The 110,746-nt window shown below is 68.7% G+C and carries 110 protein-coding genes and 4 pseudogenes (1 of these 114 cut by a window edge); 45 read left to right on the top strand and 69 right to left on the bottom strand.

Translation table 11 applies throughout. The annotated features are described in order from the left end of the window. Both ABZ824_RS23550 and pruA read right to left on the bottom strand, forming a co-directional pair. Positions 1-207: the beginning of a proline dehydrogenase family protein gene (locus ABZ824_RS23550; protein ID WP_356965369.1), read on the bottom strand. Its footprint begins 750 nt before the window's first position; only the first 207 of its 957 coding nucleotides appear in the window; the start codon lies at positions 205-207; its stop codon lies beyond the left edge, outside the window. Then, a complete protein-coding gene (pruA, locus tag ABZ824_RS23545; protein WP_356965368.1) occupies positions 207-1,844 on the bottom strand; it encodes an L-glutamate gamma-semialdehyde dehydrogenase in 1,638 nt (545 codons plus the stop codon). Before pruA ends, ABZ824_RS23550 begins: the two co-directional genes overlap by 1 nt. 125 nt (positions 1,845-1,969) lie before the next feature. Here pruA and ABZ824_RS23540 point away from each other — a divergent pair, with 125 nt between their 5' ends. From ABZ824_RS23540 to ABZ824_RS23525, 4 genes and pseudogenes are all read left to right on the top strand, one after another. Then, entirely contained in the window at positions 1,970-3,217 is a 1,248-nt protein-coding gene (locus tag ABZ824_RS23540; RefSeq protein WP_356965367.1) for a helix-turn-helix domain-containing protein, read from the top strand. Positions 3,218-3,469: 252 nt separating this feature from the next. After that, positions 3,470-5,467, top strand: coding sequence for a serine/threonine-protein kinase (locus tag ABZ824_RS23535; RefSeq protein WP_356965366.1), 1,998 nt, complete (start codon positions 3,470-3,472; stop codon positions 5,465-5,467). A gap of 244 nt (positions 5,468-5,711) precedes the next feature. Beyond that, positions 5,712-6,463, top strand: a pseudogene (locus ABZ824_RS23530) (LysR substrate-binding domain-containing protein); the annotation flags it as partial. A 25-nt stretch (positions 6,464-6,488) separates the two neighbouring features. Continuing rightward, positions 6,489-6,659, top strand: a pseudogene (locus ABZ824_RS23525) (long-chain fatty acid--CoA ligase); the annotation flags it as partial. Between the two features lie 296 nt (positions 6,660-6,955). Here ABZ824_RS23525 and ABZ824_RS23520 read toward each other — a convergent pair. Next, complete coding sequence (locus ABZ824_RS23520; RefSeq protein ID WP_356965365.1) at positions 6,956-7,261, bottom strand: hypothetical protein; 306 nt, start codon at positions 7,259-7,261, stop codon at positions 6,956-6,958. A 427-nt stretch (positions 7,262-7,688) separates the two neighbouring features. Between ABZ824_RS23520 and ABZ824_RS23515 the strand changes: the two genes are divergently transcribed. After that, positions 7,689-8,648 carry an isochorismatase family cysteine hydrolase gene (locus ABZ824_RS23515; protein WP_356965364.1) on the top strand — a complete coding sequence of 320 codons (960 nt, stop codon included), beginning with the start codon at positions 7,689-7,691 and terminating at the stop codon, positions 8,646-8,648. A gap of 137 nt (positions 8,649-8,785) precedes the next feature. Here ABZ824_RS23515 and ABZ824_RS23510 read toward each other — a convergent pair whose 3' ends face one another. From ABZ824_RS23510 to ABZ824_RS23490, 5 genes are all read right to left on the bottom strand, one after another. Beyond that, complete coding sequence (locus ABZ824_RS23510) at positions 8,786-10,174, bottom strand: MFS transporter (RefSeq protein ID WP_356965363.1); 1,389 nt, start codon at positions 10,172-10,174, stop codon at positions 8,786-8,788. A gap of 80 nt (positions 10,175-10,254) precedes the next feature. After that, positions 10,255-10,926, bottom strand: coding sequence for an SGNH/GDSL hydrolase family protein (locus ABZ824_RS23505; protein WP_356965362.1), 672 nt, complete (start codon positions 10,924-10,926; stop codon positions 10,255-10,257). 60 nt (positions 10,927-10,986) lie between these two features. After that, a complete protein-coding gene (locus tag ABZ824_RS23500) occupies positions 10,987-11,139 on the bottom strand; it encodes a hypothetical protein (protein WP_356965361.1) in 153 nt (50 codons plus the stop codon). 247 nt (positions 11,140-11,386) lie between these two features. Next, complete coding sequence (locus ABZ824_RS23495) at positions 11,387-11,701, bottom strand: hypothetical protein (RefSeq protein WP_355076414.1); 315 nt, start codon at positions 11,699-11,701, stop codon at positions 11,387-11,389. Then, positions 11,698-12,249: a DNA-directed RNA polymerase subunit beta gene (locus ABZ824_RS23490; RefSeq protein ID WP_356965360.1), complete on the bottom strand. Its 552-nt coding sequence runs from the start codon at positions 12,247-12,249 to the stop codon at positions 11,698-11,700. The genes ABZ824_RS23495 and ABZ824_RS23490 overlap by 4 nt, the downstream gene beginning before the upstream one ends. Before the next feature lie 296 nt (positions 12,250-12,545). Here ABZ824_RS23490 and ABZ824_RS23485 point away from each other — a divergent pair. Both ABZ824_RS23485 and ABZ824_RS23480 read left to right on the top strand, forming a co-directional pair. After that, positions 12,546-12,734, top strand: a pseudogene (locus ABZ824_RS23485) (helix-turn-helix transcriptional regulator); the annotation flags it as partial. 27 nt (positions 12,735-12,761) lie between these two features. Next, positions 12,762-13,676, top strand: a complete 915-nt coding sequence (locus tag ABZ824_RS23480) for a DNA-binding protein (protein ID WP_356965588.1) — start codon at positions 12,762-12,764, stop codon at positions 13,674-13,676. Between the two features lie 130 nt (positions 13,677-13,806). Here the strand turns inward: ABZ824_RS23480 and ABZ824_RS23475 are convergent, their stop codons facing one another. From ABZ824_RS23475 to ABZ824_RS23455, 5 genes are all read right to left on the bottom strand, one after another. After that, positions 13,807-14,028, bottom strand: a complete 222-nt coding sequence (locus tag ABZ824_RS23475) for a hypothetical protein (RefSeq protein ID WP_039804574.1) — start codon at positions 14,026-14,028, stop codon at positions 13,807-13,809. A 204-nt stretch (positions 14,029-14,232) separates the two neighbouring features. Then, the gene (locus ABZ824_RS23470) at positions 14,233-14,841 is read right to left on the bottom strand and encodes a hypothetical protein (RefSeq protein ID WP_356965359.1); all 609 of its coding nucleotides are present in this window, start codon (positions 14,839-14,841) and stop codon (positions 14,233-14,235) included. Positions 14,842-15,189: 348 nt separating this feature from the next. Beyond that, positions 15,190-15,792 carry a hypothetical protein gene (locus tag ABZ824_RS23465; RefSeq protein ID WP_355076408.1) on the bottom strand — a complete coding sequence of 201 codons (603 nt, stop codon included), beginning with the start codon at positions 15,790-15,792 and terminating at the stop codon, positions 15,190-15,192. Positions 15,793-16,019: 227 nt separating this feature from the next. After that, positions 16,020-16,481 (bottom strand): VOC family protein, encoded by a 462-nt coding sequence (locus tag ABZ824_RS23460; protein WP_356965579.1) that lies wholly within the window; start codon positions 16,479-16,481, stop codon positions 16,020-16,022. A 52-nt stretch (positions 16,482-16,533) separates the two neighbouring features. Then, on the bottom strand, positions 16,534-17,217 hold the full coding sequence (locus ABZ824_RS23455; protein WP_356965358.1) for a 2-phosphosulfolactate phosphatase: 684 nt from the start codon (positions 17,215-17,217) through the stop codon (positions 16,534-16,536). Positions 17,218-17,346: 129 nt separating this feature from the next. On the opposite strand from ABZ824_RS23455, the gene ABZ824_RS23450 reads away from it, so the two are divergent. Further along, positions 17,347-18,174, top strand: coding sequence for a methyltransferase domain-containing protein (locus ABZ824_RS23450; RefSeq protein ID WP_356965357.1), 828 nt, complete (start codon positions 17,347-17,349; stop codon positions 18,172-18,174). Positions 18,175-18,248: 74 nt separating this feature from the next. On the opposite strand, the gene ABZ824_RS23445 is transcribed toward ABZ824_RS23450, so the two are convergent. Together ABZ824_RS23445 and ABZ824_RS23440 are read right to left on the bottom strand one after the other, a co-directional pair. After that, positions 18,249-18,893, bottom strand: a complete 645-nt coding sequence (locus ABZ824_RS23445; RefSeq protein ID WP_356965578.1) for an alpha/beta hydrolase — start codon at positions 18,891-18,893, stop codon at positions 18,249-18,251. Continuing rightward, a complete protein-coding gene (locus ABZ824_RS23440; RefSeq protein WP_356965356.1) occupies positions 18,799-20,061 on the bottom strand; it encodes a YbfB/YjiJ family MFS transporter in 1,263 nt (420 codons plus the stop codon). Before ABZ824_RS23440 ends, ABZ824_RS23445 begins: the two co-directional genes overlap by 95 nt. A gap of 82 nt (positions 20,062-20,143) precedes the next feature. Here ABZ824_RS23440 and ABZ824_RS23435 point away from each other — a divergent pair, with 82 nt between their 5' ends. Further along, entirely contained in the window at positions 20,144-20,725 is a 582-nt protein-coding gene (locus ABZ824_RS23435) for a TetR/AcrR family transcriptional regulator (RefSeq protein ID WP_356965355.1), read from the top strand. 126 nt (positions 20,726-20,851) lie between these two features. Here ABZ824_RS23435 and ABZ824_RS23430 read toward each other — a convergent pair whose 3' ends face one another. Beyond that, positions 20,852-21,811 carry a zinc-binding alcohol dehydrogenase family protein gene (locus ABZ824_RS23430; RefSeq protein WP_356965354.1) on the bottom strand — a complete coding sequence of 320 codons (960 nt, stop codon included), beginning with the start codon at positions 21,809-21,811 and terminating at the stop codon, positions 20,852-20,854. 70 nt (positions 21,812-21,881) lie between these two features. Between ABZ824_RS23430 and ABZ824_RS23425 the strand changes: the two genes are divergently transcribed. Both ABZ824_RS23425 and ABZ824_RS23420 read left to right on the top strand, forming a co-directional pair. Further along, positions 21,882-22,517, top strand: a complete 636-nt coding sequence (locus tag ABZ824_RS23425; RefSeq protein WP_355076399.1) for a TetR/AcrR family transcriptional regulator C-terminal domain-containing protein — start codon at positions 21,882-21,884, stop codon at positions 22,515-22,517. Positions 22,518-22,596: 79 nt separating this feature from the next. Continuing rightward, entirely contained in the window at positions 22,597-24,156 is a 1,560-nt protein-coding gene (locus ABZ824_RS23420; protein ID WP_356965353.1) for an NAD(P)/FAD-dependent oxidoreductase, read from the top strand. Here ABZ824_RS23420 and ABZ824_RS23415 read toward each other — a convergent pair. The 5 genes from ABZ824_RS23415 to ABZ824_RS23395 form a co-directional block, all read right to left on the bottom strand. Then, the gene (locus tag ABZ824_RS23415) at positions 24,144-25,130 is read right to left on the bottom strand and encodes a zinc-binding dehydrogenase (RefSeq protein WP_356965352.1); all 987 of its coding nucleotides are present in this window, start codon (positions 25,128-25,130) and stop codon (positions 24,144-24,146) included. The genes ABZ824_RS23420 and ABZ824_RS23415 overlap by 13 nt on opposite strands. 16 nt (positions 25,131-25,146) lie before the next feature. Beyond that, positions 25,147-25,569, bottom strand: coding sequence for an organic hydroperoxide resistance protein (locus ABZ824_RS23410; protein WP_355076393.1), 423 nt, complete (start codon positions 25,567-25,569; stop codon positions 25,147-25,149). A 2-nt stretch (positions 25,570-25,571) separates the two neighbouring features. Next, complete coding sequence (locus ABZ824_RS23405) at positions 25,572-26,018, bottom strand: MarR family transcriptional regulator (RefSeq protein ID WP_355076391.1); 447 nt, start codon at positions 26,016-26,018, stop codon at positions 25,572-25,574. Between the two features lie 81 nt (positions 26,019-26,099). Further along, complete coding sequence (locus ABZ824_RS23400; RefSeq protein ID WP_356965351.1) at positions 26,100-27,209, bottom strand: PQQ-dependent sugar dehydrogenase; 1,110 nt, start codon at positions 27,207-27,209, stop codon at positions 26,100-26,102. A 113-nt stretch (positions 27,210-27,322) separates the two neighbouring features. Next, a complete protein-coding gene (locus ABZ824_RS23395; RefSeq protein WP_355076388.1) occupies positions 27,323-28,219 on the bottom strand; it encodes a dienelactone hydrolase family protein in 897 nt (298 codons plus the stop codon). Positions 28,220-28,404: 185 nt separating this feature from the next. Here ABZ824_RS23395 and ABZ824_RS23390 point away from each other — a divergent pair, with 185 nt between their 5' ends. Beyond that, the gene (locus tag ABZ824_RS23390; protein WP_356965350.1) at positions 28,405-30,438 is read left to right on the top strand and encodes a CocE/NonD family hydrolase; all 2,034 of its coding nucleotides are present in this window, start codon (positions 28,405-28,407) and stop codon (positions 30,436-30,438) included. A 3-nt stretch (positions 30,439-30,441) separates the two neighbouring features. On the opposite strand, the gene ABZ824_RS23385 is transcribed toward ABZ824_RS23390, so the two are convergent. Beyond that, positions 30,442-31,365 (bottom strand): LLM class F420-dependent oxidoreductase, encoded by a 924-nt coding sequence (locus ABZ824_RS23385; protein ID WP_356965349.1) that lies wholly within the window; start codon positions 31,363-31,365, stop codon positions 30,442-30,444. An 82-nt stretch (positions 31,366-31,447) separates the two neighbouring features. After that, a complete protein-coding gene (locus ABZ824_RS23380; protein ID WP_356965348.1) occupies positions 31,448-32,611 on the bottom strand; it encodes a helix-turn-helix domain-containing protein in 1,164 nt (387 codons plus the stop codon). 356 nt (positions 32,612-32,967) lie between these two features. On the opposite strand from ABZ824_RS23380, the gene ABZ824_RS23375 reads away from it, so the two are divergent. Continuing rightward, positions 32,968-33,441 carry a gluconokinase gene (locus tag ABZ824_RS23375; protein WP_356965577.1) on the top strand — a complete coding sequence of 158 codons (474 nt, stop codon included), beginning with the start codon at positions 32,968-32,970 and terminating at the stop codon, positions 33,439-33,441. Here ABZ824_RS23375 and ABZ824_RS23370 read toward each other — a convergent pair whose 3' ends face one another. From ABZ824_RS23370 to ABZ824_RS23340, 7 genes are all read right to left on the bottom strand, one after another. Next, complete coding sequence (locus tag ABZ824_RS23370; protein ID WP_356965347.1) at positions 33,442-34,365, bottom strand: DUF5995 family protein; 924 nt, start codon at positions 34,363-34,365, stop codon at positions 33,442-33,444. Between the two features lie 146 nt (positions 34,366-34,511). After that, the gene (locus tag ABZ824_RS23365; RefSeq protein ID WP_356965346.1) at positions 34,512-35,306 is read right to left on the bottom strand and encodes a M50 family metallopeptidase; all 795 of its coding nucleotides are present in this window, start codon (positions 35,304-35,306) and stop codon (positions 34,512-34,514) included. Between the two features lie 152 nt (positions 35,307-35,458). Beyond that, entirely contained in the window at positions 35,459-37,171 is a 1,713-nt protein-coding gene (locus tag ABZ824_RS23360; protein ID WP_356965345.1) for a protein kinase, read from the bottom strand. A gap of 85 nt (positions 37,172-37,256) precedes the next feature. Then, positions 37,257-38,147, bottom strand: coding sequence for a bile acid:sodium symporter family protein (locus tag ABZ824_RS23355; RefSeq protein WP_356965343.1), 891 nt, complete (start codon positions 38,145-38,147; stop codon positions 37,257-37,259). Positions 38,148-38,232: 85 nt separating this feature from the next. Beyond that, the gene (locus tag ABZ824_RS23350; RefSeq protein WP_356965342.1) at positions 38,233-39,285 is read right to left on the bottom strand and encodes a Gfo/Idh/MocA family oxidoreductase; all 1,053 of its coding nucleotides are present in this window, start codon (positions 39,283-39,285) and stop codon (positions 38,233-38,235) included. 375 nt (positions 39,286-39,660) lie between these two features. Next, entirely contained in the window at positions 39,661-40,332 is a 672-nt protein-coding gene (locus ABZ824_RS23345) for a response regulator (protein WP_356965341.1), read from the bottom strand. After that, positions 40,314-41,996 (bottom strand): sensor histidine kinase, encoded by a 1,683-nt coding sequence (locus tag ABZ824_RS23340; RefSeq protein ID WP_356965338.1) that lies wholly within the window; start codon positions 41,994-41,996, stop codon positions 40,314-40,316. The genes ABZ824_RS23345 and ABZ824_RS23340 overlap by 19 nt, the downstream gene beginning before the upstream one ends. 155 nt (positions 41,997-42,151) lie before the next feature. Here ABZ824_RS23340 and ABZ824_RS23335 point away from each other — a divergent pair, with 155 nt between their 5' ends. The 4 genes from ABZ824_RS23335 to ABZ824_RS23320 all read left to right on the top strand — a co-directional run bounded on the left by ABZ824_RS23335 (position 42,152) and on the right by ABZ824_RS23320 (position 46,267). Next, complete coding sequence (locus ABZ824_RS23335) at positions 42,152-42,958, top strand: ABC transporter ATP-binding protein (protein WP_356965337.1); 807 nt, start codon at positions 42,152-42,154, stop codon at positions 42,956-42,958. After that, positions 42,948-43,835, top strand: coding sequence for an ABC transporter permease (locus ABZ824_RS23330; protein WP_356965336.1), 888 nt, complete (start codon positions 42,948-42,950; stop codon positions 43,833-43,835). Before ABZ824_RS23335 ends, ABZ824_RS23330 begins: the two co-directional genes overlap by 11 nt. 2 nt (positions 43,836-43,837) lie before the next feature. Further along, positions 43,838-44,887: an ABC transporter substrate-binding protein gene (locus ABZ824_RS23325; protein ID WP_356965335.1), complete on the top strand. Its 1,050-nt coding sequence runs from the start codon at positions 43,838-43,840 to the stop codon at positions 44,885-44,887. Between the two features lie 168 nt (positions 44,888-45,055). Beyond that, complete coding sequence (locus ABZ824_RS23320) at positions 45,056-46,267, top strand: nucleoside transporter C-terminal domain-containing protein (protein ID WP_356965334.1); 1,212 nt, start codon at positions 45,056-45,058, stop codon at positions 46,265-46,267. Positions 46,268-46,271: 4 nt separating this feature from the next. Here ABZ824_RS23320 and ABZ824_RS23315 read toward each other — a convergent pair whose 3' ends face one another. Continuing rightward, on the bottom strand, positions 46,272-47,027 hold the full coding sequence (locus ABZ824_RS23315) for a siderophore-interacting protein (RefSeq protein WP_356965332.1): 756 nt from the start codon (positions 47,025-47,027) through the stop codon (positions 46,272-46,274). A 110-nt stretch (positions 47,028-47,137) separates the two neighbouring features. Between ABZ824_RS23315 and ABZ824_RS23310 the strand changes: the two genes are divergently transcribed. Continuing rightward, positions 47,138-47,965, top strand: coding sequence for an NADPH-dependent oxidoreductase (locus tag ABZ824_RS23310; RefSeq protein ID WP_356965330.1), 828 nt, complete (start codon positions 47,138-47,140; stop codon positions 47,963-47,965). 6 nt (positions 47,966-47,971) lie between these two features. Here ABZ824_RS23310 and ABZ824_RS23305 read toward each other — a convergent pair whose 3' ends face one another. Both ABZ824_RS23305 and ABZ824_RS23300 read right to left on the bottom strand, forming a co-directional pair. Continuing rightward, positions 47,972-48,964 (bottom strand): LLM class flavin-dependent oxidoreductase, encoded by a 993-nt coding sequence (locus tag ABZ824_RS23305; protein ID WP_356965329.1) that lies wholly within the window; start codon positions 48,962-48,964, stop codon positions 47,972-47,974. A 67-nt stretch (positions 48,965-49,031) separates the two neighbouring features. Continuing rightward, entirely contained in the window at positions 49,032-50,216 is a 1,185-nt protein-coding gene (locus ABZ824_RS23300; RefSeq protein WP_356965328.1) for a serine hydrolase, read from the bottom strand. A 209-nt stretch (positions 50,217-50,425) separates the two neighbouring features. Here ABZ824_RS23300 and ABZ824_RS23295 point away from each other — a divergent pair, with 209 nt between their 5' ends. Beyond that, complete coding sequence (locus tag ABZ824_RS23295; RefSeq protein ID WP_355076354.1) at positions 50,426-51,862, top strand: amino acid permease; 1,437 nt, start codon at positions 50,426-50,428, stop codon at positions 51,860-51,862. Between the two features lie 13 nt (positions 51,863-51,875). On the opposite strand, the gene ABZ824_RS23290 is transcribed toward ABZ824_RS23295, so the two are convergent. The 7 genes from ABZ824_RS23290 to ABZ824_RS23260 form a co-directional block, all read right to left on the bottom strand. After that, positions 51,876-52,241: a DUF4345 family protein gene (locus ABZ824_RS23290; RefSeq protein WP_356965325.1), complete on the bottom strand. Its 366-nt coding sequence runs from the start codon at positions 52,239-52,241 to the stop codon at positions 51,876-51,878. 86 nt (positions 52,242-52,327) lie between these two features. Then, positions 52,328-53,737: an MDR family MFS transporter gene (locus ABZ824_RS23285; protein ID WP_356965323.1), complete on the bottom strand. Its 1,410-nt coding sequence runs from the start codon at positions 53,735-53,737 to the stop codon at positions 52,328-52,330. Positions 53,738-53,880: 143 nt separating this feature from the next. Next, the gene (locus ABZ824_RS23280; protein WP_356965322.1) at positions 53,881-54,282 is read right to left on the bottom strand and encodes a DUF779 domain-containing protein; all 402 of its coding nucleotides are present in this window, start codon (positions 54,280-54,282) and stop codon (positions 53,881-53,883) included. After that, on the bottom strand, positions 54,282-55,799 hold the full coding sequence (locus ABZ824_RS23275) for an aldehyde dehydrogenase family protein (RefSeq protein WP_355076347.1): 1,518 nt from the start codon (positions 55,797-55,799) through the stop codon (positions 54,282-54,284). The genes ABZ824_RS23280 and ABZ824_RS23275 overlap by 1 nt, the downstream gene beginning before the upstream one ends. 106 nt (positions 55,800-55,905) lie before the next feature. Next, positions 55,906-57,108: a transcriptional regulator gene (locus tag ABZ824_RS23270; protein WP_356965321.1), complete on the bottom strand. Its 1,203-nt coding sequence runs from the start codon at positions 57,106-57,108 to the stop codon at positions 55,906-55,908. A 238-nt stretch (positions 57,109-57,346) separates the two neighbouring features. Further along, positions 57,347-57,901, bottom strand: a complete 555-nt coding sequence (locus ABZ824_RS23265) for a hypothetical protein (protein ID WP_356965319.1) — start codon at positions 57,899-57,901, stop codon at positions 57,347-57,349. A gap of 756 nt (positions 57,902-58,657) precedes the next feature. Beyond that, positions 58,658-58,993 (bottom strand): hypothetical protein, encoded by a 336-nt coding sequence (locus tag ABZ824_RS23260; RefSeq protein ID WP_356965317.1) that lies wholly within the window; start codon positions 58,991-58,993, stop codon positions 58,658-58,660. A gap of 213 nt (positions 58,994-59,206) precedes the next feature. Here ABZ824_RS23260 and ABZ824_RS23255 point away from each other — a divergent pair, with 213 nt between their 5' ends. Both ABZ824_RS23255 and ABZ824_RS23250 read left to right on the top strand, forming a co-directional pair. Then, positions 59,207-59,719, top strand: a complete 513-nt coding sequence (locus ABZ824_RS23255; RefSeq protein WP_356965315.1) for a DUF664 domain-containing protein — start codon at positions 59,207-59,209, stop codon at positions 59,717-59,719. A 1,118-nt stretch (positions 59,720-60,837) separates the two neighbouring features. Then, entirely contained in the window at positions 60,838-61,662 is an 825-nt protein-coding gene (locus ABZ824_RS23250) for a metallophosphoesterase (protein ID WP_356965313.1), read from the top strand. Positions 61,663-61,677: 15 nt separating this feature from the next. Here the strand turns inward: ABZ824_RS23250 and ABZ824_RS23245 are convergent, their stop codons facing one another. Both ABZ824_RS23245 and ABZ824_RS23240 read right to left on the bottom strand, forming a co-directional pair. Continuing rightward, positions 61,678-63,108, bottom strand: a complete 1,431-nt coding sequence (locus ABZ824_RS23245) for an AIM24 family protein (RefSeq protein ID WP_355076335.1) — start codon at positions 63,106-63,108, stop codon at positions 61,678-61,680. Between the two features lie 430 nt (positions 63,109-63,538). Next, positions 63,539-63,835: a hypothetical protein gene (locus ABZ824_RS23240; RefSeq protein ID WP_355076333.1), complete on the bottom strand. Its 297-nt coding sequence runs from the start codon at positions 63,833-63,835 to the stop codon at positions 63,539-63,541. A 407-nt stretch (positions 63,836-64,242) separates the two neighbouring features. On the opposite strand from ABZ824_RS23240, the gene ABZ824_RS23235 reads away from it, so the two are divergent. Next, positions 64,243-64,437 (top strand): hypothetical protein, encoded by a 195-nt coding sequence (locus ABZ824_RS23235; protein WP_356965312.1) that lies wholly within the window; start codon positions 64,243-64,245, stop codon positions 64,435-64,437. 106 nt (positions 64,438-64,543) lie between these two features. On the opposite strand, the gene ABZ824_RS23230 is transcribed toward ABZ824_RS23235, so the two are convergent. From ABZ824_RS23230 to ABZ824_RS23215, 4 genes are all read right to left on the bottom strand, one after another. Beyond that, complete coding sequence (locus ABZ824_RS23230) at positions 64,544-65,248, bottom strand: DUF6081 family protein (RefSeq protein WP_356965311.1); 705 nt, start codon at positions 65,246-65,248, stop codon at positions 64,544-64,546. 15 nt (positions 65,249-65,263) lie between these two features. Next, positions 65,264-66,184, bottom strand: coding sequence for an SAM-dependent methyltransferase (locus ABZ824_RS23225; RefSeq protein ID WP_356965310.1), 921 nt, complete (start codon positions 66,182-66,184; stop codon positions 65,264-65,266). Between the two features lie 173 nt (positions 66,185-66,357). Beyond that, positions 66,358-66,825, bottom strand: coding sequence for a hypothetical protein (locus tag ABZ824_RS23220; RefSeq protein WP_355080515.1), 468 nt, complete (start codon positions 66,823-66,825; stop codon positions 66,358-66,360). A gap of 26 nt (positions 66,826-66,851) precedes the next feature. After that, positions 66,852-67,685 (bottom strand): SAM-dependent methyltransferase, encoded by an 834-nt coding sequence (locus ABZ824_RS23215; protein ID WP_355080513.1) that lies wholly within the window; start codon positions 67,683-67,685, stop codon positions 66,852-66,854. 254 nt (positions 67,686-67,939) lie between these two features. Between ABZ824_RS23215 and ABZ824_RS23210 the strand changes: the two genes are divergently transcribed. Then, positions 67,940-68,836, top strand: coding sequence for a helix-turn-helix transcriptional regulator (locus ABZ824_RS23210; protein ID WP_356965308.1), 897 nt, complete (start codon positions 67,940-67,942; stop codon positions 68,834-68,836). A 564-nt stretch (positions 68,837-69,400) separates the two neighbouring features. On the opposite strand, the gene ABZ824_RS23205 is transcribed toward ABZ824_RS23210, so the two are convergent. From ABZ824_RS23205 to ABZ824_RS23195, 3 genes are all read right to left on the bottom strand, one after another. Then, positions 69,401-70,411, bottom strand: a complete 1,011-nt coding sequence (locus tag ABZ824_RS23205; RefSeq protein ID WP_356965306.1) for a zinc-binding dehydrogenase — start codon at positions 70,409-70,411, stop codon at positions 69,401-69,403. Between the two features lie 58 nt (positions 70,412-70,469). Further along, the gene (locus ABZ824_RS23200; RefSeq protein WP_356965303.1) at positions 70,470-71,219 is read right to left on the bottom strand and encodes a hypothetical protein; all 750 of its coding nucleotides are present in this window, start codon (positions 71,217-71,219) and stop codon (positions 70,470-70,472) included. Positions 71,220-71,523: 304 nt separating this feature from the next. Beyond that, a complete protein-coding gene (locus ABZ824_RS23195; protein WP_355080505.1) occupies positions 71,524-72,405 on the bottom strand; it encodes a LysR family transcriptional regulator ArgP in 882 nt (293 codons plus the stop codon). A 74-nt stretch (positions 72,406-72,479) separates the two neighbouring features. Here ABZ824_RS23195 and ABZ824_RS23190 point away from each other — a divergent pair, with 74 nt between their 5' ends. After that, the gene (locus ABZ824_RS23190; RefSeq protein ID WP_356965301.1) at positions 72,480-73,103 is read left to right on the top strand and encodes a LysE/ArgO family amino acid transporter; all 624 of its coding nucleotides are present in this window, start codon (positions 72,480-72,482) and stop codon (positions 73,101-73,103) included. Between the two features lie 9 nt (positions 73,104-73,112). Here the strand turns inward: ABZ824_RS23190 and ABZ824_RS23185 are convergent, their stop codons facing one another. Beyond that, positions 73,113-73,919, bottom strand: a complete 807-nt coding sequence (locus ABZ824_RS23185; RefSeq protein WP_356965300.1) for an LLM class flavin-dependent oxidoreductase — start codon at positions 73,917-73,919, stop codon at positions 73,113-73,115. Between the two features lie 174 nt (positions 73,920-74,093). On the opposite strand from ABZ824_RS23185, the gene ABZ824_RS23180 reads away from it, so the two are divergent. Then, entirely contained in the window at positions 74,094-74,426 is a 333-nt protein-coding gene (locus ABZ824_RS23180) for a hypothetical protein (RefSeq protein ID WP_356965299.1), read from the top strand. A 9-nt stretch (positions 74,427-74,435) separates the two neighbouring features. Beyond that, a complete protein-coding gene (locus ABZ824_RS23175) occupies positions 74,436-75,452 on the top strand; it encodes an NADP-dependent oxidoreductase (RefSeq protein ID WP_356965297.1) in 1,017 nt (338 codons plus the stop codon). Here ABZ824_RS23175 and ABZ824_RS23170 read toward each other — a convergent pair whose 3' ends face one another. From ABZ824_RS23170 to ABZ824_RS23160, 3 genes are all read right to left on the bottom strand, one after another. Next, positions 75,453-75,806, bottom strand: a complete 354-nt coding sequence (locus ABZ824_RS23170; RefSeq protein ID WP_355080497.1) for a hypothetical protein — start codon at positions 75,804-75,806, stop codon at positions 75,453-75,455. It lies immediately after the preceding gene. Positions 75,807-75,879: 73 nt separating this feature from the next. Beyond that, positions 75,880-76,707 carry an SAM-dependent methyltransferase gene (locus ABZ824_RS23165; RefSeq protein ID WP_356965295.1) on the bottom strand — a complete coding sequence of 276 codons (828 nt, stop codon included), beginning with the start codon at positions 76,705-76,707 and terminating at the stop codon, positions 75,880-75,882. 145 nt (positions 76,708-76,852) lie between these two features. Then, a complete protein-coding gene (locus ABZ824_RS23160) occupies positions 76,853-77,602 on the bottom strand; it encodes an IclR family transcriptional regulator (RefSeq protein ID WP_356965294.1) in 750 nt (249 codons plus the stop codon). A gap of 257 nt (positions 77,603-77,859) precedes the next feature. On the opposite strand from ABZ824_RS23160, the gene ABZ824_RS23155 reads away from it, so the two are divergent. The 8 genes from ABZ824_RS23155 to ABZ824_RS23120 are packed head-to-tail and all read left to right on the top strand — an operon-like array spanning position 77,860 to position 85,492. Beyond that, the gene (locus tag ABZ824_RS23155) at positions 77,860-78,894 is read left to right on the top strand and encodes an NrtA/SsuA/CpmA family ABC transporter substrate-binding protein (RefSeq protein WP_356965293.1); all 1,035 of its coding nucleotides are present in this window, start codon (positions 77,860-77,862) and stop codon (positions 78,892-78,894) included. A gap of 1 nt (position 78,895) precedes the next feature. After that, positions 78,896-79,735, top strand: a complete 840-nt coding sequence (locus ABZ824_RS23150) for an ABC transporter permease subunit (RefSeq protein ID WP_356965292.1) — start codon at positions 78,896-78,898, stop codon at positions 79,733-79,735. After that, positions 79,732-80,511: an ATP-binding cassette domain-containing protein gene (locus ABZ824_RS23145; protein ID WP_356965291.1), complete on the top strand. Its 780-nt coding sequence runs from the start codon at positions 79,732-79,734 to the stop codon at positions 80,509-80,511. The genes ABZ824_RS23150 and ABZ824_RS23145 overlap by 4 nt, the downstream gene beginning before the upstream one ends. Then, the gene (locus ABZ824_RS23140) at positions 80,508-81,533 is read left to right on the top strand and encodes an ABC transporter substrate-binding protein (protein ID WP_356965290.1); all 1,026 of its coding nucleotides are present in this window, start codon (positions 80,508-80,510) and stop codon (positions 81,531-81,533) included. Before ABZ824_RS23145 ends, ABZ824_RS23140 begins: the two co-directional genes overlap by 4 nt. Continuing rightward, positions 81,530-82,630 (top strand): LLM class flavin-dependent oxidoreductase, encoded by a 1,101-nt coding sequence (locus ABZ824_RS23135; RefSeq protein ID WP_356965289.1) that lies wholly within the window; start codon positions 81,530-81,532, stop codon positions 82,628-82,630. The genes ABZ824_RS23140 and ABZ824_RS23135 overlap by 4 nt, the downstream gene beginning before the upstream one ends. Further along, a complete protein-coding gene (locus tag ABZ824_RS23130) occupies positions 82,627-83,796 on the top strand; it encodes an LLM class flavin-dependent oxidoreductase (RefSeq protein WP_355080483.1) in 1,170 nt (389 codons plus the stop codon). The genes ABZ824_RS23135 and ABZ824_RS23130 overlap by 4 nt, the downstream gene beginning before the upstream one ends. Positions 83,797-83,810: 14 nt before the next feature. Continuing rightward, positions 83,811-84,518 (top strand): class II aldolase/adducin family protein, encoded by a 708-nt coding sequence (locus ABZ824_RS23125; RefSeq protein ID WP_355080481.1) that lies wholly within the window; start codon positions 83,811-83,813, stop codon positions 84,516-84,518. A 32-nt stretch (positions 84,519-84,550) separates the two neighbouring features. Further along, complete coding sequence (locus ABZ824_RS23120) at positions 84,551-85,492, top strand: ABC transporter substrate-binding protein (protein ID WP_356965288.1); 942 nt, start codon at positions 84,551-84,553, stop codon at positions 85,490-85,492. A gap of 65 nt (positions 85,493-85,557) precedes the next feature. Here ABZ824_RS23120 and ABZ824_RS23115 read toward each other — a convergent pair whose 3' ends face one another. Then, complete coding sequence (locus tag ABZ824_RS23115) at positions 85,558-85,713, bottom strand: hypothetical protein (protein ID WP_355080477.1); 156 nt, start codon at positions 85,711-85,713, stop codon at positions 85,558-85,560. Positions 85,714-86,090: 377 nt separating this feature from the next. Here ABZ824_RS23115 and ABZ824_RS23110 point away from each other — a divergent pair, with 377 nt between their 5' ends. Beyond that, positions 86,091-86,372, top strand: a complete 282-nt coding sequence (locus tag ABZ824_RS23110; RefSeq protein ID WP_355080518.1) for a hypothetical protein — start codon at positions 86,091-86,093, stop codon at positions 86,370-86,372. Here the strand turns inward: ABZ824_RS23110 and ABZ824_RS23105 are convergent. After that, on the bottom strand, positions 86,350-89,580 hold the full coding sequence (locus ABZ824_RS23105; RefSeq protein ID WP_356965286.1) for a BTAD domain-containing putative transcriptional regulator: 3,231 nt from the start codon (positions 89,578-89,580) through the stop codon (positions 86,350-86,352). The genes ABZ824_RS23110 and ABZ824_RS23105 overlap by 23 nt on opposite strands. A gap of 299 nt (positions 89,581-89,879) precedes the next feature. On the opposite strand from ABZ824_RS23105, the gene ABZ824_RS23100 reads away from it, so the two are divergent. Together ABZ824_RS23100 and ABZ824_RS23095 are read left to right on the top strand one after the other, a co-directional pair. Continuing rightward, complete coding sequence (locus tag ABZ824_RS23100; protein ID WP_356965285.1) at positions 89,880-90,467, top strand: NAD(P)H-dependent oxidoreductase; 588 nt, start codon at positions 89,880-89,882, stop codon at positions 90,465-90,467. Positions 90,468-90,604: 137 nt separating this feature from the next. Further along, the gene (locus tag ABZ824_RS23095; protein WP_356965284.1) at positions 90,605-91,156 is read left to right on the top strand and encodes a dihydrofolate reductase family protein; all 552 of its coding nucleotides are present in this window, start codon (positions 90,605-90,607) and stop codon (positions 91,154-91,156) included. A 64-nt stretch (positions 91,157-91,220) separates the two neighbouring features. Here ABZ824_RS23095 and ABZ824_RS23090 read toward each other — a convergent pair whose 3' ends face one another. From ABZ824_RS23090 to ABZ824_RS23055, 8 genes and pseudogenes are all read right to left on the bottom strand, one after another. Then, on the bottom strand, positions 91,221-91,463 hold the full coding sequence (locus ABZ824_RS23090; RefSeq protein ID WP_356965283.1) for a hypothetical protein: 243 nt from the start codon (positions 91,461-91,463) through the stop codon (positions 91,221-91,223). A 300-nt stretch (positions 91,464-91,763) separates the two neighbouring features. Further along, the gene (locus ABZ824_RS23085; protein WP_356965282.1) at positions 91,764-92,744 is read right to left on the bottom strand and encodes a DUF5996 family protein; all 981 of its coding nucleotides are present in this window, start codon (positions 92,742-92,744) and stop codon (positions 91,764-91,766) included. A gap of 217 nt (positions 92,745-92,961) precedes the next feature. Then, the gene (locus tag ABZ824_RS23080; RefSeq protein ID WP_355080467.1) at positions 92,962-93,156 is read right to left on the bottom strand and encodes a hypothetical protein; all 195 of its coding nucleotides are present in this window, start codon (positions 93,154-93,156) and stop codon (positions 92,962-92,964) included. Between the two features lie 249 nt (positions 93,157-93,405). Then, positions 93,406-93,834 (bottom strand): annotated as a pseudogene (locus ABZ824_RS23075) (FAD-dependent oxidoreductase); the annotation flags it as partial. Positions 93,835-94,154: 320 nt separating this feature from the next. Then, positions 94,155-94,790, bottom strand: coding sequence for a lipoyl(octanoyl) transferase LipB (gene lipB, locus ABZ824_RS23070; RefSeq protein WP_356965281.1), 636 nt, complete (start codon positions 94,788-94,790; stop codon positions 94,155-94,157). A 72-nt stretch (positions 94,791-94,862) separates the two neighbouring features. Beyond that, positions 94,863-95,858: a sigma-70 family RNA polymerase sigma factor gene (locus ABZ824_RS23065; RefSeq protein ID WP_356965280.1), complete on the bottom strand. Its 996-nt coding sequence runs from the start codon at positions 95,856-95,858 to the stop codon at positions 94,863-94,865. 9 nt (positions 95,859-95,867) lie between these two features. Further along, on the bottom strand, positions 95,868-97,274 hold the full coding sequence (locus ABZ824_RS23060) for an MFS transporter (RefSeq protein WP_356965278.1): 1,407 nt from the start codon (positions 97,272-97,274) through the stop codon (positions 95,868-95,870). Between the two features lie 200 nt (positions 97,275-97,474). After that, the gene (locus tag ABZ824_RS23055; RefSeq protein ID WP_355080459.1) at positions 97,475-97,927 is read right to left on the bottom strand and encodes a hypothetical protein; all 453 of its coding nucleotides are present in this window, start codon (positions 97,925-97,927) and stop codon (positions 97,475-97,477) included. A gap of 151 nt (positions 97,928-98,078) precedes the next feature. Here ABZ824_RS23055 and ABZ824_RS23050 point away from each other — a divergent pair, with 151 nt between their 5' ends. Beyond that, on the top strand, positions 98,079-98,597 hold the full coding sequence (locus tag ABZ824_RS23050; RefSeq protein WP_356965276.1) for a MarR family transcriptional regulator: 519 nt from the start codon (positions 98,079-98,081) through the stop codon (positions 98,595-98,597). A 2-nt stretch (positions 98,598-98,599) separates the two neighbouring features. Beyond that, positions 98,600-99,451: an EamA family transporter gene (locus ABZ824_RS23045; protein ID WP_356965274.1), complete on the top strand. Its 852-nt coding sequence runs from the start codon at positions 98,600-98,602 to the stop codon at positions 99,449-99,451. An 89-nt stretch (positions 99,452-99,540) separates the two neighbouring features. Here ABZ824_RS23045 and ABZ824_RS23040 read toward each other — a convergent pair whose 3' ends face one another. Then, the gene (locus tag ABZ824_RS23040; protein WP_356965272.1) at positions 99,541-100,827 is read right to left on the bottom strand and encodes a helix-turn-helix domain-containing protein; all 1,287 of its coding nucleotides are present in this window, start codon (positions 100,825-100,827) and stop codon (positions 99,541-99,543) included. Positions 100,828-100,995: 168 nt separating this feature from the next. Between ABZ824_RS23040 and ABZ824_RS23035 the strand changes: the two genes are divergently transcribed. Next, a complete protein-coding gene (locus ABZ824_RS23035) occupies positions 100,996-101,922 on the top strand; it encodes an AMP-binding protein (RefSeq protein WP_356965271.1) in 927 nt (308 codons plus the stop codon). 36 nt (positions 101,923-101,958) lie between these two features. Here ABZ824_RS23035 and ABZ824_RS23030 read toward each other — a convergent pair whose 3' ends face one another. Further along, positions 101,959-102,669, bottom strand: a complete 711-nt coding sequence (locus ABZ824_RS23030) for an SDR family NAD(P)-dependent oxidoreductase (RefSeq protein WP_356965269.1) — start codon at positions 102,667-102,669, stop codon at positions 101,959-101,961. Between the two features lie 25 nt (positions 102,670-102,694). Between ABZ824_RS23030 and ABZ824_RS23025 the strand changes: the two genes are divergently transcribed. Then, entirely contained in the window at positions 102,695-103,150 is a 456-nt protein-coding gene (locus ABZ824_RS23025; RefSeq protein WP_356965267.1) for a MerR family transcriptional regulator, read from the top strand. Between the two features lie 32 nt (positions 103,151-103,182). Here ABZ824_RS23025 and ABZ824_RS23020 read toward each other — a convergent pair whose 3' ends face one another. Together ABZ824_RS23020 and ABZ824_RS23015 are read right to left on the bottom strand one after the other, a co-directional pair. Further along, on the bottom strand, positions 103,183-103,938 hold the full coding sequence (locus ABZ824_RS23020; protein ID WP_356965265.1) for a ZIP family zinc transporter: 756 nt from the start codon (positions 103,936-103,938) through the stop codon (positions 103,183-103,185). Positions 103,939-104,069: 131 nt separating this feature from the next. After that, positions 104,070-104,882, bottom strand: coding sequence for a class I SAM-dependent methyltransferase (locus ABZ824_RS23015; protein ID WP_356965263.1), 813 nt, complete (start codon positions 104,880-104,882; stop codon positions 104,070-104,072). 72 nt (positions 104,883-104,954) lie between these two features. On the opposite strand from ABZ824_RS23015, the gene ABZ824_RS23010 reads away from it, so the two are divergent. Further along, positions 104,955-105,545, top strand: a complete 591-nt coding sequence (locus ABZ824_RS23010) for a TetR family transcriptional regulator (protein ID WP_356965261.1) — start codon at positions 104,955-104,957, stop codon at positions 105,543-105,545. A 51-nt stretch (positions 105,546-105,596) separates the two neighbouring features. Here the strand turns inward: ABZ824_RS23010 and ABZ824_RS23005 are convergent, their stop codons facing one another. Beyond that, positions 105,597-106,523 carry an alpha/beta hydrolase family protein gene (locus tag ABZ824_RS23005; protein ID WP_356965259.1) on the bottom strand — a complete coding sequence of 309 codons (927 nt, stop codon included), beginning with the start codon at positions 106,521-106,523 and terminating at the stop codon, positions 105,597-105,599. A gap of 492 nt (positions 106,524-107,015) precedes the next feature. On the opposite strand from ABZ824_RS23005, the gene ABZ824_RS23000 reads away from it, so the two are divergent. Then, positions 107,016-107,420, top strand: coding sequence for a heme-binding protein (locus ABZ824_RS23000; RefSeq protein WP_356965257.1), 405 nt, complete (start codon positions 107,016-107,018; stop codon positions 107,418-107,420). A gap of 126 nt (positions 107,421-107,546) precedes the next feature. On the opposite strand, the gene ABZ824_RS22995 is transcribed toward ABZ824_RS23000, so the two are convergent. After that, positions 107,547-108,053, bottom strand: a complete 507-nt coding sequence (locus ABZ824_RS22995) for a phosphoribosyltransferase (protein WP_355080438.1) — start codon at positions 108,051-108,053, stop codon at positions 107,547-107,549. Positions 108,054-108,212: 159 nt separating this feature from the next. Between ABZ824_RS22995 and ABZ824_RS22990 the strand changes: the two genes are divergently transcribed. Together ABZ824_RS22990 and ABZ824_RS22985 are read left to right on the top strand one after the other, a co-directional pair. Beyond that, complete coding sequence (locus ABZ824_RS22990; protein WP_356965255.1) at positions 108,213-109,910, top strand: GMC family oxidoreductase; 1,698 nt, start codon at positions 108,213-108,215, stop codon at positions 109,908-109,910. A gap of 51 nt (positions 109,911-109,961) precedes the next feature. Further along, positions 109,962-110,450 (top strand): GNAT family N-acetyltransferase, encoded by a 489-nt coding sequence (locus ABZ824_RS22985; RefSeq protein ID WP_356965253.1) that lies wholly within the window; start codon positions 109,962-109,964, stop codon positions 110,448-110,450. Positions 110,451-110,746: the final 296 nt, after the last annotated feature.

Below are 110,746 nucleotides of genomic sequence, written 5' to 3'. Positions count from 1 at the left end.
GGTGTCCTCGCCGAGGTAGTCGATGGTGACCGAGCGGCCGGAGCCGAGCAGCGCCGAGGTCGCGGCGACCGCGTCACCCTCGGTCTCGCCCGCGATGAAACGGTCGACCACCTTCTTGGTGGCCGGGATGCGGGTGATCGCGCGCTCCACGCGCGGGGAGCGGGAGGCCGCCAGCACGGCGGGCCGCAGCAGTCCGGAGAAGGCCATCACAACTCCTGGTGCGGGTAGCGGTGGTCGGTCGCGGGGACGAAGGTTTCCTTGATCGTGCGAGCGGAGGTCCAGCGCAGCAGGTTCTGTGCCGAGCCTGCCTTGTCGTTGGTGCCCGACGCGCGCGACCCGCCGAACGGCTGCTGGCCGACGACCGCGCCGGTGGGTTTGTCGTTGATGTAGAAGTTGCCTGCCGCGAAGCGCAACCGGTCGGCGGCCGTGGCGATCGCCGTGCGATCCCGGGCGATGACCGAGCCGGTCAGGCCGTAGGGCGAACCACGGTCGATCAGGTCGAGCACGGACTCGAACGAGCCACGGACCGAATCGTCGTACACGTGCACGGCCAGGATCGGGCCGAAGTACTCGGTGCGGAACGCCTCGTCGGCCGGGTCGTCGCCGAGCAGGACGGTCGGCTCGACGAAATAGCCGATGCTGTCGTCGGCGTGGCCGCCCGCGGCGATGGTCAGGCTCGGGGTCGCCTTGGCGCGCGCGAGGGCTTCGGTGTTCTTGTCGAAGGCCCGCCGATCGATGAGGGCGCCGCCGAAGTGACCGAAATCGGTGACATCGCCGTAGCTGAGCCCGGCCACCCGGTCGATGAACTCGCGGCCCATCCGGTCCCACACCGATCGTGGCAGGAAAGCGCGCGAGGCGGCCGAGCACTTCTGGCCCTGGTAGTCGAACGCGCCACGGATCAGGGCCGTACTCAGTACGTCCGGATCGGCGGAGCTGTGCGCGACGACGAAGTCCTTGCCGCCGGTCTCGCCGACCAGGCGCGGGTAGGAGTCGTAGCGGTCGAGATGCGCCGCGACGGTGCGCCAGAGGTGGCGGAAGGTCGCGGTGGATCCGGTGAAGTGGATGCCGGCGAGCCGGTGGTCGGCCAGTGCCACCTCCGACACTTCGGGGCCCGCGCCGTGCACCATGTTGATCACGCCTGGCGGCAGCCCCGCCGCCTCGAGCAGCTTCATCGTCCAGTACGCCGCCACCGATTGGGTGAGAGCCGGTTTCCACACCACGGTGTTGCCCATCAGCGCGGGTGCGGTGGGCAGGTTGCCCGCGATGGCGGAGAAGTTGAACGGCGTGATCGCGTAGACGAATCCCTCGAGCGGCCGGTAGTCCATCCGATTCCACACTCCGGGCGCCGAGATCGGCTGATCCGCCAGGATCCGTTGAGCGAAGTGCACATTGAAACGCCAGAAGTCCACCAGCTCGCAGGGGGTGTCGATCTCGGCCTGGTAGGCCGTCTTCGACTGGCCCAGCATCGTTGCGGCGGCGATGGTTTCGCGCCACGGCCCGGCCAGCAGGTCCGCGGCGCGCAGGAAGATCGCGGCGCGCTCGGCGAACGGCAGCGCACGCCACCCCGGTGCCGCGGCGGCGGCCGCCGCGATGGCGTCGCGAACCTCGCCGGGCCCGGCCGTGGTGAGCGTGCCGAGCACGGCGGCGTGCCGGTGCGGCTGCGTCACCGTGACGCGTTCGCCCGAGCCGTGCCGATGCACACCGCCGATGACGTGGGTGACCTCCGTCGGGGTCGCGGCCAGATCGGCCAGCTTGGTCCGCAGGCGCTCGCGTTCCGCCGTGCCCGGCGCGAAGCTGCCCACCGGCTCGTTGACCGGCGGGGGCGGGGACACGACGGCGTCCATGGAACCTCCAGTTGTCAGATGAATTTTTGGTACTGGGAAGTCAACACCGGAAAACTGTCCGGACAATGAGCCGATTGGACAAAGATGAGGCAAATGCGTTGTCGAGTTGGCCGAAGGACGGGAACGTGGGCGGGGATGGTGAGGAAGTCGCCGCGGACATCGACCTGTTCGCGCTGGCGCAGATGATCGCGGACCACGCGGGCGGGATGGTGTCGATCGAGGACCCGCAGTCGCATGTGCTCGCGTACTCGGCGTCCGACGAGACCGCCGACGAGTTGCGTGTGCGATCGATCCTTGGCAGGGAAGGACCGCCGGAGTACCTGAGCCTGCTGCGGCAGTGGGGCGTGCTCGATCGGCTGCGCGACACAGACGAGATCGTCGACGTGCCCGCCCACGACGAGTTGAACATCAAGCGCAGGCTGGCGATCGGGATACGCCGACCCACCGACGCGCGGGCACGCGCTCCGCGCGTGCTCGGCGCGATCTGGCTGCAGCAGGGGGATCGGCCGTTCCACCCGGACGCGGCGGAGATCCTGCGCGGCGCGGCGGCCGTCGCGGGACGCCTGATCTCCCGGAGCCTGGACGCGCCCACCACCGAGGCGCTGCTGATCCGCCGGCTGTTCGGCGCGGGTGCGGCGGTCGACGCCGCGGCGGTGGCGAACGCGCTGCATCTGCCGTCGACCGGTCCGGCCGCGGTGATCGGCTTCGCGCTCGCGTCGGGCGAGCACGCGTCCGGCGCCGACCGGGCCGCGCTGGGTGGCGTACTCCGGTTGCGTGCCAGTTCCTTTCGCGGTGACTCGGTGACCACCGCGATCGGTGACCGCGTCTACGTGCTGCTGCCGGGCTACCGATCCGAGCAGGCGGTGACGGCCTGGACACGTCAGTTGATCGAGCACTTCGACGCGAAGGGGTCGCTGTCGCTGCGGGCCGCGATCGCCTGCCCGGTGCCCGATCTCGGCCGGGTGGCCGACGCGCGCGCCGAGGTCGATCGGGTCCTCGACCGCACCGCCGCGTCGCCCGCGAGCCGGGTGACCACCCTCGCTGAGGCGCGCACCGCGGTGCTGCTCGGCGAGGTGCTCGATCTGGTGGCAGCGCGGGCGGAACTGCGCGATCCGCGGCTCGGCGCACTGTTCGACTACGACCGCAAGCATTCCGCGAACCTGCGCGACAGCGTCGAGACCTATCTGCGCGAACACGGCGACGTGCGCGACGCCGCCGCGGCACTGTGCGTGCATCCGAACACGCTGCGCTACCGGCTGCGCCGGGTCGAGGACATCCTCGGCATGAATCTCGACGACCCCGCCGACCGCCTGCTGCTGGAGATCCAGCTCGCCCTGCACCGCCGCCCGCGTAAGCCAGAGGCATCCGGTTGACGACGGCTGCCGGTGGCGACCACCGCGACGGGTTCGCGTCGTCGCGATGATCGCCACCACCGTGGCGGCAACCGGCATCGGTTCGCGGCATTGCGAGGCCCCACCGCGCTGGGACCTGCGCTGATGGCTTCCGGCCGCTGACCGGCCCGCTGTGCGATACGTCTGCCGAACGGGTTCGCCGGGCTCTACAGTTGAGCGCGGGAAGCCGGGGCACGACCCCCGGAAGTCCGGGTCCCCGTCACGGAGGACGAGATGACGACGCGACGTCAGACGCTCGAGGTGGGGTCGCGATTCGGGCCGTATCGCCTGGATCGCCTGATCGGTCGTGGCGGCATGGGGGAAGTGTTCGAGGCCTACGACACCGTCAAGGATCGTGTCATCGCGCTGAAGGTGTTGCCGGAGCGGTTGCACGACGACCCGGTGTTCCGGGAACGATTCCGGCGCGAATCGCACGTCGCGGCGCGGCTGCAGGAACCGCACATCATCCCGATCCACGACTACGGCGAGATCGACGGCCGGCTCTACATCGACATGCGCTTGGTCGGCGGCGACAGCTTGCGCGCGCTGCTGAAGGCGCAGGGGCCGCTGGAGCCGGAGCGGGCGGTCGCGATCATCCGGCAGATCGCCGCAGCGCTGGACGCCGCGCACGCCGACGGCCTGGTGCACCGCGACATCAAACCGGACAACATCCTGCTCACCCCCGACGGCTTCGCCTATCTCGTGGACTTCGGGATCGCGCAGTCGGCGACCGGGGAAAGTCTCACCGGCACCGGCTCGGCGATCGGGTCGTTCCACTACATGGCGCCCGAGCGGTTCCACTCGCGCACGGTCACCCCCGCCGCCGACATCTATGCCCTGACCTGCGTGCTGTACGAGTGCCTGACCGGTTCGCGGCCGTACCCCCGCGACACCGAAGCGCAGATCATCTCCGCGCACCTGTTCGAGCCGCCGCCGCAGCCGCACTCGCACCGTCCCGGCCTGCCCCTCCGGCTGGACGACGTCGTCGCGCGCGGCATGGCCAAAGATCCGCAGGCGCGGTACGGCACCGCGGGTGATCTGGGGGCGGCGGCGCAGGCGGCGGTCGTGGCGGGCCCGGCTACGGGCCCGTCGGAGTCGGTCGGGACCGCGGACGCGCCTGCCGGTGCGGATAGTCCGGAGGACCGGTCGGAGGCGGCGGTCCGCGGTCACCGCCCGAGGCGGCCACACCGCCGTCGGTTGTTGCGTGTGCTCGCCCTGCTGGGCGTCGTGCTGCTCGCCGCCACGCTCGGCTTCCTGGGCTGGGAGCTGATCCGGCCTACCCCCGGCACCGCCGTGCCCGACGCGAGCGCGCCGAACGGCGCCGACGTCGAACTGCTCTCACTGGTCGGCCCCTCCGGCTACAAACGCGCGAATTGTGTGCACGAGACTCCCGACGCTCCCACGGTCGCCGTCGTGTTCTGCGCCGCGAATCCGGCGGCGAGCGACCCCGTGGCGCGATTCCTGCGGTTTCGCACCGTCGACCAACTACGCGGCTACACGTCGTCGTTGCTGACCGGGCTGCACGGACACAACTGCCCGGGAGACCCGCCGGGGCCGGACGGGCCGATGCTGCGCGACGGCGTGGAAGTCGGCCGCAAGTCGTGTTTCGAGAGCAAGATGGACGATCCCGCCGCGCCGCGGCCCGCGCTGCTGCTCACGGACGAGCGGGCTTCGGCGGCCGCGGTGTACATCTGGAACCCCGACGAGCAGGCGTACCGCGACTATGCCGCCGTGCGTAACCGCCTCGGGTTCCGCACCTCCGACGTCGCCCGCGATCCCGACTATTTCACGCAGGCCGATCATGCGGTGCTGAACCATCTGGCCGGTGATTTCGGGCCGGCCAACTGCCGCCACGCCGACCCGCCGCCCGGTCCGGTGGCCGCGGCGCTGGCCTGCGGGACGAAGGCCGGATTTCCGGCCGCGGAGTTCTTCGGCCTCTCGAACCCGGAGTCCGCGACGGCACTGTACGAGGCCGACCGCGCGCAGTTCTCCGGCCATGTCTGCGGTCGCGGCGACCAGGGAGACGATGTCTGGCGACAGGACGGCAAAGTCCTCGGCCGTTATTTCTGCTATCCGAACACCGATGCGGCGCTCGGCCCGAGCTGTCTGCTGGTGATCCATCAGAAGTACGCGGTCATCGGGAATTTCTGCACGCTGCGCGCCGATCACCCGGAACCGGGGCCGAAGAGCGAAGCCGACCTGACGGCGTGGTTCCACCAGTATTTCGGCTAGTCCCCCGGCCCGCGCCGCGGTGGCAGCGCGGTTGCCCCACACCGAGTTTCCGTCTTTCGAGTTGCCCTCCGGCGGGGTTTCGGGGAAGCTGGACGGTCACGGGCGCGAGTAGCACACCCTCTCCTCCCTTCGGCGGCAGTTCACCGATCGGGGGCGGTTTCGGTGTCGTTCGTCCGATCTCGGTTCATCCTCGGTTACTTGGTGGCGCTACCGTTTCCGGTACGCGGAAAAAGGAGCCGGCGGCATGGAGTTCCGACATCTGGTTTCGTCCATCACGATTGCCGAAGAGCTGCATTTCGGCCGCGCAGCGCAGCGCTTGCATCTCACGCAGCCCAGTCTCAGTGCCCAGCTGCAGAAGCTGGAGAAATCGCTCGGCGTGCAACTGGTCGCACGCAACTCGCACGAGGTCAAACTGACTCCGGCGGGCCGGGAGTTCGAGAGTCAGGCCCGGCTCATCGTGGCGCAGATGGACCGCGCGGCCCAGGCCGCGAAGGCGACCGCCGAAGGGCGGGCGGGCACCTCAACATCGGGTACAACCTTCCGGCCAGCAGACACGTGCTGCCGGAGGCGCTCACCAGGATGACGGAGCGACATCCCGACATCGTGGTGTCGCTGTGGGAGAAGCGCACCGGCCCGCAGCTGGCGGCGCTCTCCGACGGGTCGCTGGACCTCGCCCTCGTGTACGGCCATCCCAGTACGACCGACTTCCGGTACCGGCGGCTGCTGCACCGGGTGCCACTGGTCGCCGTGGTCGGGCGCAGGCATCGGTGGGCCGACCGGCCCGGCGTTCCCTTCGCCGAACTGGAGGGCCAGGAATGTGTGCTCTTCGCCAGGGAACAGTGTCCGGCCATGTACGACTCGATCTTCCGTGCGGCGGCGGATTCCAGGATCTCCCTCGCCGTGGCGCAGACCGCCGACGACCCGGGTGCGACGGCGCACATGGTCTCGGTGCGCCCGCTGGTGGGCTTCGCCTCGCTGCCGCGGGCGATTTCGATTTGCGCAGGTTCCGGAGAAACGATGCAATCTCAGAGAACTCGACGACGACGGATTCCTGCGGAGCACCGGGCGCAAGAAGGAGATCCTGGTGATCTCCGGCGGCAAGAACGTGGCGCCCACGCCGCTGGAAGACCGGATCCGGCTGCCTCCGCTGGTGTCCAACTGCATGGTGCTCGGCGACGGCCGCGATTTCGTCCATCGGCTGCCTCGGCGACATCATCGCGATCGGCGCCCTGGGCACCATCGCGGGCCAGATCCTGGTCACCGCCCCGGTGGCGATCGGCGCCGCCGTCCAGTACTTCTCCACTAGCAACCAGCCTCCCGTCCAGGTGAAGTAGATAGCGGCGAAGAACCCGACGTCTCGTTCGTTGGGGGACACCCGACCCCGTCCGGCTGCACCGCCGGGCGGGGTCTTTCCCGTTCGGTGGGGGTCCGATCAGGGTGCGTCCCGAATCCGCCGCGGCGCACCGGCGCGGAGACGCCACCGGGGGTTCACCTCGGTGTGGCGCACGGACTCGGAAGCGCCGACCCGGTGGCCAGATCGCAGACGCCACTGGTGAATATCTGCAAGGGCGCGGTGACCAAGAGCACGAGAATCCCGATGACGTCGCCACGCTGGAGGAAGTACACGGCCGATTGGGCCGCTGCCGCCCCGGAATCCACCGCCGACGAGCCGGTTCCGGCCGCGACAGCGGTCGCCGGGGCGGAGCTGATCGGTTCGGCCGTCGCACCGGCCGCGGTGACGACGAGTGTCACCGCCGCGACCGAGGCGGCGGCGAGGCGAAGGGGGGTACGCATCATTGCGCTCCTATGTTGAAGAATATTGATTCACATAATAGCTAGAGTGTGCACTGTTGTACGCGAGATCGCGGAGCAAGTTACGCTGTCTGCGGGCGATATCTTGCTGTGGACTCGCCGCTTCGGCTTCGGGATAGGTACTTCCACCTGCGTATTTCATGCGCGGAAGTTCATAAGGTGGCAGGGGGAAGCCCTCCGGCCGCATCGCATCCGTCGAGTGGCGGCGGGCTCATACTATATGAATTCTGCATCACTTATTGCGGCGGTTCCGCGTGCTCGTCGGCCTCGTCGGAGTGAGCGCGAACAAGCGGAACCCGCGCCGAGCTACTGAGCGGCTGGGGCGGGGCGCGAGTGTCCCGATGAAGTTCGTCGAGCTCGGCGAGGAGTTTCAGTTGAGGCGGCCGGGTCGTTCGTCGAGGATGGCGTGATGTCGGGTGTGAAGTTCGTGCGGCGGGTGGACGGGTTGACCTATGAGTTCGCCCGCGAGGGGGAGATGCATGGATTCCCGTCGTACAAGCGTGTCGACCTCGACATCTGGTGCCGGCGATTGCCCGGCTTCGGCTGGGTAGTGTGCTCGGAGTCGGGTGAGGTGTCCAGCCGCCCGTTCGACGACGCGGGGCGAGGCGACCTGCCGCCCGAGGGCGTGTGGGTGAGCCGGAAGGGCGACCGTTCGTATGTGTACGACCTGATTCGCGACGACGGCGACGCCACACCGACGCTCCCGACGCACGACTGGCATATCGAGGCCCGTGAGTACGCTCGCCACGAATCCCGCCGCGGACGCCGGTTCGCGTATCCGGACCTCGATCCCGAGCGCACCGCCTTGGCCGTGATCGACATGGTGCCGCTCCACGTCTCCGGCAATGCCTACTGCCGCGCGATCGTGCCCAACATCAACCGCCTGGCCGACGCGTTGCGGACAGCGGGCGGAACCGTCGCGTGGGTGGTGCCCGCGACTGGGGAACCGGCCGAGCGAGCGATCGAGTTCTTCGGCCCGAAGATCGCCGAAACCTACAGCGACGCGGAGACTTCCGGACCGCTACTCACTCGACTGTGGCCCGATCTGGCCACCCGCGACGATGACCTGTTCGTCGACAAATCCGGGTTCAGCGCCTTCTTCCCTGGTCGTTGCGTCCTGCCGCAACTACTCGAACAGCGACACATAGATACCGTCCTGATCACGGGAACCGTCACCAACGTGTGCTGCGAGTCCTCGGCGCGCGACGCCGCCACCCTCGACTTCCGAGTGATCATGGTCGCCGACGCCAACGCCGCCCGCCGCGACCGCGACCACAACGCCGCACTCCACACCATCTACAGATCATTCGGCGACGTTCGTCCTGCCTCGGATGTGCTCACCATGCTCGACATCGCGACCCAGATCTGATGGGTTGTCATGGCCCGCCGACATACGCTCGACAGTGTCGCGGCGCCGATGTTTTCGTCCGGCGGACGTCCGGGCAACCGATCTGCCCGGACGTAAGCTGGACCCACTTCGTCCGCAGCCCGACCGTGTCCTCGCATTCAGACCTGGACCGTCGGCCGCTTCGGAAGAAGGAAGACGACAACGCCCGCTACTACAGCGATGACGAACGTCCCGAAGGACGCGACCGCGAAGGCGTGGCCTGCGGCGGCGACCCTGCCGACTTCGGCCGGGTGGAACGAGCTGAAGTAGACCGCTCCGATGACGGCGACGCCCAGCGCTCCGCCACACTGCTGGGCCGTGGACAAGGCCCCTGACGCGACACCGGCCGACTCGGGCCGGACACGGCTCAGCACCGTGTTGAGCGCCTGCGTAATAACCAGTCCGCCACCGACACTCTGCAGAATCAGGGTGGGGATCACGAGCAGCGGAGTGATCCTAGGGCCGGACACCAGCAAGAGACCGGTCGCCAGGTAACCGGTCGCCAGTATGATCGCCCCGACCTCGAGGACGCGTCGTCCATACTTCGGAACCATCCGGCTCGCTACCATGCTGAACACGAAAAACGTTATGGCGGCGGGCGTGTAGACCAGACCCGCGCCGAGCGCCGACATGTCGAGGCCTTGCTGCATCGTTACCGACAAGGCCAGATAATACGAGTAGATCAGCGCATACAGGGCGAGCACGAGAACGATCCCGAGCGAGAACGAGCGCTGTCCGAACAATGTCAGCGGTACCAGCGGATCCCCGCCGCGCCGTTCCAGGCGCCGCTCGATCGCGACGAACAGGCCGAACGCGACCGCGCTGCCCGCGAAACAAGCCCAGACCCACCCCGGCCAACCCGCCTCCTGCCCCTGGATGAGCGGCAGCACCAAGAGGAACAGTGCCGTGCTGAGCACCAGGACTCCGGACATGTCCAGCTTGCGGTCGGCGGCCGAGCCTGTCTCCGGCACGAATCGCACGGCGAGCAGGAGCATGACGACTCCGATCGGCGCGTTCACCCAGAACACCAGGCGCCAGCCGGAGTCGAACAGGTTGGCGCCGATAAGCAGTCCGCCGATGACCTGTCCGCCGATGGTGGCCATGCCCATGACGATGCCGAGCACGCCGTAGACGCTGTGCCGCCTCGCCGCGGGCACCAGCACCGTGACGTACGTGAACACCTGGGGAACCATGAGGGCGGCTCCCAGACCCTGGACGATACGCGCGGCGATCAGGCTGCCCGCGTTCGGTGACAGCGCGCAAGCGACCGACGACAGCGTGAACAGGACCACCCCGAGAAGGAAGATCCGCTTGCGGCCGTACATGTCGGCCAGGCGCGTAGCGGTGATGATGAAGACCGCGTAACTCAGCTGATAGCCCGCCAGCACCCACTGGACATCGCCGTCGGACGCGTGCAGGTCCGCCGCGATCGAGGGGTCGGCGACCACGACGATGAACGAGTCGAGAACCGCCATGAACAGGGCGGTCAGAAGAATCGATACCGTCATCCACGGAATCGCGTCCGCTTCCGCGACTGCTACCGGCCGGCTGGCTGCTTGCTGACTACTTGCCACGATGAGAGACCTCTTCATTTGTCGGTGCCAAAGGATTCGGCCAGCTTCTTGACCACCTCGGCCGCCATGACGGCCTGACCAGAGGTCGAGAAGTGGATACCGTCCGCGCTGAGCAGGTTGTCGCGGTCGTTGATCGGGTGGTCCCACATGTCCACCACGAGGGCGCCGTATTCCGCAGCCAGCCCCCGCACGATCTCGTTGACCGTGGCGATCCGCTCCGGCCAGTCCGGGAAGACCGGGACGACATACGCCCTGCCGAGCGTGAAAGTGGTCAGCAGGGCCCCGGTTCCCTTCGCCAGGTCGTACATCTGCCGCAGCGTTCGCTCTATCTCGCCGAAGTCCGGCCTGCGCCGCGCGATGTCATTGGCCCCGCAGGGCAGGTGGAGCAAATCAGGGGAGAACTCGAGCATGCGGGCCGCCTGCTTCTCGAGCGTCTGGGCGGTTGTCGCCCCGATCTCGGAGACGTTGAGGTAATCCAGATCCGGTCGGACGGACCGCAAGACATCGGCAACCCGGTCCGACCAGCCCTGATCTCGGTAGCCCGGGGTCGGATCGCCGGTTCCCGCCGAAAGACTGTCGCCGACAACGGCATACCTGCCCCACGGGGCCTCAGCCAGCAAGGCCACGGCGTCCGCCTGGTCCAGGCAGAACGGGTCGGTCTCCTCGGTGAGGACGTTGTGCTCCATGCAGGAGAATATACGGTCGACCGTATTCTTTTATCAAGCCGTCTCCGTACCGGCGCGCGGTCACGGTTGGAGGTACAAGCGCTCGTTCGGCAGGCGCGGATAGGTAGAGGTATCGCGCAGATCGACGGTCACATCGTCGGCATAGCGGTGGGTCTGGTGCTCGTGCACGAAAACCAAAGCCGCCGAAAGGCGTACGGTGAAGTCGAACCGCATCCCCCGGCGCGAGATCATCAGGTGGACGTCCGGCTCGTGCGGTCGCGGCGACCGGTTCGTAGCCCGGGTCGGGTGGGCCGAATCGTCGGCCGCGGTGACGAAAAGCTTTGGTGGCCAGAACCATGCTGGTGACGAGTCGGTTTGGGCACACCAATGTGGAGACCCGCTTATGCGGAGTCCCTGGATGCCCCGACGTTTGCGCTCCTTCCCGAGAGGAGCGCAGCGTACGAGAGGCGGTCAGTTCCGTTCAGATACCGCCGACGTGCTGGCCGATGAGCGCGGGTATCAGCAGATCCAGCAAGGTGATCTCGTCAGCGGCTGAGGTGTTCTCGATGATCGGATCGAGCACCGCGGCGGCATACAGCCGCCCGGTGTGGGGCGCTGCGGCGGTGCGGGCGCTGGTGATCAGGACATAGATCACCTTCGCCATCACATGGGCGCGGGCGGCCTCGGTCATCCCGTCACGTACCGCGTCCGCGGTGGTGGTCACCAGCGTGCCGATCACCTCGGTGAGTACATCGAGTTCGGCGGCGGAGCGCTCGGCCTCCTGATCGCCGCTCACCGGGAGAGCCGCGGTGGTCGATCCGGCACGAGAACCCGACTCGCGGCGCTGATGTCGTCAGGCATCTGCCACCCCACCCGCTGACGTCGCCGCGTGTGCTCAGCGGCGCATCCCCGTATCGCTTCGACCACGATCCGGCCGGTGGGCCGGTAGGCGTCGCACGGCGAGTGCACCCATGCCCGGAACAGGCCGGGACGCTGACCGGGACCGGGCAACGCGATGGTTCCACCGCTCACAATGGACACACTGAACCGCGACATCTCCGCGAACAACCGAATGTCCTCGGGCAGGTCGGGATCGGTCAAAAATGTCCAGCGCTGGGACCGAGGATGCGTCAACACCGGCCCACCCCGGTGACCAGCGCGGTGCATCCAAGCTTTGACTTCCGAACCGATGAACGCGGGCATCATCAACCCGCGCATCCGACCTACCCGCAAGATGATCCGCCCTAGATGGGGCGGGTCCACCTCGGCGGGCAAGTCACACACCTGGCGGTAGAAATGGCACACCGCCAACGGTGTGTCCCCGGCTCGATTCGGTACGGGCACAAGCGTCTCCCCTCGCTCGAACGATTGGTGTGCACCCGACGCCGAGGCTGAACCGCCAACTGCGCGTCGGGCAATCGACTGGGCCGGATCAACCCGGCGGCACCCGGTGTCGGGGCTGAATCGAGGGTCACGCATCGAGCCGCGCCCGTGCAGTGGCACTAGGGAGTGGCATTGTGCCCGGGGTCACTACGCGGCGGCGACTCGCTGGCTCGTAATAGTGGCATCGGTAGTGGCAGATGGAGTCTTAGGTGCTGTAAATCCTTCCGCGCGATGTGGAACCAGGAGATGATCGGCCTATGGGTGTGGGCGAGTTGATCCGCGAACTCCGGAAAGCCCGGGGATGGTCGCAGGGCCGGCTGGCGGACGAGTTGGCGGCTCATTCGGGGGCGAATATTTCTCGGGAATACATCTCGAGGCGTTGGGAGAACGGAGACACGGTGCCCAGCCGGTATTGGCTACGCCACCTATCGGCGGTGCTGGACGTGCCTCTGGCTGTTTTCGAGGACGATGGCATGAACAGACGAAAGTTCCTGGCTCAGGTGGCAGCGACCAGCATCGCGCCGATAGTGGCATCCGATCTGCTGGCAGCCGGTTTCTCGGCACGGCTGGATCACGCCGGGCCCAGTATCGAGGCATGGCAGGAAAAGCTCAGCGCTTACGGTACCGATTACATGTCACTCGGTGCGGCGGACATTCAGCGGCGCTTGGCCATCGACCTGGCGATACTGCAACAGCAGTTGGACAGTCCGCAGATGTGGGGAACTGCCGCCCGGCTGATGACGCTGTACGCGAAGACGTTTCCGGGATCGGACGGCACCAAGGCGGTCACCTGGTACCGGATGGCCGCCGAGGCAGCGGACCGCTCCGAGGATGAGCAGACCCGCGTGTGGGTGCGGGGGCGTGCGGCCATCGCCCTCGGCTACGAGGGTGCGGCATTAGGAGTCGCCGATCTTTTCGCCGACCAGGCGCTCGCGCTGTCGGGCAAGCCGAGCTTGGGTCGTCTCAACGCGATCATGGGCAAGGCGCACGCCGCAGTGCTGCGCGGCGATGGCGAGACGGGGCGCGCCCTTGTCGAAGAGGGGCGCCGGGTGTTCGACAAGTCCGGGTCCTACGAGCAGACCTCCGACTACGCCGTTCCGTGGTGGCGCATGAATGTGTTCCTGTCCCTGCTCGCCGCGCGCCTCGGCGATGAGAAATTGGCGGTCGCCGCACAAGAGCAGGCCCGAACGGAGCTTCCGGCCGAGTTGCCGCGCTTCGCAACGCATCTGGAGATGCACCGCGGTCTGATGCTGGTCAGAGCAGGTGATCGAACCGAAGGAATTCGGACCGCACGCAGCGCGATGGAGGCCCTTCCGCCCGAGAAACATTCCCTGACCCTGCGGATGCTGATGGACGAGATCGCCGGGTCGAGCAATGATGCAGTCTGAACCTACGCACAGGGAGCGCTCCGCGTGCTCTCGACGTGTCGTTTTCCGTTCGTAGGTTGCCATTGATGAAGCGGCACTTTCGGGAGAATCCGAAAGTGCCGCCTCAACTGACGAACGTGGTCGTGAGTGCCTACGAGCAGTCGACCTGGTTTGTCCGACCGTACTTATCGCTCAGGATATATCCTGCGCCGTTGCCTCGTTCGCCTTCGATCTTCCACTGCTGGCCGTGGATATCGACTTTCTGGCCGTAGTGATACCCGTGGCCGCATACCGCGTCACGCCAGACGTCGGCCTGGGCTGGTCCGGCGATCACGACGGAGCCGATGCCTACCGCGACGGCGACGATGCCCATTCGAAATACTGATTTCATTACCCCCACCTCGAATGCGTTGTCGGAACTTGATCTTCGACGGCCGCGAGACCCAACATAGCACAGCCGAACGCAATGCCGCATCAGCCTTGGTCGTGGCCTCCGCACGTATTCGCTCTATCGTCCGTGGCCCGCGGTGAGGAGGTGGCCGGGTCCATCATTCGTAGGTGGGGCGATGGGCTGGCGTCACCGCCGTCGTCGAGGTGTCGACGTGCTCGCGCCGTATTGGCCCACCAGCGCGATGCCGACTCCGATCATGAAGACCACGAATCCGTTTGTGGCATCGTTCATGTGCCCCGGTGTGTGCTGAGCAATCGCGATCCCGGCGATGGCCCAGCCGATCACTCCGACAGTTGTGCCGATCCAGATCAGGACTCTGCTCCACAGAGGTGCCCCCGACAGATCCCCTGGGGCCGGGGAATCGTAGGTGGTGTTATGGATGTCGTCTCCAGCGGTCATGCCGTCCCCGCCGGTGACGATCCGGCTGCCGTGGGTCGCGGTGTTGATGATGGTCCGGCCGTTCATCCTGTCCAGTTGGTCTCGGAGTTCGGCGAGTTCGCGGGCGAATTCCGCGTCGGCGGATGCCGCGCGTTCGATCTCGTCGGCGAGTTGGCGGCGTGCTGCCATGCTCGTCGGGTTTCGGTCGAGGTCGTCGAGTGCGCGTCGTCCGAGCCTGCGTGTGACCATGCCGGTCAGCGCGGTCAGTCCTTGATCCAGTGATCGGTCCACGGCCCGTCCGCCCGCCGCCCCCAGCGCCGCGGCCACATATGCGGCAACGACCATTCCGTCGATCATGTCAGTCTCCTCCACAGCCGCCCCGGCAGCATAACCATCTCATCGAACGAGCCACCGGCGTTGTTTCACACATTCCGACTGAAAATTCATCTCACTGATTTCTGGTACGACCCTCGAGGTAGCGGTCTGCATGCCAGGAGTTGGGCATGATCGCGCGGGTGGATATCGAAAACCCATAAAACCGCAGCATGTTTTGATCCGACGGGCGGAAGAGGCCTTGATCCAGCTGTTTTCCAGTAAACCGCCGCACATCCGAAAAGCTCTGAATTCTCCTGCGGATCTCACTCGTCGGGGTGACGACCTGGCTGTACCACCGCAAGGCGACCGAGCGGGCGAACTGCTTCCGACCTACCGGCGGCGTCGAGGTGTCGACGTTCTCGCGCCGAGCTCGGCGAAGGTCATGAGGACACCGCCGATGAGGAAGAACGGCAGCAAGTTGAATTGCCCCGACACCGACGCGCCTCGAGACATGCCGATCAGGCCACCGACGAAGCCGATACCGACGAACACCAAGCCGATCCACAACAGTGCCTTCGTCCAGACCGGAGCTCGGGACAGATCCTCATCCGACGCGATGTCGTATGTGGTGTTGTGAATGCTGCCACCAGCCGTGATGCCTTTGCTGCCGGTGACGATCCGGCTGCCGTGGGTCGCGGTGTTGATCACGGTTCCGCCGTTCAGCCTGCCGAGCGTGGCTTGCAGGGCGGCGAGTTCGCGGGCGAATTCCGTGTCGGCGGCTGCCGCGCGTTCGATCTCGGCGGCGAGTTGGCGGCGTGCTGCCATGCTGTGCGGGTTCTGGTCGAGGTCATCTAGTGCGCGTCGTCCGAGCCCGCGTGTGACCACACCGGTGAGCGCGGTCAATCCTTGATCCACCGATCGGTCCACGGGCCGTCCGCCCGTTGCCCCCAGTGCCACAGCCAGGTGAGTGGCAACGGCCATTCCGTCGATCATGTCAGCTTCCTCCGCAGCCGCCCCGGCAACATAATCGTCTCATCGAACGAACCACCTGTGGTGTTTCAAAATTCCGCGCCCGAAGTCGTTCGTAAGCAAAGCTAATGCGCTTGGGTGCCTTGCGGCCAAAGCGTGGAGAATGCAACAGCGGCGAAGCTGGAGGCGACAAGTGCTCCGCCTGATGTTGTTCCTTCTGCATTCAGCGGGTAGTACCGGGATCGCGTCTCTCAGTCGAGACAGAACTCGTTGCCCTCGATGTCTTGCATCACGATGCACGACTCGTTGTGGTCATCGGCGGAAAGTAGCCGCACGCGTATCGCGCCGAGGGCGATAAGTCGTGCGCACTCGGCTTCGAGTATGGCGAGGCGCTGTTCACCCACGAGGCCGGTGCCGACCCGCACATCGAGATGCACTCGATTCTTGACGACCTTCCCTTCGGGAACGCGCTGGAAGTACAGCCGAGGGCCCACTCCCGAGGGATCGACGCAGGCGAACGACGAACCCTGAAACTGAGGCGGCCGCGAGCGACCGAAATCCTCCCACGTAGCGAACCCCTCTGGTGGCGGCGGTACAACGTAGCCCAACACCTCGCACCAGAAGCGAGCGACGCGCTCGGGTTCTGCGCAGTCGAAGGTGACTTGGACCTGCTTGACCGATGCCGGTCCACCATAAGGGCGTGTGCCGGGCATCGAGATCCCAGACATCGCTTGAAGCGTGAGGAGCGTCACCGTCGACGTTGGATCAGGGCTCCTCGACGCCCAGAGTCATCCCCCATATGTCGTTGGTCGCGGTCATCGCGAATGCGTAAGTGTCGACCTCCAGGCATAGCTGTACGTCGTCAGGATGAACTCCTCGGTATCCCTTGTCCACGCCTTCCATCAGCTGCCTCGCGGCGGTCGAGTGCAGGGCTCGTTTCGTGAACGGACGCGGATCGACGTCGTCGGCCGTGAGCAACGCGGCGATGTATTGCGCGCACGCCGAATCTTCTTCGGCGCTTCCGTTGTCTCCGGTGATCACGAAGACGACGTGCTCGGGTGCCAGCTTCCGCAGGTGTCTCGCGGTCGCTTGCGCGACAACGAAACTCGCGCACAGAACCACGTCGGCGTCGGCGACGCCCAGCGCGCCCGCGGTACCCGCGGTGGTCTTCATCACCAGGGTGCGGCCTCGCAGATCCTGTGTGCTGAGCTGTCGGGGCGAGTTCGACAGATCGAACCCCGGCGCCGGTGCGCCGTCACGCACAGCGAGCCAATCCGGGTGGCGCGCCTTCAGTTCCAATGCCGCGTCGTCGGTGTCGGCGAAGACGATCCGGTCGGCGGAACCCGCAAGGGCGTACGCCGCTGTGGTGAACGCGCGCATCACATCGATGACGACAGCTACTCGGGGCACGGCACTCAACTGCGCCACGCCGGTGAAAGTGAAACGCACGCACACATCGTGCATGAGAAGGATCGGTCACCGACGTGAGCGCGCGTTGGCCAGGAACGACGTAACGCGTCATCGGCTGCCGGTAAACCGGTGGCGACGGGGTGGGCGAGCCTCGTAGCTTGTCCGTTCGTGACCGACGATCGGAAGACGGACCCGAATCGACACGACCTCGGCCGAGTGTTCAACGAGGTGCCGCAGCTCTATGACCGAGTCCGGCCGGGATACCCTGACGAGCTGTTCGCGGATTTCTGCGATATCACCGGCGTGACCGATAGGTCGGCGGTGCTGGAGGTGGGCTGCGGTACCGGTCAGGCGACGCGCTCGCTGGCAGCGCTCGGCTGCTCGGTGACCGCGATCGAGCCGGGCCCGGACATGGCCGCATTCGCTCGGCGGCGGATCGCTGGTTTGCACAACATCGAAGTCGAGACGTCGACGTTCGAGGAGTGGGACGACCGTGGCCGACGCTTCGACGCCCTCGTGGCCGCGTCGTCGTGGCATTGGGTGGACCCGTCGATCGGCTGGCGGCGAGCCCACGACGTGCTCTGTCCCGGAGGCTGGATGGCGCTGCTCGGCAACGTCGTCGTCCGCAGGCCGGGCGAGCCGGAGGTCTACGCCGAGACCGCCGATCTGCACGAGCGGTTCTACCCCGGCAACCCCGGCTGGGGTCATCCGCCACTGGAGGATGACGTGCGCGCCACCGGCGAGGGTTGGGGCATGGTGGAGGATCCGGGAGCATTGTTCGGCCCGACGATCGTGCGTTGGTACCCAACCGTTCAGTGGTTCGACGGGGACGGCTTCGCCGATCTCCTTCGCTCGACGTCGCTGTATCGCAGGCTTGCCCGCGACGTCCGTGAGCCCCTGCTCGATGCCGTCGCCGAGCGCATCCGTACACGGATGGGCGACCGGGCGTCACGCCGTTATCTGAGTGTCCTGCGTGTCGGACAGCGCCTCGAGTGAGGTCGGGGACCGGTCGGGGGCGGTCCGGCCGGGGATGGCGCAGGCCGAGGCCGACCGATTGGATCGCTTGGACGTCAGTGCGATTCGGCGACGTCGAGCAGTATGCGCAGCAGGTCTTCGGGAGCGTCGCGCATCAGGTTGTGTCCGCCGTCGAGCGCGTGCGTCGTCCACCCGGCGTCGTCCCGCAATCGCTGGTAGGTGGCGGTGAACGGTGAGGGTGTTTCCCATCCGGCCGCGTAGACGTAATCCCTGCGCCGGATGTGGCCGAGATCCCCGGTGAGCGTGAGTGGTTGGAGAACCGACGCGAGCGGGTGCGCTGTGGCTCGCGGATCGAAGAAGGGCAGCGGGCGGACCGCGTCGCCGGTGTCGACCACGTCGAGGTACCACCGCTGCTCTTCCTCGGAAACCAGTGTGAAGCAGGAGTCCCCGTGCCCGGGAACCACGGCGTCGAGGTACACCAGTGCGCCCACCCGGGCCGCCGCGCGATCGGCGGCGCCGGTGATCACCATGCCGCCGTAGCTGTGTCCCACCAGGACGGCATCGGTGATGTGCTCGGCCGCAAGCACCGCGGTGACGTCCTGGATGTGAGTGTCCAGATTCACGCCGTGGCGCAGATGAACGCGCTCACCGACCCCGGTGAGGGTCAGCGGAAACACGCGATGGCCGCGCGTGCGCAGCTGCTCGGTGAGCTGCTCGAAGCACCAGCCGCCGTGGCACATGCCGGGGATCAGGACGAAATTCGTCATTGTCGTTCTCCTTCTGGTCGGGGGAGTGAGGGGGTGGGATGGCGGCGCTCGCCGACGCGGCGATGCATGCGATCGCTGTGCAGGCGAGTGCGGCGTTGGTGGACGTGTGATCCGCGAGAGTCCCGGCGATCCACGGCCCTGCGGTTTGCCCGACGGCGAACACCGTCGTGAAGGCCGCCAGCGTCGCGGTCCAATCGACCGGCGCGGTGTTGTTCTTGACCGAGGCTGTGACCGCCGCGGGGACGCTCATGAAGGTCGCCCCGTAGACGACGGTGGAGGCGAGTAGGACCGGCGGTGCGGGAGTGACCAGCGCCAGTGCCGCGCCCGCGCCCAAGACGGCGAGCAGGACGCACAGCGCTCTGCTTCCGGGCCAGCGGCTGATGGGGCGGCTCCACAGAACAGGTGCCGCGATGACGGCGAGTCCCATCGCGGTCCAGGCCGACATCACCTCGAGCGTCGAGGCGTGCCGATCGGCCAGGTAGGCGGACAGGAAAGTGATGTAGGTGATGTATCCACCCGCGAACAGCAGATACGCGAGCGCTGTTGGCCACAGTGGCCGCAAGTGCGCGTGTCCGGCCACTTTCGGAGCCGGTGAGTCGACGCGGGTGGCGGTCCAACTCGCCAGGGCCGCAAGGCCTGCGGCGATACCCAGGCCGACCCACGCCATCCGCCAGTGACCCCCCGCCAGCGGTACGGTTGTGCCGCTGAGCACTATGCCGACCCCGGTGCCCGCGAAGTAGACGGCGATGGGCGTGCCGGATGACGCGTGCGTGGCGATATGCGAGGCGATGACGCCGCCGGTGATGAAGACGACCGCACCCGCCGCCCCGGCCACGGCTCTGGTCGCGAGCAGGAAGAGATGGTCATTGCCGACGGCGGTGGACGTCAACGCCGTTGCGGTCAGCGTCATCCCGGTGCGGAACGCGGCTGCCGCGCCAAGGCGGCGAACCACTGCGGGTGTCGCCACGGCGCCGACGAGATAGCCCAGTCCGTTTGCGGTGCTGAGCATTCCGGCATCGGCCAGGTTCCAGCCGAGATCGCTTCGCATGGCGGGTAACAGCAAGCCGTATGCGAACCGTCCGAAACCCAATGCCGACGCGGTGCCGAGGGCGAGGCGCGCGGCTTGCCATATCGGGGTCATGAACGCGGGCCTTCCAAGGTCGAACCGATCGGTACGACCTTGGATGCTAGCAGATGATCGAACCAGCCGTTACCATCTATGTATGCCCGTGGCCAAAGGCTCGACGATAGACCCGGCGCGCACCCGCGCCGCCATCCTCGAAGCGGCGGAACCGCTGCTGTACGAGCGCGGCCTCGACGGAATCGGTGTAGCCGAACTGTGCGCGCGGCTCGGGGTGTCCAAGGAGACCCTGTATCGCCACTTCGGCACCAAAGACGGGCTCGTGCGAGCGATGCTGGAGTCGCGCAGTGAAAAGGTGGGTGGGTGGCTGGCGAGTGCGGTGGAGTCGGCTGGCGACGACCCCGCCGAGCAGTTGGGCGCGGTCTTCGACGCGCTCGGCGAGTGGTACGCACAACCGGCCTTTCGCGGCTGCGCCATGGTGAACGCGTCGGCCCAGCACTACGACGACGAGGTGCGGACCATCACCGCGCGGCACCTGCAGCGCTATCTCGACCTCTTCACCGGCATCGCCGCCCGCGCCGGAGCAGAGGATCCCGCCGTGCTGGGCCGTCAGCTGCTCATGCTGGTGGAGGGCGCGACCGTCGTCGCGGCGATGCATGATCCGGCCGGTGTAGGCGGGCATGCTCGCGCGGCCGCGGTGGCCCTGCTCACCGCGGCTATCTGACCGAGTCCTGTACTCGGCCGATAGCTGAGGACCGCAAGGCATTCCCGCAGTCGAGCGACATCCCGGCGGCCAACCGCGACATCGAGCCGTGTCTGCCCGTTTCCTCCCTTCTCGCGCCGGGTCCGGTCAGTCCGGGACGACGACGGCGCGGGTGCGCCCTTGATGCGCCCAGGCCTCGGCGACGCGGCTGAGTGGGTAGTCGGTGTACGGCGCGTCGAAGGTGCCGTCGGCGAACCTGGCGAGGACCTCGGGCAGCTCGGCGATCATCGCGGCCTTCGAAACCGAGCCCGCGCCGCTGCCGCTGATCCGGATCCGTCTGCTGCGCAGAAGAGCCGCGGGCAACGCCGCGTCGGCTCCGGCGAGCGAGCCGATCTGCACGTAGTCGATCGCCGTGCCGTCGTCGTCCATGCCGCCCTTCGCCAGTGCGGCGAAGGTGGCCTCGGCGACGGGACCCCACAAGAAGTCGAGCACCAGCGTGGGCTGCGCCTCGGCGACAACGGCGGCGAAGGTGGCCGCCCCCGCGTCGGGTGTGGCGGCCGCGAGCGGAACGGTGACGGCGCCGAGGCCGCGCAGTCGTTCCAGCGCCTCGTGATCGCGCCCGGCCGCGATGACCTGTTTCGCGCCGAGAGACATCGCCGCTCGCACGGCCAGGCTGCCGGACATGCCGGTGGCCCCGAGTACCAGCACGGTGCCGAGTTCGCCTGTCTTCTTGCGGTGGGTGGTCAGGGGCATCCAGCCCGACAAGGCGGGGTTCACGCCTGCGGCGGTCGCGAGCGGATCGGCCCCGGCGGGCAGCTCCACCTCGAACGGGGTGACCAGCCATTCGGCCATCGTTCCCCACGGCGACCGGGCGAGGCCCGTGTAGACCAGCCGCCCGTCGTCGGTCCTGGCCACGGCGTCGACGCCCGGCACGAGGGGGTAGGCATGGTCGCTGCCGTAATGCCGGCCGGATGCCAGCCCGCGGACGACGTGGTGCAGGCCCGCGCCGACGAGTCTCAGCGGCGCCCGGCCCGGCCGCTGTTCCGGGTCGGGGAAGTCCGCGCAGACCGGTGTCGCTCCTGCGGTGTCGACGACTGCAGCACGCATGACAAGCTCCTTAACTAAGTTAGATCAACCGCATCACCCACCTTTCCTGAACTTTGTTAAGGTGTCAACCGTGGCAAAGGGCATCACCCGGGAACGGATCGTGGCGGCGGCACTCGAGCTGCTCGACGAGAAGGGCATGGATGCGCTCACCGTCCGTGCGCTCGCTTCCCGGCTCCAGGTGAAGGCCCCAGCGCTGTATTGGCACGTCCGTGACAAGCAGGAACTGCTCGACGAGATGAGCACGTTCGTGATGCGCCGCGTCACCGACGCCCTCTCGGCGATCGCTTCCGGCGCCGACTGGCGCGACGACGTCGCCGCCTACGCCCGCGTCTTGCGTGCGGAATACCTGCGCCACCGGGACGGCGCGCGCATCTTCAGCGGCACGCGCTTCTCCGACCCCGAAGTGGTGCGGGCGAAGGAATCCTGGCTCGCGCGCTTGACCGCGGCTGGGTTCGCACTGGCGGAGGCGGACGATGCGCTCGACCTGGTCACCGCGTACGTCGTCGGCTTCGTTATCGAGGAACAGGAGCGCAGCCAGTCGGCCGACGTCGACCCGGCGCGGTACTCGCTCGCCGAACGTGATGAGTGGCTGGGTGAAGGCGCCGAACTGGTCAAGGCCGCCGGGCACCTCCGCGACGACGGTGACAGCAGGTTCGAACGGCAACTCGGCGTCGTCCTCGACGGGCTCGCGGCCCGACTGCGCTGACGGCCCCGGCCGGATCGCCACGCATTGGCGGTAGGCGTGGACGCTGTCGCCCGACGCCGATTCGTGCTATCGAGAATCCATGACGCCGACGCGCTCTTCCTACGATGTCGTGATCGTCGGTGGCGGGCACAACGGGTTGGTGGCCGCCGCGTATCTGGCTCGGGCCGGGCGGTCGGTGCTGGTGCTCGAACGGCAGCCGCATACCGGCGGGGCGGCGGTATCGGAGCGGGTGTTCGCGGGCGTCGACGCGCGGTTGTCGCGGTACTCGTATTTGGTGAGCCTGTTGCCGTGGTCGATCGTGACGGACTTGGGCTTGCGGTTCGAGACGCGGCGGCGGGAGGTCTCGTCCTACACGCCGGTACGGGAGGGCGGTCTGCTGGTCTCGTCGGCGCAGGCCAGGACGGAGGCGAGTTTCACGCGGCTGACCGGCTCGGATACGGAATTCCGCGCATGGCAGCGGTTCTACGCGAATATGGGGGAGTTGGCCCGGCGGGTCTTTCCGACGCTGACCATGCCACTGGTGTCGAAGGAGGCGTTACGGCACATCGTGGACGACGCGGCCACCTGGGAAGCGCTGTTCGAGCGGCCGCTCGGTGAGATGATCGAGTCGACCTTCGCCGACGACACGGTGCGCGGCGTGGTGCTCACCGATGCGCTGATCGGCACGTTCACCCATGCGCACGATCCGTCGCTGCGGCAGAATCGCTGCTTCCTGTACCACGTGATCGGCGGCGGCACCGGCGACTGGGACGTGCCGATCGGCGGCATGGGCGCGCTCACCGACGCACTGGCCACGGCCGCGCGCGAAGCGGGCGCGGAGATCGTCACCGACTGCACGGTGACGAGCATCGAAACCGACGGCGACACAGCGGAAGTCGGATACGAAGAAGAAAAGATCGGAGCGCGCCACGTCCTGGCGAACGTCGCGCCGTATACGCTCGCCGGGCTGCTCGGCGAGCCGCTGCCACCGAAGCCCGAGGGTGCGCAGTTGAAGATCAATATGCTGCTGCGCCGCCTCCCGCGATTGCGCGACGCCGAAGTCGAGCCACGGGAAGCATTCGCCGGTACTTTCCACATCGGCGAGTCGTACGCCCAACTCGACCGCGCCTACGGCGAGGCCGCGATCGGCCGCATTCCGTCCGCGCCGCCCGCCGAAATCTATTGCCACACATTGACCGATCCGACGATTCTGGCACCGGATCTGGCTGAGCAGGGTGCGCATACGCTCACCCTGTTCGGACTGCACGCTCGCGCGAAACTCTTCGCCGCCGACCACGCGTCGGCGAAAGAAGAGTTCGTGAAAGCGACCTTGGCGCAACTCGATTCGGTGCTCGCCGAACCGATCGCGGACTGTTTGGCGAGAGACGAGAACGGCGCGCCCTGCCTGGAGGCGAAGACGCCGATCGAACTCGAGGGTGAGGTCGGCCTGCCCGGTGGACACATCTTCCACCGGGACCTGGCCTTCCCCTACCTCCCCGAGGACGCCGACCCGGCCGACCCCGGCGCCCGGTGGGGCGTGGCGACCGGCCACCGCAACGTGTTCCTGTGCGGTGCGGGCGCCATCCGGGGCGGCGGCGTCAGCGGCATTCCCGGGCACAATGCCGCGATGGCCGTGCTGAACGCCGGTCAGGCGGGCTGACCCCGCAGCGCGATCTTGGCGGCGCGGCCCGGCGTCTCGGTGGCGACGGCGGCGTCCGCCGCGGCCTCGAGCGGGTAGGCGGCTTCGATGTCCAGCCGCAGCTCACCGCGAGCGGCGAGATCGATCAGTTCGCTGATCAGCCGTCCGCGCTGGTCCGCGCCGATCTCCTCGATCCGCTTGGAGCCCCAGAAGCCCTTGACCACGGCCTGGCCGAAGATGAGACTGCCCGGATCGAGCGTCAGCGGCTTGCCCGAGAGCGCGCCGAAGGAGATCAGCTGACCGCCGGGCGCGAGCAACGCCAGTTCGTCGGCCGCGGCGCGACCGCCTACTTGATCGACGGCCCGGACGATCGGCGCACCGGAGGTGGCGGCGTCCACTTGGTCACGCCAGCCCTCGCTCTCGGTGTCGAGCACCGGCTCGTAGCCGAGTTCCCGCAGCGCCGCGACGGAGCCCGGGCCGCGAACGAGATTCAGCACGCGCAGACCGCGCTGCCGGGCGAAGACGTTGACGAGCCTGCCGACCGCGCCGTTGGCGGCGTTGATCGCCAGCCACTCGCCGGACCGCAGCCCGAGGTCCTCGATGAGCATCAGCGCGCTCAACGGCATGGCCAGCAGTTGGGCCGCGGTCTCGTCGGAGACCGTGTCGGGCAACGGGATGACCTGGCGGGCCGGGACCACGAAGTAGTCGGCCCACACATTGATCGCACCGGACACCGTCACGCGCCGTCCGACCGACATGTCGGTGACGCCGGGACCCACCGCGTCTACCCGCGCGACCGCCTCGCTACCCGGGATAGCGGGCAGCTCGGGCCGGTAGCCGTACACGCCACGCACGATGGCCAGATCGTGATTGTGGATCGGTGACAGGATCAGCGCGAGTCGCACTTCGCCCGGGCCGGGCTCGGGGACCGGGCGTTCGGCGGTGGTCAGTACATCCTTCGGTTCACCGAACCGTTCGATGACTACGGCACGCATATCCGCTCCTTCTCGATCAGTCCTCGGCTACGAGGACCTGGACGTCGATGTTGCCGCGGGTCGCGTTGGAATACGGGCAGACCTGGTGTGCTTTGTCAGCGAGCGCTTGCGCGTCCTCCCTGGACAGATGGGGGAGCGATACCTCCAGGGTAACCGCAAGGCCGAAGCCGCCCGCGTCGTTCGGCCCGATCCCGACCTTGGCGCCGACCGCGGAGTCGTCGATGTTCGCCTTCACCTGCTTGCCGACCAGGCGCAGCGCCGAATGGAAGCAGGCCGCGTACCCGGCCGCGAACAGCTGCTCGGGATTGGTGCCCTCGCCGTCGCCGCCCAGTTCCTTGGGAGCCGACAGATTCAGGTCGAGCTTGCCGTCGGTGGTGCGTGCGCGGCCGTTGCGTCCGTCGCCGCTGGCCAGGGCCTCGGCGGTGTAGAGGATCGGCATGTCTATTCTCCTTCGTTCAGCTGAGATTTCAGCGAATCGGTCAGTCGGCGCAGGATGTCGCGCAATGCGGCGATGTCGTCCATGGACAAGCCGCTGGCCTCGCCCATCTGGGCCGGGATGTCGCCCGCCTCGGCGCGCAGGGCGCGTCCTCGGTCGGTGAGCCGGATGTCGACGCGGCGTTCGTCGGACGCCGACCGCCGCCGCTCCACGAGGCCCCCGGCCTCCAGCCGCTTGAGCAGCGGGGAAAGCGTGCCGGAATCCAGGTCGAGCGCATGGCAGACGTCGCCGACGCTGCGTTCGTCGCGCTCCCACAGCGCGAGCATCACCAGGTACTGCGGGTAGGTGAGCCCGAGCCGTTCCAGCTTCGGGCGGTAGACCGCGGTCATCGCCCGGGACGCCGCGTAGAGCGGGAAGCAGAGCTGCTCGTCGAGGGTGAGGTGATCGGTCATGAGCAATAATGTAGTGAGCAATTCAGTTGTGCACAACATAAGTGTCCGTGGTGCTCGTCACACCGCGACCGCCGGCGAGGCTCAGCGGGCCGGGAAGCGAAGGGCGCGGTCGTCACCGCTGGCCGGTTCGCCCCGACCGTCGGTGTTGGAGGTGGTGAGCCACAACGCTCCGTCCGGCGCGACCGCCACCGTGCGCAACCGGCCGTACCGGTCGCGCAATTCGGCACGGGGTGCACCGGTGCGGCCGTCCGCGAGCGGCACGGTCCACAGCCGACGGCCGCGCAGCGCGGCGACGTACAGGGTGTCCCCGGCGATGGCGATCCCCGACGGTGAGGCTTCCGCGGTGGTCCAGGTCAGCAGCGGATCGGTGAAGCCGCGGTCGGCGCCGCCCGACCCCTCGACCTCGGGCCAGCCGTAGTTGTGGCCGGGCTCGATCAGATTGATCTCGTCGAACCGGTCTTGCCCGAATTCCGCCGCGAACAATCGCCCGTCGCGGTCCCATGCCAGACCCTGCACATTGCGGTGGCCGAGACTGTAGACCGGCGAGCCGGGATACGGATTGCCCGGAGCCGGGCGGCCTTCGGGCGTCACACGGAGGATCTTCCCGTTGAGATTCGCCGGATCCTGCGATCGTCCGGATTGCCCGGCGTCGCCGGTCCCGGCGTAGAGCATGCCGTCCGGACCGAACGCGATTCGCCCGCCGTTGTGATTACCGGCCTTCGCGATCCCGGCCACCAGCACCTCCGGTGGGCCGTCGAGCCGGAACCGGACGATCCGGTTGTCCGTATCAGCGGTGAAATAGGCATAGACATAACGACTTTCGGCGTAGTCCGGCGCGACGGCGAGCCCCAGCAGTCCGCCTTCGCCCCGGGCGGTCACGCCCGGCACCTGATACACCTGTTGCGGCGCACCGCCGGTACCGATACGCAGGATCCGTCCGGAGTCCCGCTCGGCGACCAGCGCCGCGCCGTCGGGCAGGAAGGCCAGCCCCCACGGCACGTCGAGGTTACCGGCGATTTCCTCGGCGGCGTCGAGGTCGGGTCGTCCGGCGGGATTGCTCGGCGCGGCGGTGCGCGTCGCCGGAGGCGTGCTCCTCGGTGCGGTCGAGCTGTCGTTTCCGCAGGCAGTCAGCGCCGCGCCGAGCAGGAGTGCGGCGATGGTCGTGCGGGTATGGCACCGTCTCGGTGCCACAAGCCTCCTGTCGCAAGCGTGCGCGTGCCGGGCGGACCAGCGGAACCGCCGGTCGGAATCCGGGCCTGTGAAGAGGCTCCGGACGCCGAGAGAACGGCCCGATCCGGTTCGCATCAGCCGAGATACGTTCCGTACCAGTCCAATACGCGCCGCCAAGCCTCGGTGGCGGCCGTCGCGTTGTACCGCTGACCGGTGTCGTTGAAGAAGGCGTGGTCGGCATCGGGCGCGGTGAAGATCTGATGCGGGTTGCCCGAACGGGCCAGTGCCGCTTCCGCGGCGGCCCGGGAGGCGTTCACGCGGGCGTCGGCCGCCGCGTAGATGCCGAGCACCGCGGCTTTCGACGCGGTCAGATCGCCGTTGTCCGGGAACGGCCCGTAGAACGGTGTCGCCGCCGCCAACTGGGACGGGCCCGAGGCCAGCAGCAGCCAGGTCAGGCCGCCGCCGAAGCAGAAACCGGTGGCGCCGAGCTTCTTTTCCTCGACCCGCCGCTGCAGTTCGTCCAGTCCGGCACGCAAGTCGGCGACGAGCTGGTCCTGCGGGATCCGGCTCAGCTCGGCGGTCGCCTCGGCGGGATCGGCGAACGTCGCGGTTCCGCCTCGTGCGGACAGCAGGTCGACCGCGAGCGCGGAATATCCAGCCCCCGCGAAACGCCCTGTCACCGAACGGATGTGGTCGGTGAGACCTTTGTTCTCGTGGACCACCAGCACACCGCCCCGTGGTTGCGGCGCCGCCGCCCACGCGGCTTGCAGCGTCCCGCGGGGGCCGGCGAAGGTGACGGCGCTCGTCGGAAGAGCGGTGGCGGATCCCGGTGGCGTCGGGGGCGACGTGGGCGAGGGCGAGTAATCGGTGATACCGGTGTCGGAGTTCGCGCAGGCGGCCAGCAGGGTGGCGGCGGCCGTGGCGCCGAGCCCGAGCAGCCCCAGCCTGCGCACCGCCTCTCGCCGGGTGAGCAGCCCGTCGGCGTGATCGGCCGCGATCTCCTCCGCGATGTAGCGCTGCAGCGGCGTCATGTGTCCCACCCTAAGCCGCATCGTCGGTGGCGACGCGGCATTCACCGTCTGTTCGCTCGCGACAAACCGGCCCGACCGCACCTCCCGCGTTATTCGCCGGAAGATTGCTACGTTGTCGCCCAATCGGGCGATCGATGGTCGGTCCGCACACCGGTCGAGGGAGCGAGATGGCAGCGGGGCGTGGCGTGAGACGAACGACGATCAGGGCGATCCGGACGATGGCCATGGTCGCGGTAACGGCGACCGTGGGATTCGTGTCGGTGCCCGCGGCCGCGGAGCCGTCGGTCGATGCCCACAGTGTGCGGTGGACGGCGTTACACGACGGTCCCCAGCCGTATGCCGACGTGCACATCGACTGGGATGTGCCGATCCGGATGAGCGACGGTGTCGTGTTGAAGGCCAACGTCTACCGGCCGGTGAAGGAGGGCGGCGAGGTGGAGCGGCAGCCGCTGCCGACCATCGTCAACCTCACGCCGTACACCAAGCTCATGACCAACCTGATCGACACGGCGCTCGCGGTGCCCGGGTTGCAGCCGTTGACCGTGCGGCTGGTCAATCGCGTGAATCTGTCACGCACGCCGGTCAGTGGTTTCGGCGATCTGCTGCACGCGGTCGACGGCGGCACCGTGCAGACGGTGCTCGGTCTGGATCGCGATCTGATCCGCGCCGGATACACGCAGGTCGTCGCCGACGTGCGAGGTACCGGTTTCTCCCAGGGAGCATGGGACACCCTCGGCGAGCGGGAACAGCTCGACACCCGCGAGGTGATCGAGTGGGCGGCGGCCCAGCCTTGGTCGAACGGCCGGGTCGGGATGAGCGGCGGCTCCTATTCGGGAATCAACCAGCTGCGCGCCGCCGAGAACGCCCCCGCGCCGTTGCGGGCGATCTTCCCGGTGGAGCCGGGCAGCGACCTCATGCGCGACGTCGTCGCGCCGGGCGGCGGCGTGGGGACGACGTTCCTTCCGATGTGGCTCAGCACGGTCAACCAGCTGAAGCTGATTCCCGACGTGCAGTCGATGTTGAAGGGCACCTTCGACTGGGGGTGGCTGCAGGAGCGGATGTCCGATCCGGCCAGCAACGTGGACCTGCTGGCCCAGGCGCTGCTTACACCGTCGCTCGATCACGTGCCGCCCGCGCTGGCCGACGCGCTGGACGAGAACAGCTATTTCCGGCGCGGCATCGAGGGTCATCCCGAGCGCATCACGGTGCCCACCTTCGTCTACGGCGGCTGGCACGACATCTTCGCCAACAGCGCGACGAAGCTGTACAACGCGATTCCGCTGCCCGCGGGACAGAAACAATTGGTCGTCGGCGACACCTATCACGCGAATCCCGGTGCGGGAACCGGTATTCCGGGGGCGCCGCCGCGACTGGACGTGTTGCAGCGCATCTGGTTCGACAAGTGGCTGAAGGACACCGACCACGGCTTGGGCGATTTCGGGCCGATCACGGTGTGGGAACAAGGCGGCGGCTGGATCTCCCTCGGCCAGTTCCCGCAGAAAGATCTCAACCACCGCCGCGTGTATCTGTCGGCCGAGCCGAGCGGCACCGCCGGAAAGGCCGTGTACGACGGATCGTTGACGATGACCGCTCCCGGCGAACGGCAGACGCTGACGGTGGCGCCGGGCGTCGCCTCGGCGTGTTCCCGCGATACCGCGCAGGGCTCGGCCGGGATGGCGGCGGTGCTGGACGTGTGCGCGAAGGACTCACGCATCGCCGAGCGCAACGCGCTGACCTTCACCAGCGCGCCGACGACCGAGCCCACCGTCATCTCGGGGCCGGTGAACGTGCATCTGAACGCGGTGCACGACGCCACCGACGGCTATTGGAGCGTCACCATGAACGACGTCGCGCCCGACGGGAGCTCGAAGGTGCTGTCCACCGGGCAGCTGACCGCATCGCTGCGCGCCGTCGACGAGCAGAAGAGCAGCCGCACACCGACCGGCGACCTGACCGAACCGTTCAATCCGATCACCTTGGACAGCGTGCGGCCGGTCGTGCCCGGTGAGCCGGTGGCGCTGGACATCGCGGTGATTCCCACCCAAGCGGTGCTGCAACCCGGCCACCGGCTGCGGATCGACGTCTTCGCGGGTAACTCGCCGAAGGCGCTGGCCTTCCGGCCGATGCTCAACAACACCGAGCTGAAGCCGCAACACCTGAAGCTCGACCCGTCGGCGCCGAGCTTCGTCGTGGTGCCGACCAACCGTCCGCTGGACTGAGCGCTACGACAACTGCGACTGCACCTGCGCGGAGATCAGCTCGAGGTGCTCGAGATCGCTCAGGTCCAGTACCTGCAAGTAGATGCGGCTGGTGCCGATCTCGGCGTACCGGCCGATCTTGTCCACCACCTCGGCGGGTGAGCCGGCCAAGCCGTTGGTCTTCAGCTCGTCCACCTCGCGGCCGATCGCCTCGGCCCGGCGCGCCACTTCGGCGTCGTTCGCGCCCACGCATGCCACCAGCGCGTTGGAGTAGACCAGGTCGTCGGCGGCGCGGCCGTATGCCTCGGCGGCGGCGCGCACCCGGTCGAACTGCCGCGTGCTGTCCTCGATGGAGGAGAACGGCATGTTGAACTCGGAGGCGTATTGCGCGGCCAGCCGCGGGGTGCGGGTGGCGCCTTGCCCGCCGATCACCACCGGGATCGGGTCCTGCGCCGGCTTGGGCAGGGCGGGGGAGTCGGTGAGCTGGAAGTGCTTTCCGTCATAGCTGAAGGTGTCGCCGGGTTTGGTCGCCCAGAGCCCGGTGATGATAGCCAGCTGTTCTTCCAGCCGGGCGAACTTGTCGGCGGGGAACGGGATGCCGTACGCGGCGTGCTCCTCGGCGAACCAGCCGCTGCCCAAACCGAATTCGACTCGGCCGCCGGACATTTGGTCCACCTGCGCCACTTGGATCGCCAGCGGGCCAGGCAGCCGGAAGGTGGCGGCGGTGACCAGGGTGCCCAGCCGGATCCGCTTGGTCTCCCTGGCCAGACCGGCAAGCGTGATCCAGGCGTCGGTGGGGCCGGGCAGCCCGTCGGCGCCGCCCATGCTCAGGTAGTGGTCGGAGCGGAAGAACGCGTCGAAGCCCAGGTCCTCGGTGGCCTTGGCGACGGTGAGCAGGGTGTCGTAGCTCGCACCCTGCTGCGGCTCGGTGAAGATGCGTAGTTCCATGTCGATGACCCTAGTCGGTCGGCCGGAATCCGAATCGGGGCGTTCGCGGCGCGGTCGGCCCGGTGATGCGGTCGCTGAGAGATCATCGCGCGGACCGTTCGGGCCCCGGCGGTTGCGTGTAGGTCCGGGCGATGAGCGCGGCGCGCAATCGGTAGAGCGCGTGCGGAACGGCGGTGTCCAAGCCGGTGAGGCGGCCGATGCGCTTGAGCCGATGGTCGACGGTGTTCGGGTGCAGATACATCGTCCGGGAGGTGCGCCTGCGGTTGAAGTCGTTGCGGATGTGTTCGCGCAGGGTTTCGACCAACTCCGGATGCCTCTCCAGCGGATCGAGCAGGGCGGCCAGCCGGTCGCGTCCCGGGCCCGGCCGGGTGAGCTGGTATTCGAGGGCCAGATCCTCGAAGCGGTACAGGCCGGGTGGGCTCTGCAGGCGACGAACCATGTCGAGCAGTTCGTGCGCCTGGTCGGCGGCGCCGGGAATCTGCTCGGCCTCGGCGGCGATGGCGGCGGCGGTGAGCGGCGCGGGCACCACCGCGGCCAGCGCGGCGACCAAGTCGGTGAGGCGGTCCGCGGCGACCGGCGCCGCCGGTACCAGGATCGTTCCGCCGATCGCGCTGAGCAGGCTGGGCACGTGCCTGCCGCAGTGCACCGCGAGGCAGAGTTGCATGCGTTGCCGGATGCTGTGCCCTTCCGCGGGGCGGCCGGGATTCTCCTCGGTGGGCCGGTCGACCGCCACGGCGAGCACGGTGTAGCGGTCGGCGACCGGAATGCCGTACTCCCGGTAGACCTTCGCAGGGTGGTGCCCGCGCAGCAGTGCGGCGGCGACGGCGTGCGGAGCGGTCTGCTCGTCGGCGGGGGCGACGGACAGGTAGGCGAGCGAGACGGTCGTGGTGACCGCGTGGAGGGCGTCGAAGAGCTTACGTATGTCGTTGTGCCGCAGTGTGTTCGAATCACGCAGGTACTCGTCGAGATACAGGCGGAAACCTTCGTGGACCAGATGCTGGACGGTGTCCATGCGCACCCCGACGCCCGCCCACCGGGTGGCGGCCGCGAAGATGCCGACCGTGCGGGCCGGTTGCGCGGGGGCGAGGGAAGTGACCAGGTCGAGGCAGTGGGCGACGGTGGCGCGGATCTCCTCCCGCAGCAGATTCCCTTGTTCGACGTGCCGGCGGGGAATGATGCCGAGCAGGTGTCGCACGATGTGTTCGGTGGCCGGGACGGGCTCGGCGGTGCCGCGTGTGGGTGGCATGCCGGTCCCTCAGCGACCGCCTCCGCCGCCGACCATCCGTGGGTCGAGCGCGCGGTCGCGGTTCGGATGTCGGACCAGGCCGGTGCCTTGCGTCGTCGCAAACATTCGGTACTTCCCATCCAGTCGTCCGCACGTTTTCACGAAATGGCGTGATACGAAGCAGAATTCGAATTCACGGAAGTTCGTGACATCGCACAGTCTCGGTCCTTGAAATGTATCGGCGGCGGCGCGAATCGTCACTGCACGGGCCGACGAAGCAAGCAGCCGCTACGTTGTTGCGGATGACAATGCCGCACGAAGATCCGTCACCATCAGGGAAGAAGGTTCGAGTGCGCGATGTGCCGATGATTATCGTGATGGGGGTGTCGGGTTCGGGAAAGACGACGGTCGGTACCCGCTTGGCCGACATATTGGGGGTCGAGTACGCCGACGGCGACGATTTCCACCCGCCCGCGAACGTCGCGAAAATGGCGGCGGGGACGCCGCTGGACGATGCCGACCGCGCACCCTGGCTCGATGCCTTGGCCGCCTGGATGGCCGGGCGATCAGGGAAGGGAGCCGTCGTCACGTGTTCCGCGCTGAAACGGATCTATCGCGACCGGCTTCGCGTCTCGGCCCCCCACGCGTTCTTCCTGCATCTGGACGTGCCACGGCAGGAACTCGAGCGCCGTATGGCGGGCCGCGGTGGGCACTTCATGCCACCGAGCCTGCTGGATTCCCAGCTGGCCACGCTGGAGCCTCTCGCGGCCGACGAGCGCGGCGACACCCTCGACGCGACACGACCGCCCGAGGATGTGATCCGGGACGCCGTGGCGGCGCTGAAGAGGTAGTCAGAGGCCGCCTAGGCCGGACAGGAGATCGAAACCGAGATCGAGCCCGCGCCACAAAGCGTCGATCTCGGCGGTGACGGCGGGTGCCGCCGCCGGGTCCTGCAAGGCGATCCCGTTCGCGAAGATGACGACGTTGGCGCCCGCGTCGGCCAGCCGGAGCAACGGACCGGTCGCCACGCCTCGGCCGAGCACCGCGTCCAAGCCCTCCCCGACGAAGTAGAAGCGCCACAGCGGTCCCAGGTCACCGCCGTAGAACGCCTTGGTCTCGTCGACGATCAGCGCGCCCTGCTGGGCGATCGAGTCGACGATGCGGAAATAGTCGCGCGCGTTGGCGGCGGTGCCGCCGACCGCCGCGACGGAATAGGACAGGTCGACGGTCAGATGCGCGTCGTAACCGGCCATCGCCACTCGGGCCGGGGGCAACTCGCAGCGACGGGTCAGCTCGAAGTAGTGCGCCCAGTGCGGTTCGGCGGGTGCGCCGGTGAATTCCGCGTGCAACGCGCGCAGGAAACGCGACAGCAGCTCGAGACTGATCCGGTGCGCCCATTCGGGGTCGTCGAACGACGCGGGATCGCGCTGGAGCGGCAGGACGGCGGCCTGCTCGACCGCGTCGAGCCCCAAGGCGAACACACCGCGCAGGTCGCGGTGGCGGACCAGGATTTCGGTGATCTGCCGGTGGCGGTCGATGGCCTGCTCCAGCTGCCACAACGAGGAACCAGCCGGTGCCTCGGTATCGGACAGCCGCGCGATCGCGGCTGTCTCCTCTGGTGTCAACGGTGTGCCGCAGGCGGTGTCGGCCGTTGCGGCGAGGCCTGTGGCCGGATGGAGCGCAATCGTGGCGAGCAGCGCGGTGACGGCCATGGCCAGTATCGGAAATCGTTGTCGCGCAGTGCTGATCGGTGTGCGCGCGAGAAGGTTCGCCATGCTGGCTCCGGAGGTCGTGAATCGCGAACTTGCGTCGGACGGCCGAAGCGGGTGCGCATCGGCGATGCGCCATCGCCGTAGGTAAGGCATTGGCACAGGGCGAGTTCGAAGCCTAACCGAGCCGACCGGACCACGCAGCGCGGCGATCAGGGAGCGGCGAAGCAGGACCCGGAGGGCGCGCCCGGCAGGCAGACTTCGGCGATGGCGGAGACGAGCAGCCACGCGCCGAGCGACAACGCACCCACGGCGATCGCGCCGAACACGAAAACCCACAGCAGGCCGGGCAGCCGGGTGAGCCGGGCGAGTTGATCGGCGTCCGAGTCGACCTCGTGATAGCGGGCACGTTGCTGCCGGGAGCGGCTTCGTTGCAGCTCCAGCACCGGCCGTGCCCCGGCGAACAGCAGGAACCAGGCCCCCAGGTAGGCGAACCCCGCTTGCAGCGTGTCGGTGCCGAACCAGGAGACCACGAAGACCACCGCGCCCAGGCCGAGCACGGTGATGGCGCCGTAGACGTTCCTGATCTTGATCAGCAGCGCGGCGAGCAGAACGATGGCGGTCCAGAGCATCAGCGTGATCCGGCTCGCGCCCAGCAGCGCGGCGAATCCGAGACCGAGCAGCGGCGGTGCGGGGTAACCGGCCATGGTGGTGAGGATCATCCCGAGGCCGTAGGGTTTCCCGCTCGACACGGTGAGCCCCGAAGTGTCGGAATGCAGTCGGATGCTGTTGAGCTTGCGGCCGGTCAGCAGGGCGACCAGGGCGTGCCCGCCTTCGTGCGCGATGGTGACGATATTGCGGGTCAACCGCCAGATCGGGGTGTAACCCACCAGCACGAGCGCCGCCACCGCGGCCGCCACCACCAGCCACCACGGCGGCTGCGCTTGCGTCGTCGTCAGACGATCGGCGATGGAAGCGCCGCGCTCGAAGAATTCCGCTCTTTCCACCGCCGCACCTTAACCGCCCGCGGACGACCGCGCTCGGGGCATGGGTTCGACGCTGGGACGTCGGAGCCGAACGCGTGCGGCTCGCCTCGCCGCGTCCTGTCGTGGAGGGCCGGTGCGCCGCTCGTCGCCCCTGAATCCGTCGCCCGCGCCGTTCAGCCGGTGCGATTGAGGGTGCCGGTCATATCCCCTGCCACACCCTGGGTTCGGTACGAGAGCGTCCCGTCAGGTCGCAACTCCAACCGGGACGTCGCGCCGTCATCGTTGCAGCCGCCGGGATCCTTGGTGAGTCTGGCGGTCAGCACCACACCGTTGGCCGTTGCGGACGTGAGCGTTTCGGACCGGCCGCATTGCAGATGCGCGAATCTGCCGGTATTGGTCGATTCTCCGACCTGCTCGCCGACGTTCCCAGGATTGATCCGCACGACGATGTCGTAGCTGCCCAGAATGTCCCGCGCGACACCCTGCCATTCGCCGACAAGTGCGTTCGGAACGCTCGTGCCAGACGGGCCTGCGCTGGTCGGCGTCCCGTCACCGGCTTGCGTGGCGGTAGCCGTCGGAGCGTCGCCGCCGGCTCGGGTGGTGGACGTCGGAGAATCACTGTCGGTCGGCGTCGCGGTCTGCGCGATCGAGTTCGCGGTATCGCGCCGTAGTTGCGCGCCGACCACGAACGCCGCCACGGCGACCGCGATGCCGACGACGAGGGCTCCCGCGACCAGCAGGGCGCGGTTCGGACTGTGTGCGCGAGGTGCCGGGGTGGTGACCGGACCACCGGGCGAATCGTATTGCGCGGGTGGTTGAATCCGTTGCCCCATGGACGTGGCGGCCGCCTGCGGCGAGCCGGGATAGTGCGTCGGTCTGTGTGCCGACCGTCCGGGATCGCCCTGCGCGTACCGCGGATAGGTAGGTGGCGCGGGGCGGACCACGGTGTCGGCCGTACGCGCCCTATCAGTGGGCGCGGAGAACTGGCTGCGGTCGAATGCGCCGGAGTCCAGGTCCAATAGCTCGACCGCGCGGCGGCCGACCTCCTCGAGCACCGGCGCGGGCAGCCAGCCGCCGCGGTCGGGGATGCCCAGTGCGGTGAGCTGGGCGAACAGCTCGTCCGGAGTCGGGCGAGCCGCGGCGTCCTTGGTCAGGCAGGCGGCCACCAGTGGGCGCAGCCGCTCCGGCACGTCATCCAGCTGCGGCTGCTCGTACACCACCCGCCACAGCATCTGCACCGTCTCGCCGACGCCGAACGGTCCATGGCCGGTCGCCGCGAACACCAGGACGCCGCCCAGCGCGAAGACGTCCGCGGGTGGGCCGACCGGATCGCCGGTCACCTGCTCCGGGCACATGAATCCCGGTGAGCCGATGACTTTTCCGGTCGTGGTGAGCTTGCTGTCGTCGACGGCGCGGGCGATGCCGAAATCGATCACCTTGGGACCGTCGAGGGCCAGCAGAACGTTGGACGGTTTGAGGTCGCGGTGCACCACACCGGCCCGGTGGACGGCGGTCACTGCCTCGATCAGCCCGTGCGCCAGCACGAGCAGCGCGTTCTCGGTGAACGGTCCGTACCGGTCGACCGCGTCGGCCAGCGAGAATCCCGCCACGTAACCGGTGGCCAGCCACGGGGGATCGGCGTCGACGTCCGCGTCGAGCACCGGCGCGGTGAACCCTCCGCCGACCCGGCGCGCGGCGGCCACCTCGCGCCGGAAGCGCTGCCGGAATTCGGCGTCGATCATGTCCGGGCGGATGACTTTGACCGCGACGGTGCGCCCACCCGGGTTCCGGCCGAGGTAGACCCGGCCCATGCCACCCGCACCGAGGACGCCGAGCAGGCGATAGTCCCCGATCCGGGCCGGATCGTTCGTGCCGAGCGGTTGCATCGCGCAGCTGGCTCCCTTCGTGGCGTCGACCCTCCGAGAGGCTACCCACCGGGGCCGCCCATGTCCGCGCGGCGAACTGCCCGGGCTAACCCGCCATGCTCGGCGCGGGCGCGGGCTGCTCTCGCCGCGCCCGCCTGGCCAGCAGATACGCGGCGATCGCCGCCGGGATGTTCATCAGAACCCCGTACACCGCGCCCGGAACGGCCATCGTGTCGTTGTCCAATACCGAAGCGGCGACGGCGATCGCGAGCGCCGCGTTGTGCACGCCGATCTCCATGGCCGAGGCGATCGCCTGATCGGCTTCCACCCGCAACAGCCGGGGCAGGAAATAGCCCACGGCCAGACTGATCACGGCGAAGGTCAGGCAGATCGCGGACAGCTCTCCGATGTGCTCGGTCAGGATGTCCAGATTCGAGCCCACTCCGGCCGCGATCACCAGCGCGAGGACCACGACGGACAGGAGCTTGACCGCACCGCGCATCCGCCGCGACCATTCCGGGAACCGCCGGTGCACCACCATGCCGATCGCGACCGGCACCAGCACGATGGCGAAGACCTGCGCGAATTTGTCCGGCCGCAGTCCGACCGAACCCTCGCCGTCCAGGAACAAGGCGTAGGACAGCGCCACCACCACGGGCAGGGTGAATACCGCGAGCACCGAATTGATCGCGGTGAGTGTGATGTTCAGCGCCACGTTCCCCCCGGCGACGTGACTGAACAGGTTGGCCGACGCTCCGCCCGGCGACGCCGCGAGCAGCAGCATGCCCGCCGCGAGCGCGCCTTCCAGTCCGAACAGGCGGATCAGGCCGAGGCACACCGCGGGCAGCAGGACCATCTGGCACGCCAGCGCGATCACCGCCGCTTTCGGATACCGCAGCACGCGCGCGAAATCGTCGGTCGTCAAGGTCAATCCGAGCCCGAACATCACCAAGGCCAGCGCCAACGGCAGCAGCACGGCGAAAACCGTTGTACCCATTCGGGTCTCCTCTCACAGGGCGGCCCGGACCGGCCGATCCCGGGGACCGACGTTATCGAGTCGCGGCGAAGGTGGCCAGCCCCGATCAAGCGGTGACGGTCACACCCAGCGCCGCCGACTCGCGTGCTTTCGTCAGCAGGCGCAGGGTGGTGACGGCGTCGCGCGGGTCGACGGGCACCGGAGCGCCGTCGAGCAGCGCGGCGGCCATGGCGGAGTAGAAATCGGGGTATGCGCCGGGTGCGGTCGGCACAGGGGCGAAGTCCGGTTCCGCGCCCAGCACGCCCCAGCGCTCGGCATCGACTGTGCCCCAAGGGGAATCGTTTCCCGGGCGGCGACCGGATCGGAGTGCTTCCTCCTGCGGGTCCAGCCCGTAGGTCACATACCCGGCTTCCGATCCGAGCACCCGGAAACGCGGGCCGAGTTGCGCGGCGACGGCGCTCATCCAGAGGTGGGAGCGGACACCGCCGGTGTGGGTGAGCGCGACGAACGCGTCGTCGTCGGTGGTGATCCCTTCCCGCCGCCGGTCCAGCTCGCAGTACACCGAAGCCACCGGGCCGAACAGGGTCACGGCTTGGTCCACCAAGTGGCTGCCGAGGTCGAGCAGGATGCCCGCGCCCTCCTCGTCCGTGCCGACCTCCCGCCAGCCGCCCTTCGGCACCGGACGCCACCGTTCGAACCGGGACTCGAAACGCCACACCCGGCCCAGTCTTCCGGTCTCGACGAGTTCACGCACCGTCCGGAAGTCGCCGTCCCAGCGCCGGTTCTGGAAGACCGACAACGCGAGGCCGGACCGCTCCGCGCGCCGGACCAGATCTTCGGCGTCGTCCACCGCGACCGCGAACGGCTTGTCGACCACGACGGGCAGCCCGGCCTCCAGCGCCCGCCCGGCCAGCGGCGCGTGCGTGTGGTTCGGTGTCGCGATCACAGCCAGATCGATGCCGTCCGGCGTGGCGAACAACTCCTCTGCGTGCGGCACCACACGCACACCGGGGTGTTCGGCGCGCGCCCGCTCGGCACGCTCCTCCGAGGAGGTCACCACGGCAGCGACCCGCATCCGCGGTTGCGCGGCGATCAGCGGAGCGTGAAAAACCGACCCGGCCAGGCCGTAGCCGACAACGGCGACCTCGATGATGCTCATACCCCGACGCTACCGCCGCTGAAGACCGCATCAGGCTGCACCACGTAGGCGCTGGTCGGCCGAGGAGCGCCACCTCGAGCGGCGCGCCACCGAAGTGGATCGCACCGTTCGCTCTTGTGCTGCCGCAACCGGTGGTCCGGTGACGATCGGATCGTATGTCCGGCAGACGGAGACGCATCGGCCCGGCTGTGTAGGTGCCGCGTCGTGCGCCGGTCGAGCGGATGTCGGCCGCCGATGGTCCGGCTGTCGACCTGCGACGTTCTGGCGCGTGCGGCGATGGTGGCCGGTGGACACCGCGCGAGGTTCCGGGCTGTCCGGGACGACCCGCCGGACCGGCCGCGCGCGGGCCGGTTCTTCCCGCCCAGCGCGGTCGGCTCAGTGCGGCGGCGCGGCGGAGTACTCCTGTTCGGGCCGCCCGGTGCTGCCGTAGCGCAGGCTCATGCGCACCGCGCCGCCGGCGACGAGTGCGGCGAGATAGCGCTGGGCGGTGGCCCTGGAGATGCCGATGGCGCTCGCTACCTCTCCTGCGGACAGGGGCGTGCCCGCATTGATAATTGCTTGCAGGACAGCGTCTTTGGTGGGGGAGGCCACGGTCGCCGCCGGGCTCGCGGTGACCGAAGGACGCAGCGCGTGCAGCGCCGCGGCGACCCGGGCGTTGTCGACCTGTGGCACGGCGAGAATGCGCCGGTAGCGGGCGTAGGCGGCGAGCCGGGCGGCGAGTTCGGTATGCGGGAAGGGCTTGACGAGGTAGGACACCGCACCTGCCGCGACGGCGGCGCGCACCGACTCGCTCTCGGTCGACGCGGTGAGCACCATGGCGTCGCAGTGCAGCTCGCGGACGAAATCGATACCGGATCCGTCGGGCAGGTAGACGTCCACCAGCGCCAGGTCGATCGGCCGCGCCGCGACGAGTTCCCGCGCGGCGGCGAGGGTATTGGCGGTGCCCGCCACCGTGAAACCCGGGATTGCCTGCACGATCCCGGCGTGCAGATTCGCCACCCGGAAGTCGTCGTCGACGATCAGGACGGTCAGGGACGGCGGGGCCATGACACCTCGCTCTGCGCGAGCACCCCGGGGATGCGTGCGATGAACTCCGCGCCGGTCAGTGGCGGCTCGCCGCCGCCGGGACTCGACAGGCGCACGTCGCCGCCGTGGGCGCGGACGATCTGGCGGATCAGGGCGAGGCCCACCCCGCGCCCACCGGGGACGCCGAGGTCGTCGCGGGTCGAGATCCCTTCGGTGAACAGCGTGTCCACCAGGTCGGGCGCGACACCGTCGCCGCTGTCGGCGACGGTGATGTGCAGCGTCGAATCCTCTTGCACCAGTTCCACTTCCACCTGCCGCACCGGCCGCTCCCGAGCGCGCACGGCCTCCATGGCGTTGTCCAGCAGATTGCCGAGCACGGTGGTCACGTCCACCGGATCGGCGAGATCACCCTCGACCCAGGTGTTGGGCCCGAGCACGAGTTCCACCCCGTTCTCCCTGGCGTGCGCGGCCTTGGCGGCCAGGAAGGCCTGTAGATACGTGTCGTGGATGGCATCGATGCCCGGCGTCGCCGGACCGAGCGGACCCGCCCCGATCAGCTCGTCGACCGACCGCGCGGCCTCCTCGACATGCCCGCTGTGCAGCAGCCCGCTGACCAGGTGCATCTTGTTGGAGAACTCGTGGCGCTGCGCGCGCAGCACCGTGCTCATCGACTGCACCGCGTCCAGCTGCCTGGTCAGCGATTCCACGTCGGTGCGGTCGCGCACGGTGAGCACCGCGCCGAGATCACGGCCGTCCCGGCTGACTCGCCGCGCCGAGACGATGACGACGTTCGCACCGACCGTCGCCGAGGCGGGTTGCCGATCGAGGTCGCGGAACACCTCCAGCACTCGCGGGGTGAGCCCGATCTCGTCGACCGGGCGCCCGATGTCCGGCGCGATGCCGAGCAGCCTGGCCGCCTCGTCGCTGACGAAGGTCGTGCGCCACGACGCGTCGACGGCGAGCACGCCGCCGCCGATGCCGTGCAGCACCGCGGCCTGCCCCCGGACCAGTTCGGCCAGCTCGTCGGGTTCCAGCCCGAGCGTCAGCCCGCGCCAGCGGCGGGCGAGCAGGATCGATCCGGCGATGCCGACCGCGAGCGCCACCGCGACCAGGCCGCCCGCTGTGCGCAGGTCGCCGAGCAGTTGCTCGTGCACCGCGTCGGTGGCGATGCCGACGCTGACCGCGCCGACCACACGATCGGAGCCGGGCGCCGTGACGGGGACCTTCGCGCGCACCGAGTCGCCGAGCGTGCCGCGTTCCTCGGTGATCGACTCGCGGCCCGCGAGCGCCTCGGATGGATCGGTGCTGACATGCTCGGCGAGCCGTGCGGCGTCCGGATGCGCCAGGCGGATGCCCGCGTCATCGGTGATCACCACGAACAGGGCGTTGTTGCGCTGGGTCGCGTCCACCGCGAGCCGCTCCAGCGGGCCGGTGGCGAGTTCCTGGCGCACGCCCGGATCGACCGCGCCCGGCGCGTACCTGGCCACCTCGGCGCGCACCACCGGGTCGGCGGCGACGGTGCGCGCGACGGCAAGAGCGCGCTGACCGTAGGCGTCGCGCAGCCGCTGATCACTGAGATAGCCGAACACCGCGAACGCGACACCGAGCGTCAGCGCGACGACCAGGATCTGCGACAGCAGAACCTGGGTCCGCAACCGCACGGCCCGCGCGCCCTCAGTGGCCATGGCCGCAGCATAGGCGCAGACCACCGCGCGCCGCGCATGAGCAGAATGCGCAAAACCCGCATATCCCGCGTTTGTGGCGGTTGTGCGCACAAGCTCCGGCGTGTGACCGGGGCCACGTACGTTCGCCCTACCCGATCTCGCAGAAGTAGGAAGCAATGACGCAATCCCTCATCGAGCTGCGGAACGCGACCAAGCGTTTCCCCGGCACCGGCGGCGGCATCCACACCGCCGTGCGCAATCTGAACCTCACGGTGCGCCCCGGCGAATTCGTCGCCGTCGTCGGCCCCACCGGATGCGGTAAGTCCACCACGTTGTCGCTGGTATCCGGGCTGGAACCGGCCTCGGCCGGGCGAACGCTGGTGCGCGGCAAGGACGTCGACGGCATCCCCGAAGGCATCGGCTACATGTTCCAGCAGGACGCGGTGTTGCCGTGGAAGAGCGTGCTGGACAACGTCGCGCTCGGCCCGCGCCTGCGCGGCGCGTCGAAGGCCGAGGCGCGGGCGAAGGCGTCCGGATGGGTGCGCAAGGTCGGTCTGGCCGGGTTCGAGAGCTACTACCCGCACCAGTTGTCCGGCGGCATGCGCAAGCGCGTGGCGCTGGCACAGACACTGGTCAACGAGCCGGAGATCCTGCTGATGGACGAGCCGTTCAGCGCGCTGGACGTGCAGACCCGGCAGCTCATGCAGGACGAGCTGCTGCGCGTCTGGGCGGGCACCAACGCGGCGGTCGTCTTCGTCACCCACGATCTGGAGGAGGCGATCGTGCTCGCCGACCGGGTGGTCGTGATGACCGCGAGTCCGGCCACCGTCTGCGGGGACTTCACGGTGGGCCTGGCACGGCCGCGCAGTGTCGAGGACGTGCGGCTGACCGCCGAGTTCCGCGACATCTACAAGGAGATCTGGGAGACGCTGCGCGATCAGGTCGAGGCCGCTCGGGCGAAGGGAGCCTCCCGTGTCGCATGACGTGCTGGTGCAGGACGCCGTCGACGAGCCCGCGGTGGAGAACGAGACCGAGGCACAGATCCTGGCCCGGGTGCGCACCGCCGCGCGGCGCGCCCGGATCCGGACTTGGGGTCTACGCGTCGCGCTGGTAGCGCTGTGGCTGGGCGCGTGGGAGCTCACCGCCACGGTATGGATCGATCCGTTCTTCTACTCGAAGCCGTCGCTGATCTGGGCGCGGTTGGTCGAATGGTTCACCGAGGGGACGCAATTCGGCTCGATCTGGCTGCAGATCTACACCACCGTGCAGGAGGCCGTGCTCGGTTTCGTGATCGGCACGGTGGCCGGCGTCGTGCTGGGCGTGCTGCTCGGCCGCAGCCGGTACTGGGCCGAGGTGCTCGCGCCGTTCATCAAGGCGCTCAACGCGGTTCCGCGCATCGTGCTGGCGTCGCTGTTCATCATCTGGTTCGGTCTCGGCCTGAGTTCGAAGGTCGCGACCGTGGTGGTGCTGGTGTTCTTCGCGGTGTTCTTCAACGCGTTCACCGGTGCGCGGGAAGTGGACGGCAATGTGATCGACAACGCCCGTATCCTGGGCGCGAGCCGCAGGCAAGTGCTGGTGTCGATCGTGCTGCCGAGCGCGACCACTTGGATCCTCTCCAGCCTGCACACCGCCTTCGGTTTCGCGCTGATCGGCGCGGTGGTGGGCGAGTACGCGGGCGCGAGCAAGGGCCTGGGTCTGCTGATCAGCAACGCGCAGGGCACCTTCGACTCGGCGGGCATCTACGCGGGCATGATCATCGTCACCGTGGCCGCGCTGATCGCCGAGTGGGGGATCGGCATGGCGGAGAACCGGTTGCTGAAATGGCGGCCATCGCAGGCGACCTCGAACCACGGGATCTGACCATGAGGCATCGCAAGCAACTCGCGCTCGTCGCCGTCGTGATCGCGGCACTGTTGGCGGCCACCGGATGCCGGGACTCCCGCGCCATTCCGACGGCCGACGGCCGACCGCAGATCACCATCATGGTGGGCGGGCTGGAGAAGGTGATCTACCTGCCCGCCGTGCTGACCCGGCAACTCGGCTTCTTCGAGCGCAACGACATCGACGTGAAACTGCTCGGCGAGCAGTCCGGAGCCACGGCCGAGACGGCGTTGCTCACCGGCGACGTGCAGGGCGTGGTCGGGTTCTACGACCACACCATCGATCTGCAGGCCAAGGACCAATGCATCCGCTCGGTGGTGCAGATGTCCGACGTGCCCGGTGAGGTCGAACTGGTGTCGAAGGCGGACGCGGACATCACCTCGGTCGCCGATCTGCGCGGCAAGAAGCTCGGCGTGACCTCGCTCGGCTCGTCGACCGACTTCCTCACCCAGGCGCTCACCGGCCAGGCCGGGATGAGCACCGCCGATTACACCCGGGTGAAAGTGGGTGCGGGGCAGACGTTCATCGCGGGCATGAACCACGACGGCATCGACGCGGGCATGACCACCGATCCCACGGTGGCGCAGATGGTGAACTCCGGCGACGCGCGCGTCCTCGTCGACCTGCGCACCGAGGCGGGCACCAGGGCCGCGCTCGGCGGGCTGTATCCGGCGACGTCGCTCTACATGAGCTGCGCGACGATCGATGCCCACCCGGACATCGTGCGCAAGCTCGCCGCCGCGTTCGTGCAGACGCTGCAGTGGATCCGGACGCACACGCCCGAGGAGATCGCCGAGAAGATGCCGCCGCAGTACGCGAGCGCGGGCAAGGACCTCTACGTCCAGTCGATCCGCGATTCCATCGGCATGTTCAACGGCGACGGGTTGATGAAACCCGAAGGCGCGCAGAACGTCCTGGAGATCCTCGGCAAATACTCGAAGAACGTGCGTCCCGTGCGCGATCGGATCGACCTGTCCGAGACCTACACCACGCAGTTCGTGGAGGAGGCGTTGCGCGCGCCGCGACAGTAGCGGCGCCGGTGAACCATGCCCGGCCGCCCGGAATCGTCCCGGGCGGCCGGTCGGCGGCTGGTGCGCCGACAGCCGCGCCGAGCTTCTCAACTGTGGAGACACCGCACCATAAACCGACATGAGAGGTGCTCCCATAAGCCGAAGTACGTCACGGCAGCCGAGGTGCGCGTGCATCATCTGATCGGATTCGCCGGGCTGATGTGCTTCCTGCTGCTGGCCTGGCTGCCCAGTACCGACCGCCGCGCCGCCGCCGCTCGGCTGCCGCGGATCGCCGTCCTTTTGATCGTGCAACTCGCGCTCGGTTTCCTGTTGCTGAAGACCGGGATCGGAGGCACGGTGATCCGCGCGGTCAGCGACGCCTTCGCCCACATTCTCGGCTACGCCGCCCAGGGCACCGCGTTCGTATTCGGCGACCTGCCCGCCGTCGGCAGCAGCGGGCCCGCGTTCCTGTTCGCGGTGCTGATGCCGATCGTGCTCGTGTCCGCGCTGATCGGCATCCTGCAACACCTGCGGGTCCTGCCGTTGATCATCAAGTACCTCGGCCTGCTGCTGGCCTGGGTGAGCGGCTTCGGCAGGATCGAATCGTTCAACGCGGTCGCCTCGGCGATCCTCGGCCAATCAGAGGTGTTCATCTCGCTGCGGGCCATGCTCGACGACATTCCGCCGCAGCGGATGTACACCCTGGCGGCCTCGGCGATGTCGACGGTCTCGGCGGGCATCCTCGGCGCCTATATGGTGCTCATCGACCCGAAGTACGTTATCGCGGCCATCGTGCTGAATATGCTGGGCGCCTTCGTGGTGTGCTCGCTGATCAACCCCTACAAGGTCGGCGCCGCCGACGATGCCCGGCTGATCGGCGAGGAGATCGCCGACAGCCGTAAGCGGCAATCGTTCTTCGAGATGCTCACCGAATACATCCTGGTCGGCTTCAAGGTCGCGTTCACCGTCGCGGCCATGCTGATCGGATTCATCGCCTTGCTCGCCATGGTCAACGGAATCTTCGCGGCGCTGTTCCACGGCACCACGTTCCAGGACGTGATGGGCCACGTCTTCGCCCCGCTGGCCTGGTTGACCGGCATCCCGTGGGACGAGGCGGCGGCCGCGGGCCGGTTCATGGGCACCAAGCTGGTGTCCAACGAAGTGGTCGCCATGCAGGAACTGAACCGGCAACACGCCGGACTGTCGGACCATACCGTCGCGATCGTCTCCACCTATCTGGTGTCGTTCGCGAACTTCTCCACCATCGCCATCGTCACCGGCGCGGTCCGCAGCCTCAGCGAGAAACAAGGCACCGTCATCGCCCGCAACGGGCTTCGCCTGCTCTACGGCGCCACCTTGGTCAGCTTCCTGTCCGCCACCATCGTCGGCCTGCTGAGTTGACGGTTCAGCCGTTGGCCCCCTCGACCGCCCGCAGTTCGGCCTTCCATTCCCGGAAGCCCTCCTCGGTGCGGCCGCGGCGCCAATATCCGGAGATCGACGCCGCCCACTCGGCGGAAACGCCGCGATCCTTGCGGATGTAGCGGCGCAGGTCTTTCATGACCGCTTCGGCTTCGCCGTGGATGAACACCTGGACCTGCCCCGGCGTCCACGGCGCGGAGCGAACGGTCTCGGCGAGCACCTCGCCAGGGGCCCGCGCGCCGCGGTGCAGCCAGGTCAGCTCGATGCCGTCCGGCTTCTTCACCGGCAGTTCGTCGTCCGGACCGGCGACTTCGACGAACGCCAGCCCCGTCGCCTCGCCGGGCATCGCCTCGAGCGCGGCGGCGATGGCGGGCAGCGCCGCCTCGTCACCGGCCAGCAGATGCCAGTCGGCGTCCGGGCGCGGGGCGTAGGCGCCGTTGGGGCCATGGAAATCGATGGTCTCGCCGGGCTGGACCGCGGCAGCCCACGGTCCCGCGATGCCCTCCGCGCCGTGGTAGACGAAGTCGACCGCGATCTCTCCGGCGACGGGGTCGACGGACCGGACGGTGTAGGTGCGCAGCACCTCGTTCCCGTCCTGCGGGAAAATGAATTTCACGTACGAGTCGGTGAACTCGCTGGGACGGAACGCGGCGAAGCCGGGACCGCCGAGGTACACCCGGATCAAATGCGGGGTGAGCCATTCGGTGCGCTGCACCGTGAGGGTGGTGCGGGGACGTGCCAAGAGAACCTCCGATATAGACAATTAGGATTGCCTTACTTACCCTACCTGTGTTCCGCTCAGGCTGCGGCCAACCGCTGACGGCGCGCCGTCCTGGCGAAAGGATGATGCCCATGACGCAGTCCGTGCCGACCCCGACCCACGCCGTGCAACAGCGCTACCGCGACCCGCAACCGGTCGAACCCGCGCAGTGGAACCAGGTCCTGCAGGTGCTGCACGAGCATCGCTCGGTGCGCCGCTACCTGTCCGACCCGGTGCCGGACGCCACACTGCGGCTGCTGATCTCCGCGGCGCAGTCCGCGCCGACCTCGTCGAATCTGCAGGTCTGGAGCGTCATCGCGGTGCGTGACCCGCAACGCAAGGCGCGCCTGGCCGCGCTCGCGGGCGATCAGGCCCACATCGTGCAAGCGCCGGTGCTGCTGGTCTGGACGGCCGATTTCGCGCGCCTGCGCCAGCTCGCCGAAGACCGGAGCGCGCCGCTGGAGGGTGCGGACTACCTGGAATCGAGCTACGTCGGATTCATCGACGCCGCGCTCGCGGCGCAGAACGCGGTGGTGGCGGCGGAATCGCTCGGGCTCGGCACCGTCTACATCGGCGCGCTGCGCAACAAGCCGGAGGAAGTCGCCGCCGAGCTGGGATTGCCGCCGCAGGTCTTCGCCGTCTTCGGCTTGCTGGTCGGTCACCCGGATCCAGCCGAGGACGCGCGGGTGAAGCCGCGCCTGCCGCAGGACGCCGTCCTGCACCGGGAGACCTACGACTTGGACGCGCAGCGGGTGCACGTGGCCGAGTACGAGACCCGGATCGCGGAATTCTATGCCGAACAACGGCTCTCGCATTCCTGGACCGAACGTGTGCTGGCCCGGCTCGCCTCCGCGGCGGCACTCAACGGCAGGCATCGGCTGCGGGAATCGCTGGCCAACCACGGCTTCCGCTTGCACTGACCCGCCTCAGGCCGCGACCTTCTCGGTGAGCAGTTCGAACGATCGGGCGCGGTCGTCGATGTCGTAGACCAGCGTATTGATCATCAGCTCGTCGGCCTGGGTGCGGCGCAGCAGATCCTCGAGCTGACCGCGCACCGTCTCCGGGGAGCCGAGCAACTGCCCGGCCCGGCGCTGCCGGATGAACGTGCGCTCCTGTTCCGACGGACGGAACGCGGCCGCTTCCTCCGGCGTGGCCAGTGCCTGCGGTGTGCCGCGCACCAGGTTCAGGAAGGCCAGGTCGCGCGGGCCGGCCAGGATTTCGGCGCGCTCGTCGGTGTCCGCGCAGATCGCCGCGACCGCGACCATCGCATGCGGGCGCTCCAGGCGCTCCGAAGGCCGGAAGTGCTCGCGGTAGAGCGCGAGCGCGGGCTCGGTGTTGTCGGGGGCGATGTGGTGTGCGAAGGCGAACGGCACCCCGAGCAGCGCCGCGACCTGCGCGCTGTAGCCGCTGGAGCCGAGCAGCCAGACCTCCGGTTCCTCACCGCGCCCCGGCGTGGCGGCGATGCCGCCGGGGTCGGACCCGCGGAAGTAGCCCAGCAACGCGGCCAGTTCCTGGGGGAACGACTCCGCCGACAGTCCGTCCGCGGTCCGCCGCAGCGCCCGTGCGGTCGCCTGGTCGGTGCCCGGCGCGCGTCCGATGCCCAGGTCGATCCGTCCGGGATGCAGCGCGTGCAAGGTGCCGAACTGCTCGGCGACCACCAGCGGCGCGTGGTTGGGCAACATCACCCCGCCGGAGCCGACGCGGATGGTCGAGGTGGCCGCGGCCAGGTGGGCCAGCAGCACGCTCGGCGCCGAACTGGCGATGCCGGGCATGTTGTGATGTTCGGCGACCCAGAAGCGGTGGTAGCCCAAAGCCTCGGTGCGCCGGGCCAATTCGGTGGTCGCGTCGAGCCCCTCGCCGACGGTGCGGCCGGACTGCACCGGCGCGAGATCCAGTACGGACAGCGGGACGTCGATCATGGGTCTCCTCACAGTGGCGATCTCCACTGCCAACGTCGCGGGTCCCCGGTGTATTTCGCCGGCCGGCTCAGCCGCGCGCGATCGCGCGGAACACCTCGATGGTCTCCTGCTCGTCCTGGGTGGTGCCGTAGTCGCTGAGCTTGACGATGACGGTGCCGCTGGGCGGGTCGACGTAGACGTACTGGCCGTAGACGCCGACGGCGGTGAGATCGGCGCCGTCCCCACCGGTCGGGTGCCACCACTGCGCGCCGTAGGGCCAGTCGCCCACCCGGTGGACCGGGGTGCGGATGCGTTCGATCCAGGCCGGCGGCACGATCTGCGCGTCGCCGACGCGGCCGCCGTCCAAGACGATCTGGCCTATCTTGGCGAAGTCGCGGGCCGTCGCGTTCAGGCAGCAGAACGCTTTCTCCTGACCGCCCGCGCGATCGAGATTCCACAGCGCGGCGTCCTCGGCGCCGATCGGAGCCCACAGGTCGCGTTCCAGCAGTTCACTCAGCGGCAGGCCCTCGGCCCGCGCCAGCGCCATGCCCAGCAGCTGGGTGTCCACGCTGCGGTACTCGCCCGCGCTGCCCGGCGGAAACCGCAGGCCCTGATGCTCGCGGACGAACCCGGCGAGGTCCTCGGTGAGGTACATCCGGGCGGTGCCGGTCAGCGGCATGTACTTGTTGTAGTTCTCGTCTACGTCTACGCCGGAGGCCATGTCCAGCAAGTCGCGGATGGTGACGGTGTCGTACGGGCCGCCGGTGGTCAGCTCGGGCAGGATTCGCACCAGGCGGTCGTCCTCGTTGAGCCGCCCCGCCGCGATGGCGCGGCCGGTCAGCAGTGACACGACGGACTTCGCCACCGACCACGAGGACTGGCGGGTGGTGGCCGTGACGCCGTCGCGATACCACTCGTGGGTGAGAGCGCCGCCGCGCAGAACGAGGAACGAATTGGTGTGCGTGGCGCCGAGGAAGTCGGCGACCGAGATCCGCGAGCCCTTCCACGGCACCCGGTCGGGCAGCGGCCGCGGTGCGACCGGCAGCGGACGTGGGGTGGGGGAGGCGGCCACCGTGCGGCTCTCGAACAGTTCGCCCTGTGTCGAGGGCGGGTCGGTCAGCAGTCGCAGCAGCGTCGGCGGGGCCGGGATGTGCAGGACCGCGGTCGTCGCGAACGCCGCGCCGGCCAAGACTGCGACGACAGCGAGCAGGACGACGGCGGTGCGGAGCGCGTAGCGGCGCGTTCGCGTGCGCCGGGACGGCGATTCGGTCATGACGGGAACCCATCGTCGGGGAATCCGATGATGGCATGCCGGACGCCCGTCCGGTAACCGCGCACGACCGCCGCGGTCGGCCCGGAGACGACGCGCGCGCGGGCGGGGCGGTAGCGTGACCACGTGCTCCGGACCGGACGTGCGATGATCCGACGTCGCGTGTTCGGCGACCGGATCGTCGCATCGCTGCCCAGCGAAAGGACCGCAGTATGACAGCCTCCGACCGTCACCTCCAGGACGCGGGACCATCGGTTCCGGCGGACACCGGCGACTCGGAGGGTTATGCCCGGGGCCTGAGCCCGCGCACCATCCAGATGATCGCCATCGGCGGCGCGATCGGCACGGGCCTGTTCTACGGCGCGGGCGGCGCGATCGAGCAGGCCGGGCCCGGCCTGATCCTGGCCTACCTGGCGGCGGGCCTGGCCATCTTCGTGATCATGCGGGCGCTCGGCGAACTGCTGACCTACCGGCCGATCTCGGGGAGTTTCGCCGAGTACGCGCACGAGTTCCTCGGCCGCTTCGCCGGCTTCGTCACCGGCTGGTCGTACTGGGCGGTGTGGGTGGCCACCTGCATGGCCGAGATCACCGTGGCGGGCAAGTACGTGGAGTACTGGTTCGACATCGCCCCGTGGGTCACCGCGCTGGTCGTGCTCGCGGTGATGTTCTGCGCGAATCTGATCTCGGTGCGGCTGTTCGGCGAGGGCGAGTTCTGGTTCTCCACCATCAAGGTCACCGCGATCGTCGGCATGATCCTGCTCGGCATCGGCGTGCTGCTGTTCGGCTTCGGGCACGCGACGAACCCCACCGTCACCAATCTGTGGGCCGACGGGGGCGTGTTCCCCAACGGCATCGGTCAGTCGCTGCTGGTTTTGCAGATCGTGCTGTTCGCCTACGTCGGCGTGGAGTTGGTCGGCGTCACTGCCGGGGAGGCGCGCGAGCCGCGCAAGACTCTGCGCAAGGCGATCAACACGCTCCCCTTCCGGATCGGCCTGTTCTATGTCGGTGCGCTCGTTGTGATCATGTCGGTGTCCAGCTGGCGCAATTTCCACGCGGGCAAGAGCCCGTTCGTGGAGGTCTTCGAGCTGATCGGCATCCCGGGCGCGGCGGGCATCGTCAACTTCGTGCTGCTCACCGCGGCGCTGTCGTCGTGTAACTCGGGGATCTACTCCACCGGCCGGATGCTGCGCACCTTGTCGCTGCACGGCGAGGCACCCGCCCGGCTGAACAAACTGAGCGCGAACGCGGTGCCTTATGTGGGGATCTCCGTGTCGGCGGCGGCGATGGTGATCGGCGTGATCGTCAATGTCATCTCCCCGGACAAGGCCTTCGCCTACATCACCTCGGTGTCGACCATCGGCATCATCTTCGTCTGGGGCGTCATCCTGGTCTGCCACCTGCTCTACCGGGCCAAGGTCGCCCGCGGTGAACTGCCCGCCAGCGACTACCGGCTGCCCGCCGCGCCCTACACCACCGTGCTCGCGCTGGCGTTCCTCGGTTTGGTGGTCGTGCTGCTGTTGTTCACCGACAGCGGGCGCACGGCCCTCGTCGTCGGCGCGGTGTGGGCGGTGCTGGTGTCGGCCGGATACTTCGTGCTGCGCAAACTCGGCAGTTCCAGCACGCCGACCGACGTCACGCACACCAGCTGACGGCCCGTTTCCGCTAGACGGCGAGGAAGAGCGCGGCGGCGCCGATCGCCTCCACCGCGCCGTAGAACCAGGTGGGATAGAACGCGGTTCGCTCATCGAGCACGGCCGAGAGCACCCGGCCGAGGGCCATGCCCGCCAGTGCCGCGCCGATCGCGACCATGATCCCGCCGCGCAGCCCTGCGAGGTCGATGGCGGCCACCGCGAGCACGGCCGCCATCGCCAGTCCGAAGCCGCCGTAGACGGCGCGCACCTCGTAGCGCGCGCTCGGTTCGGTGAGCCGGATGCCGAACGGCTGGATCAGAGCGGCGGGCGCGGCGAGCGCGTAGCTACCCATACCCAGGAAGAACACGCCGACTATTACGCATACGGCCTGCGCCACTGCGACCTCCAGAATCTCGTTCGGTTGGAACGCCAGCTTGCGCCGGCCCGCGGTGCGAACGCTTCCGAAAACCCGCTGTCTCCGCCTCAGGCGTTCGCCGAACGCCGGGGCATCATGGCCGAGGCGACGAGCAGGACGACGGCCATCGCCGCGATCGTGACGAAGACCAGATGCACCGCCGAGGCCAGTGTGGCGGGCTCCGGATGATCGGTGTGGCCGACGCGCGAGTTCACGATGGCGCCGAACACCGCGACGCCCACCGCACTGCCGATCGAGCGTGCGAACATGTTGGCCGAGGTGACCACACCCCGCTCGGTCCATTCGGCGCTGGTCTGCGCGGCGATCAAGGTGGGGGTGGCGACCAGTCCCATCCCGGTGCCGATCACGAAGCAGGACGCCGCGACCTGCCAGAGGGTGGAATGCTGCGTGATGAACAACGTGCTGGCGGCGCCGAGGGCGGCCAATCCGCTACCGATCAAGGCAGTGGTGCGAAAGCCGAAGCGCAGGTACACCTTTCCCGCTTGGGACGCGGCCAGTGGCCACCCCAGCGTGAGTGCGCCCACCGTCAGACCCGCGACCAGCGCCCCGGTGCCCAGCACGCCCTGGGTGAAGGTGGGGACATAGGAGGTCGCGCCGAGCACGACCGCGCCGACCAGCACCGACGCCAAGCTGCTGGCGATCACGACGCGCCGGGTGAACACCCACAGCGGCAGGATCGGATTCCCCGCTCCGCGTTCCACCAGCCCGAACAGCACGAGCACGACCGCGCCGCCCGCGAAGATCCCGATGCTCGACGGAGACGACCACGCCCAGGCTTGCCCGCCTTCGAGCAGTCCGAGGATCAACGCGCCCGCGCCGAACGTCAGCAGTGCCGCGCCCAGATAGTCGACGCTCTGCCGCTGCCGGGGCGCGCTCTCGGCGAAATTGCGCACCAGCATCCATCCGGCGAGCGCGGAGAGCGGAAGGTTGATCAGGAAGATCCAGCGCCAGCTGACGTACTCGGCGAACAGGCCGCCCAGCAGCGGGCCCGCCACACTCGACATGGCCCACACGCTGGCCAGATAGCCCTGGACCTTGGCACGCTCGGACAGCGTGTACAAGTCGCCCGCGATCGTCATCGTCATCGGCTGGATCGCTCCCGCGCCGATACCCTGGACGGCGCGGAAGACGATCAGTCCGAGCATGCTGGTCGCGACGCCGCACAGCAGCGAACCCAGCGCGAACATCGCGATGCCGAACAGGATCACCGGTTTACGGCCCACGGTGTCGGCGAGTTTGCCGTAGATCGGCACCGTCACCGCCTGCGCCAGCAGATAGATGGAGAACAACCAGGGGAACTGCGCGAAGCCGCCGAGACTGTCGGTGATGGTGAGCACCGCCGTGGCGATGACCGTCGAGTCGAGCGCGACCAGCGCGGTCGCCAGCATCAGCGAGCCGAGAATGGCACCGCGCTCGGATCGGAAACCCACGGACACCGTCGCGGTCTCGGTCGCCACCCGCGGCCCCTCTCGTTCGCCTGTCTAACCACCTCGAACGACCGTATCCGGTTGCCGACTATTCCCGCATGGAATTTTTTTCCGCCCTGTGAACCGGGAAGGGCTGCTCACCGGAGCATCGGTGAGCAGCCCGTGCTCCGATTTCAGTGGGACAGATCCGCCCCGGTGGGTGGCGGTTCGGCTTCGAGTACGGCGAGTTCCTCGTCGGTGAGCAGCCGCGAGCGGATCAGGAAGCGCACGCCTTCGGGCGCTTCGAGAGAGAACCCGCTACCTCGGCCGGGCACCACGTCCACGGTGAGATGGGTGTGCCGCCAGTAGTCGTACTGGTCGGCGCTCATCCAGAACGGGGTGTCCGCCGCCGGATACCCGAGCAGCACGTCCGACCCGCCGACCCGGAACTCGCCGCGCGGGTAGCACATCGGTGCGCTGCCGTCGCAGCAGCCGCCGGACTGATGGAACATCACCGGACCGTGCTGTTCGATCAGTCGGCGCAGCAGCGCTTCCGCGGGTCCGGTGAACTCGACGCGGCGGACCGGCTGCGGCATCAGAAGAATCCGAGCTTGTCCGGCGAGTAGCTGACCAGCAGGTTCTTGGTCTGCTGGTAGTGGTCGAGCATCATGCGGTGGTTCTCGCGTCCGATGCCGGACTTCTTGTACCCGCCGAAGGCCGCGTGCGCGGGGTAGGCGTGGTAGCAGTTGGTCCACACCCGGCCCGCCTTGATCTGGCGGCCCAAGCGGTAGGCGGCGTTGATGTCGCGGGTCCACACACCCGCGCCGAGTCCGTAGAGGGTGTCGTTGGCGATCTTCAGCGCCTCGTCCACGGAGTCGAACGTGGTCACCGACACGACCGGTCCGAAGATCTCTTCTTGGAAGATCCGCATGTCGTTGCGGCCGGAGAAGATCGTGGGCTCGACGTAGAAGCCGCCGGGGAACTCGTCGACCTTGCGCGGGCCGCCGCCGGTGAGCACCTCGGCGCCTTCCTGGCGGCCGATGTCGATGTAGGACAGGATCTTCTCGAACTGGTCGTTGCTGGCCTGCGCGCCGATCATGGTGGCCTCGTCGAGCGGATTGCCGCTGCGGATGGCTTTGGTCCGCTCGATGCACCGGGCGATGAACTCGTCGTAGATCGAGGAGTGGATCAGCGCGCGGGACGGACAAGTGCACACCTCACCCTGATTGAGCGCGAACATCACGAAGCCCTCCACGGCCTTGTCCAGGAAGGCGTCGTCGGCGGCCATGATGTCGGGCAGGAAGATGTTGGGACTCTTCCCGCCCAGTTCGAGCGTGACCGGGATGATGTTCTCGCTGGCGTACTGCATGATCAGCCTGCCGGTGGTGGTCTCGCCGGTGAAGGCGACCTTCGCCACGCGCGGGCTGGCCGCCAGCGGCTTGCCCGCTTCGACGCCGAAGCCGTTGACCACGTTGAGGACTCCCGGCGGCAGTAGATCGGCGATCAGTTCGACGACCTTCAGGATCGAGGCCGGGGTCTGCTCGGCGGGCTTGAGCACCACCGCGTTGCCCGCGGCGAGGGCGGGCGCGAGCTTCCAGGTGGCCATGAGGATCGGGAAGTTCCAGGGGATGATCTGGCCGACGACGCCGAGCGGCTCGTGGAAGTGGTAGGCGATGGTGTCGGCGTCGATTTCGCTGATCCCGCCTTCCTGGGCGCGGACCGCCCCGGCGAAGTAGCGGAAGTGGTCGACCGCCAGCGGCAGGTCGGCGGCAAGCGTCTCCCGTACCGGTTTGCCGTTCTCCCACGTTTCGGCCACCGCCAGTGCCTCGAGGTTGTCCTCGATCCGGTCGGCGATCTTGTTGAGGATATTGGCCCGTTCGGTCGTCGACGTCGCGCCCCACGCGTCGGCCGCCTGATGCGCGGCGTCCAGGGCCAGGTCGATGTCGGCGGCCGAGGACCGCGCGACCTCGCAGAACGTCTGGCCGTCCACCGGCGACGGGTTCTCGAAGTAGCGGCCTTCGACCGGCGCGGTCCACTCACCGCCGATGAAGTTGTCGTAGCGCGTGGCGAATTCGACGACGCTGCCCTCGGTTCCCGGCTTCGCGTAGCTCATGGCGGGTGACTCCTCGCTGGTTGCGGACGTGATGCACACGGCGGGTCGGCCGTGATGCGGGTCACTATGCCCCGCGAGGGTTGACGAAACGTTGAGGCGCGCGAGCTCAGTCGCGCAGCGCGCCGTGCAAACGGGCGACCGCGAGCGCCCGGCGCCCGTCACCCCGGGGAAGCAAGCGCAACGCGTGTTCGTGGATCTCGATGTCGTGCGGTGCGCGCTCCCCGTAGCGCAGCGCGTGCTCGACGTTTCCGCTGGACAGCACCGCGGTGCGCACACCGACTTCCAGGTACTCGCGCCACTGCACGATGCCCGGCGTGTCCGAATCCGGCAGCAAGGGACCGCGATACAACTCGACCGCCGTCGCGGTGTCGCCCGCTTCGAGCGCCGCGAGCACGTCCACGGCGTCACAGGACAGGGGGCTCACCAGCCGATAGACCCGGCTGGTGATGTCGCCGCCGGTGGCGCGACGCAGATAGGACATCTCCGATTTGAGCGTGCTCGTGCCGACCGGCCGGTCGCCGTACACCGCGAAGTGCAGGCGTTCGTGGGTGAAGCCCTCGGGCTCGAGCGCCAACAGCGTCAGTAGCTCCAGGTGCCTCGGGCGTAGCCGGACGGGTGCGCCGTCCCGGATCAAGCGGGCCGCGCCGAGGCAGGTCAGCCGGACCCCGGGCGCGGCCATCCGGTGGTGCAGCTTGGTCTCGATGGCGGTGACCAGGGTGCGGGCGGTGGACATGGCCAGCGGGTGGGCGCGGTCCCAGGTGGTGGACAGGTCGAGTACGCCGAGCTGGCGACCGTCCGCGCCACGGATGGGTGCGCAGTAGCAGACCCAGCCGTGCAGTGCGGCGACCAAGTGCTCGGCGGAGAACACCGTGTGCGGCTGTTCGGTGCGCAGCGCCAGCGAGAGCGCGTTCGTGCCCATGTGCGCCTCGTCCCAGCGACCGCCGGGCGCGAAGTTCACCTGTTCGGCGCGGCGGCGCATCACCGGACCACCGTGCGACCAGAGGATGGTTCCGGTCTCGTCGGTGATCGCCGCGACGTAGCCCGCGCCCTCGGTGATGTCGCGCAACTGATCGGTCAACTCGGATACCGGTGTGCGCAAAGAAGACGCGGCCCAGCGCGCGGTCACGTCGGCGTCGGCGACTGGCGCGTGCTCGCAGGACGGATCGACGGTGCGCAGCGACCGCAGCCATGATTGTGCCACCTCGCTGCGCAGCGCGGAATCACCCTGCGGTGTCCCGGCCGGTATCCATCGGGACCACTCTTGTTCCAGTGCAGCGCGCCGCTGCGAGAGGGAACTGCGCTGTGCCATCTCGCGGATCCTGTGTCTCGCTCCGATCGTCTCCGTGCCATCCCATCATGCCCTAGCGCACGGCCGGGCATTTGATTTTGGCTCGCGGTCCACGGGGCTGGACGGCAACCATCGACGGTCGGATCGCCGCGTCCCCCTCGGCGAGTAGCGCGCGAGCGCACGCGCCAGGGAATCCCGGCGGTTCGACCGGCGATCGGTGTGCGGTCGCCCTGCGGCGGCCGCACACCGAACCGGCCGACTACGGCGTGGAGAAACCGATCAGCGCACCGATGCCCGCGCCGATCGGGATGGTGACCAGCGCGCCGACCCCGCCGAGGAAGAAGCCGAGCACGGCGCCGATCCCCGCGCCGATGAGGGCGCCGATCCCGGCGTTGTACTGCTTGCGGGCGAGCGTCTCGTCCTCACCGACGAACTGGTTGAGGCGCTCGGTGGTGGCGGGCGAACCCACCGGCGTCACCGTGAGGGTACGGCCCGCGTCGGTGATCGCGGGGGCCAGCCCGTGGGTCGCGCCGGAGGCCTGGAACGCCAGCGGCAGCGTCGCGACGACCTGTCCCGTTTCGCTCCGCAGCTCGACCGCCGCGGCGTCGGCCGTCAACGCGAAGGTGCCCGCGTCGAGGGTGGTGACCACTCCTGTCCCGTCGGCGGCGGGAGCCGAGGTGAAACCGAGGCCCTGCTCGGCACCGTGCACACTGACCTGCGCGGGCGTCGCGGGCTGGGCGTGCGCGACGCCCGTCGCAATTCCGGTGGCCCCGACCGCGAGTAGGGCGGTTGCGGCGAATCTATTGACTCTCATCGTATTTCCCCACTTAGTCGTGTCGGCCACGAGTGCCGACGAATCCCCAAGATGCCGGTTCTCGGCCCCACCATTCTGGCCGCAGTGGATTCCCGAAGCAATCGTTCTGCGAATTCCGTGGAAAAATCCGTGCCGTGCTCGCGACGAATGCGCGCATGAATTATGCGGGGACACTGGTGGTTTCATCGATACGATGCTGCCGATTGCCGAATATGTGCTATTGGCTTGCGGCGCAGCAAAATTGGTCAAGCGCGTGGGGCGATTTCAGCAAAAAGTCCTGGTTCCGACAGTGATTCAGTCGATAGGGACAACCCGGCGCTGCGGGGATGCTGCGTCAATGCCCCCACTGCACTCAGGTGAGCGGTGGCAGCGGCGCCGGTAGTGCGATAGCCGGGTCCGGTGTCGTAGCCGGTGGCCGGGTCCGGAGGTGGTCGGCGGGATCGCGCCGCGCTGCGGTGGCGCTGTTCACGGCATTGCTGCCGCTGGCCGGATCGATCCCGCTCTTCCGGGCGTTCCGCTTTCTCACCGGCATGGGCCCGGGTGGCTGCGTGGCCTCCAGGTGCTCGGGTAAGCCTATGTCTCGCAGGCGTATCCGTCCGAGGTTCGGGCGACCGCGCTCGGCTCGGCGGCGGGCGTCGGCCGGCAGCGAAGTGGGATCGGCGATCGTCTCGCCCCCGGCGGCAGATGATTCCGGTTCCGCACGCGCGATGCCGCGCGGAGCCGGGATCACCTGGCCGACTGTGCGGATCGTTACTCTCAGAACGCGCTACCGGAGCCGGGCAGCAGCCAGGCGATGCCGGGCCAGACGCCGAACGGGCTACCCCAGTAGCCGAACGGGCTACCCCAGTAGCCGCCGTAGCCGCCCCATCCGCCGTAGCCGCCCCAGCCGCCGTGGCCCCACCCGCCGTGGCGGTGCCAGCCGCCGTGGATCTCGTCGGCCTGGGCCACCTGTGTAACGGTCGGCTGCGCCACAGCGGGTGCGGCGACCGCGGGCACGGCGGCCGCGGCAACGGGGGTCAGTGCGAGCGCGGCGACCATCGCCACGCGGACAACCGCTCGCCGGGCGCGTCCGGTCTCGACGTCGTGAATCATCGGTACTTCCTCACTTCGGTACGTCATCGTCCGGTCGGTGACCGATTCGGAAGGTCATCGACCCAATCTCACCACCACGCATCGTACCGTTGAATAACGGTACGTTCAATGTGGTTCGGTCGTGCGAAAATTCGCGGCACGTATGTCGGCGCTCGTGCCGGGCGGTCACGCTGGGTACCGTCGGGTCAGCGGACACTCGAGAGGAGTCGACTGATGGCGACCAGTGCCGACGTGCTGACCGACGCTTACGAGCGGATCAGGGAGGTGGTGCACGAAGCGGTCGACGGACTGGGGGAGGACATCCTCGCTCACCGGATCGATGCGGGCGCCAACTCGATCGCGTGGTTGATCTGGCATCTGACTCGTGTACAGGACGACCACATCGCGGATGTGGCCGGTATCGAGCAGGTCTGGACCGCCCATGGCTGGCACGACCGCTTCGGGCTACCCATCGACAAGGGCGCGACCGGCTACGGCGACCAGCCCGCCGACGTGGCGGCGGTCCGAGCGCCCGCCGAGTTGCTCACGGGGTATTACGACGCGGTGCACGAACAGACGCTGCGCTTCGTCCGGGGACTGGTGGACGGCGATCTGGACCGCGTCGTGGACACCCGATGGGATCCGCCGGTCACCCTGGGTGTGCGGCTGGTCAGCGTGATCTCGGACGATCTGCAGCATGCGGGTCAAGCGGCATTTCTGCGCGGCGTGCTGGAACGAACGAGATAACCGGCACCGGGAAGTCGCCGGTCCTGCGCGGCCCGCGCTGTGACGTAAGTTGATGCCGCGCAAGCCGAATGTTCACAGAGAGTGCCGCCGTGGTCGTGAAGAGTGTTCTGGTCGGTGTCGCCGTGCTCGTTCTCGTGGGAGTCGTCGTGCTCACAGTGGTCGGCGCGCACTGGTATATATGGCGGCGACTCGTGCGGGACACGACCACCGCGGGTTCCCGCACGCGTCGCGTCGGCACTGCTGTTGTTTTGGCAGGACCCTTGCTGCTGTTGGGCACGACGGTGGCGGAGTTGGCGTCCGCTCCGTTCGCGTTGATCCGGATCATCGCCTGGCCCGGCTACCTGTGGGGCGCGTTGTTCATATACCTGCTGCTCGCGCTGGTGGCCGGCGAGCCGATTCGAGCTTTGGCGCTGCGCTGGTCTGATCGAGGCCGGGTGCCACGGGAACCGAAGGCACATGCGGAAACCTGGTTCGCGTCGGAGTCCGTGGCGGGAGCCGGGTTGGGACCGGGTTCCTCGGCGGGAGCCGTGCAGGAGTCGTTGGCGAGGGCCGGGTCTGAGCTGGAGTTCCCAGCGGGAGCCGGGCTGGGGCCCGAGTCGTCGGCGAGGCCGGAGTCGCTGGCGAGGGCCGGGTCTGAGCTGGAGTTCGCAGCGGGAGCGAGGCTCGGGCCCGAGTCGTCGGCGGGGGCGGGGTCTGGGGCGGAGGTCCCAGCGGGCCCGGAGTCGTTGGCGGAGCCCAAGTCTGGGCTGAAGCCGCCAGCGGGAGCTGCGTCAGCGCCGGAGTCGTCGGTTGGAGCTGGGGCTGGGCTGGAGTCGTCGGTTGGAGCTGGGGCTGGGCTGGAGTCGTCGGTTGGAGCTGGGGCTGGGCTGGAGTCGTCGGTTGGAGCTGGGGCTGGGTCGGAGTCGTCGGTTGGAGCTGGGGCTGGGCTGGAGTCGTCGGTTGGAGCTGGGGCTGGGTCGGAGTCGTCGGTTGGAGCTGGGGCTGGGCCGGGGTCGCTGGCGAGGGCCGGGTCTGAGCTGGAGTCTTCAGCGGAAAGCGGTTCCACCTCGGCGAGAACCGTCTCCGCTCCGGAGTCCCCGCGGGGCACGACCGCTCCGGCCGAGTCCCCGCTGACCCGGGTGCCGCGCCGTGTCTTCGTCGCGCGTGTGATGGGTGGCGCCGCCGTCGCGGCGGCCGCGACCACGGTCGGCATCGGCGCCCATGGCGTGCTGGACGGACCCAGTGTGAAGCGGGTCGCCGTGCCGCTGGCGAAGTTGCCGCGCCGAGCGGACGGGTTCCGCATCGCGGTGGTGAGCGACGTGCATCTCGGCCCGATCCTGGGACGCGGCTTCGCCGAACGCGTGGTGCGCACCGTCAACGACACCCGGCCCGACCTCATCGCGGTCGTCGGCGACCTGGTGGACGGCAGCGTCGAACACCTCCGCTCGGCCGTCGAGCCGCTGGCCGGACTGCGTGCCCGCCACGGTGCGTTCTTCGTGACCGGGAACCACGAGTACTTCTCCGGCGCCGAGCAGTGGGTGGAGCATGTGCAGGAGCTCGGCATGCATCTGCTCGCGAACGCTCGCGCCGAGCTGCCCGGATTCGACCTGGCGGGCGTGAACGACGTGCAGGGCGAGCGAACCGGACAGGGCCCGGACTTCGGCAGGGCGCTCGGCGACCGCGACCGCACGCGCACCGCCGTGCTGCTGGCGCACCAGCCCGTGCTGATCGAGGACGCGGTGGCGCACGGCGTCGACCTGCAGCTGTCCGGCCACACCCACGGCGGCCAGCTCTGGCCGGGCAATTACCTTGCGGGCCTGGCGAATCCGACCGTCGCCGGGCTGGAACGGTACGGCGACACCCAGCTGTACGTCTCCAGAGGGGCCGGGGCGTGGGGCCCGCCGGTGCGGGTCGGCGCACCGTCGGACATCACCGTCGTGGAACTCGTGTCGCTCCAGGCTTGAACGCGAAACTCGCGGTCAGCCGAACAGGCCGCCCAGTACACCGCCGCTCTGGCCGGCCTCCTGCCCGCCGCCGGTGCCTCCGACGAAACCGCCCGGCGGCAGCTCCGACGGCTGCACGATGACGAAGCCGCGTCCGGAGAACGACAGCGTCATCCCCTCGCCGGTGCTGCGGCCCATCAGCCTGCCCAGCCCGAAGGAATCATTGCGTTTGATGCCGGTCTGCAGGCTCGACGACCACGCCACCGCCGCCTGCGGATCGGCGTAGGTCGGCTGGTCGACGTTGAGCACCACGGGCGTACCGTGCGTGGTGATGGCGATGCGGCCGCGGCCGGTGAAGACGCAGTTGAACAACCCGGCGTTGCTCGCGAATCCGGCGGCGCCCTGCACCATCCGGATGTCGTAGCGCAGGCCGGAATCGAAGGCGAGCACATTGGCGCCGTTGATGGTGAGGCCGTCGGTGCCGTCCAAATCAATGGTGTGCACGTCGGCGGCGCCGTTGGCGACGAACAGGTCGCCGCGCCCGGACACCTTCATCAGCGGAACGCCCTCACCGGTCAACCGCTGCTGGATCGCCCGGCCGATCCCGCCCGCGCCGAGCGCCTGGAACTGCAGATCGCCCTGGTAGGCGACCATCGATCCGGCCCGAGCCATGACCTCGCCGTTGACGGCCACCTTGATCATCTTGCCGCCCTGCTTCTGGATGCCCGCGCCGGTGACTTCGGCGTGGCTGGGGGCGAACAGTTCGCTCTGCATCGGCAGCGCTCCTTGCTGAGGTGAGGGCATCGGTGGTGGCGGCACCGCGGCGGCCGGCGCGGAATAGGCCGGCTGCGGTGGATAGGCGGGCGGGGGCGCGGGTTGGTACGCGGGAGGTGGCGCAGGTTGTTGTGCCGGGGGCGGCGCAGGTCGGTATGCCGGTGCGGGAGCGGGTGACGAGGTCGGCTGGGCCGGTTCATCATCGATGTTCACACCGAAAGCCGTTGCGATACCGGCCAAACCGTTGTCGTACCCCTGGCCGACCGCACGCACTTTCCATCCGCCGCCGCGGCGGTAGATCTCGACGCACACCACGGCGGTCTCGGTGCTCAAACCCGTCATGGGAAAGGCGAGTGTGCTCGACGAAGACGCGATGGTCGCGCGCAGCGAGCCCGCGGCGGCGAAAGTCGGTGGCCCGCTGCCGTCGAGGCTCGCGGTGACCACGACGCGGTCCACGTCGCTGGGCAGCGCGCCGGTCTGGATGTCCACCACGTCGCCCGCACCCTGGCCGTGCCGGTAGGTGACGCCCGGGGCGACCGGTTGATTGAAGAACACGAAATCGGCGTCGGAGCGCACGCGCCCCGCCGAGTTCAGCAACAGCGCCGATACGTCGACGGGAGCCGAGCAGGTGACGGTGACCGCCAGCCGGTCGCCGGGCGCGGGGCGGTTCTCACCGCGGGCAAGATCGGTCACGGCAGGCCGTCCGATCCGCGGCGGTGCCGGGTTGACATGCGATTCACGGGCTCCAGTGTGTCGTGCGCCCGCAACCCGCGCCACACGCGTACCCGGAATGGGCAGCCGCCAGGCGTTTTCCTGCCACGCAGCCCCATTCGCTCGGGCCGGGCTTGCTGGTCGGGTGCGGTACCGGCAACTGCTGCCGACCGGACCGAACAGGGACAACAGCGTCGCATGGCGCCCGCGTCGACGTGAGCCGGCGCGAGGTCGCCACGACGCGGGCGGATCGCCATCTGTGCGCGAGCGGCGGGGAACGTATCCGCGCCTTCATCGCGTGATGGGCGAGCGCGCGGTAGTGATCGAGCGGAGGTGCCGAATCCGCCTGGCCGCTACGGCGAATCCCCGTGACCCGGAAGAGCCCGGCCGGGTCTGCCGGGCTCGAGGCTGGTCAGAGGACTTCGGCGTACATGGTGCCGTCGAGGATGCCGAACTCGACCTGTCCGGGGAACAGGGGCAGCGCGCCGGTGGCGTGCTTGGTGTGGTTGAGGGCGATAGTTTCGGTGGCCCACCGGTGCAACGGCTCGGGTAGCCGCAGAACCCGGTGGTCGGTGCAGCGAACATAGGGATAGGTGATCTCGCCCGGCCGGGCGAGCGGGTTGTGGATGTCGAGCGCGGCGATGTCCAGGACCAGGCCGGTCTGCTTGGCGGAGGCGACGGTCGGTGGCTGCAGTTCGATGTCGTCCATGACCGAAGACGGTAGCTCGAAGGATGCCCAATGCGGGTGATTCCCACTGAATGTCCTTCGGATTTCATAGAAAATGGGGGACGGCGAGGTTCATCTATTCGGGTGAACCCCACCGCTACCACCAGCGATCGCGGCACGCTTGGGCGTGCGGTGCCGCGCCGGATGTCCCGGAGCCACCGGGACGGTGACGAGCCTAAGCGACGCTGAAGATTCGCGGAGGCGTTTCCGTGGATTCGGCAGGAGTTGCCGACCGGCCCGCATCCGGGGGCGACCGGTCGGTAACCGCCGTCGGAATGTCCGGTTTCCGGCAGCCCGGCTTACTATGCCAGCGGCGTGAAACAAGCTGTGCGCGTTGCTTATCCGGCACGGCTGCGTGCTGTTCGGTCTACTTCAGGAGGGTGGAAGACGTGCTCTATGTAGTCATCGCGGCCATTGTCGTGACCTTGTTGGCCGTGTCGGCCGTGGCGATGGTGTGGGATCCGCGCCGCCGTGCGGAGTCGGACGAATACGACTACGAGTACGACATGAACGAGGAGGACGCCCTGGCGGACGAGTACGCCCGCCCGCGCAATGTCGAATGGCCGCGCAAGGAGAGCGTCTGATCGGCGGCAGCGGCCGCCCCGCAGGCGGTGGCAACCCTGGCGCCCAGCCGAGTGTGGCTGGGCGCCATTCTTTTTCGGCGAACTCCGCGCGAAGGCCGGGATCCGGTCACGCCACGGTGAAGTCGCGCCACGACGCGTGCAGTCCCTGCCCGCGCAGCGACGTGCTGCGTCCGTCTTCGATCGGATGCAGGGTGATGATGCCGAAACCGATCTGCACCGTCTCCGGCAACCGCGGCGCGCGGGTGGTGTACACCGGGATGTCGTCGACGTACCAGCCTGCGGTGCCCGCGGCACGGTCGATGGTGACGCTGTAGCGGTGGAACTCGCCGGGTTTGATGTCGACCCCTGCCAAGGGCGCGTGCACGACGTGGGTGAACGCCTCCTCCGCGGGGACGACGCCCGGCACGAACAGCCGCTCGTGAATGGCGTACGCGTGCCTGCTCGTCGCGATGAGGTCGAAGACCTGGGCGCTGCTCATGTCGAGGACGTTGAACGCGGCGAAGCCGTCCCGGTAGTCCTCGCCGGTGACGCCGATGTTCTCCGCCGCCAGCTCGACCGCGAAGGTCCGCGGTCCGCCGGTGAGATCGAACGTTTCGGTCGACACCAGCAGATGCTTCGGGTTGTCCAGAATCTGGACCTCGGCGTGGGATCGGGTGAAGGCGTCGATCCGGACCGATACCGCGCCCTCGCCGACCTCGGTGCGGGCGGCCGGGTCGGCGTAGCGCCACGTCTGGTCCGGTCCGAGGGGGACTTCGAGGAAGCGCCACCGGTCTTCGCGTAGATCCGGTCCGCTCAGGTCGTCGTATATCATCGCGGCAGTTACCTTTCAGCCGATTCGTTCGGGGGGATCCGATAGGTCGTCCTCGGTCGCCCGGCGGCGCAGGGGGGTCACGACGCCGTTCGACGATCCGGACTTGTAGCCGACGCCGCCGAGCAGCAGACGTTCCTCCGTCAGCCGCGGCCGCAGCGCGGGCCCCATCGGCCACCAGTCGTCGAGTTCGACCAGACCGGGCTCGATCAGTTCCAGATCGCCGAAGTACGAGGCGATCTGCTCCCGGGTGCGGTACCACCCGGAGCCCAGGCCCATTTCGGTGAAACGCCGTTGCAGCTCGATGGCCATCTCGTGCGCCTCGCCGCCGTCGGCGGGATCGTAGAAATGCGTGATCGCGACGTAGGAGCCGGCGGGCAGCGCATCGATGTACTGACGCATGATCCCCGCCGGATCGAGATCGTCGTCGACGTGGTGCAGGATGCCGCACAGGATCAGCGCCAGCGGTCGGGTGAGGTCGAGGTGCTGGGTCACCTCGGAGTTCGCCAGCAGGGTTTGCGGGGCGGTCAGATCCGCGGGTACGAAATGGGTGAACTCGTTGCGCTCGAGCAGTACGCGGCCGTGGATGTTGCACACCGGATCGTTGTCGACGTACACCACGCGCGCCGCGGGGTTCTGCTGTTGCGCGATCTCGTGTGTGTTGCCGACGGTGGGCAGACCGGCGCCGATGTCGAGGAATTGGCCGATGCCGACGGTCCCGGCCAGATAGCGCACGACGCGGTGCAGCCAGCGGCGATTCATGCGGGCCACGTCGCTCTGCCGCGGTGCGACTTCGGCGACTCGGTCGCGTACGTAGCGGTCTACTTCGTAGTTGTCCTTGCCACCGAGGGTAGCGTCGTAGACGCGGGCGATGCTCGCGCGAGTCGTGTCCACGCCTACCGGCGCGCGGACACCGGTCTGGGGAGCGGGATCGGACATGGAGACCTCTCTCTAGTTTCCGTCGCCTGGCTCACCAGCCTAGGGACCGCCGAATCGGGGAGCAATCCGTGCGGATGCATTCGGCCAGTGCTGCTTTCGTGAACCGATGGTGGTCTTGCCGAGCGCGACCGAGAATGGGAACCGGTCGGTATTCATCGGTTGCGGGCGATGACTCAGGACGCGCCGGGCCGGTACAGCACCCGTCCGGGCAGCCACCCGCCCTGGACATGCGTCACGCGCCACCAGTCGATGTGCACCTCCACCGCCTCGATGGGCGTGGACAAGAACGGTTCGATCTGTGGCTCCTTCCGTAACAGCGTCCGGAACGTCTCCTCCCGTTCGCTCGCGCCGGTGCGGACCACGGCCGTGCCGAGGCCTTGTGCGAACGGGTTGAGGAATCCGTCGGGGACGACCTTGACTCCGATGCTGGGATTGGCGCGCAAGCAGTCCAACGTCCGTCCGCCCGACTCGAGCACGAGCGTCAAGCGGAACGGATCGCCGTTCAGCTCGGCGAAGAACGCGTTCGAGCACCAGTTCACGCCCGCTTTCGACGTGGCGAGGTCGATGCTGGTGAAACCGAGGACACCGGTCAGCTTGTCCTGGATGTCCTGATCGGTGATCCGCACGTCGTTCGATGTCATGTCGGGCTCCGTGGTGGGGGACGGGTTCAGGTTTTGCGGCCGACGCCGCCGAGCATGAGACGTTCATCCGGCCACGGCGTGCGCAGCGCTGGGCCGCCGGGCCACCATTCGTGCAGCTCCACCAATCCCGGTGGAACCATCTCCAATCCGTCGAAGAAAGCCTGGATCTCCGCGCGGGTGCGCCAGCGTCCGGTGCCGAGGCCCCCGTCGTGCAGTGCTCGTTCGGCCAGTCTGGCCAGCGCGTGCAGTTGTTCGCTCTCGGCGGCCGGATCGAAGAAGTGGCTGATCATCACATACGACCCCGGGGCGAGGCGATCGATATACCGCCGCATGATGCCCGCGGGGTCCCGATCGTCGTCGACGTGGTGCAAGGTGCCGCACTGCATCAGCAGCACCGGTCGGGTCAGATCGAGGTAGCCGTTGACCGCGGGGTCGTCGAGCACGTCGTCCGGCCGGGTCAGGTCCAGGTCGAGAAAGTGCGTGCGTTCGTTGGCTTCCAGCAGCTTGCGCCCGCGCGCGGCGCAGATCGGGTCGTTGTCCACGTAGACCACCGCGACCTCGGCGCCGAGTTCCTGGGCGACCTCGTGGGTGTTCTTCTGCGTGGGCAGTCCGCTGCCCAGATCGAGAACCTGGTCGACGCCCGCCGACCGCGTGACGTACCGGACCACCCGCTCGAGCCAGCGCCGATTCGCGGCGCCGACATCGTCCTGGTGCGGCACCGCCTTCTTCAAGCGCTGGTATACCTGCCGGTCGGACTCGAACCAGTCCGTCCCGCCGAGGGCATAGTCGTACACCCGCGCGATACTGGGTATCTCCGGGTCCACACCCGCTAGTCGGGTCGATCCCTCTGCCGACGTCATGGCGCTCCTCCTCCGCGTGGCCACCGTCGGGGGCGACTCTACGCACAGCCGTCTCGGCGCGCCGGGGAATCCGGCCCGGATATTGCGTTGGCGCTCTTGCGAATCCATTCGTGCGTATCCGATTCGCGGCGCGCGCTCGCGTCCGGGCCGGCGTTTGCGTGCGGCCGAGTAGGATCGTCAGCCGACGTTCCGACAGCTGTGATGGTGGAGGCACTACGCCGCGCGGTCTAACCCCCGATCGGCCGGAGGCATGCATGACCAACGACGAGGACAGTGGTGACAACGCCGAATTCCCTGCGGCAGAACGTGGTCCGACGGTACTGCGGATCGCGCTCGGCAGCCGGTTGCGTCAGCTGCGCGAGGGCTGCGGAATCAGCAGGGAGGCGGCGGGCGACGCGATCCGTGGATCGCATGCCAAGATCAGCAGGCTGGAGCTGGGCCGGACCGGGTTCAAGGAACGCGATCTGCACGACCTGCTGAACCTCTACGGAGTTGTCGAGCCCGCTGAACGCGAAACGTACTTCGAACTGGCTCGGCGGGCCAACGACCCGGGGTGGTGGCAGCACTACAGCGATCTGCTCCCGGCGTGGTTCGAGACCTACATCGGCCTCGAACAGGCCGCCACCACGATCCGCACCTACGAGGCGCAGTTCGTCCCCGGGCTGCTGCAGACCGCCGATTACGCACGGGCGGTGATCCAGCTGGGCAATACCGACGAGACCGAACGCCGCGTCGCCATCCGCATGCGCCGCCAGCAGATCCTCTACCGTGCCGCCGCTCCCACGCTATGGGCTGTCATCGATGAGAACGCGCTGCGCAGGCCGGTCGGCGGAGTGGAGGTGCTGCGCGAGCAGATCGAGCATCTGGTCGCGATGGCCGACCGTCCCAGCATCCGGATCCAGGTGCTGCCGTATGCGGCGGGCGGGCACTCCGCCGCGGGCGGCCCGTTCAGCATCCTCCGGTTTCCCGAGCCCGAGCTGCCCGACATCGTCTACACCGAGCAGCTCACCAGTTCCCTGTATTTCGACAAACAGCGCGATGTCGAGCTGTACATGTCGGTCATGAACCGGATCAGCGTGGAGGCGCTTTCCCCGGCCGAGAGCGTGCGCTTCCTGCGCGAGCTGCTCACCGAGTCGCAATCCGGCGAATAGGACTGACTCGATCGTTGTTTCCGAGTGCGGTATCCGTGCTCCACGTGTGTGCGCCGGCTCGGCGCGGGAAGTTTGCCAAAAGGGTCGCGGGCGACCGAGGAGTCGCCGCGGCGTGCTGTCGATGGCGGGGCGGCGTCGTGCGTTCGGAAACCGGTCGGTCGGCGCGGAGCGGCGGAGAGCGAAGGCTCCGAATCGAATCCTCGCTGCGTGACGTGAAATCCGTTGTCGTCGGCGAGAACTCGATGAAATGCGATCGACGGAAGGTAACAGTTCGATATCGGCGCATTGCATCCGATACTGATTTGTTATCGATCAGCCTGCGTTCACCTCGATTTTCGAGGTTTTCGAGACCGGTGGCGCCAATGCACATGCACGCGCGCATGTACGTACCGATGGACGATCACCGATGCGACGCGGCCGCCGTGGTGTGGCAGTATCCCTGTCGAGGTCGGGGTCTGAGGATCGGCTCGGGCACTGGCTGGTTCGGCCACGGCGACCCCAACGCGAGTTGGGGTCGCCGGCGGAGCCGTCGCGAACCGCTCCGATGTCCGGATTGCCGATAGTTCACGGCGTCAGCACGATCCGGATCGGATTGCCCTCCTTGCTTTCCAACGCGTGTACCGCTTTGTCCGCTTCGGACAGGGGGAGCACGGCACTCACCGACTTGGCGAAATCGAGCCGATGCGCGCGGCGCAGGCGCACGAGTTCGAGCACATGGTCGGGCTCGGAGCCGTAATGCCCGCGCAGCTGTTGCTGCCGAAAACTGAAGATGGTGCCGTTGGTGATCGTGATCGGCTTGTCGGTGAGCCCGACCAGCACCAAGCGTCCCTCGTCGGCGAGACATCCGACGGCTTGTTCGCGCACGGGCGCGAAGCCGGCGAAGTCGAACGCGGCATCGAGTCCCGCTCCCGCGGTGGCGGCGTATACCTTTTTCGCCAGTTCCGGGTCGGACGGATCGAATGCGAGGTCCGCCCCGAATTCGAGCGCGCGCTGCCGGGCGGCGGGCAAGGGATCGACCGCGATGATCGGCGCGGCGCCGATCAGCCGGAGCAACTGCACCCCGTGCGCGCCGAGCCCGCCCACGCCCCACACGCCGGCCGACTCCGCGGCCCGCACCTGACCGGTACGGGTGATGGCGGCCCACGGCGTCGATACCGCGTCGGGGATGAAACAGGCCTGCTCGAACGGTAGGTCGTCGGGAATCGGCACCAGGGTGTCCGCGGTGGCCAGCGCGTATTCCGCCCAGCCGCCGTCGTAGTCCACGCCGCGGGTGTAGGTTTTGCCGTCCCGGATCTCGCCCGCCTGCAACAACACCCGGTCGCCCGGCTGGGGGCCCTGCACCTCGGGCCCGAGGGTGTGCACCGTACCCGCGACCTCGTGCCCGAGGGTGACCGCGTCGCCGGCCAGGTACATCGGCGACAGCACGCCCTCGATGAGGTGGACATCCGACAGGCAGACACCGGCGGCCGCCACCTCGATCAGTACCTGACCCCGGCCCGGGGTCGGCACCGGGACGTCCTCCAGGCGGAACCGATGCCCGTCGGCGGCACGCGGGAACAGTCGTCCAGCAAGCATGTTCAACTCCTCAGCAGGCCGATCGGTTGATGTGCGCCGTGCGTTCCGGGGCGATCGATCAGGGCGTCCATGTGAGGCGGCCGCCCTCGAAGTCCTGGGCTTTCCCGTTCTCGAAGTCGTACTCGTCGCTGGTGGGGTAGCCGTAACGCCCGGCTTCGCCCCCCGCGGCCTCCCAGTTCTCGCGGATGGATCCCCAGACGACATGGGCGCCGGTGCGCGGGGCGTAATAGATGGCGCCGCCGCCGAACAGGTTGTAGCGGCCGTTGCCCGCGCGGGCGGGGGATTCGTCGGTGATGGGGAACCCGAGCGGGCTGCTCTCCCAGCCGAAGGAACCCCACTTGTCGCGGATCACGCCGCCGATCTGATGCGCGGCGGTGCCGAGCGACCAATAGATCGACCCGTTCTGAAAGACGCTGTAGCTTCCCGGCTTCGATGGTGTCGCCACCTCCCGCGCCACGGGGTAGCCGAGCGCTCCGCCCTCGTAACCGAGATTGCCCCATTTGTCGCGGATGGCGCCACCGACCTGACGGGCGCCGGTGTCGGGGTGCCAGTAGATGGACGAGTCGCGCTCGAACGCTTGGTAGCGGCCGCCGCGCGCGGCGGAGTCCTCGGGTGTGACGGGGTCGCCGAAAAACGCGGGCCCACCGGCCTCGTCGTACTCCGCTTCGATTGCCCCGCCCACGTCGTAGGGGCCGATCGGGCGCGCCGCCGCATCGGGGAGGATGCCTGCGAGCAGAATGCCGAGCGCGGCGACGATGGCGAGCGCGCCGCGGGTGCGCGAGTGGTTCGGGCGACGGTGCCGTGCCAAAGTGAACTCCTGTGCATCTCGGGTGGGTGCGGGATGGAGCTGAAGCTTTCGGTCGGCGTGCGGAGATCAAGTTACCTCGCCGGGTCGCGATGCGGAGCGATACGAGGTACTCGAATGCCCTGGTGTCGTGCGGTGCGGTGGACGGCGGCCATCCAACTCGTCCTGGGCTCCGAACAAACTGGCGGTGCTACCGTGCCCACGGTCGCGCCTTCTCGGATACGGTGCCGCCGGGGCAGGGTGCTCGCACCCTGCCTCGGCGGTGTCATGAACGGAACATGTTGCCGGGCAAGGGGTAAGTCCGATTTCAGCGGAGGACGTTCGCCGCCTCGGCGGCGATGGTCGCGGCGACCGCACCGAGGGCGGGGGAGTCCAGACGCCACTGCTGCCAGTACAGCGGGACATCGATGACGACGCCGGGATCGATCGAGACCAAGCGGCCGTCGGCTCGGCCGTCGCGGGTCTGCAGATCGGGGAGCATCCCCCAGCCGAGCCCGAGCCGGACCGCCTCGGCGAATCCGGTGGAGGACGGCACATAGTGGCGTGGCGGATTCAGCGGTTTGCGACCGCGCCTGCGCAGCAGGCGATCCTGCAGGTCGTCTTTGCGGTCGAACAGCACGACCGGAGCCGCGGCGTAGGACTTCGCCGTCGCCCCGTCGGCGAACCAGCTGGCGGCGAATTCCGGACTCGCCATCGGCCGGTAGCGAATCGCTCCGAGTCGATCGACCTTGCAGCCCTGCACCGGCTGGGCGGTCGAGGTGATCGCCGCCATCACGGTGCCGTCGCGCAGCAGACGCGTGGTGTGTTCCTCGTCCTCGCGATGGATCTCGAAGCACACGCCGCGCGGTGCGCGGGCCAGCGCGGGCAGCACCCAGGTCTCCAGGGAATCGGCGTTGACCGCGATGGGCACCCGGATCGGGCCGTCGGAGGGTTCGCCGCCGAGTTCGCGTGCGGTATCGCCCGTCAACAACTGGATCTGCCTGGCCAAGCGCAGGACGGCCAGCCCCGATTCGGTGGCGCGCACCGGTTTCGTGCGCTGCACGAGAATCCGGCCCGCGGCGTCCTCCAGCGCCTTGATCCGCTGACTGATCGCCGACGGCGTGACACTCAGCCGTCGGGCCGCGGCGTCGAAGGTCCCCTCGGTGATCACGGCGTCGAGTGCGCGGAGCTGGTCGAGCTGGAGATCCATATTAAGGAAGCGTAATGATAGATAAGAATCTTTAGCTTGTCTGGGTATGATCCGCGGCCTTAGCGTCGCTGGACGTGAGCGTTTCCTCGGCGGTGGTGGCGGCCGTGTCCGGTTTGGGCTTCGGCCTGTCGTTGATCGTGGCGATCGGTGCGCAGAATGCGTTCGTGCTGCGGCAAGGGATCAGTGGCAGGCACGTACTCGCGGTGGTGACGGTGTGCGCGGTGTCCGACATCGTGCTGATCGCGGCCGGGGTCGGCGGGTTCGGCGTGGTCGTGCAGTCGGCCCCGGGGGTGCTCGTGGTGGCGCGTTACGCCGGGGCGGCGTTCCTGATCGGCTATGCGGTGCTGGCGGCACGGCGGGCGTTCTGCTCCGCCGCGCTGAGCGCCGAATCCGGGCGGACCACCGCGGCGCTCGGCGCGACGGTGGTCACCTCCCTCGCGCTGACCTGGCTCAACCCGCACGTCTACCTGGACACCGTGGTGCTGCTCGGCTCCCTCGCCAGCACGTACGCGAGCCCGGATCGCTGGTTCCTCGGCGCGGGGGCGATGCTGGCCAGCGTGCTGTGGTTCACCGCACTGGGCTTCGGCGCGCGCCTGCTCGGCCCGCTGTTCGCCCGTCCGCGCGCGTGGCGCGTGCTGGATTCGGTGATCGCGGCGGTGCTGCTCGTCCTCGGGCTGGGACTGTTGTGCATCGGGTGAAGGCCGCGCTCACAACTGCTCCTTGATCTTTGCGGCGAACTCGTAGCCGGCCTGCCACTCCGGGCCGGGAAGGGCGAGGACGACGCGCGCCGCGCCCGCCTCCGCGTAGGCGGACAGTTGCTCGGCGGCCTGACCGGGATCGGTGGCCAGCGGGGGCGCGACGACCGTCACAGTGAGCGGCGGACGGCCGTATTCCGCAGCGAGTGCGGACAATTCGGCTACGTGCGCGCCGATCTCGCTCGGCTCGAGTCCGATGGCGACCCAGCCTTCGGCATAGGCGGCGGCGCGCCGCCGCGCCCGTTCGGCGTCGCCCGCGACGAGCACCGGCGGCATGGTCGCACCTGGCGCCAAGGCGACCTCGGTGCCGTCCGGAAGGACGACCGGCCGCCCGGCGACCAGATCGGGCAGCAGACTCAACGCCTCGTCCGTGCGGCGGCCGCGCTCGGCGAAGGACGCGCCCGCGGCACGCCACCCGACATCCCCGTGCGCCGGGTTGCCGGTGCCGACACCGAGGATCAGCCGGTCACCGGAGACGTACTGCAGCGTGGCGATCTGCTTCGCGGCCCAGGCGACCGGCCGCAAGGCCAGCAGCATCACGCCGTACCCGATGCGGATGCGATCGGTCGCGGCGGCGGCGGTGGCCAGCACCACGGTGCTGTCCAGGATCGGCGCGCTGGCCACGAGATGATCGGTGGACCATACCGAGTCGAGGCCACTCGCTTCGGCCAGGCGAGCGGCGGCTCGCACGTCGCCGAGGATGGGTTTCGCGGGGTCCGGCGTCGAGGTGGGCAGGATGATGCCGATTTCCAAGGTCATGCTTCCGACGCTACGAACACCTCGCGTCCGAGCCAATGTTCCGCTCGCTCGAGTCGATATCCCGGACGCTCACATCGATTCGGCTGCCGCGTAGCGAGTTTCGGCGACCGCCTCCGGTGCGGGCCGCAGGCGGGCACGGATGACGTGGGCCGACCGTATGTCGCGGACCGGCTGATGCTAGTCGGCGAGCAGCGTGGTCCGCGCGACATTCCGGATCGGTCGGACTCGCGGGAGGGCAGCGCATCGACCAGCGGTCGGGACCGTAGCCCGGCCGAACGCGGTGTCGTGGCCGACATCGGCGTGGTCGCGGGCGTAGCGGGCATGACCGCACTCGAGCGCGGCGCGGACCTCGCCGACGCGGTTGCCTTCTTCCTCCGGCGACCGGCGCTGGATCTGGAGCCGGACGCTGGAGTCGAACGGCGGCTTCTTCCTCCGGTCGGAATCGGTGCGGCGGTGGTCGTCGGACACGAACGGACATGGGCGGGTGGCGCCCGCGCTCGAGGCTAGGGTGGGCGCATGGTCGAGTCGACGCGAATCGTGCTTGCTTCCCGGCCGGTGGGTGCGCCCACCGCGCAGAATTTCCGGACCGAGACCGCGGAACTCCCCGATCCGGGCGAAGGCGAAGTTCTGCTGCGCACCCTGTACCTGTCGCTCGATCCGTACATGCGGGGCCGGATGAGTTCGGCGAAGTCCTACGCCGATCCGGTCGAGATCGGCGCGGTGATGGTCGGCGCGACCGTGGCCGAAGTGGTCGAATCCCGCGACCCGTCGCTGACGAAAGGCGATGTGGTCTTGGCCTATTCGGGGTGGCAGTCCCATGACGTCGTCCCGGCGCGCGGACTGCGCAAGCTCGACCCCGGCAAGGTTCCGGTCTCGACCGCCCTCGGCGTGCTCGGCATGCCCGGCTTCACCGCCTACGCCGGACTGCGCAAGATCGGCAGACCCCAGCCGGGCGAGACGCTCGTGGTCGCCGCGGCCACCGGACCGGTGGGCTCGGCCGTCGGCCAGATCGCCAAGATCGACGGCGCCCGCACGGTGGGGATCGCGGGCGGCCCGCGCAAGGTCGAATATCTGAACGAACTCGGATTCGATGTCGCACTCGACCACCGCGCTCCCGATTTCGCCGAGCAGCTCGCGGCGGCGGTCCCCGACGGCATCGATGTCTATTTCGAGAACGTCGGCGGCGCGGTGGCGGACGCGGTGTACCCGCTGCTGAACACCTACGCGCGTGTGCCCGTCTGCGGGCTGATCGCAAACTACAACGCCACCGGCGCCCCGGAGGGCCCGGACCGGCTGCCCGCCTACTACAGCCGGATCCTGACCAAGAGCCTCACGGTGCGCGGGTTCATCCAGAGTGAATTCGTCCGTGAGCTGTATCCGGAATTCTTGCGCGAGATGGGCGAGTGGGTCGCCGACGGACGCGTGCGGTACCGCGAGGACGTCGTGTCCGGCTTGGCCGCCGCACCCGAGGCGTTCATCGGCATGCTCGAGGGCCGCAACTTCGGCAAGCTGGTGGTGCGGGTCGCCGACTGATCAGCTCGCCACCGCGCCGCCGCCGATCCCGAGGTAGACCACCATCAGCACGAACAGGAACCAGCCCGCGCCCTGCCAGATGGGCCAGGTCCGGCCGCGGCGCCACTGCACGTAGGTTTCGACGAAGGCGCCGATGCCGCCGATCAGCAGCACCACCGACGGCCCGAGCACCACGGCGACCTGCGCGGCGGTATCGCACAGCAGGTTGTCCGCGTCCGCGCACTCGCGCTGCGCGGCCCACAGCACGGCCAGCAGGAAGACCAGCGCGGCGGTGGCGAGCACCGAAGCGACGTAGGTCGCGGCGCGCCGGAACCCGCGCGGATCGCGCCAGCGTTTCTCGACGTCTTCGACCATGTTCACCACCTCGCCGTCCCTGGCCGCCGGTTCCTCCGACGTGATTGCCGAACGGCGGCGGCTCAAACGCCGCTCAGGGTTTGCGTCCGACGCCGGCCAGGTACCAGGCGGACCGCGTCGCGGCCGGGGCGGCATCCGTGTCCGGGCGCCACGCGTCCACCGGAACGATTCCCGGCTCGACGAGTTCCGTTCCGGCGAAGAAGGATTCGGTCTCCGCCTGGCTGCGCGGCTGGAACGCGATGCCGGCCTGCTGAGCGGCTGCCGCCGCGCGCGCCATCGGGCGCGGGTCGAAATCGCCGGTGAAGTGGGTGAGCACCAGATAGCTGCCGGACGGGGCGGCGTCCAGCAGTCGGCCGACGACACCGTACGGGTCGTCGCTGTCGCGGAAGAACATCATGACCGCGACCAGCAGGATCGCGATGGGCCGGTCCTGGTCGAAGGTATCGGCCAAGGCGGGTGCGTCCAGGATGGCGCTCGGATCGCGCAGATCCGCGTCCAGGAAGGCGATCCTGCCCTGCGGCGTGCTCGCCATCAGTGCTCTGGCGTGAGCGAGCACGAGCGGATCGTTGTCGACATAGACCACCCGCGCGGCCGGATCGGTGTGTTGGGCCACCTCGTGCGTGTTGCCCGCGGTGGGGAGACCGGGGCCGATGTCGAGGAACTGATCGATGCCCGCCTCGCAGGCCAGATGGCGCACCGCCCGGCCGAGGAACGCGCGGTTGGCGCGGGCCATGTCGCGGATACCGGGGATGTGCATGGCGACCGTGTCGCCGAGGGCGCGGTCGGCGGGGTAGTTGTCCTTGCCCCCGAGCCAGTAGTCGTACACCCGTGCCTCATGGGGGAGGCTCGTGTCGAGCTTGGTCGACGATCCGGCGCGCACTTGCGCGTGACCGTCCGGCATGGCGACTCCCTTCCCGGCGACGCAGGACCGGCGCCGCACCCCTGTCGCCTCCAAAGGCGACCTCGCGCTACGAATTACGCGTCAAGAATAGGGTGACGCGTCCACAATGCGCGGTAATTCGGCCGATTGGTCCGTTTCCGGAGAGTCAGTCGGCGGCGGCGAATCTGGCCGCGATCTCCTGGGCGGTGACCTTCGCGAGTTCGACGAAGAACGGCACCCGTTCGGGAATCATCAGTGTCGTGGGGCCGCGCAGACCGAGTGCGAACCGGCAGTGGCCCGCCGGATCGAGGATGGGCAGGCCGATGGTGCGGAAGCCCGGATCGAGTTCCTCGTCGTTGTAGGCGTATCCGCGTTCCCGCGTGGTGACCAGCTCGGCGCGCAGTTCACCGGGGCCGGATACCGAGCGCTCGGTGCCCTCGTCGTAGGGGAGTTCGCGTAACTGCTCGTCGGTGGCCTCGGACCAGGCGAGCAGGGCCTTGCCGAGCGCGCTGGCGTGCAGGGGCAGCCGCACGCCCTGCAGTTTGTGCCCGTCGGTCTCCCGCCACCGGCTGGTGCCGAGCAGCACGGCGTGGATGCCGTGGCGGGTGGCGACCGAGCAGCTTGCCCCGGTGGTGCCCGCGAGCTGCTCCAGATACGGTTCGGCGAGGTAGATCCGGTGCTGGCGGTAGGCGATCTGCCCCCACTCGGCCAGCGCGCCGCCCATGCGGTATCGACTGGATTCGGCGTTCTTCTCCAGAAAACCCGCCTGCACCAGCGTGGTCAGCAGCCGGTGCGTGGTGCTGACCGCCAGACCCTGTTGCCGCGCGACCTCCGAGACGCCGCGCTCCCGGCCGTCACGGAAGCAGTCCAGCACGGAGAGGGCGCGGGTGACGGTCTGCACGCCGGAGGGTTCCACGACTGTGACGGTAACACAAGCATGCGGACCAGAGAGTTTGCTATTTCCGTTATTTGGAAAACTCTCGTGTGAGCAGCGTGGACCGATCGGCGATGGCGGGGTTCGATCCACGTTCACAGTCGCATTAAGTCCGGGCAGTACAGAGAGCTCGATATGTCAAGCTTTCCGATCTACGGAAAGCATTACCTCGTGACCCCGCGCTGCCGTCCCTACTCTCCGAGAGCATTGATCGACGATTCGGACAAGGAGTCCTCACGATGTGGCGGCAAGCCCTCATGCGCATCGCGCTGGCGATCGTTCCCCTAGTCGCACTCGTCGCCGCGTGTGGTTCGGACACCGACCGCGACACCGGCGCAGGCGCTTCCTTCGTGCTCAAGGTCGCCGACCCGGGGAACTCCGGGCCGCTGGCGGTCGGCAAGCGCGACGGCACCTTCGATGCCGCGCTGGCACCACTCGGCGCGAAGATCGAGTGGGTCAGCATCACCCCCGGCTTCAGCTCCAACCTGAAGTTGTTCAACACCAAAGAACTCGACGTCTCCGGCGCGGCGTTCAGCCCCGTCGTCGGCGCGCTGTCCAAGGACGTCGGTGTGCGGATCGTCGCGGTACAGGATCCAGCGGGCAAGGATCAGAGCGGCATCATCGTCACTCCGGAATCGGGCGTGCACTCGGTCGCCGAGTTGGTCGGCAGACGCGTGGCGGTGAACCCGGCGGCCAAGGGCGAATACATCCTGCTCAAGGCGCTCGCGCAGGCAGGCGTCCCGGCCGACAAGGTGACCAGGGTTCCGTTGCAGCAGAAGGACGCCGCCTCGGCGTTCGCGACCGGCAAGGTGGACGGCTGGTCGTCGTTCCTGGTGCCCTACCAGGAGGCCAAGGCCAACGGCGGCGTCGAGATCGCCACGGAGAAGAGCATCGGCTCCAACGACAACTCGGTGGTGGTGTTCCGCACCGAGGTGCTCGATCAGCGTCCGGACATCGCGGCGAAATACCTCGAAGTGCTGCAGGACCTCACGGCGAAGCAGCGCGCCAACCCCGCCGAGTTCGAGAACGTCTTCGAGAAGACCGGCCCGCGCGCCCTGTCGGGCCAGCGGCTGTCGGACGCCTACCGGGTGGGGGCGGAGGCCACCGTGCCGCACCTGCCGAACGAGACCGACGCCACCGCGCTGGCCGACGTGGTGAACACCTTCTTCGACAACGGCGTCGTCACCCGCAAGGTCACCGCCGCCGACATCTTCTACGACCTGAAGTCGAAGCTGACGCCCGAGCAGCTGGCATCGTTGAAGGCGGGCAGCTGAGATGGCGGTCGTCGTGGCGGCCGGGCTGGGGCCCACCGAGCTCGCCCCGCCCCGCACGCGCGTCGGCAAGCGCAGGCCCGCATGGTTTTCCGTGCCGCTGCGGTTCCTGCTGCCGGCAGTGATCGTGGCAGGTTGGTGGGCGGGTTCCGCGAGCGGAGCGATCTCCGAGCGCGTGCTGGCGGGACCGCCCGCGGTGTGGACGGCGTTCACCGAATTGCTCGGCACCGGCCAGTTGTTCGACTTCGCGGTGGCGTCGTTCACCCGCGCCGCGTTCGGCGTCGGGATCGGCGTGGCCATCGGGCTGGCGCTGGGGTTGGTCTCCGGGTTGTCCGGTCTCGGTGAGGAACTGGTCGATTCGACCATGCAGATCCTGCGCGCGGTGCCGTTCCTTGCGCTGGTGCCGCTGTTCATCGCCTGGTTCGGCATCGATGAGCTGTACAAGGTGCTGCTCATCGCCGTCGCGACGGTCGCGCCGATGTACGCCTACACCTATCTCGGCGTGCGCAACGTCGATCGCAAGATGGTCGAGGCCGCTCGCAGTTTCGGGCTGATCGGGCCGCGGCTGGTGCTGGAGGTCATCCTCCCCTCAGCGCTGCCCGGCGTGCTGATGGCGCTGCGCGTGTGCCTGTCGATCAGCATCACCGGTCTCATCGCGGCCGAGCAGGTCGGCACCAAGGAGGGCGTCGGCTACCTGGTCACCTTGGCCCAGGAGTACAACCGCACCGACTACATGGTGCTGTGCGTGGTGTTGTACGCACTGCTCGGCCTGGTCTTCGACGGGTTGGTGCGGCTGGCGGAGCGCTTCGCTATGCCATGGCGCGGACAGGTGGCGATCCGATGACCACCATTACCGAACCTGGAGCCGAGGTGGTCACCGCACCCGCTGGGGAGGAGCCGGTCGCCGTCTCGATCACCGGCCTGCGCAAGTCGTTCGGCGCCAAGACCGTGCTCGACGGCGTCGACCTCACCATCCGGCGCGGCGAGTTCGTCGTCCTGCTCGGGCCCAGCGGCACCGGCAAGACCACACTGCTGCGCCTGCTCACCGGACTGGAGGCGCCGGACGCGGGACAGGTGCTCGTCCCGGCGCGGCGCACCACCGTCTACCAGGAGCCGCGGCTGATCCCCTCGAAACGGGTGCTGGCGAACGTGATCGTCGGACAGCGGCGTTCCCGGCACAACCGCGAAGCCGGGTTACGCGCACTGGCCGAGGTCAACCTCGACGGCAAAGCCAGGCAATGGCCCGCCACGCTCTCCGGCGGCGAGGCGCAGCGCGCGGCGCTGGCCCGCGCCCTGGTTCGCGAACCGGAACTGCTGCTGCTCGACGAGCCGTTCGCGGCGCTGGACGCGCTGACCCGCCTGCAGATGCAGGATCTGGTGGGCGATCTGGTGGCCCGGCACCGTCCCGCGGTGCTCATGGTGACCCACGACGTCGACGAGGCGATCCGTCTGGCCGACCGGGTACTGATCCTGGACAAAGGGCGCTTCGCCGTGGACGTCGACATCGACGTGGCCCGTCCGCGCGACCGCGCCGACCCCGAAACCCTGCATTTCCGATCACTTTTCCTCAGCCGGCTCGGCGTGGGTAGCACCACGTCCGCTCCAAGGAGTGCCTCATGACCGACACCCTCTGGTACACCCGCTGCCCGGTGCCCACCGCGAGCGGGCTCGCGCACAGCCTCGGCTGGCTCGGCGACGCCGCCACCCGGGCCGGGCTCGAGTTCGGCGTCCTGCAGGACGCCGGGCCGGAATTGGCCGGCCACCATTTCCTGCACGACCTGTCCGGGCTGATCCGCGAGGGCGGCAACGTTCCGGCCCTGGCGGCGCGCGCCCAGGGCTCGCCGACCCGGTTGATCGGACTGACCTGGATCGATGAGGCGCAAGCCATTCTGGTCGGTCCGGAATCCACCGTCGGGGGCCCCGCCGAGCTGGCCGGTCTGCGCATCGGCGTCCCGGCGTGGGCGCGGGACCAGCCGCGCAGCTTCCCCCGCGCGATGGCCTTGCACGGTTTCGCGAACGCGCTGCGTCTCGGTGGACATACCCTCGCCGACGTCCGCGTGACCGAGATCGGCGTCGAGCGGAACCCGCAGGTGCGCACGGAGGTCCAGGCGAATCGCCGCGTGGTCACCTGGGGCGTCGAGGAGTTGCTGCGCGGCGAGGTGGACGCCATCTATGTCAAGGGGGCCCGGGCGCAAGAGGTCGCCAGGGAGCACGGCCTGCGCGTCGCGGTGGACCTGGACGCCACCGAGGCCAAACGCTTCCGGGTCAACAACGGCACGCCACGCCCCATCACCGTGCACGAGGAGCTACTCCAGGCGCGTCCGGAGGTGGTCGTCGAGTTCCTCGCGCAGAGCCTGCGCGCGGCGGACTGGGCCGCGGGCGATCTGAGCGGAGTGCGGGACGTGCTCCAGCGGGAAACCCTGTCCGGTCCGGAGGGGGTCGTCGCGGCGTACGGCGAGAACTTCCACCGGGATCTGCACCCCTCGTTGTCGGACGAGCGGATCGAGCTGATCGGCGTGCAGAAGCAATTCCTCTACACGTATGGATTCCTCGCCGCCGACTTCGACCTGGATTCCTGGGTCGCGCCCGAGCCGCTGGCCCGGGCCAGGGAGATCGTCGAGTCCGGGAAGGTCCGCGCATGACGGAGTTCTTGTGGCGCTTGCCTTCCCGTGGAGACGGCCGCCACGCCCGCCCAGATCGACGCAACCGCGGCGGATTCGGCGGGCCCGCGCCGGTGACGTCGGTGACCGACCTGCGGCCGGGGCGGTTCGGTCCGTTCGACGACCTCGCCCAGATCGTCGATGCCGCCGAATTGGCCGGGCTGGACGGCGTGCTCGCGCCCTACGATCCGCACGGCGAGGAATCGTGGATCGTGGCGGGCGGCGCCCTGCGCGGCACGCGGTACTCGCGCGTCGTCGTCGAATTCCAGCCCGCTTTCGGCACTCCGGTCTATGCCGCGAAGATGTCGGCTACCCTGCAACGCATTTCGGGTGGTCGCCTGGCTTGGCAGCTGGCCATGGACACCGATCCCGAGGACGCGCGAGCACGCGGTGATCGCGTCACCGGTGACGACCGCTACGCCAGGGCCGCGGAGTTCCTGACCGTCGCCCGTGGCGTATGGAACGACGCTCCGGTGCCGTCGGCGGGATTCGCCGGTACCGGATTCCACTACGAGGGCACGTACTACGACGTGATCGACGGCGGTTTCCGCGGCATCCTCTCCGGGCTGCCGTTTCCGGCGGTCTACTTGTCCGGCGATTCCGCGGCGGCGCTCGAGCTGTCGGCCCAGCACGGGGACGTGCACGTCTTCACCGAGACCGCGGCGGGCGTGGATACCGCGATCGCCGCCCTGCGCGAACGCGCGACGGCGGCGGGACGCGCGGTGCGCGCCGGACTGGAGCTGCCGGTCGTCGCGCGGGAAACCGAGGACGAGGCGTGGGCCCGCGTCGAACGTCAGTGGCGCGAGGTGCGTCCGGACGGCACCGGCGCGCGGCAACACGATCTGGGCGACGGCCGCTGGGCGGGGTTCGCCGAACTCGGATACGCCGCGAACATCGGCCTCGTCGGCAGCTATGAGCAGGTAGCGCACCGTCTTTCGTCCTATGTGACGGCGGGCGTCGACAGCGTGGTGCTCTCGGGACACCCGCACATCGAGGAACTGCACCGCGCGGGCGAACACCTGTTGTTCCTCGCCGACCCGGCCGGCCGCACGCTGACCGCGCAGGAGGCAACCGCATGACCATCGACATCTACTGGCGCATCGGCATGGAAGGCGACCACGCGTCGCTGCGCACGCCGCGCCGCTACAACCGCGGCCACGCCAACGGTTACGGGCCGGGCAATATCGCACCGGCCATCCGCGACGGCGCGCTCGACGGCTACGGCTACATCGACCACATGGCCGCGGTCGCGAAGGCTTCCGAATCGGCCGGATTCCTCGGCGGCCTGCTGCCGTCGTTCCCCGTGACCGACGACCCGTGGGCGGTCGCGGCGGCCCTGGCCAGGGAGACCACCACCTACCGGTTCATGGTCGCCTTCCAGCCCGGCTTCCTGCATCCGGTGCAGGCCGCGCGGATGTCGGCGAGCCTGCAGCGCGCGACCGGCGGCCGGTTGGTCTACAACATCATCAGCGGCGGCGGTGGTCCCGCCCAGCTGTGGTGGGGCGACAAGGTCGCCCACGACGACCGCTACGCCCGCACCAGCGAATTCCTCGACGTGCTGCGCGGCGTCTGGGACGGCGAGCCCTACGACCACGACGGCCGGTTCTTCCGCACCGAGAGTGCGGCGCTCGCGCCGGGCATCGCCGGTCAGCCTTTCCCCGAGGTGTACTTCTCGGGGTCGTCCGCCGCCGCGGTACACGCCGCGGGCAGACACGCCGACTACTACCTGTCCTGGCTGGAGCCGTTCGCCGATCTGCGCGCCAAGTTCGACGGCGTGCGCGCGAACGCCGAAACCATCGGCCGTACACCGAAATTCGCCGTCCGCATCGACGTCCTGGCCCGGCACACCGAGGAAGCGGCCTGGGCGGAGATCGAGAAGGGCTGGGCTTTCGTCGACCGTGGCGCGGCCGAGCGCGCCGCCAAGGGCGATTCGGTCGGGGCCGCCCGCATCCAGGGCTGGGTGCCCGAGACCATCACCGGCTACCGGGACCTCGAGGTGGAACCCAACGTCTGGTGCGGATTCAGCCTGATCCGGGGCGGTCCCGCGTTCGGCCTGGTCGGCAGTTACGAACAGGTGGCGCAGCGGCTCGACGAGCTGATCGATCTCGGCGTCGACGCGTTCATCCTCGCGGGCAACCCGCATCTCGAGGAGGCCTACCGCGTCGGCGAAGAGGTGCTCCCGCTGCTCGGCCGATCCCGGCTCACCGCGTCCGCCGCCGCGGCATCCCTTTCCCCCGCTCGATAGATTCAGGAGAGACCATGACCACCACCGAGACCCGGTTGCCGGAGTCCGTCACCGCTTTCGTCGCCGCCGCTGTTCGCGACGCCGAGAAGGCATTCCGGGTGTTCCGGGAGACCGGCACCGTCGCGGGCAACGGCACCGTCAATTTCGTGGAGCGAGTGCCCGGCGAGGAGATCGCCGTCGCCCTGAACGAACCGGGCCCGTGGGCCGATGACCGCACCGTCGCGCCGGTGGTCGCCACCTTCGACGGCGAGGTGCTGTCCGGCACCGGCTCCGCGGGATTCGTCACCGGGTACGCGAAGGTGTTCCGCGCGCATCCGGAAATCACCTCCGTCGTGCACATCCACACACCGTGGCTCGGTGGATGGGCGCAGACCCATCGCACGCTGCCGATCCGCTACGCGGCCGCGCAGCGGCTGACCCTGTCCCGGGCCGTTCCGCCGCACATCGATCGCAGCATCGGCGCAGGCGATTTCATCCTGTCCAAGCTGGTCGACGACCCGGATCTGGTCGCGATCTTCGAGGCCAACGGCGGCGCGAACGTCATCGGACGCTCGGGACTGCTGGAGCTGGCGAAGTTCGTGGTGCTGCTGGAGGAGGGCGCGCAATATCAGGCGATCGCCGAAACCCTCGGCGGCTCGGTCGAATTCGACCCGTCCAATCTCGCGGTGCAGTGGGGCCGCACCGGTCTCGCCGACGAGGCGCGCCGCCGCGGCCTGATCTGACCGGCCCCGCACATCGAGATCGAGGAGCGATCATGACCATTCGTGTCGGCTACTTCCCGCACAACAACTCCCTGTTCGTCCTGCGCCACCGTGGCATCCTGGAAAACCTGCTGCCCGACGTGGAATGGGTCGACCTGCGCGAGCTGCCGCGCCCGGCTCCGGTCGACCCCGAGCGCGGACTGCCGTCGCTGCATTCGGATCATCTGTTCGACGGCGGCTACGACTTCATCGGCACCGGCTTCACGCCGCCGGTGACCGCGCTCGCCAACGGCCGCGACATCGTCTACGTCGGTATCTCCGGGCCGCGGGTGGAGAACGGCCGCCTGGTCGCCAAGGCCGATTCCGGCATCGAGACGGTGCTGGATCTGAAGGGCAAGCGGGTCGGCATCGCCCACGGTTCCTGGCAGACCACGCTCGCGCTGTTCGCGCTGGACCAGGCGGGCCTGGCCTGGAAGGACATCGAGCCGGTGGACGTCGACGTGCACGACGGCGGCGCGGCTCTGCTGCGCGGCGACCTCGACGCGTGGGTCGGCGCGTATCCGGGTCTGGCCGCGGTCGAGGCGGCCGCCGACCTGCGCACTCTCGTGGGCACCGAATCGCTGTTCAGCCACCCCTCGCTGTGGTTTACCCGCCGGGACTTCGCCGAAGGCAACCGCGAGGCGCTGACGGCGATCATCACGGCTCTGCAACAGTCGGACGCGTGGATCAAGGCGAATCCGCGCGCGGCCGCCCAGTACTTCGTGGACGACGTGGTGGCTCGCGGCGGGACGGCGAGCCTGGACGCGTGGGAAGCCGCGCTGCGTGGCAGGCCCTTCGGTGTCGAACCCGTTTCCGAGGACTTCCTGGACGAACAGCAGCACGCGGCCGATCTCCTGGCCGCCAACGGCCTGCTACCGCGGACGGTGCGGGTCCGGGACGCGGTCGTGCCGTGGATCGGCGACGCGGTGCGCGCCGAATCCGGCGTAACGGCGTAAATCGGAGGAAACGGGCGGGCCGGGGTGTCGCAGCGATCCCCGGCCCATTCGGCTGTCCGGGAAGGTCAGCGCGGCGAGATATCCGGACGGCCGCCGTGCCTTTCGGTGGAGCGCAGCTCGAACCAATAGGCTGCGACGACGGTGGCGTAACCGGCCACAACGGCCGTCGCCGTGACGATCAATAGTGTGATGAGCAGTGGAATCAAGAAAGCGGTGTGCATTGTGCCCTCCCCGCGGTCACGGTGATCTCAGCGGAAGGTTCGGCGCCGCACTGCACCGATGTCATATCAGCCCCTGCACCTAATGAAATCCTAGAGGTCGCAGCCTTGTCCGGCACGGGGAAGGGCTGTGAGTTGAATCATGCGCACGACGGTGTGTCGCGCGGAACACCCCTTCGCAATGCGGTCTAATCGATCTTGTCACGCGTTTTCCGGCAATTATCCGGCAAACGGGATACGATCACGACGCGGAACCGCCGGAACGGCGGCCGTGGGCCTCGCAGTGCCCGTGGCGCGCCGAACATCTCGGTAGCGCAGCTCTTTCTCTCGAATTGTCTCCGGCATCACCTCGGCATGCGAAAAGGAGCACGAACGTGAGCATGATTCTCGCCGCGCTGCACGACACAGTGATCGCGCAGCAATTCGATAATCCGACCGCCGAAGAGCCGCCGCTGGCGGACAAACTGATGCAGATGGGCCGCTACTTCACCTGGTTGGTGCAGCTGTCCGGCATCACGGCGATCACTTACGGCGGGGGCAGATTCGCGTGGGAGAAATGGAACGGCGGCACCCTGCAGTCGCCGAAGATGGTCGCCAGCGCGATGGCCGGTGGCGCGGTGGCCACGAGCGCGGGCACGATCATGAACTCGATCGTCGGCTGACCCCAACCGCGCGGGCCGCGAGGTCGCGCGCCTCGAGTGGAGTCGACCGCGTTCCCGCGGCGTGGCGCTCGGTGAAGGCGTGCTCGCCGAGCGCCACGGTGGCGCGGTTCGCCGGACGGTCGATGTCGGGGCGTTCGGCCGGAAGCAGCGCGATGCCGTTGGCCTCGCGCACCGCCGCCGCCGAGCCGAGCAGCTGTGCCGCGATCTCCGGCAGGCCCAGCTCGGTGAGCGCCGAGGCGAGCGCGGCCAGGGCGAAGGCGGTGTCGCGTGGTGCGCCGATGCGTTGCGCGCCGTCGAACGCGGTCAGATAGAGGTCGAACGCGGCGCTCGGTTCGCCGCGCTGTTCCAGGATGTAGCCCAGCTCGACTTGCAGCATCGGCAGGAACAGCGGCGTCTCCTCACCCGCGGCCAGCGGGAGGGCGAGTAGTTCGCGCAGAATTCGCTCGGCGGCAGCGGTTCGGCCGTCGCGGCGCGCGGTGAAAGCGAGCACGAGCGCGGCGAACAACCGGCCCGGCTCGTACCCGTGTTCGGCCGCGATGCGCTGTGCCTGTTCGCCGAGCGCCCGCGCCCGGCCGAAATCGGTGTGCTGCATGGCGATCCAGCCCAGCCAGCACAGATGGGTGCACGCCTGCCCCCACAGCTCCAGCTCCTGCGCCAAGCCGAGTGCTTCGGCGTGGATATCGGCGGCGGAGGTCAGATCGCCGGTGAGTTCGGCCAGGCCGCCGAGCCATTCGGCGGCCTGGAGCCTGCCCCAGCGGTCGTCGAGTTCGGCGAACAGCCGGGCGGCCGTGCGGGCGTGCCGCTCCAGCGCCGGGAGATCGACCCGATTGTGGGCTGCCTTGGCCAGCGCGACGTGCGCGGCGGCCACACCCCAGCGGTCGCCGAGATCGGTGCAGACCGGAAGAGCTTTGCGCAGCAGCGCTTCCAACTCCTGCACGTCACCGGAGTCCAGTGCGGAGAAGCCGAGGAAGAGTTCCGCGCGCGCCCGCCCGGCCGGATCGTCGACCATGTCGTACAGATCGAACACGGCGGCGCGCTTGGCCGAACCGTCCTCGAAATCGCCTTGCTGGAAAGCGAATCCGACGCTCCACGCCAGCGCTCGCGCCCGGTGCCGTGGCGAGCCGCCGAGCGCCAGCGCGGCGTCGAGCCAGCGCCGCGCCTCGGTCGGCCTGCCACGCAGCTGCCAGTACCAGGCGAGCGCGTTCACCAGCCGCAGGGCCTGATCCGCGTCGCCCGCGCGCACGAAACCGTCCAGCGCCGCGCGTAGATCGGCCGATTCGTCGTCCAGCCGACGCAACCAGCGACGCTGGTCGGCGCCGTACAGCTCGGGCTCGGCGCGCTCGGCCAGACCCAGGTGGTACCGATGGTGGGCGAGGTGCACCGCGTCGAACTCGCCCGCATCGGCCAGCCGGTCGAGGCTGAACGCGGCCACCGATTCCAGCAAGCGGTAGCGCTGTCCCGCCGGGTGCACCAACGACCGGTCGACCAGCCTGCCGATCACGTCGGCGACGAGCGACGCGTCCACCGCGGGCTCGGCGCCCGCCGAGCACACCGCCTCCGCGGCCGCCAGGGTGCAGCCGCCCGTGTGCACCGCGAGCCTGCGCAACACCGCCTGCTCGGTCGCGTCCAGCAGTCCCCAGCTCCAGTCGATCATCGCCGCCAGCGTCTGCTGCCGCGGCGGCACGCCGCGATGCCCGGTGGCCAGCAGCTTGAAGCGGTCGTCGAGCCGGGCGACGATCTCGTGCACGCCCAGCGCGCGTACTCGGGTGGCGGCGAGTTCCAATGCCAGCGGTATGCCGTCGAGCCTGCGGCACAGCGTCGCGACCGACGTGGCGGCGTCGGCGTCGAGCGCGAAATCACGGGCGCCCGCGCGCGCTCGGGCTACGAACAGCCGCACCGCTCCCGCTCGGGCGATCTCGTCGAATGCCGCGTTCCGCGCGGGCACATCGAGGGGTTGCAGCGCGACGACGTCCTCACCGGGCAGCCGCAGCGGTTCCCGGCTGGTGGCCAGGATGTGCAGCCGGGGAGCCGCGCCGAGCAGCGTCTCGGCCAGATCGGCGGCGCGATCCACCACGTGCTCGCAATTGTCCAGGACGAGCAGCAGTTCCTGTTCGGCCAGCGCCTCGCACAACGACGCGGTGATGTCGGCGCCGTCGGCGGCGCGGATGCCGAGCACACCGGCCACGGCGTCGGCGAGGAACGTGGCGGCATCGGTCGCGGTCGGTTGCAGCGCGGCCAGTTCCACCAGCCAGGTGCCGTTGGCGAATCGCTGGGGCAGCACCGCCGCGGCGGCGAGCGACAAGCGCGTCTTGCCCACGCCGCCGGGCCCGGTGAGCGTGACCAGCCTGGCGTTCTCGACGGCGTCGCACAACTGCGCGAGGTCGCTGTCGCGGCCGATCAGGTCGGTGCGCTGCGCCGGAATGTTCGAGCTGCGCCGACGGGCGACCACGATCTCCGGCGGCGCGGCCTGCGGCAGATCCTGGGCCAGGAGCGCGCGCTGCAGCGCGACCAGCTCCGGGCTGGGGTCGATGCCGAGTTCGTCGGCGAGGTGCCTGCGCAGATCCTCGTAACCGTCGAGCGCCTCGGCCTGCCTTCCCGCGCCGTACAACGCGCGCAGGTGGGCCGCGCGCAGCCGCTCGCGCAGCGGATGCGCCGTCACGACTTCGCTGAGCTCGCCGGCCACTTCGCGGTACTCGCCCAGCGTCAGCCGCGCCTCCGCCAGTTCCTCCACCGCCACCAAGCGCTGCTCTTCGAGTTGCGCGATGGCGGGCTGGGCGAATGCCGCGTCCCGGAAATCGGCGAACGCGGGCCCGCGCCAGAGAGCGACCGCCGCGGCGAGCGCCCGGGCCCGCTCGGCGGTGTCGGTCGTCGCTCGCGCGGACGCCACCAGTGCGCGGAACTCCTGCGCGTCGGTGTCGGAGGCGGCCAGCCGATACCCGGGCGGCGGGGACACCACGAGGTCCCGGCCGCCGGGTTCGGCGTCTTCCAACGCCCTGCGCAGTTGCGAGGCCTTCGCCGCCAGCGTGCCCGCCGGATTGCCGGGCGGGTCGTCGGTCCAGATGTCGTCGATCAGCCGGTCGCCCGATACCGGTTGGCCAGGCGTGACCAGCAGGTCGGCCAGCAGTGCCCGCACCTTGGCCCCCGGAATCGGCACTACGGCGCCCGCATCCGTCCAGACCGTCAACGGACCCAGCACCCCGAAACGCATTGGGGCAGCCTATGCGAGCGGCGGCGGAAGGCGACCGCAAACAAATCGGAAGGTGGCGCGCCCACGATGAGAACGCCGAAGGCCGAACTCGTGGAAGGAGAGCACGATATGCCACTCATCGCGACTATCGCACGTCGAATCAGCGGTGGTGAGAGTCCTATCGAGGAGGCGTCTGCCTATCTGAACAGACCGCGCGGGGACCGCAGGGTGCACCCGGTACCCGGACAGCGACGGGTGCCGGGCGACGCCGATCGACACACGAGGCCGGGAGCCGATGCGCCACCGGTGCGGGACGTGCGATGAGGGGACCCCGCCGGGTACGGGTGGCGCTGATCGTGGGCAGCACCCGCACAGGTCGCTTCGGCCCCACGGTGGCGGAGTGGTTCGCCGGGCGGCTGGGCCGCCGCCGCGATATCGACGTGGACCGGATCGATCTCGCGGAGACCGGGTTGCCCGATCGATTACCCGATCCCGACGAGCCGCTACCGCCCGCCGTCCGCGCGCTCGGCGAACGGCTGGCCGCCGCGGACGCGTTCGTCCTGGTCACTCCGGAGTACAACCGGAGTTTTCCGGCCGCGGTGAAGAATGCCGTCGACTGGTTCGACGCGGAGTGGGCCGGCAAACCGGTGACGGTGGTGGGATACGGCGGTGACGCCGACGGCGGTCACGCCGCCGCCCAGTTGCGTCCCGTCTTCGGCGAACTGAACGCGGTCCCCATCCGCCGCACGGTCACCGTGACCAAGGTCTGGCAGCGCTTCGCGAGCGACGGCAGCTGGCCGCGCCGCGACGCGGAACTCGACGAGGCCGTCGACGCCACGCTGGACCAGCTCATGTGGTGGGCCCGCGCCTTGCGCCAGGCGCGGGCCGAAACGCCGTTCGTGCGGTAGAAAGCAACCTCGAACACCGGTTCGCCCGAAACGACGGACCGACCGTAAACAAACCGTAAGGCGCGGCCAGCAGAGTCGTTGTCGACAGCGGCACCGGGCCGCATCCGGCGACCGCCGCACCCGATGAAAGGAAAAACATGGGAACCATCGCAGTCCACGAGTTCATCGCCCTCGACGGCGTGTACGAGGATCCGTCCTGGACCTTCGAGTACGGGTTCGACCCGAAGATGGGGGAGACCCTCGCGGCGATCACCTCGGCGTCCAAGGCGATCCTGTTGGGCCGCACCACTTTCGAGATGTTCGCACCGGCCTGGTCGACCCGCACCGTCGAGGACGACCCGGGGGCGCCGTTCTTCAACGACACGACGAAATACGTCGTCGGTGCGAGCGAGCCGCAGGTGGAGTGGGCCAACAGCACCCGCGTCGGCGCCTACGACCCGGAGGTCATCCGCAAGCTGAAGGACGAGATCGACGGCGTCATCTACATCAGCGGCAGCGGCACACTGGTGCGGGCGTTGCTCGCCGACGGCTTGATCGATGAGCTGCACCTGTTCGTCTACCCGATCGCACTCGGGAAGGGCAAGCGCTTGTGGAGCGACGGCGTCGACGCGACCAAGCTCGCGCTCAAAGAGCACGAGGTCTACGCCAATGGCGTCGTCCACCTGTCCTACGGTCCGGCCGAGGGCTGATCGCACGCGGACGGGCGGCCCGTTCGGGCCGCCCGGGCGATCCGGCTCGCCGCCGGTATGGGTATCAACGCCCTCCGGTGCAGTAGCCCTCGGGGGTGTACTGGCACGGGCGCTCGTTGCGCCCTTGGTATCCGCCGTGGTTGCTGCTCCGGGCGCGCTCCCCCACTCCGGAACCGCGCTTGTCGGCGGGGTTGTGGGAGTACCGGTCGGCTGTGGTGGTCACCGTGGTTTCGGGCGAAGCGACTGCCGCCGCCATGACGACCGCTCCGCCGATCAGCGCCGAGGCCACCACTCGACGCACTGTCACGCGCTTGCTGGTGTTGTGCATTAGTTCATCCCGTCGATTAACGTGCCGTCATATAACGATACATTCATCGGTGATCCACCGGATAGCGCGTTCCCATCGGTGGGAAGCTATGTGTCGCGAAACGGGCTGTGAACTGCGGCTTTGATCAAGTTGTCCTCGCGGTCGAGGAAATCTCTACTCTGACCAACGTGCCGTTGTGCGGGTCACTCAACGGTAGATCCATATGTCCTCGCGGACCGTAGAAGGCGGGCGTCACGCCCTCGCCCCGAAGGAATCGGCGACGGGCGGCGCCATGCCGGATCACTCGCCCGGCGGCCGTGGCGTGCCCATCTCGTGCGCTCGGCGCTTGTGCTTCCAGCGGTCCGGGTCGGCTTCCAGGGCGGCGCGGTCCCAGTGGCCCAGATCGGCGGCGGCCTCGTAGGTCGTCTCGAGAAATTCGAGCAGCGCGCGTTCCGGGGTGGGGGCGGTGCGAACGGCCTCGTACGGCAGGAGGAACTGGCCGTTCTCCCGGCTGTAGAAGGCTTCTCGCGGGCCGACCGGGTGTTCGGCGAATCCCGCGGGCTCCGGGTACGCGTAGGCGTAGAAGGCGCCCTCCGACCCGCCGCCAGGCCAGAAGCCGCAACTGCTCAGTTCGTGTGAGTAACCCTCGATCATGACCCAGTCGCCACAGTTCGGCGCGCCACCCGGGTGTCGCGGAGCCGCCCGCCCTGAGAAACGGGTGCACGCCAAGTCCATCGCGCCCCAGAAGAAGTGCACCGGACTCACTTTCCCGATGAAGCGCGCGCGGAACTCGTGCATGACCCGGTCGGCGGCCAGCAGTTGCCGCCAGAACAAGGTGGCGGCCGCGGCGTCGTAGGAGCGATGTTCGTAGTCGTCGGCGAACGGGATGGCGAGTTCGACCTCGTTGGGCTTGGCCTCGATTCGCACCGGAATCCCGAGTTCCTCTAGCGCCGCGACGGTTTCGGCGTAGAAAACCGCTACCGGTTTGGGTTCCAGCGCGACCTGCCTGCTGCGGCCGTCGCTGGACCGGATGTGCAGTCGATGATCGAGGAAATCGAATTCGATGTCGAAGCATCCCGCCGGGTGCGGAATGGCGGAGGTGGTCAGCCCTCTCGGGCTGACGTAGAAGGTGACCTGCCACCAATGGTTGACCAGCGGGGTGTGTGAGAGCCTGATCTTGCCGATGATCTGCGTCCACATGTGCAGCGTCTCCCGTGTGGGAGTCCAGTCATCGACGCGCAACACCGGCCACGGCTCGGGCGCGGTTTCTGAGCCTGTCACTGCCGCACCTCCGTCGTCTCGGGATTCTCGGTGCCAGTGCCGCACGCGGACGCCTGCGAAGGCGCAGCGCAGCGCCCACCGTACCCGGTGCGCCTACGTCGTGAAGCAGAACATGCCAAGCGGTTGGCAACTGTTTGGCAACATCGCGGGCTGTGGCGGCAGCTCGGACCGATCGGCTCGGCGGACCAGAAGGAACGGCTCGCGGCGGGGCGAAGCGTCAAGATCGCCGGGGCCACCTGTCGTGCGGCGATGGCATGCCCGCCAACGGCAGCGCTGCGCTCCGATCGGTCGCCCGTGCTTTCCGGCGGGGATTCGGATCCCACACCATCGCCGCGGCCGCACCGCCGAGCAGAACCACGACGATGGCAACGATCACCACCCACAGCAGTACCACCGCTATTTCTCCAGTCATCCCCGTCCGCTCCATATGGCGCGTTATCCCCAGGCGGACAATTACTTTCGTGATTGCGAGCATTCTTCACACGTCGCGTGCGCCTGCGCGAATCGACGCGCGGATTTCGTGGTGTGCCAGCACCCGGGCACACGGAATTTGGGATACGTCTGGTAACGCATAATGGCGCGACCGGACGCGCCCTCCCGCACCGCTCACCGCGGCGCGGCCCGGCCTCGAAACCGTCCCAGCAGAACCAGAATCCGTTCCTCAGAGTTCCAGTAGGTCGGCGGTTTCCTCGCCGAGGACGGGGCCGAGGGTCATGCCGCGACCGCCGGGTCCGGTGATCACCCAGACATGGCGTTCGGCTCGTACGCGGGTGACCGCGGCGCCGGGATCGGCGCTCTGGCTGTACACGCCTGCCCAGCGACGCACCACGGGTGGCAGTCTGCGGCCCAGCAACTCCTCGGTCACCGACGTCAGGTGCTCGTAAGGAGCGTCGTCCAGGTCGAATGCGAACGGCTCGGTGTACTCGTGGGTGTCGCCGATGGTCAATCCGCCGTCCAGGCGCTGGACGCACAGCAGTTGCATCGCATGCTCTGCGGCGGTCGCGGTCTGCGATTGCTCCCGGTTCAGCGCGTCGACCTCGGGACCGGCGAAGCCGGGGTGGTAGCGGAAAGTGTCGCCGTCGGCGACGGCACGATCCTGGTCGTAATCGTCTGTGTCGGGGCTACTTTCGTCGCGGCGTTCGGCGGTCCGCCTGCGCCGGGTCCGGTGTGCGGATGGATGCGGGTAGCTCTCTGTCGATCCGGTCGCGTCGCCGTTTCGTGACTCCCCAACGGAGTTCGTGGTTCTGGAACAAATCCGGCAGCATCTCGGCAGCAGCAGGCCGCGCGCAGCTGGGTAGCCTGCTCGGCGGACTGATGGAGCGCCGCTCCGAGGTGGCGCGGCTGTCGACCACGAGCGCGATCAGCCGTCGAGGTCGCCGCCGCGAGCGGCGGATCGTTCGCGGGCGGAGTTCAGCTCGCCTCGAAAGCGGTGGCGACCATGGAGCGCACCTGCTCCATGGTGGCCGCGCCGGATTCCCTGGCCACGGAGGACATATCGACGTCGGGGAGCCCGCACGCGACGGCCCAGTGCCATGGCTCGAGGTCGCCGTTCACATTGAGGGCGAAGCCGTGACTGGTGATCCCTCGGCTCTGGCGCATGCCGATGGAGACGATCTTGCGGCCGGTGTGCCTGGTCCACACGCCGGTGAGCAGTTCGGAGCCGGGCGGAGTGTCGTGGCGTTCGGCGGGCACGCCCAACCGGCCGAGTGCCTCGATCAGGCGGAACTCGACCTCGCGGATGTAGTCCACCACCCCTTCGCCGGAATCGAGCCGGACGATGAGATAGCCGACCAGCTGGCCGGGACCGTGATAGGTGAGCTGGCCCCCGCGGGTGGTCTGCACGACCGGGATGTCGTGTGCCGGGTCCGGCAGGTGCTCCTGCGGCGTCTTCCGCCCGATGGTGTAGACCGGCGGATGGCTCAGCAGCCACAGGGTGTCCGGCCGCGCGCCGCTATGGCGTTCTTCGACCAGCTCTCCCATGCGTTCCATGGCCTTGTCGTAGTCGACGAGGTCGTCCTGGATCAAAGTCAACGGCCGGGCTCGCATGCTCCGACGATATCGCTCCCCGCCGCACCGGGAATTCGACCCCATCGCCTGTGCAGTCGTCCGCACCGAGCATCACTCCGGTATGGAGTTCTCGTTCGGCCGTCGAAGCACCGTCGGCAACCCGAACGGCCGGAACAATTCGTCGCCGAGGAAGACGGTGATGCGTTCTATGGCGGTATCCGTGGTGCCGAGAACGTGGATGGAGTGCGCGCGGTGGGTCCCGTCCGCGTCGCGCAGGTAATAGGCGACGGCGGGCTGGGTGTTGGCGGCTGTCGGCACCGCGCGCCAGGTGTCGCCGTCCCGGGCCGCCTTGGCCGCGAAGAAACCCACTACGTGGGCGCGGCCCGCGAACCACAACAGGGCGGGCGGCATTTCGAGCACCACGTCGTCGCGCAGCAGCTTGCTCAACTCGTCCATATCGCCGTTGCCGAAAGCGGTGACGTAGCGGTCGATCATCGCGCGCTCACCGGGGCTCAACGACTCGGACGTCCGATCGATCATGGGGGTAGCCTTCTCGAGCTGGGCGCGGGCGCGTTGCAGCGCGCTGTTGACCGCGGCGGGGGAGGTGCCGAGCAGGTCGGCGACCTCTGCGGCGGACCAGGCGAGCACGTCGCGCAGGATGAGCACCGCGCGCTGGCGGGCGGGCAGATATTGCAGCGCGGCGATGAAGGCCAGGCGGATGCCGCTGCGCGCGGCCACCACGGTCGCCGGATCATCGGCCGAGTCGCCGAGCAGCGCGTCGGGAATCGGTTCCAGCCAGGATACTTCGGGATGCCGGGCCGGCCGGGTCTGGAGAGTGGCGGCCGGTCCGTTCAGATCGGTGGGCAAGGCCCGCCTGCCACGCTGTTCGAGCGCGGTCAGGCAGGCATTGGTGGCGATCCGGTACAGCCAGGTGCGCAGCGAAGCCCGCTGCTCGTCGAACCGGTCGGCGGCACGCCAGGCCCGCACCAAGGTCTCCTGCACCAGGTCCTCGGCATCGTGGACGGACCCGAGCATGCGGTAGCAGTGCGCGAGCAACTCCGGCCGGTAGGCCATCGTCTCGGCCGTGAAGTCGGCGCCGATCGTCATGGCCGCAACCTACCGAGCCGCGACCGGCTGCGCGTCGGAGCGTGCCGCGACGGGCGCGCCCGCGGGTAGCAGCAGCCCGAGCGCGGCGCCGATCAGCGCCAGCAGCGCCGCCGTGCCGATCGCCGCGGCGAATCCGGCACTGAACGCAGCGGCGGATCCGAGTCCACCGAATGTCGCGAAAACCGCTGCGGGCAAGGCGATCCCGAACGTGCTGCCGAGCTGGCGCAAGGTGTTGAAGGTGCCCGACGCCGCACCGACCGCCGCTGAGGGCACCGAACGCAGCACGGCGCTCTGGGCGGCGGGAATGGCCATCGAGACGCCGACACCGCAGAGCACGAACGGCGCGACCATGGCCGGGTAGGACAACTGCGGCCCGGCCGTCAGCGCGAGCCAGCCGTAGCCCGCGGCCTGCATCAGCAGTCCCACGACCACCAGCGGCCGTTCCCCGAAGCGGTTGACCTGCTTGCCCGCCACGGGAGCGACGAGGAACAAGGTGATCGTCCAGGGCGCCAGCCGCACTCCCGCGCCGAGCGGGCCGTGGTGCTGGACCGTCTGCAGGAACTGTGCGAAGAAGAACGCCCCGCTGAAGATCGATCCGAACAGCAGGAAGCCCACCGCGTTGCCGACCGAGAAGCCGCGCGCGGCGAACAGCCGCATCGGGATCAGCGGGGTCGCGGTGCGCAGCTCCCAGCGTACGAACGCGACCAGCGCGATCGCCGCGAGCAGGAACGCGGCGACGACTTCGCCGCTGCCCCAGCCCGCTTCGTCGCCGCGCAGCAGGCCCCACACCGAGCCCAGCGCGGCGGCGCAGGCCAGCCCGATGCCAAGGTGATCGAGTCCGCGTGCCTCGCCACGGCTCTCCGGCAGCCGGGTCAGCATCAGCGGCACGAGCAAGGCGGCGATCGGCAGGTTCAGCCAGAAGATCCACTGCCAGGTCGAGCCCTCCACCACCGCGCCACCGACCAGCGGGCCGCCGAGCGTGGCCAGGCCGGTCACCGCCGCGAAAAGCCCGAGCGCGCGGGTGCGCTGCGCGGGCGGGAAGGCGGCCGACAGCAGCGCCATACCGACCGGCATGACAGCCGCCGAGCCGGCACCTTGCACCGCCCGGGCGGCGACCAGCCAGCCCAGGTTCGGCGCCGAGGCGCACGCGGCCGAGGCCGCCGAGAACAGCAGCACCCCCGCGACCAGTACGCGGCGCCGTCCATATCGCTCGCCGAGCGCCGCGCCCGCCATCAGCAGCACCGCGAAGCTCAAGGTGTAGGCGTTGACGGTCCACTCCAGTTCGGCCAGCGAGGCGCGCAGGTCGAGCTGGATCGCATGCAGGGCAGTGGTGACGACCAGCGCGTCCAGCATGATCATCAACGCGGCCACCGATGTCAGCGCGAGTACCCAGCGCTGTCCCGTGGTCGTTCTCATGGGCGAAAGTCCTCCTCCGATGGGTTCGCCGGTACATACCGGCGCCGCCGCCCCGATTCATCGCAGGTTCGGAGAAAACTTTGTTTCGTGCCGATCGCGCACGTACGAGCGGCCGGCAGGAGCCCCGCTTCGGAAGCGTCGTCCGGAGTTGCCCCCCGGGTTCCACCGGGCTCGGCGCCGCCCGCGCCCGCCCCGGCCGACTAGGACGTGGCGAGGCGACCGGCGCGCCGACGTCGCACGGCAAGCGGCAACACCAGCATGTAGAGGCCGGAGAACAGCAGCAGAGCGAGCGGCAGCAGCGGCAGGTAGGACACCCAGACGATCGGTTCCTCCTGCGCCAAGGCGACGAAAGTGGCGAGAACGGTCGCGACGAAGCCGATACCCGACCAGCGATGCAGCTGCCGGACCCGCGGTGCGGGCACGACCCGCCGCGGCGAGGTGTTCCCGGCCGCCCGGCCGCGCCGCTCGGCGGACCACGACAGTCCGAATACGCCGAGACCGGAGAAGAGAAGCAAGGCGAGCGGGGGCAGAGGCACGTAGGAGACCCACACGGGCCCCTTCAGCGCCAAGGCGACGACCGTGACGACGACGGTCGCCGTGAATATGACGGCCAGCCACCGGTGCGTCTGCCTTATCCGTCTGTCCCAGTTCATGAGTCCTCCTCTGCGTGTGAACGGCTCGCGTCCCAACGCTAACGGCAGCGCGCTGACCAGCGCTTCTCGATTCCTGATCGTCTCACTCCGCACACCGCGCGGCCGGGTGAAGGGTTGACAGCGACCCGTCGGCGGATGTTATGCATGAGTCATGCATGATGCTCGCCTGGAGAACCTGCTCGGAGCAGCGGCGCTTGCGATCAACGACGTGATGCTCGCCGACGTGCACGGCGCCGGTGCGGTGAGCGGCAGTAGCGCGGCCGCCTTGGTGACGCTCATGGAATCGCCGGGCATCAGCGTCACCGACCTGGGCAAACGGGTCAGGCTGACGCAATCCGCGGCCGTTCGCATGGTCGATTCGCTCGCGGCCGCCGGACTGGTCGGCCGCTCTCCCGGCGCCGGACGGCTGGTCAGCGTGAACCTGACGCCGTCCGGCCGGGAAACCGCGGACCGAATCCTCGCCGCCCGCGCCCGGTCGTTGGCCGAGCTGGTATCCGCACTCGACGACGCGGAGCGCGAAGCCATGACGAGCCTGCTTGCGAAACTGCTGGCCCGGCTGTACGGGGAGATCGGCGATTCGAATGTGCTGTGCAGATTGTGCGACCGCGCGGGCTGCACGCGATCCGCGGTGTGTCCGGTGGGACAGGCCGAGCGCGAACGGAAGGCCTGATCATGGGGACGCTTCTGGCGCTGATGTCCGCGTTGAGCTATGGCCTGTCGGATTTCTGGGGTGGAACCGCGTCCCGCCGAGTCGGATTCGCACGCGTCGCACTGCTCGGCCAACTCGGCGGGCTCGCCCTCACCGCGCTCGCAGGCCTGCTGGTATTTCCCGCCGAGCCCCATCCCGCCGATCTCGGTTGGGGAGCGCTGTCCGGAGTGGGCACCGGTATCGCGATGACCTTCCTGTTCCGCGGAATCAGCCGCGGCGCGATGTCCGTGGTCGTTCCGATCAGCGCCGTGGGCGGCGCCGCACTGCCGGTTCTGCTCGGAACCGCTCTGCTCGGTGAGCGTCCGGCGGCGTCGGTATGGGCGGGTATCGCGATGGCTGTGCCCGCGCTCTGGCTCGTCGCGGGCGGTGCGACCGGCGCCGGCCCGAATGCCAGGTCCGCTGTCGGCGACGGGCTGATCGCCGGTGTCGGCATCGCCGTGCAATACCTCGCACTGGCTCGCGCCGCCCCGGCCTCCGGTATCTGGCCGGTGACCGCGGGCCGGGCGGCGGCCGTCGTTCTCGTTGCTGCGTTCGCATGGACGCTGGCATCCAAATCCTCGGATACCGCGCCAGGCCCTGGACATCGGGCCGATCTCACAGCCGTGTTCTCCGGCATCCTCGCCGCCGCCGCGCTCGTGTCCTATCTCTTCGCCACGCGGACCGAGTACCTGGCCGTGGCGGTCGTGTTGTCCTCGCTCTACCCGATCGTCCCCGTGGTACTCGGCGTGACCGCGCTGCGGGAGCGATTGCACAGCAGCCAGATCATCGGGTTGGTCGCCGCCTCGGCCGCCAGCATTGTCATCGCCACATCGTGAAGACGGACTCGCAACCTGGCTCTACGCCGTGCGCGGTCCCGTGGAGCTGTCCCGCATAGCGCTGCGCCGCTGAGTTCCGGGCAGCCGGGTCACGCCGTACCGGGTCGCAGTATCGCCGGTCCGTACCAGTGACAGACGAGCAGTGCGAGCTCGACGTCCAGCCGGTCTTCGGCGATGGGCTTGCCGCGTCGCGAAACCGCCCGGCCCACCCGGTATTTCACCGAGTTCGAGTGGAGGTCGAGTTCCGCGGCGGCTGCCTTGTAGCTCGATCCGGTGCGCAGGAAGACCTGGAGCGTGTCGCGCAGCCGCGCGTCGTTGTCGGTGTCGGAGGCCAGGTCGCCCAGCACGTCGCCGACCCATTCCCGGACTTCCGCGATGCTCTCACCGAGCAGGGCCGCGACCGACAATCCGGGGTCTTCGGCCGCGACCACCCGGTGTTCGGTGTCCGCCCCCGCCAGCGCTACGGTGCGTGCGTCCTGAGCCAGGCGATGAGATCGGCGGAACCCGGACAGGCCCGGGACCATCGTGCCGATCGCCACGTTCGGGGCGTCGCGTTGCGCGGCCGCGAATGCGCGGATATCGGCGACGGCATCGGGTCGTGCCGAACGGTAGGGCAGCCACGCCCAGCCGCTCAGCTGATCGTCGGCGACGAAGAGGGGCTGCCCGGAGGTTCCCGTGGTCTCGGCCGACCCACGAACGAACCGTTGCAGCTCGGCCAGTTCGTCACCGTGGGCTTCCGTGTCGGGATACCAGACGATGAGCGCCAGGTGATGCCAACGCAGGGGATAACGGATCTGCTCGGTGGCGCTGTCGACGTCGACGGACTCCTTCCCCTTCAGTAGCTCGCGCACACAGAGCGCTCGCACACTGTTGCGGGTGTCCAACCACTGCTCCCGCTCTCCTTCATAGACCGCGACGACCTCCTGGATCACCTGGTCGAGGTAGGTGAACAGTCGGGTGGCGATGGCCCGGCCGACGACGAATCGATCGACCGGCCCGACGTCGGCGGCCTGCAACTCGGCGAAGATCAGTTCGGTCGCCCGCCGTTGTCCGATGTGATAGGCGCGCACCAGGGCGTTGAGCGGGACGTCGCGCTGCGCCAGACGCTTCGTGTACTCCGTGCCCGCCGACGGCAGGTGGATGCGGGTGGCGGGGATGTCGTGACGCAGCGCGTACAGCAGGGTGTCGACGTTTCCCTGCACACTGGCCCCGAGCAGTTCGACGGTGTGGACATCCGCGCGCAGCTCGGGTATCTCTTCCTCGAGCGCGCAATGGATGCTCGCGCTGACGTCCGTCACCCGCTCGTTCATGCGGGCGGCGATCGTCGCGATACAACGGTCGACCTCCGCTTCACCGTTGCGACGAGAACTCGTCACGAGCCGATCGTATTACCTCGCCGTGCGCGCGGCGGCGGATCTCGCGGGTCGATATTGTCTCCCGGCGACAAGACAGACGACGAATTTGATCCTTGCGCGACGGTGGCGAGAGGAGCTCCGCTTCCTACCGTTGTTATCGAACAACTACGCCGTTGCCGAGGACATCGCATGATGCTTTCCACTCTTCCGGACCGTCGCGCCGCAGCCGCCCCGCAGGCACCAGCACTTGCCGCTGGCGGCATCGAACTGAACAACAACGAATTCCTGTCCGCCGTCCAGCGTGCCGCGTCCCGCCTGCGCGCCGCGGGCGTCACGACCGGCGATGTCGTCGCGACCATGCTGCCCGGCGCCGTCGACCTGGTGGTGTCGCTGTTCGCGATCTGGCGCCTGGGCGCCACGGCCGCCGTGATCGACCCGACGGCGTCCGACGAGGAGGTGAGTCAGCGGATAATCGACGCGGACCCCGAGGTCCTCATCGTCATCGAGCATCCGTCGGCGATCGACGCTCCGGTCCGGGTCCTGCCCGCCGCGGCGCTCGGCGCGGCGGAACGCGACCCGACACCGGCGGCGCGGCCCGGCGGGGAGGCGCTGGCGCTGATCACCTACGGCGGCGGCATCCGGGCGATGCTCGATCACCGGAACCTGGAGGCCATGTGCCGATTCGTGATCGAGGTCTTCGCCCTCACCGATGCCGACCACTGCCTGTCGACGCTGCCGATGCGGCAGCTCTGCGGCATCTTGCTCGGCGCCCTGTCGCCGTTGGTCGCGGGAGGTCGCACTACCTTGGCAGGCCCGCTGGACCCGGAGTCGTTCCTGGAACGGGTCGAGCGAATCCGGCCCACCTACTCCTCCGCCTTCCCGAGCCTGTACGCGGCACTGACCGATCTGCCCGGCCGGGCGCGGTGGGACACCTCGTCGGTGCGTTTCGCCCTGTGCTGTGCGGCACCGGCGGGAAGTGAACTACGAAGCAGGTTCGAACACCGCTTTGGTGTACCCATCGTCAACGGATACGGGCTGAAGGAGGTCATCGCGCGGGCCCACGCGATCCGTTCACCGGCGGCAGGGGAGTCGAACCGCGCGTCCGTCGTGTCTTGACCCGCCACGGGTGAGCACCGCACGACCGACGTTCGGCTACCAGGGCAGGGCGCCGTCGGCGTCGAAGTATCCCCCCGTGGGGCCGTCCTGGCCCAGCCGCGCCATCCGCACGATGATCTCGGCGCCTTGCTCGACGCTCTGCAGGCCGGTGTTCCCGTTCAGATCGGTCTGGGTGAAGCCGGGCTCCACCGCGTTGATCCGGATGTTCGGAAACGCTTTCGCATACTGCACGGTGATCGCGTTGACCGCGGTTTTCGATGCCGGGTATGCGACGCCCGGGTAGGCGTACGCCCGGCTGCCGGGATCGCTGACCCGGGTCAGCGAGGCCAGCCCGCTGCTGACGTTCACCACGACCGGGGCGGTGGAACGTTGTAGCAGAGGGAGGAACGCGTGCAGGACGCGCACCGTGCCGAATACGTTCGTCTCGAAGGTCCGGCGCATGAGGTCCGCGGTCACGTCCGCGGCGCCGATCACGGTGTTGGTCGCGGTCCATTCCGTGGCGATACCCGCGTTGTTGACCAGCACGTCCAGGCCGCCGTCGGCTTCGATGGCCGCGACGGCGGCCGCTACGGACACGTCATCGGTGACGTCGAGCTGGACTGTCCGTCCCCCCAACTGTTCGGCGGCCCGGCGTCCGCGCTCGACGTCCCGGCTTCCGAGGTAGACGGTGTGGCCCGCGGCGATGAGCCGGCGGGCGGCCTCGAAACCGAGACCTTTGTTCGCTCCGGTGATCAATGTTGTCGTCATGATCACGGACGCTAAATTCTAGAGCGTGCTCGAAGTCAAGCCGCAGCCGGAATCCGGTCCGCCACAGGAAGGTATGAGCATCGCCGAGGCCGCCAGGCGGACGGGGGTCAGCGTGCATACCTTGCGCTACTACGAACGCGCGGGCCTGGTCGTCACCCCGGTCGATCGCGCGGCCGGTGGCTGGCGGCGCTACCAGCAGTTGGACCTGGACTGGATCACCGTCTGCACCAAGCTGCGGGCCACCGGCATGCCCATCAAAACCATCCGCCGCTACGCCGAACTCGTCGCCGCCGGGCGCGGCAACGAACCCGAACGGCTCGCCCTCATGGAGGCGCATCGCGCCGAGGTGGCAGCCAAGATCGCCGAGTTGCACGAGAACCTCGAACTCATCGACCACAAGATCGACGTCTACCGCGGCAGGCTCGCCGTTGGCGACGCCGATCGGTTGTGGGCGCCCGACCGCCGAGCCGACGCACGCTGAGCAATCGGCTCCGAAATGCTTGCACCACAGGGCTAATGGTCGAGCTGGGACAGGGCGAAGGCGGTGAGGAACCCGGCCACCGTGATCATTCCGACCCACAGATGGGCGTCCTCGAAGGCCTCCGGGATCATCGTGTCGGTGATCATGGCCAGGATCGCGCCCGCGGCCAGTGCGGTGATCGCGGCCAGCGCGGCGGGCGCGGCGTCACCGAGCAGTCCGTAGCCCGCCATGGCGGCCACACCGCTGATCACCGCTATCCCAGCCCACAAGCCGAACACGTAGCGCGGGCTGCGGTTCGCACGGCGCATACCGGCCGCGCTGGACAGCCCTTCGGGAATATTGCTGATGAACACCGCGGCCACGGTGACCGCGCTGACGGTTTCGCCGCCGAGCAAACTCGCCCCGATGACGATGGACTCCGGTACACCGTCGAGCAGCGCGCCCAACGCGATGGCCGTGCCCGAGCCGGACTGCTCGGATTCGCTGGGTTGCTGGTCTCCCGAGCGCTTGCGGTGGCGGGCGCCGCGGCGGGCGAGGGCGACATTCGCCAAGGTGTAGATCCCCGCGCCGCCCACCGCGCCGAGGGCGGTGGGCAGCAATCCGGCCTTCTCGTGCGCCTCGGCGATCAACTCGAACGACACCGCCGAAAGCAGTACTCCGCTGCCGAATCCCATCACACTGGCCACGATCTTCGTGGGAACGCGCGCCCAGAATCCCACCAGAGCGCCTATCAGCAGGGCGGATCCGGCCAGTAATCCCCATCCGCCCGCAGCCCACAACCCCGACACTCAACCGTCTCCTCACCGCTCGGAACGCGTCGACCAGCGCGGATCATCGCCGGCCACCTGTCCGAGCTACCCGCACCCGCCGGGACGGAAACGAAGCCCAGGAATAGCGGGGGAAGGGGCGGCGCATCGGGTCAGGGTGTGGCGGTGCGCGTCGCGGTGATCGCCACCGTCGTGTAGGGCAGGGTGAAACTCCCGCCCATCGCATCGATCGCCGCGCCGACACCGTCGAGCACTTGTGTCAGTTTGTCCTCCGGGAGGCGGGTCATGGAGCCGTGCGTCGGAAGTTGATCGAGCCACTCGTCGCGGGTGTAGGTGCGCTCCCACTGGAAACTCGATTCCAGTGGATCTTCGAATCGACCGGTCTCCCGGATGCCTTCGGCTGCTTTGTCCAGCATCTGCCGGTACACCTCCAAGGCTCGCGTGCCCGGCTGGAGGGTGAACGGCGAGTCGGGCGCCACCCGCCGGTACACCACGCCATACGCTTCCGCCACCTCGGTCGGGAGATGGAACACATGCCAGAATGCGGAGAGCACGCCTCGGGGACGCAGAACCTCCGCCGCTTTCGCCGCCCCCGCGACCGGATCGACCCAGTGCCAAGCCGTTCCCGCGATGACCGCATCGAAGACGCGGCCTGCGCTGTCCCAGGTTTCGAAGGTCGCCACGTCGACCTCCAACCCTCGGCCCCGTGCGAATTCCGCCATCCGCGGATCCGGTTCGACTCCCAGCACCGTGCAACCGGCCGCCTGGAACTGCCGGGCTTCGACACCGGTGCCGCAGCCGACATCCAGGACCGCGCGCCCGGGACTGATGGAAACGATGTGCTCTATCAGGGCTTCGGGATAGCTGGGCCTGGTCCGGTCGTAGCGTTCGGCATTCACCCCGAAGGACTCCGCGATCTGCCGGTGCCGGTGCGGCGTTTCTTCCGGCGAAGGTATAGTGGGCATGCGCCCACTTTAAATGGGCATGCGCCCACTCGGCAACGGGTGGGCTCGATCCGAACAGAAAGAGGCACCCGTATGCCCACCGGAGTCGCCCTCCGCGACGTGCGCGAGCAGTTGTTCGACGCCGCCGACCGGATCCTGCTCCGCCACGGGCCGAGCGCGCTGACCAGCCGGGCGGTCACCGCGGAGGCGGGCTGCGCCAAAGGCGTTCTGCACCGGCACTTCACCGACTTCGACGACTTCCTCGCCGAACTGGTGACCGCCCGTATCGTCGAGATCGAGCGACGGGCCGCCGCTCTGCGGGAATCCGCCGGGAGTGGCGCCGTGGTCGAGCACCTCACCGCCGCGCTGACGGACGTGTTCGGCCCGGTCACCACGGCCATCGTCGGCTTGATCACGTTCCGGGACGAATTGCGCGCACGCCTGCGCCGCGACCGGCCGACCGGCGTCCCCGTCCTCGCGGAAGCGACCGCCATGATCGCCGGGTACCTCACCGCCGAACGCGACCTCGGCCGGATCGCCGCGACCGCCGACGTCGACTCGCTCGCCCCCATGCTGATCGGGACCGCGCACCTGTTGTTCGCCGATCGGGACGCCGGTCCGCCCTCGCGTGAGGCGGTCGGCGGCGCGGTGAGGGCGGTCGTCGTGGGGGTGCTGTCCGGCTAGTGCGAGCGCCGAGGTGAAGTCTCCGGCCCGGTGCTCGGCGTCGGGGCTCGGTCAGTGCGCGCCGAGCGCGTCGAGGATCATCGGACGCGCGGTCGCGAGTGCTTGCTGCCAGTAGGGCCAGGTGTGTGTCCCGTCGACGGTGTCGACGCGGGCGGTCATCCCGAGTTCCGCGAGCCGATCACGGAACATCTGGGCGGCGATCGTCGTCATCGACTCGAGGCCCATCGCGTTGACCGTGTTCCCGACTCCGAACGGCACGTCGAGCGGGCCGGGCAGCCCGTTGCCGGTCGAGACGTATATCGGCAGTCCGCGCAGCAATTCGGCCTGTACGGTGGCGTCGTTGCGGCTCCAGGCCGGGTCCCCGACCGGCCCCCACATGTCGTCCACATTGAAATTGCCTTCGTCCCGCATGGCGGCGCGCATCGCTTCGTTCCAGAGCGGGAACGTCGGGTGCAGGAACCCGGAGAACGATCCGGCGAACTTGAACTGGTTGCGATGGTATCCGGCCAGGATCAGCGCGGCGTTGCCGCCCATGGAGGCGCCGACGACGGCATCGTTGGTTCGCGATACGCCGAACCGCTGTAGGTAGGCGGGCAGTTCCTGGGTGAGGAAGGTCTCCCATTTGTACGTCGTCTCTTGGCCGTTCGTGCTGCTCGGCTGGTACCAGTCGGTGTAGAAGCTCGAGTGGCCACCGACCGGCAACACCAGGGTGACGTTGTCGTCCGCGAATTGGGCCAAGGCGTCGGTATCGGTCGTCCACTGGCTGTGGTCGGCGGGCGCGCGCAGGCCGTCGAGCAGGTAGAGCGCCGCGCTTCCGCCGCGAGCCGCCCATTGGACCTGGACTTTGATCGGTCCCATGCTGGACGGCACGGAGAGCTCGCTGAAACCGCGCGCCGGTGCGCGCAATATCGGCGCGTGGATCGGCGCGGCGGTAGCGACGGCCCCGCCGAGGGACGACATGAGCACGGCTGTTGCCATGACAGCGCCGGTCTTCCTCATTCGACCGCGAATACCCCGCTGCTTTCCAGACCGCGCCGCTGCGCCCACCCGCATACCTCCTACCCGTTCCTCGCTCGAAAACGAGATCCAATTCGTTTGTAGTTCAGTACGATTCGCTTTCCCGGCATGCGCCTCCGCGCCCATGATCGCGAATTCATCCTACGTTGCGCCGTATTGGCTACCGGATCCATTCCAGTCAAACCTGGGAAGTCCGGGCTGCCCACCGGTGCGAGTGGTGTGGGCAGCGCACCGACGTCGGCCGGCTGCTGTGGCCCGGTCGGGCGACGAATCGCCGGTCGGGGAAACGCTGGTGAGCGCCTCGCTCTGATGGTAGCTCGACAGTTGCTATGCGACGTACCTTCGGCGCGTTCGAAATGCGGCGTGTCGCGACCGGGAGCCCAGTCGTCGGGATCCCGCAGTAGGACCGGGCCGTTGCGCGCTGCCGATCCGGTGCGGGGCGAGAATGGTCGCATGGCGATCTCGCTCGACCAGGCAGACTCGGTCCTCGCCGCGGCCCGCGAGGCGGCGACCGGACTCGGCGAGGCCGTGTCGCTGGCAGTGGTGGAACCCGGCGGAATCGTGGTGGCCGTCGCGCGGATGGACGGTGCGCCTGCGCGGGCGAGCGCAATCGCGAAACACAAGGCGGAGGCGGCCATCGCGCTGGGGTTCGACACCGTGCACGTGACCACCGCGCCGCGAGAGCAGTCGCTGTTCGGCGAACCTCGGCGACCGGACGCCCACGCACTGGTGCCCAACGGCGGTGGCGTCCTCATCCGGATCCGCGGTACGGTCCTCGGTGCGCTGGGAGTATCCGGCGCGGCCTCCTCGATCACCGATCACAAGATCGGCGCAATCGCTGTCGCTCAACTGAATTGATCGCTCACTGCCCTCCATCCGGTGACACGGCGCGCGTTCTTCGGCGGCAGCCCACCGGAAGCGACCGGACGGGGCTTGTCCTGCGCGCCTTCGAGGCCGCTGCGACCGAGGCGGGCATGCCCAGCGTCAGGCGTCGAGCGCGCGCGGCTGCCGTCGCACCACCGGTGGCTCGGTGGACCACGGGAAATTGATCCACCGGTCGGTGCGCCGCCACACGTATTCGCTGTCGACTTCCGACCACGGCTTCTGGTAGATCACCGCACAGCGCACCTCGGCGACCTTGCCGGAACAGAAGTCGCGCACCAGCTTCAGGGTGGCGCCGGTGTCGGCGACGTCATCGGCGACCAGCACGGTGGCGCCTGCCAGATCCACCGCCTGCGGCACCGGCGGCAGCATCACCGGCAACTCCAGGCGCTGGTCGACGCCGGTGTAGAACTCGACGTTCATCACGTGCAGGTTCTTCACGTCCAGGGCGTAGCCGAGTGCGCCCGCCACGAACAGCCCGCCCCGGGCGATCGAGAGGATCAGATCGGGCTCGAAGCCGTCAGCGGCGATGGTCGCCGCGAGTTCCCGGCTCGCGGAACCGAACGACTCCCAGGTCAGTACTTCGCGATCCGTCACAGGCTCTCCCATCTCGCTGGACGCGACGCAGCGAGCATACGAGTGGCCGCCCAGGTTTCCCGGGCGGTTGCTCACTGCCATGGGAAGCCGGAGGCAAGATGGCCGGAAATCTCGATATCACGTCCGTATCTCTCGTCCGGCCGGTGTGTTCGCCGCCATACGCTCGAGCGCATGGACAGCCACTACGACGTGCTCGTCATCGGTTCCGGCTTCGGCGGCAGCGTCGCCGCGCTGCGCGCGACCGAGAAGGGATACCGGGTGGGCGTGCTCGAGGCGGGCCGGCGGTTCGCCGACCACGAGTACGCGAAGAACTCCTGGCATCTGCGCGAGTATCTCTGGGCGCCGAAACTCGGCTGCTACGGCATCCAGCGGATGACCCTGCTCAACGACACGTTCATCATGAGCGGGTCGGGAGTCGGCGGCGGGTCGCTGGTGTACGCCAACACGCTGTACGAGCCGCCGGAGAAGTTCTACCGCGACCAGCAGTGGGCGCACATCACCGACTGGCGTTCCGAGCTGGCGCCGTACTACGACCAGGCGAAGCGAATGCTCGGTGTGACCGAGAATCCGGCGACCACTCCGACCGATCGAATCCTGCGCGAAGTCGCGCAGGACATGGGCATCGGCGACACTTATCGACGCACGCCGGTAGGGGTTCTGTTCGCGGACAACGGTTCTCGGCCGGGAAAGCAGGTCGCCGACCCGTTCTTCGGCGGCGTCGGACCGGCGCGCTCGACCTGCACCCACTGCGGCGAGTGCATGACCGGCTGTCGGCACGGCGCGAAGAACACACTAGTGAAGAATTATCTCTACCTGGCCGAAAAGGCCGGAGCCACGGTGCATCCGCTGACGACGGTGACGGACGTGCGGCCGCGACCGGAGGGCGGCTACGAAGTGCGGACGGTGCGGACCGGGCGGTGGGCGCGCAAGGGCGAGCGGACGTTCATCGCGGACCAGGTGATCTTCGCGGCCGCCGCGCTCGGCACCCAGAAACTGCTGCACCGGTTACGCGAGAACGGCAGTCTGCCGCACGTCTCGTCGCGGTTGGGGCATCTGGCCCGCACGAACTCCGAAGCCGTGCTGGCCGCGCGGTCGCTGCGCAAGGACACCGACTTCACCAAGGGCGTGGCGATCACCTCGTCCATCCACCCCAACGAGCACACCCACATCGAGCCGGTCCGCTACGGCAAGGGCAGCAATGCGATGAGTTTGCTGGCCACCGTGCTCGTGGACGGGCATGAGGGCAGGGCGCGCTGGTGGCTGGGCGTGCGGGAATTGATCGCGCACCGCCGCCACCTCGTCCGGCTGCACAACCCCCGCCGCTGGTCCGAGCGCAGCATCGGCGTGCTCGTCATGCAGAACGTCGACAACTCGATCGTCACCTACACCAAGCGCGGCTTGTTCGGCAGGCGCATGACGACCAAGCCGGGCGACGGCGCCGCACCGCCGACCTGGATTCCGGAAGGACACGAGGTGACCAGGCGCATCGCGGAGAAGATCGGCGGCCTGCCGCAGGGTGGCTGGACCGAACTGATGAATATCCCGATCACCGGCCATTTCATCGGCGGCTGCGCCATCGGCGACTCGGCCGAGTCGGGCGTCGTCGACGCCTACCACCGGGTCTACGGACACCCCGGCCTGCACATCACCGACGGCTCCACCATCTCGGCGAACCTGGGCGTGAATCCATCCCTGACCATCACCGCCCAAGCCGAACGCGCCATGTCGTTGTGGCCGAACAAAGGCGAGGACGACCTGCGTCCACCTCTCGGCACGGCCTACCGCAGGCTCGCGCCGATCGAGCCGAAGAACCCGGTGGTTCCGGTCGCCGCGCCCGGCGCGTTGCGCCTGCCGATCACCCCGGTCTGAGCGGGCGGAAAACCGGTCGCGTGCGGCCGGTCCCAGTGCCAGGATCGGCGCATGCCCCGCCATGTCGTCCTCGAACCGCTCGACGAAGCGTTGCTCACCGATCTGCTGCACACCGCGGTGGCCGACGCGCATCCTGGCGAGGTCATGCCGGTGGAAGCGCCGGACGCGAGCTGGAATGCCGACCGAGAGGCGGATTTCCGAGCCTTCCACCGCGGCCGCGCGCTGGCGGAGCAGCCCGTCGAGTCGACCTACGGCATACGGGTGGACGGCGAGGTGGTCGGCGCGGCACGACTGTGCCGGTTGCCCGCCTCGGACGGCGCAGCCGAGGCGGGAGTCTGGCTCGGCCGCTCCCGCCGAGGCACGGGAATCGGCACCGCCGTGTTCGCCGCATTGATCGAGCGGGCAACCGCCGAGGGCTACTCGGGGCTGTTCGTGAGCACGACGCCGGACAACATTCCCGTACTCCGCCTGTTGACCGCACGCGGAATCGACTACGCCCTGAACGGCAACGAGGCCACCGCTTGGATTCGCTGCGGCTGAAGCCAGTGTCTCCGCGACTGAGTGAAGCGAGACCGAGCATGCGCCGTTCGCGGCCCGGCTCGCGTCCGAGATGCGACTGCATGAGCGGCAAACCACGCGCCGCCCGGTCACTTCAACCGCGCGCGACGTCGCAGCATTGATACCGACGCGCCCCGCGCACCTCCACCACGTCTTTCGAGCGAAGCGAGACCGAGCATCCGCCGTTCGCGGCCCGGCTCGCGTCCGAGCGGCCGCCGCGTCCGCGACGAAGTCGCCAGCGGCGGTCGCTCGGACGCGAGCCACAAAGGGGCCGCGAA

The organism is Nocardia sp. NPDC047038 (assembly GCF_040644075.1).
GTDB lineage: Bacteria > Actinomycetota > Actinomycetes > Mycobacteriales > Mycobacteriaceae > Nocardia > Nocardia sichangensis.
This window is presented reverse-complemented; position numbering and strand designations above follow the sequence as displayed.

What these genes read in the sequence shown, in the direction of transcription:
- ABZ824_RS23100 (WP_356965285.1), top strand. Translation starts at nt 89,880, where the DNA reads ATGAGGGGACCCCGCCGGGTACGGGTGGCGCTGATCGTGGGCAGCACC.
- ABZ824_RS23180 (WP_356965299.1), top strand. Translation starts at nt 74,094, where the DNA reads ATGCTAGTCGGCGAGCAGCGTGGTCCGCGCGACATTCCGGATCGGTCG.
- ABZ824_RS23415 (WP_356965352.1), bottom strand. Translation starts at nt 25,130, where the DNA reads ATGCGTGCCGTAGTCATCGAACGGTTCGGTGAACCGAAGGATGTACTG.
- ABZ824_RS23435 (WP_356965355.1), top strand. Translation starts at nt 20,144, where the DNA reads ATGCCCGTGGCCAAAGGCTCGACGATAGACCCGGCGCGCACCCGCGCC.
- ABZ824_RS23050 (WP_356965276.1), top strand. Translation starts at nt 98,079, where the DNA reads ATGCATGATGCTCGCCTGGAGAACCTGCTCGGAGCAGCGGCGCTTGCG.
- ABZ824_RS23105 (WP_356965286.1), bottom strand. Translation starts at nt 89,580, where the DNA reads ATGCGTTTCGGGGTGCTGGGTCCGTTGACGGTCTGGACGGATGCGGGC.
- ABZ824_RS23515 (WP_356965364.1), top strand. Translation starts at nt 7,689, where the DNA reads ATGTCGGGTGTGAAGTTCGTGCGGCGGGTGGACGGGTTGACCTATGAG.
- ABZ824_RS23015 (WP_356965263.1), bottom strand. Translation starts at nt 104,882, where the DNA reads ATGCCCACTATACCTTCGCCGGAAGAAACGCCGCACCGGCACCGGCAG.
- ABZ824_RS23340 (WP_356965338.1), bottom strand. Translation starts at nt 41,996, where the DNA reads ATGGCCACTGAGGGCGCGCGGGCCGTGCGGTTGCGGACCCAGGTTCTG.
- ABZ824_RS23120 (WP_356965288.1), top strand. Translation starts at nt 84,551, where the DNA reads ATGACCATTCGTGTCGGCTACTTCCCGCACAACAACTCCCTGTTCGTC.
- ABZ824_RS23345 (WP_356965341.1), bottom strand. Translation starts at nt 40,332, where the DNA reads ATGGCCCCGCCGTCCCTGACCGTCCTGATCGTCGACGACGACTTCCGG.
- ABZ824_RS23165 (WP_356965295.1), bottom strand. Translation starts at nt 76,707, where the DNA reads ATGCCGGACGGTCACGCGCAAGTGCGCGCCGGATCGTCGACCAAGCTC.
- ABZ824_RS23255 (WP_356965315.1), top strand. Translation starts at nt 59,207, where the DNA reads ATGGCGACCAGTGCCGACGTGCTGACCGACGCTTACGAGCGGATCAGG.
- ABZ824_RS23395 (WP_355076388.1), bottom strand. Translation starts at nt 28,219, where the DNA reads ATGACGCCGCTGCAGCGCTACATCGCGGAGGAGATCGCGGCCGATCAC.
- ABZ824_RS23300 (WP_356965328.1), bottom strand. Translation starts at nt 50,216, where the DNA reads ATGACCGAATCGCCGTCCCGGCGCACGCGAACGCGCCGCTACGCGCTC.
- lipB (WP_356965281.1), bottom strand. Translation starts at nt 94,790, where the DNA reads ATGCGAGCCCGGCCGTTGACTTTGATCCAGGACGACCTCGTCGACTAC.
- ABZ824_RS23355 (WP_356965343.1), bottom strand. Translation starts at nt 38,147, where the DNA reads ATGGGTACAACGGTTTTCGCCGTGCTGCTGCCGTTGGCGCTGGCCTTG.
- pruA (WP_356965368.1), bottom strand. Translation starts at nt 1,844, where the DNA reads ATGGACGCCGTCGTGTCCCCGCCCCCGCCGGTCAACGAGCCGGTGGGC.
- ABZ824_RS23065 (WP_356965280.1), bottom strand. Translation starts at nt 95,858, where the DNA reads ATGACGATCGGCGCCGACTTCACGGCCGAGACGATGGCCTACCGGCCG.
- ABZ824_RS23230 (WP_356965311.1), bottom strand. Translation starts at nt 65,248, where the DNA reads ATGATATACGACGACCTGAGCGGACCGGATCTACGCGAAGACCGGTGG.
- ABZ824_RS23095 (WP_356965284.1), top strand. Translation starts at nt 90,605, where the DNA reads ATGGGAACCATCGCAGTCCACGAGTTCATCGCCCTCGACGGCGTGTAC.
- ABZ824_RS23220 (WP_355080515.1), bottom strand. Translation starts at nt 66,825, where the DNA reads ATGACATCGAACGACGTGCGGATCACCGATCAGGACATCCAGGACAAG.
- ABZ824_RS23370 (WP_356965347.1), bottom strand. Translation starts at nt 34,365, where the DNA reads ATGGCGAACCTTCTCGCGCGCACACCGATCAGCACTGCGCGACAACGA.
- ABZ824_RS23270 (WP_356965321.1), bottom strand. Translation starts at nt 57,108, where the DNA reads ATGGCACAGCGCAGTTCCCTCTCGCAGCGGCGCGCTGCACTGGAACAA.
- ABZ824_RS23445 (WP_356965578.1), bottom strand. Translation starts at nt 18,893, where the DNA reads ATGTGCCACGGCGGCTGGTGCTTCGAGCAGCTCACCGAGCAGCTGCGC.
- ABZ824_RS23175 (WP_356965297.1), top strand. Translation starts at nt 74,436, where the DNA reads ATGGTCGAGTCGACGCGAATCGTGCTTGCTTCCCGGCCGGTGGGTGCG.
- ABZ824_RS23440 (WP_356965356.1), bottom strand. Translation starts at nt 20,061, where the DNA reads ATGACCCCGATATGGCAAGCCGCGCGCCTCGCCCTCGGCACCGCGTCG.
- ABZ824_RS23215 (WP_355080513.1), bottom strand. Translation starts at nt 67,685, where the DNA reads ATGACGTCGGCAGAGGGATCGACCCGACTAGCGGGTGTGGACCCGGAG.
- ABZ824_RS23035 (WP_356965271.1), top strand. Translation starts at nt 100,996, where the DNA reads ATGATGCTTTCCACTCTTCCGGACCGTCGCGCCGCAGCCGCCCCGCAG.
- ABZ824_RS23210 (WP_356965308.1), top strand. Translation starts at nt 67,940, where the DNA reads ATGACCAACGACGAGGACAGTGGTGACAACGCCGAATTCCCTGCGGCA.
- ABZ824_RS23060 (WP_356965278.1), bottom strand. Translation starts at nt 97,274, where the DNA reads ATGAGAACGACCACGGGACAGCGCTGGGTACTCGCGCTGACATCGGTG.
- ABZ824_RS23205 (WP_356965306.1), bottom strand. Translation starts at nt 70,411, where the DNA reads ATGCTTGCTGGACGACTGTTCCCGCGTGCCGCCGACGGGCATCGGTTC.
- ABZ824_RS23470 (WP_356965359.1), bottom strand. Translation starts at nt 14,841, where the DNA reads ATGATCGACGGAATGGTCGTTGCCGCATATGTGGCCGCGGCGCTGGGG.
- ABZ824_RS23380 (WP_356965348.1), bottom strand. Translation starts at nt 32,611, where the DNA reads ATGCCACCCACACGCGGCACCGCCGAGCCCGTCCCGGCCACCGAACAC.
- ABZ824_RS23195 (WP_355080505.1), bottom strand. Translation starts at nt 72,405, where the DNA reads ATGGATCTCCAGCTCGACCAGCTCCGCGCACTCGACGCCGTGATCACC.
- ABZ824_RS23030 (WP_356965269.1), bottom strand. Translation starts at nt 102,669, where the DNA reads ATGACGACAACATTGATCACCGGAGCGAACAAAGGTCTCGGTTTCGAG.
- ABZ824_RS23150 (WP_356965292.1), top strand. Translation starts at nt 78,896, where the DNA reads ATGGCGGTCGTCGTGGCGGCCGGGCTGGGGCCCACCGAGCTCGCCCCG.
- ABZ824_RS23265 (WP_356965319.1), bottom strand. Translation starts at nt 57,901, where the DNA reads ATGAGAGTCAATAGATTCGCCGCAACCGCCCTACTCGCGGTCGGGGCC.
- ABZ824_RS23480 (WP_356965588.1), top strand. Translation starts at nt 12,762, where the DNA reads ATGAACAGACGAAAGTTCCTGGCTCAGGTGGCAGCGACCAGCATCGCG.
- ABZ824_RS23410 (WP_355076393.1), bottom strand. Translation starts at nt 25,569, where the DNA reads ATGCCGATCCTCTACACCGCCGAGGCCCTGGCCAGCGGCGACGGACGC.
- ABZ824_RS23135 (WP_356965289.1), top strand. Translation starts at nt 81,530, where the DNA reads ATGACGGAGTTCTTGTGGCGCTTGCCTTCCCGTGGAGACGGCCGCCAC.
- ABZ824_RS22990 (WP_356965255.1), top strand. Translation starts at nt 108,213, where the DNA reads ATGGACAGCCACTACGACGTGCTCGTCATCGGTTCCGGCTTCGGCGGC.
- ABZ824_RS23505 (WP_356965362.1), bottom strand. Translation starts at nt 10,926, where the DNA reads ATGGAGCACAACGTCCTCACCGAGGAGACCGACCCGTTCTGCCTGGAC.
- ABZ824_RS23170 (WP_355080497.1), bottom strand. Translation starts at nt 75,806, where the DNA reads ATGGTCGAAGACGTCGAGAAACGCTGGCGCGATCCGCGCGGGTTCCGG.
- ABZ824_RS23310 (WP_356965330.1), top strand. Translation starts at nt 47,138, where the DNA reads ATGACGCAGTCCGTGCCGACCCCGACCCACGCCGTGCAACAGCGCTAC.
- ABZ824_RS23350 (WP_356965342.1), bottom strand. Translation starts at nt 39,285, where the DNA reads ATGAGCATCATCGAGGTCGCCGTTGTCGGCTACGGCCTGGCCGGGTCG.
- ABZ824_RS23080 (WP_355080467.1), bottom strand. Translation starts at nt 93,156, where the DNA reads ATGACTGGAGAAATAGCGGTGGTACTGCTGTGGGTGGTGATCGTTGCC.
- ABZ824_RS23185 (WP_356965300.1), bottom strand. Translation starts at nt 73,919, where the DNA reads ATGACCTTGGAAATCGGCATCATCCTGCCCACCTCGACGCCGGACCCC.
- ABZ824_RS23010 (WP_356965261.1), top strand. Translation starts at nt 104,955, where the DNA reads ATGCCCACCGGAGTCGCCCTCCGCGACGTGCGCGAGCAGTTGTTCGAC.
- ABZ824_RS23005 (WP_356965259.1), bottom strand. Translation starts at nt 106,523, where the DNA reads ATGGCAACAGCCGTGCTCATGTCGTCCCTCGGCGGGGCCGTCGCTACC.
- ABZ824_RS23475 (WP_039804574.1), bottom strand. Translation starts at nt 14,028, where the DNA reads ATGGGCATCGTCGCCGTCGCGGTAGGCATCGGCTCCGTCGTGATCGCC.
- ABZ824_RS23295 (WP_355076354.1), top strand. Translation starts at nt 50,426, where the DNA reads ATGACAGCCTCCGACCGTCACCTCCAGGACGCGGGACCATCGGTTCCG.
- ABZ824_RS23430 (WP_356965354.1), bottom strand. Translation starts at nt 21,811, where the DNA reads ATGCGTGCTGCAGTCGTCGACACCGCAGGAGCGACACCGGTCTGCGCG.
- ABZ824_RS22995 (WP_355080438.1), bottom strand. Translation starts at nt 108,053, where the DNA reads ATGGGAGAGCCTGTGACGGATCGCGAAGTACTGACCTGGGAGTCGTTC.
- ABZ824_RS23460 (WP_356965579.1), bottom strand. Translation starts at nt 16,481, where the DNA reads ATGCCCGGCACACGCCCTTATGGTGGACCGGCATCGGTCAAGCAGGTC.
- ABZ824_RS23535 (WP_356965366.1), top strand. Translation starts at nt 3,470, where the DNA reads ATGACGACGCGACGTCAGACGCTCGAGGTGGGGTCGCGATTCGGGCCG.
- ABZ824_RS23055 (WP_355080459.1), bottom strand. Translation starts at nt 97,927, where the DNA reads ATGAACTGGGACAGACGGATAAGGCAGACGCACCGGTGGCTGGCCGTC.
- ABZ824_RS23260 (WP_356965317.1), bottom strand. Translation starts at nt 58,993, where the DNA reads ATGATTCACGACGTCGAGACCGGACGCGCCCGGCGAGCGGTTGTCCGC.
- ABZ824_RS23140 (WP_356965290.1), top strand. Translation starts at nt 80,508, where the DNA reads ATGACCGACACCCTCTGGTACACCCGCTGCCCGGTGCCCACCGCGAGC.
- ABZ824_RS23405 (WP_355076391.1), bottom strand. Translation starts at nt 26,018, where the DNA reads ATGACCGATCACCTCACCCTCGACGAGCAGCTCTGCTTCCCGCTCTAC.
- ABZ824_RS23305 (WP_356965329.1), bottom strand. Translation starts at nt 48,964, where the DNA reads ATGATCGACGTCCCGCTGTCCGTACTGGATCTCGCGCCGGTGCAGTCC.
- ABZ824_RS23420 (WP_356965353.1), top strand. Translation starts at nt 22,597, where the DNA reads ATGACGCCGACGCGCTCTTCCTACGATGTCGTGATCGTCGGTGGCGGG.
- ABZ824_RS23045 (WP_356965274.1), top strand. Translation starts at nt 98,600, where the DNA reads ATGGGGACGCTTCTGGCGCTGATGTCCGCGTTGAGCTATGGCCTGTCG.
- ABZ824_RS23275 (WP_355076347.1), bottom strand. Translation starts at nt 55,799, where the DNA reads ATGAGCTACGCGAAGCCGGGAACCGAGGGCAGCGTCGTCGAATTCGCC.
- ABZ824_RS23115 (WP_355080477.1), bottom strand. Translation starts at nt 85,713, where the DNA reads ATGCACACCGCTTTCTTGATTCCACTGCTCATCACACTATTGATCGTC.
- ABZ824_RS23225 (WP_356965310.1), bottom strand. Translation starts at nt 66,184, where the DNA reads ATGTCCGATCCCGCTCCCCAGACCGGTGTCCGCGCGCCGGTAGGCGTG.
- ABZ824_RS23240 (WP_355076333.1), bottom strand. Translation starts at nt 63,835, where the DNA reads ATGGACGACATCGAACTGCAGCCACCGACCGTCGCCTCCGCCAAGCAG.
- ABZ824_RS23465 (WP_355076408.1), bottom strand. Translation starts at nt 15,792, where the DNA reads ATGATCGACGGAATGGCCGTTGCCACTCACCTGGCTGTGGCACTGGGG.
- ABZ824_RS23325 (WP_356965335.1), top strand. Translation starts at nt 43,838, where the DNA reads ATGAGGCATCGCAAGCAACTCGCGCTCGTCGCCGTCGTGATCGCGGCA.
- ABZ824_RS23375 (WP_356965577.1), top strand. Translation starts at nt 32,968, where the DNA reads ATGGGGGTGTCGGGTTCGGGAAAGACGACGGTCGGTACCCGCTTGGCC.
- ABZ824_RS23520 (WP_356965365.1), bottom strand. Translation starts at nt 7,261, where the DNA reads ATGCGTACCCCCCTTCGCCTCGCCGCCGCCTCGGTCGCGGCGGTGACA.
- ABZ824_RS23145 (WP_356965291.1), top strand. Translation starts at nt 79,732, where the DNA reads ATGACCACCATTACCGAACCTGGAGCCGAGGTGGTCACCGCACCCGCT.
- ABZ824_RS23155 (WP_356965293.1), top strand. Translation starts at nt 77,860, where the DNA reads ATGTGGCGGCAAGCCCTCATGCGCATCGCGCTGGCGATCGTTCCCCTA.
- ABZ824_RS23510 (WP_356965363.1), bottom strand. Translation starts at nt 10,174, where the DNA reads ATGACGGTATCGATTCTTCTGACCGCCCTGTTCATGGCGGTTCTCGAC.
- ABZ824_RS23280 (WP_356965322.1), bottom strand. Translation starts at nt 54,282, where the DNA reads ATGCCGCAGCCGGTCCGCCGCGTCGAGTTCACCGGACCCGCGGAAGCG.
- ABZ824_RS23125 (WP_355080481.1), top strand. Translation starts at nt 83,811, where the DNA reads ATGACCACCACCGAGACCCGGTTGCCGGAGTCCGTCACCGCTTTCGTC.
- ABZ824_RS23360 (WP_356965345.1), bottom strand. Translation starts at nt 37,171, where the DNA reads ATGCAACCGCTCGGCACGAACGATCCGGCCCGGATCGGGGACTATCGC.
- ABZ824_RS23000 (WP_356965257.1), top strand. Translation starts at nt 107,016, where the DNA reads ATGGCGATCTCGCTCGACCAGGCAGACTCGGTCCTCGCCGCGGCCCGC.
- ABZ824_RS23130 (WP_355080483.1), top strand. Translation starts at nt 82,627, where the DNA reads ATGACCATCGACATCTACTGGCGCATCGGCATGGAAGGCGACCACGCG.
- ABZ824_RS23385 (WP_356965349.1), bottom strand. Translation starts at nt 31,365, where the DNA reads ATGGAACTACGCATCTTCACCGAGCCGCAGCAGGGTGCGAGCTACGAC.
- ABZ824_RS22985 (WP_356965253.1), top strand. Translation starts at nt 109,962, where the DNA reads ATGCCCCGCCATGTCGTCCTCGAACCGCTCGACGAAGCGTTGCTCACC.
- ABZ824_RS23110 (WP_355080518.1), top strand. Translation starts at nt 86,091, where the DNA reads ATGATTCTCGCCGCGCTGCACGACACAGTGATCGCGCAGCAATTCGAT.
- ABZ824_RS23335 (WP_356965337.1), top strand. Translation starts at nt 42,152, where the DNA reads ATGACGCAATCCCTCATCGAGCTGCGGAACGCGACCAAGCGTTTCCCC.
- ABZ824_RS23500 (WP_356965361.1), bottom strand. Translation starts at nt 11,139, where the DNA reads ATGCGGTTCGACTTCACCGTACGCCTTTCGGCGGCTTTGGTTTTCGTG.